Here is a 115,343-nt window from a genome sequence, read left to right on the forward strand (position 1 = left end):
TTTCTTCTAGTCCTTTGATTCCTTCAGCTTCAAAGTGTTTCACCCAACGACTTACAACCGAGTGATGAATACCTAATTCTTTCGCAATGGTTTTATAGCTCATGCCTTCTTTTAAGTATAAATCTATAGCTTGTTTCTTAAATTCTACATCGTAAGTGACTCTAATTTTTCCCATGAAAAAATCCCCTCCATAGTAAACAGGTTAATGTGCTTTCTTTTTCCTGTCTACTATAAGGGGATCATATCAATATGAGAAGCCTCTTTTTTATTCGTTCTGATAGGTTAAAAGGAAACTATCTTTTTTTCACGAATGTAACCTATGAACATAACTAGGAGGGATAAATATGTACCAAACTATTGAAGGTTTTCTACAATCATGGACATACGAGGCTGAGTCTACTCAGAAGATGCTCGATGCATTAACCGATGAATCTTTATCACAAGAAATTGCACCTGGGCACTGGACTTTAGGGAGAGTCGCTTGGCATATCGTTACAGCACTTCCTGTTATGCTATCAGGGACAGGGCTTAAGTTTGAAGGAGAAACGAAAGATTATCCTGTACCAACTTCAGCAAAAACAATTGCAGATGGGTATCGCAAAGTGAATACGGCTTTTATTGAAGCACTTCAAAGTGAGTGGACTGATAAAGACTTAGCTACTATTAATAACTTCTTTGGTCGTCCTATGCCGAATTCTATATTTTTAATGACACTCATCAATCATCAAAATCACCACCGCGGACAGATGACTGTTTTAATGCGTCAAGCTGGCTTAACAGTCCCTGGCGTTTATGGTCCTGCAAAAGAAGAATGGGCTGCTACTGGAATGGAAGCTCCCCAAATGTAACGACAGAAAAAGACAAGGTGTTTATGCACCTTGTCTTTTTCTGTAACTTGTTTCATGTGAAACTATTTTCTACTAAATGGTATTTTATGAGAAAATACGTTAAGATAAATTCATATTAATTGGAGGGAACTAAATTGAATACAAAAAACAAAAAAATAACAATAAGAACTCTCTTACTAACTTCTATCATTGGAGTTATCGGTGTATCTCTTTATTTCACAAGTTATGGTACCCCTTGGGGAAAACAAACAGCAATCGCTGAATCAAAAGAGTATATTACAAAATACTTTGATCTAGATGCAAAAGTCAAAAATACTTCTTACGATTCTAAAATGAATAGCTATGCAATCGCCTTTGAAACAATTGAAGATGGAGAATTTACTATCGAATATAAAGGTCCTAATAACTTTAACATTTCTCCAGGAGTGCAAGAATATTTAAGCAAACACTATAAATTTACAGAGTAGTAACGAAGCATACATATACAAAAAAGAGTTGGTATAACGCCAACTCTTTTTTACGTATTCTTGTCATACTGTTATATCTTCCTTCTCTATATTTTTAATTCCGTAATATGCAATCGCAGCTCCAATCGCAGCAAGTGCTAGTTGAAGGGGAAGAAAAGTTGCTGTAGAAAACATAGGAGTGTTATTAATTGCAATTGATACAACAATCAGAGATGAAACAATTGTAGTTGGCACCGAACGTTTACGCATTCCGAAATATAGAGGGATTAAACTTATTCCCGCAGTTGCAATGGCTAAAGGAACAAGGTTTATCCCTTCTTGCTTCAATTGATCTATTGTGAATGAATTAGGAAGAATTGAAAAATAGCTATCTATCCCAAAGAAAACTCCTACTACTAAAATGTTAGATAAAATAACTGTTATAAATGTTACTATCGCTATAATGGCCAACTTACTACTCATCATTTTCCTCCGATTAATAGGATAAGAAAACATAAGTAGGATTGTTTTGTTTTTATATTCACTAATTATTAACCTTGCGATTAATACACTACCAAAAATAATAAATGTTGCTCTTACTAATGTACTAGCCGTTAATAACATCATCTGCGGATCCCTTATTTCCGGATCACCTTCTACTTGAGCAACGATGCTCGTAAAGATCATTAATGCCAGTATAGCGATATTTGCAATAATCGCTCCCCTTACATACCATCCAAGCTTAAACTTCTTCATTTCTAGCTTCATAAGATGTAGCATAATAGTCCTCCTTTCATTTACATTTTAATCGATATAAATCGCTCCTGTTTTACTTAAAATCTTCACTTCGTTTTTTGCATCACCAATGGTTCCCGCTTTTATTTTTTCTGTATTTTTATTTTTCTTAAGTCCATTTACATTCACCATTACGTCAGACGAATTACTTTTGGCCGTAAGTTTTAAAGATGTCGGAACACCTTTATACCGTACGCCAATATCTCCTGATTTTGTTTCTACAAATAACGATTTTCCTTCTTTCATATCTTTCAGTAATACTTCACCGGATGTTGAAGTGATGTTTATATTTGAGTTACTTACATTTGTTATATAGTTATCACCAGTCGTAGACTTTATATTTAATTCTTGTACTGAACTATCTTTTACAGCTAACTCTCCACTTTGCGATATGAATTCACCTTTCTCGGCTGATAGTCCTACAACCATTTCATCTCCAGACTCACTTTTTGTCACGATATTTTTCACTTCTATATCGCTTATTTTCACATCACCCGATTTATTATTTAATACAATTTTATCTATTTCTTTCTTCGGAATAGCTATAGATATACTATTTTTCTTCCTAAATGTAAAACCATTAAAAAATTTGGTCACCTTTTGTTTTTGCTTAATCACAACTTTATTACCGTCATTTTCTATTTTGACGGGATCTATCTCTTTATCTACTTGTTGACCTTGGGCGAAAACTACTATTTTATTAGAGTCTGTACTTTTAAATTCAATATCCCAGTTTTCATTGTCTACTTCTATTTCTTTTATATTATTTATCTCAAAAGACTTTTCTTTCTTAAAATCTTTCCCCTGAAACACCTTAAAACCAAAAACTACACTAGCAATTGTAATAAGTAAAATTGCAATTACTATTATTTTTTTCACTATTCATACCCCAATTCGTTGTTGTTTTAAGCTTACTTCACACCACATCAATCTTGTCGATTTTACGATATGAAAGATAACTAATGAAAATCCCTAATAAACAGAGCACTATTGGGATACCGATAAAATTAAACATACTTACTTGACCGTTTCCAGAACCAACGTTACTACTAATTAGCATCCCAATTATTACTGCAGAAGTAATTGTTGTCGGTGTCGATTTCTTTCTCATCCCAAAAAATAAAGGAATTAAACTTATACCAGATATCATAAATGCACTTATAAAAGTAGTTGGAACGATAGCTATTATTTCACCTATCGTAGCTGGCGTTTCAATCAGTCCCATCATTGGACTCACAAAATATACGAGTAAACTAATACTGAAAGTAGCGATAATCGTGCTCACAAAACAAAAACAAAAAACAATTGTTAATTTCGCCCTCATTAGCATTTTTCTTTGCAGTGGGTACATAAACAATAGTTGTATTGTTTTGTTCTTATACTCATCAATTATTAAACGTGATAAAATGACCGAACTAAAAATAATGAATGTTATCCTAATAACAGTGTTTATTAAAACCATTTGTTGCGTGAAGTCAGAGAATAGCCCATCTACCTCGTCTTTCGCTCCCAACGCCATGAGGTTTACTACGGTGAAAATTGCTATAATACAAATTGCTACACTTTTAAAATAACTAGATAATTGATGTTTCTTCCATTCAAGCTTCATTAATTTAAACATGTAAACCATGCCTCCATTCCTTATATAACTGCCTCTACGCTACTAACATTCTAATTCCAGCAGTAACTACGCTTAACATTCCTATCACTAATAAAATTAAAATCCATTTCCGCTCAGGTTTTCTATAATATAAAATCCCACTTATGAACATTACGATCAATCCACTTACTATATTCACTAACAACCCATTAAGCATGAATGCCCTCTCCATCCATTACATTTAAGAAATACTCCTCTAAAGAACTATGTTTCTTATTAATACTTTCAATTTCTACATCGTTCATAATGAGTGCTTTTGAAATGGCTTGCTGCGTCGCCTTCAATTCATACACACGAATCATGGTTCCACTCATTATTTTGTAGTTTTTTATACCAAGTTTATCTTCTAAAATATAAGCTGCACGTTTCACATCAGGAACAGTGATTTCAATGTACTCTGTTTGCTTTCCGTTAATACTCTTCATTGAAACTTCTTTTATTAGTTTTCCATTTTGAATTACACCAATTGTATCCGCCATTTGTTCCATCTCGCCTAAAATATGACTAGAGACTAATAACGTAATACCGTATTCTTTGCAGAGCATCTTAAATAAATCTCGTAACTCTTTAATACCAATTGGATCTAAACCATTAATCGGTTCATCTAAAATGAGTAGTTCTGGCTTTGTCATGATCGCCCTTGCAATACCAAGTCGTTGCTTCATCCCTAATGAAAAATCTTTTACTTTTTTATCATCTATACCGTGCAGTTTTACTAAATTTAAAGCATGATCAATTGCGTTTTTATCGTAATACCCCATATATTCACAATGTAATTCTAAGTTTTCCTTCGCCGTTAATTTATCATAAAAGATTGGATATTCGATAATTGTCCCCATTCTTTTTAATACTTCATAAGATGTGTCTGTTAACTTCTCACCGAAAATTTCAATATCACCGCTCGTCGGTTTTATTAAATTTGTGATCATCTTCATAATCGTTGTTTTACCTGCACCATTCGGTCCTAAGAAACCGTATATCTCACCTTTTTTCACATGCATGTTAACACTAGAAATAACTTCTTTCCCTTTAAACACTTTCGTTAACTGATTCGTTTTTAATATATATGTCATGTCACTGTCTCCTTTCGCACTACTTTATATTTCTATAATAGACAACGGAAATCTCTTTTTTCTTACCCGTTCCTTACAAATTCCTTACGCTGAAAAAAAAGCTTGTAGAATCTACTTCTCTACAAGCTAAAACAGCATCTTTGTTAATACAACTGTAAAAATTGTTTTTTCATACGGCTTACTAGAAAGATGTATTTCTCCGTCCATCGCTTCCACAAGCCTTTTCGTAATCGTTAACCCTAAACCGCTTCCTTGGTACAATCTATTTCTTGAATCTTCAAGTGTGTACATACGCTCAAACACTTTATCAATGTGAGATTCATCAATTCCTTTTCCTGTATCCCATACATCTATATACACACTCGTTTCATCATCTCTTAACGTCATACCAAGTGTCTTTCCATCGTCACCATATGTAATCGCATTTGATATTAAATTATTCAATACTCTACCTAATACTTCTACATTTCCAAGTGCATATATATTTCTTTCTGGTATATCAATATGAACTTGAAACCCTTTCGTCGTCACTAAATCATAAAAAGATAAAATCTTCTCGCGGCAAACTTCATTCATATTTACTTTTGTCATCTCAATTGCTTTGTCACCGGATTCTAATTTTGCTAAATCAAAAAACTTATGAATCAGTTCCATCACTTCTAGTGTTTTTACATGCACCTTTTCGAGTAATATTTGCTTCTCTTCCTCATTTATCGTTTTATCCTTATTTAACATTTCGGTATATCCAAGAATAACTGTTAGTGGTGTTTTCAAATCATGTGAAATATTTGAAAGCATTTTTCTCATCGAAATTTCCACTTTCGCATGATCTGCATTCGTTTTCTGTTTTGCATCTAATAAATGATTAATCCCCACTAATAAATTTCGCAATTCTAGATCATCTGTCATAATTAATAGCTTCTCACCAGTTTGTTCTTTTACAATTCGATTTAACTTCTCATACGTGTAGCGTAAATTCCTACTACTATTTTTCCTAATTTTATATTGCACGTAAATAACGATAAGCAATATAATAATCACCACTGTTAAAAATACAACCATACTACATCACTTCCAACTTATAGCCGATGCCCCATAATGTTTTAATATATTCTGGATTAGATGGATCACTTTCAATTTTCTCACGTAATCTTCTCATATGAACATTAATAACATTATCATCACCATAATATTCTTCATTCCAAACAAGCGTATATATTTGTGCTTTCGTAAAAACACGATTTTGATTCTTCACGAATAGCTTTAAAATCTCAAATTCTTTTAAAGTAAGTTTAAGCTGTCTTCCCTTTTTCTCCACAGTAAAATTAATTGGGTCAATTATTAAATCACCAATCTGAATCGCCTCATCTTTTGATTCCACAGCTGAATACTTTGTAGACCTCCGAATACCCGCTTTTACACGTGCAGCTAGTTCAATCATAGAAAACGGCTTACAAATGTAATCATCTGCTCCAAGTCCTAATCCAACAGCTTTATCAACATCTGTATCTTTTGCCGACATCATTAAAATCGGAACTGCACTCTTCTCACGAATAATACGTACAACCTCTAAGCCATCTAGCTTTGGCATCATAATGTCGAGGATAATCAAATCAAATGAACCTTTTAAATATGTGTTCACGCCCTCTTCTCCATCAGATGCGATTGTAACTTGAAATCCTTCTTTTATTAAATACTTTTCCACCATCTCTTGAATTGAAATATCATCTTCAACTAATAAAATATGATGTGACATATGTCTATCCCCTTTTTTACAAACATTAACATTTCAATTGTATCGTAACGAATGAATACTGTGAAGAATTATATGAATTTTCAAACCAACTTCCCTTCCTTCCATAACAATGATATGATGAAATTCACTACGATTGTTCATAATTAACTTTATATAAAGGAGACTTATCATGTCAGAAAACAAAAAAGTAAGCTTAGCTGATTTAATGCGCGAACAACTTGCGAAGAAAAAGCAAGGAAATGGAAACGGCTCAAATAATGGAAGTCAAAGTCAAGAAACGAAAAAATTACAAAACCAACAAACGAAGAAAACAAACAACCAACGTAGACGTACAGGTGTATAAATGAACGGGCAAAAACGATCTAACATTTCATCAGGTCTTGAAGTTGATATTGTATTAAAACAAGATCAACGTACAGGTAAGCTAACAAGAGGAATTGTAAAAGATATTTTAACGAACTCACCTTCACATCCGCACGGCATTAAAGTAAGATTGCAAGACGGACAGGTTGGCAGAGTACAAAATATTATTCAATAAGAAAAGGAGCTCATTTAAACTTGAGCTCCTTTTCTTATTTTCATTAACCTTTAATTTTTTCGATGAAAACTACTTTTAAATAGTCTCCCTCTTTAAATTGATCAATTGTACGGAAATCTTCTGGTAAAGAATGTTCTTCTAATATTTTATATTTACCGTTCATTTCTTTAAATGCTGTATCGATAAAGCCATTAAACTTTTTCATATCGAATGCGCTACAATTTGTAGAAGCAACGATAATACCGTTATTTTCTGTAATCGCAATTGTTTCTTTTAATAAGTTTTTATAATCTTTCGCCGCACTGAACGTATATTTTTTCGAGCGTGCAAAGCTTGGGGGATCAAGTACAACCATATCAAATTTCATCTTTTTCTTAGCTGCATATTTGAAATATAGAAATACATCTTCTACAATAATATCTTGTGCTTCATAATCAATTTCATTTACACTAAACTGCTCAATCGTTTTACTTAAACTACGATTTGCAAGGTCCACACTCGTTGTTTTACTCGCTCCGCCAAGCGCTGCAAATACAGAGAAAGCCCCAGTATAAGAGAACATATTTAAAACCGTTCTTCCTTTTGCATATTTATCACGAATTTGTTTTCGAACGTTACGCTGATCTAAAAACACACCAACCATCGCCCCGTCATTTAAATATACAGCAAAGTTTACACCGTTCTCTTTTACGATAAGTGGGAACTCACCGCGCTCTCCTGCGACGAAATCATCACCTTCAATGTATTTCCCTTTCGTATCAAAACGCTTTTTCTCATAAATCCCTTTGAAATTTGCTACTTTTTGAAGTGCTGCTATAATCTCATCGCGGAAAGTATAAACCCCTTCACTATACCAACTTATTACGTAATAGCCGTCATAATAATCGATGATTAAACCACCAAGGCCATCGCCCTCACCATTCAGGGCACGAAATGCTGTTGTATCATTTGATTTATAAAAATCTTTTCGTTTATGTAAAGCAGATTTGATTTTACTTTCAAAGAAAGGTTGATTAATTTGCTCTTTCTCTTTTCTCGTTAAAATCCATCCATATCCTTTATTTTGTTTTCCATAATAGCCTTTTCCGATGAATTGGTTCTTCTCATCTACTACGTTGATGATTGTTCCTTCTTCACGTACATCATTTAAATTTTGAATAGCATCTTTTAAAATAAGTGGATATCCACTTTTAATTTCTTTTATAAACTTCGGTTTTATTTTTATAGTTACTTCAGATCGCATGTAATGTCTTCCTTTCCATTTGAATGCTTTCTAATTAGTAGGAAGCAATGTAAAAAACGAGGCTGAAAAAAGCCTCGTTTCACTATACCATATTATTGCTTTGCTAGTACAACTAGCTCATCTCCTGGTATAACCGCTATATATTTATACAATGTTGAAAAAGTAAGACTACCATCATCTTGACGAATAAATAATATTACATCCTCTGAATCGCTCTCTTCTTTATTAATTTTGTGTTCTTCCTCAACTTGTATCGTTTTAAATGTATAACCCTCTTCAATTTTTCTATCTAACTCTTCATAAATTTCATTTTGACCAAACAGTAAATGAGCTTTTTTCGAAAGAGAGATGCGTTCTTGCTCAATCTTTTCCACATCATGAATCGGAAGTAAAAATGTATTATGATGTCCAAACTGCGGTACATATGTGTTTGCGACTAATACATTGTAAGAATCCGTATCTGTAACTGAAATTAAGTATTCATACTGATTCATATCTACTTCAAATTGCAACTGCTCTGAGAGTACTTGGCCGTTATATGTATTAAGCCCTTTCACCTTTGCGCATTGCAAATGTTCTTCCGATACATCTACGATTAAGCTCGGAATCCCCATCTCTTTACAATGCATAGCGAATGCAGTTGAGAATGTACTAGCTCCTGAAATTAAAATACCTGGTGGCTGTGTATTGGCTAATCCTAATTTTTTTGCTAAAAATCCAATTGAAAATCCATGAGCACAAACGGTCGTAATTACGAGTGCAAATGTAAGTGCTGTTAATATAGAAGCATCTTTATACCCTTCTTGTAATAACTCCGTCGCAAAGTAACTTGAAACCGTTAATGCAACAATACCTCGCGGCGCAATCCAACCAACTAGCGCCCTTTCTGATTTTGTTAACTCTGTTCCGATTGTCGATACCCAAATTGATAAAGGACGAACAACAAATATCATCATAAGTACGAAGCTAATAATAGGCCAGCTAAAAATCTCCATAATCGTCGTTCTTGGAAGTGATGCTGTTAAGATGATGAAAACAGTCGATGTTAATAGTACGGAAATATTTTCGTTAAAATGACGAATATCACCGATAGAAGAAATATATTTCTTCATCCGTGCAAGTGTAATCCCCATTACTGTTACGGCTAGCATACCTGTTTCATGCATGACTTCATCTGCAATGCCGAAGCATAGTAATACCGTAACGAGCAAAATCGGTGCCTTTAAATATTCTGGTACTTTCCCTTTTAAAATCATATAACTCATAAAAATACTAAACGCATACCCAAGTACCATTGCAAATAACGAACCTGCAAAGAAATATAGTAACGTATGTAAGTGTACATTTTCTTTCGTTAAGAAATTTACAATTTGAAAGGCGAATACAGCAAGTAATGCTCCAAACGGATCAACGATAATCCCTTCCCACTTTAAAATTGCAGCTGTCCTTGGCTTTAATCGTGCTTGGCGTAACAACGGAATAATTACAGTTGGACCTGTCACAATAAAAAGTCCTCCAATAATAAATGCAACCGCCCAATCTAATCCAGCGACGTAATGGGCTGCAAGTGAGCCAGCAATCCAAGCAATAAACGCACCAAACGTAACAATACGAAATACTGGTTTTTGATAGTCCCCTCAGTTCACGTACATCTAAACTTAAACTACCCTCAAACAATATAATGGCAACAGAAAGTGATACGAGTGGACTAAAAACATCTCCAAGCACCTCTTTTGGATTAATAATACCGAAAACTGGACCAATTAATAATCCGGCAACTGCCATAACAACAATAGCAGGGAGCTGGAAGCGCCATGCAGTCCATTGTGAGGCGATGCCTAGTGTAATAATAATAACGATACTAAGTAACAGTGATTCGACCATAATACCCTCCTTGTTCATAGTATTGCGAAAGCAAGGTATAAACCATACTTTGCTTGTGTATATTTCTTATTTTGTTTTATTTTAATAATATATAACTTCATTAACTATATGGTCAAATTATTTATATAATAGTAAATTCATCCTTAATTCTACATTTATATGAAAATTACTATTGACAATGATAATGATTTTCATTATCATTTAATGTATATGAGTTCTTGAAAATAAAGGCTACACATTTATAGGAGGAATAAACATGATTATTGTTACAAATACAACTAAAATTACAAAGGGAAATGGCCATAAATTAATTGAGCGTTTTAATAAAGTAGGTAAAGTCGAAACAATGTCAGGATTTTTAGGATTAGAAGTTCTTTTAACGCACAATACAGTTGATTATGATGAAGTAACAATTAGCACTCGCTGGAATGCAAAAGAAGATTTCCAAGGTTGGACAAAGAGCTCAGCATTTAAAGATGCTCACTCACATCAAGGCGGGATGCCAGACTATATTCTTGATAATAAAATTGCTTACTATGATGTAAAAGTTGTACGTATGCCAATGGCTGCAGCACAGTAAGCATATTTCTTTTTTAAAGTATAGAATATGAAGAGTGTTACCACTTCTCATATTCTATACTTTTTTTATTTAATGTCTTTTTACTAGTTTCGCATGTACTACTAATCTTCCCGCTTCTGGATCAAGTGCATAGTCACACGTCGAAAGTGTTACGATTTGATCACTTTCTGTCACTTTTGTATCCGTTTTGTACAGCGATTTTTCTTGAATTTTCTCCAAAAATGATGTGTATTCCGTATCACTACTAAAATCCGTTTCAATGTAATAAAAATCAGTTGTTGTTGTATACACCGAAAACACTTCAAGATCATATCCTTCAAATAATGTATCGTAATATAATTTACGATGCGACATGAAGAAATCTTCATCCAACATTTTCTTTAAACTTCCAAACATAGAACCATCTTTCATACGGTGACCATATAAAATAGTATTTCGATTTTGCGATTTCACATCATTACGATAGTCCATAAAAATGCTTCCTGCTCTCATATCTTCACCTTTATAATTTCGAAATAAATAGTAATCATTGTCTTTTGCTTGAACGATTGGATAATTAATTTGTGTATCATCCATCGTAATCCATCCAACTATTTCTTGGTTAATTTGCTGCAGAACTTTGAACTGTTTACGCACTTCCCCGTCTTGTGATTGCTCTTCCATCGGACTTTTTTCATAAATGTTTTGTGCTTCGGCCATTACTTTACGATTTTCATAGTAATCCATGAAAATATCACCTAATTCATATACTGAATAGAAAAAGGTACCTAAAAAAACAACTGTAAGTATTCGTTGAAAAAAAGAATTCTTCTTCCTTTCTTTTTTGCTACTCAAATTATCACCTCAAAACGGATTGTTCGCATGTTTAAATACCCATTGGAACCATATACAATCCTGTATCTTCATCTTGCTTTACAACGACATCTACACCGTATATCGTCTTTATCATACTTTCTGTCACAACATCATTCGGCTTGCCTTTTGTAACAATTTCGCCGTCTTTCATAACAATGATATGATCACTATAGCGAATCGCCTGATTAATATCGTGTAATACCATAACGATTGTCAATCCTTGTGCTTCATTTAATTCTTTTACTAACTCTAATATTTCAAGTTGATAATAAATATCTAAATATGTTGTCGGTTCATCTAAAAAGAGCATTGGCGTCTTCTGAGCTAACGTCATGGCAATCCAAACACGCTGTCTTTCTCCACCAGATAAAGCATGAATTTCCTTATCACGTTTACTTAGCAAATTCGTACATGCTAAAGCCCTTTCTATTGCTTCTCTATCTTCATCAGTTTGCGAAGAAAATATATTTTTATGAGGCATACGGCCAAAGCTTGTTAATTTCTCTACCGTCATATCTGCCGGTGCTTCATTTTGTTGATGGACAACGGCTAACTTTCTAGCAAACTCTTTCGGTTTATATTGGCTAATTGCCTTCCCATCAAGTATTACCTCTCCACTACGAGGATCGTGATTTCTTGACATCACACCAAGTAATGTTGATTTCCCGCAACCGTTTGGTCCAATAATTGTTGTAATTTTACCAATCTCTATTTCACTACTAACCGACTTTAATCGATCCGTTACATTATCGTACGAAAAGGTTACATTTTTAATTTCCATGAACTTTATCACTCTTTCTAAGCAAGAATATTAAGAATGGGCCACCAATAACTGCCATAATCGTCGCTGCTGGAATTTCGTTAGGTGGCACAATTAACCTTCCAATCGTATCCGCCATCAAAATTAATAACGCCCCTGCAAGAGCAGAAAATGGAATTAATGCTTTATGGTCTGAACCAACTAGTTGTCTTGAAATGTGCGGAACGAGTAATCCTACGAAAGCGATAACACCTGCAATTGCTGTTGATACTGCCGCTAAGAGTACTGCAATGGCAGAAATAATAAGACGAACTCTCGTCACGTGCAAGCCTAAGTTTTTTGCAGTCTTATCTTGTAGAGATAATAAGTTACACCAAGCTCCGACAAACAGTGCAAGAATAAGACCAATTGTTCCATAAGTAACCATTATTTCTACATCGCCCCACGTCTTCATCGTTATATTAGAAGTCGTCGTTTGCTTAATACTCTTAATGAAGTATCCACAAATCGTAATGAACGATTCATTTAATCCAGTGAACATCGCATTAATGGCAATACCAATTAAAATAATGCGAAGCGGACTTAATCCTGATTTCCATGAAAACGAATAAACGAGATAACACGCAAACGCACCACCTAGAAAGGCGAATACCGGCGTCCAGAAAAAGAATTGCGGGAATAGCGTAATAATAACAAGTGTCATAAAACTTGCTCCTGAAGATATCCCGATTACCCCAGCATCAGCAAGTGGATTTTTCATGACAGCTTGGAAGAGCACGCCCGAAACAGCAAGAGCTGCTCCAGTAAATAGTGCAATAATAATACGTGGGAAACGTAAATCTTTAATCACTTCAACATCTTCATTTGCCCCTGTAAATATTCCTTGTACAAGGTCAATAATACCTACTTCTAAACTACCTTTCGTCGCTGACAACAAAGTCATAATGATGAGTAATACAGTAACAATAAAGAAACTCCATAATTTTTTATTCATGCTAATCTTCCTTTATATTAAAATGCATCACGGATACATCATTTTTTTCAATTCATCTAGCGCTTCAGTCGCTGCTAAATTTCCTGTCGTTCCAAATAAACGCTCTTCTAAATCGTAAACACGATTATTTTTAACTGCAGCGAAGTGTTTCCAAATATCATTTGTTTTAAATTCTTTATCAAACATTTTTACAACTTCATCAGGCATACCATGTGCCGCTCGTAAAATAATGTCTGGATCAGCTTTTTTTAAATACTCTGTATTAGAAGCTAAATACTCTACTTGTTCACCTTGTACAATGTTTTTACCACCTAATTGTTTCACTAAATCTCCAATATAAGAATGCTCTGTTGCTACTAAATAACTCCCCGGTACACCTAATAAAATAAGCACTGTCGGTTCTTTCTTTCCCTTTACTGCTTTTTGAATCTCTGCAACCTTGTTATCTAACTTAGTTACAACTGCTTCAGCCTGCTTTTCACGTCCATATTGCTTACCTAAATTACTAATGGAATTTTGCATATTTTTTAAACTTGTTAGATCTAAAAAGTTTGCTTTCATACCTACACCATCAAAAACTGGCTTTAATTCATATTCAAGTGTTGTCACTGATAATACTTCTGACGGCTTTAATGATTTTACCTTTTCCATATCAGGACTCATCGGATTCCCAACTTCAGGTAAACCTTTATATCTCTTTGGTAAATCTTTAGTACTTGTTGGTACACCAATTAAATCTACTTCTAACGCATCCATAATTTCAGTAACAGCAACTGTCGTTGCGACAATCCTCTCTTTACCCTCACTCTTTACCTGCTTCGCTGTTTCTTTTTTGGGCGCCTGGCATCCAGCTATACTTACTAATAAAATGATAGCCATTAGTACACTTACAATTTTCTTCACTCTTAATCACCACTCCTTTCCAAACAATATGAAACAAGTCTTGATGCATGCAAACATGCATCAAGACTCCAAAAATTACAATCTACCTGCTCTATATTTACGAACTAGTAAAGCAAGTGACCCAAGCAATAGCACCATGTTTAAACCTAGTTGTGCTGTATCTGCCGTTTTTGAGTTTTTCTCTTTTTTCGAATCATTTTTTTGATCTTCTTTTTTCTTCTTATCATCTGCATTTCGGTTAAAATCAGGATTATCTACTTTTTTTACATTATCTACTTTCGGCGTAATCACTGGATTGTTCGGATCATTTTTCGGATCTTTTTTTGGATCCTCTTTAATCGTTCCTAACGCACCAATATTATTTGTATCAAATTGAATTTGGACATCGTAGAAGTGGTGGTAGTTCATCTCATCAATGTCTACTTTCACTTTTGCATTTAATTTTTTAAATAAATCTTCTACTTCAAATTGTACTACTCGCGTATTTGCATTTTTATCTTCACTTACTACTTTTGCATCAGCAAAAAGACTATTGTTTTCTGTTTGGAATTTCGTAATCCACGCACTATTTTTCAGCGTCATCTCAATGTACTTTTTACCATCTTTAACGATTAATTTTGCTGGATTTACAGTATAGTCATGCATCTTTGAAAGTTCTTCTGTTTTGTTTTTTAACACTTTAAATGTAATATCATATTGACCATCTACTAAATTTTTCGGATCAACTATTACTTTCGGTGTATTATTTCCACCTTGATTGTCATTTCCGCCTTGGTTATCGTTTCCACCTTGGTTATCGTTTCCACCTTGGTTATCATTTCCGCCTTGGTTGTCGTTTCCGCCTTGGTTGTCGTTTCCACCTTGGTTCCCTAAAGCTTTGATACTATCTTGATCAAATACAAATTGAACATCGTAGAAATGGTGATAATTCATTGAATCAATATCTACTTTTACTTTTGCATTTAATTTTTTAGACAAATCATTTACTTCTACTTCTACTACTCTTGTATTTTGCTCTTTATTTTCACTTAATACTTTTGCATTAACGAACGAGCCATTCTTCTCAAAATCAAACTTTGTAATCCATGTACTATTTGTTAATGTAAACGATACATATTTCTTACCATCTTTTACTTTCAATACACCTGGGCTTTTTGTGTATGTATTCATCATTGATATTTCATCTGTTTGATCTTTTAATACTTTAAAGCCAATGCTGTATTCACCGTCTTTAAGAGCGTTTGGATCAATTGTTGTATTATTGCCTTGGTTGTTGTTTCCACCTTGGTTGTCGTTTCCACCTTGGTTGTTGTTTCCGCCTTGGTTGTCGTTTCCGCCTTGGTTGTCGTTTCCACCTTGGTTATCATTTCCACCTTGGTTGTCGTTTCCGCCTTGGTTGTCGTTTCCGCCTTGGTTGTCGTTTCCACCTTGGTTATCATTTCCGCCTTGGTTGTCGTTTCCGCCTTGGTTGTCGTTTCCGCCTTGGTTATCTAACGGTTTAATGCTATCTTTATCAAATGCAAATTGAATATCATAGAAATGATGATAATTCATTGAATCGATATCGACTTTTACTTTTGCGTTCAATTTTTTCGATAAATCTGCTACTTCCACTTCCACTACACGCGTATCAGCTTTCGTATCTTCACTCAATACACTCGCATCAACAAACGAACCATTTTTATCAAATTCAAACTTTGTAATCCAAGCGCTATTCGTTAATGTGAATGATACATATTTTTTACCATCTTTCACTTTTAACACGCCTGGACTCTTTGTATACGTGTTCATCATTGAAATTTCTTCTGTTTGATCTTTTAAAGCTTTGAAATTGATACTGTATTCACCATCTTTAATTGTTTCAGCATCTGGTTTTTCTACTTCCGGTTTCTCTACTTCTGGCTTCTCTACTTCTGGTTTCTCTACTTCTGGTTTCTCTTCATTTTTAATTTGTTCAAGCTTATCTTGTTCAAATAAAAGTTGCACATCATGTGTTTGCTTATAGTTTCTTGATGCCATTTCGATAAATACTTTTGTATTTAGTTTTTTAGATAAGTCGTTTACTTCAAACTCTACTACTCTTGTATCTTTTTCTTTATCTTCACTCACTACTTTTGCATCAACAAACGCACCATCTTTTTCCGTTTGGAAATTTTTAATTAATGAGCTACTTTTTAGTGTTACAATTGCTTTTTTCTTACCATTTTCTACTTTTAATACCCCTGGATTTACCATGTAAGTATTCATCTTAGATTCTTCATCTGTTTGATCTTTTAACACTTTAAACGGAACGCTGTACTCACCATCTTTAATTGTTTCAGTATCTGGTTTTTCTACTTCCGGTTGTTTCTCTTCATTTTTAATTTGTTCAAGTTTATCTTGTTCAAATAAAAGTTGTACATTATGTGTTTGCTTGTAACCTTGTGATGCCACTTCAATAAATACTTTTGTATTTAGTTTTTTAGATAAATCGTCTACTTCAAATTCTACTACTCTTGTATCTTTTTCTTTATCTTCACTCACTACTTTTGCATCAGCAAATGCGCCATCTTTTTCCGTTTGAAAATTTTTAATTAATGAGCTATTTTTTAACGTTACAATTGCTTTTTTCTTACCGTTTTCTACTTTTAATACCCCTGGATTTACCATGTAAGTATTCATCTTAGATTCTTCATCTGTTTGATCTTTTAACACTTTAAATGGAATGCTGTACTCTCCATCTTTAATTGTGTTAGAATTTGGTTGTTGATCTGGGTCAGGCTTTTGGTCGGGCTTCTGACTCGGATCCGGATTTTCATTTGGATCTGGCTTATTAGCTGGGTCCTCTTTTTCATTTGGTTGTTCTACATGAATCGGTGTAATACTATTTTGATCAAATGCAATACGCACATCATAGTCATGATGATAATTTAAAAAATCAATGTCTACTTTTACTTTCGCATTTAATACCTTCTCTACATCGTCCACATCGAATTCTACGACTCTTGTATCTTTTTCTTGATCTTCACTAATTACATTTGTCGCAACAAACTGACCACTTTTTTCCGTTTCAAACTTTGTAATCCATGAACTATGTTCTAACGTAAAGGATACTTTCTTTTTCCCATTCTTCACTTTTAAAGTTCCTGGACTTACAGAGTATTGATTCATCATAGATTCTTCATCTGATGTGTCTTTAAGAACTTTGAAACCGATTGAGTATTCACCGTCAGCTAGTTGACTAGCAGCTTGAACTGCAAGTGGTTGTAGCGTTGATACGAATGTGAAAATCGTTAGAAACATTGCAACAACAATTTTAAAATACCTGTTCAATAGAATGACTCTCCTTTTTAAAAAATTTCCAATTATTTAATGCTGTTCCCATCAAATACAAAACGAATATCATATGAAGCGTTATAATTAATAATTGGGATGTTAATTTTCACCTTTCCTTTTAGTTTTTCTGACAAGTCAGCTACTTCAAATTCTACTACTCTAGTATTCTCTTTTTTGTTTTCACTTAAGACTGTTGTTTCTAAAAATTGACCATCTTTTTCTACTTGGAAACTTTTAATAGAAACACTATCTTTCACTTTCAATGAAACGTATTGTTTTCCATTTTTAACTGTTAATGTTGCTGGACTTTCAAAATAACTATTCATTCTAGATGATTCATCTTTATCGCCTTTCCATACAGTAAAAGCAATATTATATTTTCCATCAGCTAGTTGTGTAGCAGCTTTTGCATCTTGTAACCCTAGTGTTGCTATAAACGTAAGTAAGACAGCAAATACGGCAATAATCATTTTAAATTGTTTAAACATATATTCATCGCCCTTCCAAAGATTTATTTACCTAACTTCACTTTACGAACTAAGAAAACACCTGAAATAAGAAGTAATGCTGCAAATAATCCGATACGTGCCTCATCACTTGTTTTTGGGTTATCTGTTTTTTCAGCTTTCCCACTTTCATTTGTTCCTTTATTTACATCTTTGTTTGTTTCTTTGCTCTCTTCTTTCTTCACTTCTTCTTTTACTTGTGTATTTTTTTGAGTTTGATCTTCATTTTTTGTTGCAGCAGTTGCCTTATTCTCTCCACCTACTGCTTTTACATTTGCATCAAACGCAAAGCGAATTGTGTAGTTATGGTCATAATTTACGTTCGGTACAACAACATGAATTTTTACAGCTGCTGGTTTAGATAAGTCGTCTATTTTAAACTCTACAGTTCTTTTATCTGCAGATTCATCTTTACTAACAACTTTTGCATCAACAAAGTTCCCGTTCTCTGGTGCTTTAAATTCTGTAATCCAAGCACTATGATTCATAGGAATTTGTACTCTCATCTCACCATTTTTTACAATTAACTTAGCTGGTTTTTCAAAATAATCATTTGCCATTGAAGCTGAATCATTTTCTGCTTTTTGTATGACATAGTTAATATCGTAAGTACCGTCAGCTACATTTGCCGAAGCTTGTCCGAATGGCACTACGAGAAAAGCTAGCATACATACGAATGTCATAATAAAAGCGGGTAATACCGAAAACTTTCTCATTTACCTTACTGCCTCCTTGTTTTTCTTTTTTGAAAATGATAATTATTCTCAATATATAAGAAAAAAAATAATCTTTCTATCTCTATTTTATAACGAGTAACACTATGTAGTTAGAAATATATTGATTATCATTCTCATTGATAGACAAAAAAATAATCCCACCAATTTTTCCTATAAGAATAAACATAAAACTCTTTCATCATTTTATTGATTATCATTCTCAACGAATTTCAAAAAAAATAAACCGCCTAATTCTATCGTTTTATCACCTCTTCTTACAAAAATGATATAGTCATAGAAAACCTCTTCCCTTCCAATATTTCCACAACTAAGTCAATCTTAGCCTACTGGTAATTTTTTTGTCAACTATATTACGTATAAAATTTTTAATATCTGAATTCTTCTATATATAATTTTTCTACAAAAAAAGAGGCTTTCTTTAAAAGAAAGCCTCTTTCCCTTATTTTTCTACAGCAATTTCTTGCTTTTGAAATAAAGAAACTACATATCCAATTGCAATTCCAATGATACCCGGAACTAACCAACCAATCCCTACACTATATAATGGAATTTTATCTAAAATAGGAGCAAGGGCCGCTACTTGAAGATTGGCATTATGCAATCCATCAAAGAAGCTAATTGCAAATGCGCCTACAATACCGCCTACATACATAGCTAATGGAAGACGAATATAGTTTTCAACAAGTGATAATACGATCAGTACGATACCAATTGGGTAAATTGCAATTAAGATTGGTAATGCTAATGCGTTTAACTGAGTTAAACCAAGATTTGCTACCATAAATGCTAATAAAGAGAAAATGAAAATGACTTTTTGATAAGAAAGCTTTGGTAATAACGAAGAAAAATATTCTCCACAAGCTGCAACAATACCGACAGAAGTTGTTAAGCATGCTGCTGTAATTGCGATCCCTAGTAATAATGTTCCGTAGCTACCAAATAAATGATTCACGACGTTTGTTAAAATAATTCCGCCGTTTGCTCCCATTCCAAGTGAAACACTAGAAGCTCCAAGGTAAGCAAGTGCTAAATAAACAAGAAGTAAGCCAAGTGCTGCAATAAATCCTGCAAAGATTGTTACTTTTGCAATACTGTTCTTATTTGTAATGCCTTTTGCTTTTAAAGCATTGATCACAACATTTCCGAAAACAAGTGCTGCAAGTCCATCTAAAGTTAAATATCCATCAATAAAACCTTTAAAGAGCGGGGCACTATACGCTTCTGTAGGGGCACCAAACTCTCCCATTGGAGTCATAATTGCTTTCGCTACAATAATTGCAATAACAGCTAATAAAATTGGAGTTAACACTTTACCAATGCGCCCCACTAATTTCGATGGGTTTAATGCTAAATAGAAAGTAACTGCAAAGAAAATAAATGTAAAGATAACAAGTGGATACGATTGACCAGCTATCTCACTTGGTAAAAACGGTGCAACACTCATTTCATAAGCAACAGTCCCTGTACGTGGCACACTAACAAATACGCCTAAACATAAATAAATTGCAGTAATGAAAATTAGCGCGAATAGAGGATGTACACGTCCTGCTAATTCATTAATATCTCCCTTTAGAGCTATAACAATAACTCCTAATAAAGGCAGTCCTACACCTGTTACGATAAAGCCAAATAACGCGATCCATACATCTGTTCCAGCACCTTGCCCTAACGCTGGTGGGAAAATCATATTACCGGCACCGAAAAACAGTGCAAATAACATTAAGCTTATTGCAAACATCTCAGAAAACTTTAAAGATGACTTCATTTCTACTACCTCCTAATTATTTTATTGACAAAATATTCTGAATTAAAATCCGTCACATATCCTCTTTCAAGCATACTTCCCCGTAAAAGAACGCAAAAAACACCCGTCCCTAACAAAGGGACGAGTGTTGAAATCGTGGTTCCACCCTTATTCTAATAAAATGAATTTATAACGAAATAAGCTCATTTTATAGCTCGTGTAAATTGATAACGGTTTTATCCGCCAAGAATTACAATGCATCTGCAGTTCACTCTTGAAGTTTAGAGGTGGTAAGTTTGTCTTTCCGTATTAGGAAGCTCACAGCCTAAGGCTTCCCTCTCTGAGAATCGTCAAAAACAACTCATGTCCTCATCATTACTTTTATAAAATATGTTGTCGAAACTTGTTGTTTTTTATTATATGGGCTATTTTTTAAAAAATCAATAGTTTTATTTTTTCTGACAAAAAAATATAGGGAGAAAACTTTCCTCCCTATAACTGCCCTATTAATATTTCTAATTCCTTAGGTGTAATGTCTCGCCATTTTCCAGCTTCAAGCTCATTTAGCTCTATATTCATAATGCGTACTCGCTTTAGCTTTGTTACAGTAAATCCGAAAGCACGACTCATTCTACGAATTTGCCTATTCATTCCTTGCGTTAAAACGATGCGGAATGTAGACTGATTAACTCTCGTCACTTTACATGGCTTCGTCATTCCATCTTTAATCTTTACACCGCTGGACATCTCATCAATAAACCAATCTGTAAACGGCTTATCAACAGCGACAACATATTCTTTCTCATGCTCATGATCACCGTGCAAAATTTGATTCGCAATCGCACCGTCATTCGTTAATAAGATGAGTCCTTCCGATGCTTTATCTAATCGTCCAACAGGAAAGATTCGTTCTGGATAATCGATATAATCAATAATATTATCTTCAATATGTTCGGCTGCTGTACAAGTAATTCCGACTGGTTTATGGAAGGCAATATACACCTTTTCTTTCTCTTCTTTTACAATAACTTGCCCATCAATTGTTACAATATCACCTTCATTAACGAGTGCACCGTGCGTACATACTTCACCGTTAATACAGGCACGTCCTGCTTTAATGAGACGGTCTGTTTCACGTCTTGAGCAGGATTTTGCTTCGCTTATGTATTGGTTGATTTTCATGTTTTGTTCCTTTTCTTATAGATTAAAAGCGTCAATCCATGGCAATATCATTATGCCAAGATTGACGCTCCTTTACTTCGCAAAAACAACTAAATAAATAACCCCAATTACCAAAAATATTCCGCAACAAGCTAACAATACTTTTGCAAGTTTGTCCATAAACATATAATGGTTTCCCCTTTTGTTTGGTTGTTTGCTATTTTAATTCGACAACTGTTACGCCTAGGCCTCCCTCGCCCATGTCACCGTAGCGGTAGGTTTTCACACCGCGATGTTTCTTCAAGTAATCTTGTACACCTTGGCGAAGCGCTCCTGTTCCTTTACCGTGAATAATTGATACACGAGGATAGCTTGCAAGCTGTGCATCGTCTAAATATTTTTCAACGCGCATCATTGCATCTTCATAACGTTCGCCGCGAAGGTCTAGCTCTAACGACACGTGATAATCTCTACCCTTCACACTTGCGACTGCTTTTTTCTCAGTTTGCTTCGGTGTATTAATGTATTCCATATTGGATTCTTTCACTTTCATCTTCAGAATACCAATTTGTACGCTCCACTCTGTATCACTTACTTTTTCAAGCAATTGACCTTTTTGACCGAACGTTAACACTTTTACTTCATCACCTGATCGTAACTGTTGTTTTGGCGCTGTGTTTTTCACGTTTACTTTTTGTTTCTTCACAAGCTCTGGCGCCGCACCTTCTAGACGGCTCTTCGCTTCAATAAGCTCATGGTCTTTCACGTTTATAAGCTGTGCTTTACGCAATTGACGAAGTTCTTGAATAATGCCTTCTGCTTCTTGCTTTGCAGCTTCGACTTTTTCTTCCCCTTCTTTTTGCGCTTTTAATAATTTTTCATCGCGCTCATCGTTAAATTCAATAATTTGACGTTGTAATTCACGATGAAGTTTTTCAGATTGCTTACGATGCTCTTCCGCTTCTTTTCGTTCGCGCTCTGCATTTTTTTGGCTTTCTTCTAGCTTTGCAATCATATTTTCGATTTTGTTCGTATCTGTACTAATATGGTTACGAGCGCGATCAATAACGCGATCAGACAAACCAAGACGCTTCGAAATTTCAAAGGCGTTACTACGTCCTGGTACACCGATTAATAATTTGTACGTTGGGCTTAATGTATTCACATCGAACTCAACGCTCGCATTAATAACTTGCTCACGATTGTATCCATATGCTTTTAATTCTGGGTAATGCGTCGTTGCAACAACGCGAGCACCACGGTTACATACTTCATCTAAAATAGAAATCGCTAGTGCAGCCCCTTCTTGCGGATCTGTCCCAGCACCTAATTCATCAAATAGGACTAAACTTTCAAAATCAGCTTTTTCTAAAATATCTACAATGTTTACCATATGAGAAGAGAATGTACTTAAATTTTGTTCAATCGATTGCTCATCACCGATATCAGCAAAGATGTTTTTAAATACACATATCTCTGATTCATCCATTACTGGGATATGAAGACCAGATTGCGCCATTAAGACACAAATACCGACTGTTTTAAGTGTAACTGTTTTACCACCTGTATTCGGTCCTGTAATAACGATTGTTGTAAAGTCTTTACCAAGCATAATGTTATTTGGCACGATAATTTCCGGATCAATAAGCGGATGGCGTGCTTGTTTTAAATCCATGTAGCGTTCATTATTTACGATTGGCTTCGTCGCTTTAATTCGCTTCGCATAAAGAGCTTTCGCAAAAATAAAATCAAGATTTGCAACTACTTCTACGTTTGATAAAACAATATCAGCTTCCACTGCTACTTCTTCCGTTAACATCATTAAAATGCGTTCTACTTCTTGTTTTTCTTTCACACGTGCTTCTTGAAGTGCGTTATTTAATTCCACGATTACTTGCGGTTCGATAAATAATGTTTGTCCAGAAGCAGATTGATCGTGAACAATACCACCATATACGCCGCGGTATTCTTGTTTTACCGGGATTACGTAGCGTTCGTTACGAATCGTTACAATTGCATCTGATAACATTTTTTGCGCGTTTGAAGAACGCGTCATGTTTTCTAATTTCTCACGAATACGGCTTTCCGCAGTACGAATTTGATTACGAATACCACGCAATTTGTCACTTGCGCTATCGACTACTTCACCGCCGTCACCAATACAATTTGTAATCTTCTTTTCTAAATCATATAAAGACACAATTTGTGCGACATGTGTTTCTAAAATTGGAAGCTCAACACCGTTGTCAATCATATCGTCAATGAAACGTTTCATTTGGCGACTACCGTACATCGTACTTGCGATTTCAATTAATTCATGAGTACTTAACATACTTCCAATTTTCGCACGCTTAATATTTGCACGAATATCAGAAATCCCTCCAAGTGGTACATGTCCTTTTAAACGGATGACTTTCGCTGCCTCATCCGTTGTTTCTTGCAATTCCACAATTTCTTCAAAATCTGTGCTTGGCACTAAATTCTTCACTTTATCACGACCAAGTGAAGATGCTGTATGTTCAAGTAATTGTTCTTTTACTTTATTATATTCTAATACACGCAACGTTCGTTCTAACATGTTGCAGGTCCCCCCTGTATTACTTATTACGTTTAATATAGTCTAATAAACGTTCAATATCCCATGTGTTAATCACGTTATCTTTTTGAATCCAACCTTTACGCGCTGCTGCTACACCTGTTTCCATATCTTCTAACATTTCAAGTGTATGGGCATCCGTATTAATCGCTACTTTTACACCAGCATCTTGTGCTTGTTTTAATAATTTCGCGCTTAAATCTAGACGGTTTGGATTTGCATTTAATTCTAAAACTGTATTTGTTTCTTTTGCGAGCTGGATTAATAAATCTGTATCTACATCGTAACCCTCACGGCGCCCAAGAAGACGTCCTGTCGGATGGGCAATCATTGTGACATGCTTATTCTCAAGTGCAGTGCGAAGACGCTTCATAATCGTTTCACGGTCTTGTGAGAAGCTAGAGTGAATGGCTCCAATGACATAATCTAGTTCTGCTAATACTTCATCGTCAAAATCAAGTGTCGCATCTGGTAAAATGTCCATTTCAATCCCGCGCAAAATTGTAATGTCTGGATACTTTTCATTCATACGTTCAATTTCTTTCGCTTGTTCACGAAGACGCTCTTTCGTTAAACCGTTCGCTACTTTCAAGTATTGCGAGTGATCAGTAATTGCCATAAATTTATATCCACGAGCGCGGCACGCTTGTACCATTTCTTCAATTGAAAAAGCACCGTCACTCCACGTTGTATGCATATGTAAATCACCCTGTATATCAGAGAACTGAATTAAGTTCGGATACTCTTTAATTAATTCAATTTCTTTTCCATCTTCACGCACTTCTGGTGGGATGAATGGAAGGCCAAAGTGGGCGAAGAATGCTTCTTCTGTTTCGAATGTTTTCACTTCACCTGTCTCTAAGATTTCCACACCGTATTCACTAATTTTTTCGCCTCTATCTTTCGCAATTTGGCGCATTTTTACGTTATGGTCTTTTGATCCTGTGAAATGGTGAAGAGTTGTAATAAATTCTTCTGGTTTTACTAAGCGGAAGTCAATTGAAATATCATATTCATATTGAAGACGAACAGATACTTTCGTATCTCCACTTGCAATCACTTCAATCATATTATCAAATTGTAGTAAATGTTCACGCACTACTGCTGGCTCTGTCGTTGCAATGATGAAATCTAAGTCCTTCACTGTCTCACGAACACGGCGTAAACTACCAGCGCGTGAGAAACGAATTATTTCAGCAACATTCGACAATTTCCCCTCTATTTCCCCGGCAATAGGCAATACCATCGCAATTGGTAAACGCTCTGGACGAGAGCCTACTTGATCAATTGCTTCTAATATTTTCTCTTCTGTTTTCTTACCGAATCCAGCTAAAGCTTGTACTTTATTTTCTTCACAAACAGCTTTTAACGTTTCCATATCAACAACACCAAGTTCTTTGTATAACTTGGCCACCTTCTTACCACCAAGGCCTGGTAGTTTTAATAGTGGTAATAAACTGCTTGGTACTTCTTTTTCAAGTTCTTGTAGTACTTCAGATGTTCCCGATTCTATATATTCTTGAATAACTGCTGCTGTTCCTTTTCCGATACCTGGAATCTTTGTGAAATCTTCAATTTCAGAAAGACTACGGTCATCACTTTCTAGTGCTGCCGCCGCTTTACGGAATGCAGATATTTTAAATGGATTCGCGCCCTTTAGTTCCATAAATAGGCCAATTGTCTCTAGTAATTTGATAACTTGTTTTTTATTCACTTTCATCATTTCCCCGCCTTTCTTTCATAGAAAAAAACTTCTCTTTCCGAAAAAAGAGAAGTTACACTCTGCTACCTGTCTGCCATAGTTCCTTCACCTTTTCAGAAAGAATCGGTGTATCGTCTACAATTATTTTGCTAATTGATGATTTTTGTAATGGTGTTTGTATTTGTTCAATTGGAAGAATTGTTCCAACAATAATTAAGACAAACAGAATGATATACACTTCTAAAAAGCCAAGAAGTGCCCCAGCAACCGCATTGACTTGCTTTAAAACTGGGATTTCTGCAAACATATTCAGTAAATTACCAAGTAGTGAAAGTGCGATTTTTGTAATAATAAATAATACAATAAACGCAATTGCTTGATAGAAGACACCCTCAATATTATTCGCATCTATCCATTCTGGAACAGATACATTCTTATCGAATGGATACGGAATAAATTTCGCAAGCGTTGGCGCTAAATCTTTACAGTACCAGTATGCAACGAGGTATGCGATAATAAAGCTTGTTAACTTTACAAGTTGCAAAATAAATCCTCTGCGTAAACCGAGGAAAAATCCCATAACAAGCAATAAAATGATAATAATATCAATCATGTTTATTCCATTCCTTTTTGTGTCATACTTTCTTTCAACTTCTCATGTTCTTCTTTTAATTTTATGTAATCGTGTATGACGTTTACCGCCGTCAATACCGCTAGTCTACTCGTATCAAGCGAAGGATTCTTGGCATTGAGTTCGCGCATTTTATCATCCACAATCGCTGCTACCATGCGGATATGACTTGTACTTTCATCGCCAACAACTGAATACTGTTGGCCATATATTTCTACATTAATTCGACTTTTATTTCCCTTTTGTTGTGACAACTCACCGGCCTCCAATCACGTACAGAATCCTAAAGTTTATCATACCATGAACCATCATAATATGGAAACAGAAAGAACAATCCGATATGATAAAAATAACAACATAAAAAAGGAGCGACCATTTTGTCAAATTCTATCGTAATACAAACAAGTTCTACAGTAATTGAAGACATGAAACAACAATACAAACAAGCACTTAGCCCCAAAATTCCGCAAGGCGGTATCTTTATGGCAAAGGTTCCATCTTGCACAATTACAGCTTATAAATCAGGAAAAGTAATGTTTCAAGGTGGACGTGCTGAAGCAGAGGCTTCTCGTTGGCAAACTGTCTCTCAAACACCAAAATCCGCTGTAAAAAAATCGGTCAATTCGCATCAATATGCACCACCTTCTTCTATTGGTACAATGTCGATTTTAGGGTCCGATGAAGTAGGTACTGGAGATTTCTTTGGACCGATGACAGTTGTTGCTGTATATGTGGATGCGAAGCAAATTCCACTTTTAAAAGAACTCGGTGTAAAAGACTCCAAAAACTTAAATGATGCTCAAATTGCTGAGATTGCAAAACAACTCCTTCACGTTGTTCCTTACAGCTCCCTCGTTCTTCATAATGAAAAATATAACGAGCTATTTGATAAAGGAAACAACCAAGGTAAACTAAAAGCTTTACTACATAACAAAGCCATCACAAACTTATTGGCTAAAATTGCACCTACAACACCTGAGGGTATCTTAATCGACCAATTTACACAGCCTGATACATACTATAAATATTTATCGAAACAAAAACAGGTACAGCGTGAAAATGTTTACTTCGCTACAAAAGGTGAAAGTGTCCATTTAGCAGTAGCCGCCGCTTCCATTTTAGCTCGTTACTCATTCGTAAAACAATTTGACGAACTAAGCAAAAAAGCTGGTATGCAACTTCCGAAAGGTGCTGGTAAACAAGTTGATATTGCCGCTGCTAAATTAATTCAAAAAGTCGGTAAAGAAAGACTACCTGAATTTGTGAAAGTGCATTTTGCTAATACAGAGAAGGCGTTTCGCTTATTAAAAAAATAACTACTTTTTAGTATCGACAGGATATGAATGAACTAAACAAGGCGAAAAGAATTGAATTCTTTTCGCCTTTTATGGATGAAAAATGGATAAATAGAATCTCACACGTTCCTATTTTTGTCGCACTTCTTCGTTATATCGATATATATTTAAATTTAGGACGATATATATTCACTATTCACCTAAAAAAAGAGAGTCTCCATGACTCCCTTTTTATGTTTAACTTCGTTTCTGCTTCTTATTTGATGAAGGTACTTTATAAGAACCCGTTTCATGCGTAGTCGTTCCTTGTCCTTCCACTTCCGGAGAACCTAAGCTTGATCTAGAATGGTCTGTTTTCACTTTCTTACTCATTACAATCACCCCCAAGATTACTTTTCACTTAAGAGTAAAAAACTATTCAGCATAACCATCTGAACATATACTGGCTACTCTTTTATCCTCCTGTCTGTTTTTCACTAATGTCCCATAGACGTTTTGCGGCATCCTTATCCAAGGCAGCTTCAGACATTTTTCCTATTTGCTTATCGGCATAGTAATAACCACTATGATCAGTAAATCCAGTTGATTCTGCTAGCCATATTAGAGTTTCAGCACCTTCCTCGGGTGTACGAGAGAAAGGTTTCATTGCTGCCATAGTTAAGCGAGCAACCAGACCATTGTCCTGGTTAAAATTCGTATCCACTAGCCCTGGATCAAAGCTATAGGCACTAACACTCGTTCCCTCCAACCGCTGTGCCAATTCAGAGGTGAATAAAATGTTAGCCAGTTTTGTTTGCGCATAACGCATTGTGGGACCGCCCATGAACTTCTTAACACCGCGATAAAGTTGTTCTGCATCTAGATCACCGAAGTCAATTCCCTTTTTAGCCATTTTGTGACCGTGAGATGCAGTGGTAATGACACGAGCAGGAGCACTTTCTTTTAAACGCTCCAACAACAAATTAGTGAGTAAGAATGGACCTAAATGGTTTACCGCCCAGGTCATCTCCAAACCGTCCTTCGTAAGCTGCCTTGTTTGAAATAAAGCACCAGCATTATTCACTAATATATCTATTCTCGGACACCTTTCTAAAATATCAGTAGCTACCCGGCGTATAGATTGTTGGGAAGCCATATCAGCTAAAAATATATCTACCACTGCATTCCCATTCGTTACATTTTTAATTTGAGTCATAACATCATTCGCTTTTGCTTCGTTACGTGCAATGATTCCTAGTTTGGCACCGCGTTCTGCAAATACCTTAGCTGCCGCTAATCCAATACCACTTGTTGCACCAGTGATCACTATATACTTGTCACGCAATGTCCACTTTGTATGACTTGGAATTTCTCCCATTGTACAAAAACCCCTTCCCTATAAATGTCGCATTCGTTTTACTTATATATGAAGTGGGAAGGGAACTATGAACAACATCTTTTCCAATCGTGAAATACTTTATAAAATTCGGCTTGTAGTTACACCCTTTCCAATAAAAAAAGCGAGAGGAAATCCTCTCGCTTTTTTATATCTTAAAACTCAGAAGAACCTGGAGTTCTTGGGAATGGAATTACGTCACGGATGTTAGCCATGCCAGTAATGTACATTAGGAAGCGCTCGAAACCTAGACCGAATCCAGCGTGTTTTGTACCGCCGTATTTTCTAAGTTCTAAGTACCACCAGTAGTCCTCTTCGTTCATACCTAATTCTTTAATTCTGTCTACTAAAACGTCCATTCTTTCTTCACGTTGACTTCCGCCGATTAATTCGCCGATGCCAGGAACTAGAAGGTCAGTAGCTGCTACTGTTTTACCATCTTCGTTCATACGCATGTAGAATGCTTTAATGTCTTTCGGATAGTCAGTTACGAATACAGGGCGTTTGAAGATTTCTTCTGATAAGTATCTTTCGTGCTCTGTTTGTAAGTCAATACCCCATTCTACTGGGTATTTGAATTCAGCACCTGATTCTTGAAGTACTTTAATTGCTTCTGTATAAGTGATGCGACCGAAGTCAGAGTTGATTACGTTGTTCATGCGCTCTAGAACTGTTTTATCAACGAAGCTGTTGAAGAAGTCCATTTCTTCTGGTGCATGCTCTAGTACGTATTTCATTGCATATTTCAGCATATCTTCTGTAAGATCCATTACATCGCCTAACTCAGCGAATGCAATCTCAGGCTCAACCATCCAGAACTCAGCTGCGTGGCGAGTTGTGTTTGAGTTTTCTGCACGGAATGTAGGACCGAATGTGTACACATCACGGAATGCTAACGCATAAGCTTCAGCATTAAGCTGTCCACTTACTGTTAAGTTTGTTTCTTTACCGAAGAAGTCTTTTGATTCGTCAACTTGTCCGTCTTCACCTTTAGGTACGTTGTTTAAATCTTGCGTTGTTACGCGGAACATTTCGCCTGCACCTTCTGTATCACTACCAGTGATGATTGGTGTGTGAACATGTACGAATCCACGCTCTTGGAAGAACTGGTGAATCGCAAATGCTGCGATAGAACGCACACGGAACGTTGCAGAGAATGCATTTGTTCTTGGACGTAAGTGAGCGATTGTACGTAAATATTCAAACGTATGACGCTTCTTTTGAAGTGGGTAATCAGAGTCTGATAAGCCCTCGATATCAATTTTTTCTGCTTTAATTTCAAATGGTTGCTTCGCTCCAGGCGTTGCAATTACTTTACCTTCTACTTTAACTGAAGAGCTTAGTGGAAGCTTTGCAATTTCTTTGAAGTTCTCTAATTCTGTATCGAAAACGATTTGAACACCTTTGAAGAAGCTACCGTCGTTTAATTCGATGAAACCAAATGCTTTTGAATCACGTAAGTTACGAATCCAACCCGATACTTGTACTGTTTGATCTGCGTATTTATCTGTATCTCTATACAGACTTTTTACTAATGTGTTTTCCATAGTAAAATTCTCCTTTACTCATATATTTAAATACAAAAAAACCTTTCATCCATAAAGGGACGAAAGGTTAAACTTCGCGGTACCACCCAATTTGTCATAAAGACCAACTTTAACTCGTATGTAATACATACTTCCCGGTTTGTAACAGGCCGGATTCCCGTCTAAGTCTACTCTTGAATACAAGTTTCAATTTCGGTTAGCAACTCCAAGGTGTTCTTCACATATACCGCCTCATCAGGCTCTCACCGTCCCTGACTCGCTTTGGATTATAGTATATACTACTTTTCCTTATCATCGTCTTTCGTTTTGTTAAACTAAAATTAATGTACTACATTCGAGAGAAAGATGCAAGATGCCAGAAAATATATCAGCGATTTTCGCAATATATCGACCGTAACTCCAAATATATCAGCGATTTTTATAATATATCGATCATAACTCCAAATATATCGGCGATTTTTATAATATATCGACTTACCGACATTTTCCGACAATCGTGCCATAAAAAAAATTGCCGGACTTAATCCGGCAATTTTTTATTACTTACGTAACTCCGCACCAAATTTCTCTTCTACCGCTGTTAATACACGGTTATGTGCTTCTGTTACTTCTTCGTCTGTTAATGTACGTTCTGCATCGAAGTAGTTCATAGAGAATGCAAGTGATTTCCTGCCTTCTTCCATTTTTTCACCTTCGTATAAGTCGAATAGTGCTACGTCTTTCAGAAGTTCTCCGCCAGCTTCAGCAATGACTTGCTTCATTTCACCAGCTTTTGTTTCTGTTGTTACTACAACAGCCATATCACGTGTCATAGATGGGAAACGTGGAATTGCTGAGTAGTAAGTTCCCTCAGCGTCTGCACCGAATACTTTTGCAAGAGATAATTCGAATACGAATGTATTTTTCACATCTAATTGTTTTTCTGTTTCCGGGTGCAATTGACCGATGAATCCGATTGCTTCACCATCTAATACGATGTCAGCAGTACGGCCTGGGTGCATACCTTCACGTTTTGCTGGTGCATAAGTGATTTGATTTGCCACGCCAAGTACGTCGAATAATCCTTCTAATACACCTTTAACAACGAAGAAGTCTACAACTTTCTTCTCACCTTGCCATGCATGGTGAAGAGCAAGACCTGTCATAACACCTGCAAGATGTTGTTCTTCTTTCGGAAGTTCTCCTGCTTCTGTTGGTAAGAAGATAGAACCTACTTCATATAATGCAACGCTGTCGTTTTTACGTGCAACATTGTATGAAACTGCTTCTAACAATTGTGGCACTAAGCTTAAACGAAGTTGGCTACGCTCTTCGCTCATTGGAAGCGCAAGATTGACAGGAGCTTTTTCGTTCGGCTCAACCATATATTGTTTCGCTTTGTCAGCGCTTGTTAATGAATATGTGATTGCTTCATATAAACCAGCACCTTCTAGGAAGCGGCGTACTTTACGACGTTTCGTTTGTGCTGATGTTAATTTACCACGTGTCATTGTTCCAGATGGTAATGTAACTGGAATGTGATCATAACCATACAGACGACCTACTTCTTCTACTAAGTCTTCTGAAATTGTAATGTCAGGACGACGTGCTGGTACATTTACATGGAATGTTCCTTCTACTTCTGTGAATGGGAATTTTAAGTTTGTGAACATTGTACCCATTTCACTCGCAGAAATATCTGTACCTAATACACGATTTACTTTTTCAGCTGTAACAGATACTGTACGTTCTTGTACTTGTAAGTTATCAGCTTCTACTACACCTTCAAGTGCTTCTCCACCAGCGTATTTTGCCATTAAAGCAGCTGCATGTTGAATTGCTTCAAATGTACGTGTTGGGTCGATTCCTTTTTCAAAACGTGCACTTGATTCGCTACGAAGACCTAAGTCTTTTGATGTACGACGCACTGTTTGACCTGCAAAGTATGCAGACTCAATTAGAACGTTTACTGTCTCGCTATCAACTTCAGAATCCGCTCCGCCCATTACACCAGCAACAGCTAACGCTTTTGTGCCGTTTGTAATTACAAGATGGTGGCTTTGTAACGTACGTTCTTGAGCATCTAATGTTTGAATCTTTTCGCCTTCTTTTGCAAGACGAACAACGATTTCTTTTGAACCTAATTTATCGTAATCGAATGCATGTAACGGTTGACCGTATTCCATTAAAATGTAGTTTGTAATATCAACTACATTACTAATTGGACGAATGCCAGCTGCCATAAGACGAGTTTGCATCCACATTGGTGATGGACCAATCTTTACGTTCTTCACCATTTTTGCAATATATAATGGGTTTTCTTCTTTCGCTTCTACACTTACAGAAATGTAATCAGAAGTTTTTTCTGCTGTTTCTTGTAAGTCGATAGCTGGAAGTTTTACTTCACGGCCGTAAATAGCAGCTACTTCATATGCAACACCTAACATGTTTAAGCAATCTGCACGGTTTGGTGTTAAACCAAGCTCAAGTACTTCATCATTTAAATTTAAAATTTCAAGTGCATCTGCACCAACTTCAGCATCACTTGGGAAGATGAAGATACCGTCTGCATATTCTTTCGCAACGAATTTCCCATCGATACCAAGCTCTTGAAGAGCACAAACCATACCGTGAGAAGCTTCCCCGCGTAGTTTTGCTTTTTTAATTTTGAAGTTACCAGGAAGTACAGCGCCAACTTTTGCAACTGGTACTTTTAAACCTTTTGCAATGTTAGCAGCTCCACAAATAATTTGAACCGGTTCTTCTTCACCGATATCGATTAAGCATTTGCTTAATTTATCAGCTTCTGGGTGTTTTTCACATTCTAATACGTGACCAACTACAACACCTTTTACACCTTTATTTAATACTTCAACACCTTCTACTTCAATACCACTTTTCGTGATTTTGTCTGCTAGTTCTTGTGCTGTTACATCTTTAATATCTACATACTCTTGTAACCAACGATATGATACGAACATATTTATCCTCTCCTTCCCTTACGCTCGTTTGAACTGCTGTAAGAAACGTACATCATTTGTATAGAAATGACGAATGTCATCTACGCCGTATTTCAACATTGCGATACGCTCTGCGCCCATACCGAATGCGAAACCTTGATATTCTTTTGAATCATAACCAGCCATTTCAAGTACGTTCGGGTGAACCATACCTGCTCCTAAAATTTCGATCCAGCCAGTCCCTTTACAAGTGCCACAACCTTTACCGTGACACATCATACAAGAAATATCCATCTCTACAGACGGCTCTGTGAATGGGAAAAAACTTGGACGAAGACGGATTTCACGATCTTCACCGAACATCTTTTTCACGAATACTTGCAGTGTACCTTTTAAGTCACTCATGCGAATATTTTTATCAATTACAAGACCTTCAATTTGCATGAATTGGTGTGAATGCGTTGCATCATCGTCATCGCGGCGATACACTTTACCAGGACAAATAATTTTAATCGGTCCTTTTTCTTTATTCTTTTCCATCGTACGTGCTTGCACAGAAGATGTATGTGTACGTAGTAACGTTTCTTCTGTAATGTAGAATGTATCTTGCATATCACGCGCTGGGTGATCTTTCGGTAAGTTTAATGCTTCGAAGTTGTAGTAGTCTTTTTCTACTTCTGTGCCTTCAGCTACTTCATAACCCATACCGATGAATACATCTTCAATTTGTTCAACAACTGCTGTTAACGGATGGTGACAACCTGTTTCAACAGGACGACCTGGCAGTGTAACATCAATTGTTTCAGTAGCTAATTTCGCCTCAATTACTGCTTTTTCTAAGTTACCAATTTTGTCTTCTAGACGCGTTTGAATCGCTTCACGTACTTCATTTACTAATGCTCCCATACGTGGACGCTCTTCTGCTGATAATTTTCCCATGCCGCGTAATACTTCTGTAATTGGACCTTTTTTCCCTAAATACGCTACGCGTACGTCGTTTAAGCCCTTTAGCTCTTTCGCTTCTTCAATAAGCTCTAACGCTTTTTGCTTTAGCTCTTTTAAACGTGCTTCCATTTGGAACCCTCCTAATTTTAAAAATAAAAAAACCCCGCTCCCAAAAAGGGACGAGGTAAATTCGCGGTACCACCCTAAATTGACAGAACAAGTCTGCCCACTCATTAGTTATAACGATCAATTCTGACCGGAACGCCTTTACATATAAATGGTCCTGGCGCCAACTCCAGAGGTGAATTCACTTCCATCTACCATAAGAATGCTTTCAGTCTACGGCACTCTCTCCCTATATGGCGATTTTGTAAGCTACTCTTCTCTATCAACGTTTTTCATTAATATACTTTTATTATATGTTCAAAAAAGTTCGATACTCATTTCACCACTTTTTTATGAACATGCACTTCAACTTATTATAAGAAGTTTTTTATCGATTCGCAACTGGGCTTTGTAAATAATACGTTAAAATCCCTGCTGCAACCGCAACATTTAATGATTCTGCCCCGCCGTAAATCGGAATATACAAGTTTTGATCACTTTTCGCAAGAATTTCTTGGCGTACGCCGCTTCCTTCATTCCCTACAATTAATGCAAAACTTCCAGCCGGGGTTACTTCAGCAAATGGAACTCCATTTTCAAGAGCTGTTCCATATACAGGGACGTTATTTTCTTTTAACTTGTCTACCCATTCTTCTAAGTTCCCTTTTACAACCGGTAAGTGGAAAATAGAACCTTGTGTAGATCGTAGTACTTTACTATTATAAACATCAACGCACCCTTCTCCAAGCACAACGGCATGAATACCAGCTGCATCCGCTGTACGAATAATCGTTCCCAAATTACCTGGGTCTTGAAGGCCGTCTAATAAAAGAAATTTCCCATCAGTAAGAGCTACTTCTTTCTCATGTTTCTCACAAACAGCAAATACACCTTGCGTTGTTTCTGTTTCGCGAAGTACTTTTACAATTGCTTCAGGCACAATATACATTTCAACATCATTAACTGTCCAATCTTTCGGAAGATCTGTCTGATCTGAAACGATAAGTTCTGTTACAACTCCTGCCTTTAACGCTTCCTCTACTAAATGGAATCCTTCTACAAAAAATAAAGCTTTGTTATCGCGCTCTTTTTTCGTCTGCAGCTTTTTCCACTGCTTCACACGCGGGTTTTGTACTGAATCAATGTTTTTCATAATATGTATTTCCCTCTCTTCTTGTCTTATCATTATAGCCTATTTTTCATACATATTTACATAAAAAAGAACAAAAACTAACGTCAGTTTCAATTCTGAAGAAGAGGTGAAGATAATGAGTTTTAATTTACGCGGCGCGGTATTAGCGAATGTATCTGGAAATTCACAAGATCAATTACAAGAAACGATTGTCGATGCAATTCAAAGCGGTGAAGAAAAAATGCTTCCAGGTCTTGGCGTTTTATTCGAAGTCATTTGGAAAAATGCTGATGAAAATGAAAAACACGAAATGTTAGGAACACTGGAGCAAGGATTAAAAAAATAAGCAATAAAAGGTCACCTTAGAAAAAAAACTAAGGTGACCTTTTATGTCTATAAAATTTTTCTTCTCCTAAACATTTCTACTTTACTAACGCTACCCCGATGGAGTACAATGTTCAAAATACATTTAAACCGATCGATTTTTCTTCATGTACATCATTAGATAAAAGGAGTGAATGTTTTATGCAACGTATTACGCTTGAACAAGTTTTTAAACATCACATTACACAAAAATATGTAAACCGTTCTGGAATGGTCCACGCGATTGCTGTCGCTTACCATGCGTTTCACTTAGCCAAAAAGCATCACGCCTCAGTCGATGCTGCGACAAAGGCTGGCTTCCTTCATGATATCGGACATCATACGTGGTACACAGGCGGCGAATGGGACTATGACTTGTATAAAAAGAATGATATACATGCGATTAAAGGGGCAGAAAGATCTCATAAATTGCTTATTAGATTAGGAGAACATCCTAAACTAGCAAAAGAAATTTCTATTGCGATTCTTCTTCATACAGATTCTTTCTTAGTACAGCAAGAAATTGAAAGAACATCTCTTCAAAACATTATTAAATGGGCAGACGAAGCAGATGAAGAACCGGGCGGAGCGCACCATTATAGAACGATTTCTTACGAAAAAGCATTGAAAGCTATTCAGCAATTAGACCGATTGGTAGAGCGTGAATTACAAATAGAGCAAAAGAAATTGAATGACAAGGCAGAACATAGTTATCAATGAGAAAGAGGCATCACTATAGGGTGATACCTCTTTTATTATTTTGCGAAAAATACACCTTTGTATGTAATATTTAAATGTTACACCCAAAAGCAAAATACTTTATAATTAAATATACAAATATAGAGAGGTGATTTTACAAATGCAACCCGCTACACAACTTTCTAATGAACAGAAATACTCTATGTCATGGGGACAATTTATTAGCTCCGTTTTATTCGCTTTTTTCGGAACCGGACTTATTACTGTGTTCCTCGCAATGCCCTTAACAATTTATACAGCCGGTCTTACAGATAAAAAACAAATTGCCCTGTATGAATCTATTGCAAATACTGCAAGTATCATATTACAACTAGCCGTGTTGTTATTCTTCATTTTCAAATTCGAACCCGCAAAAAAATTACTACTAAAATCTTTTAACTTTAAAGTACTTAAAGAATGGCGTACATACGTATACTTACTTCTTTTCTTCGCTATAAACATTATACTCAATTACATCTTGTTAAATTATGTGTTCCAAGACGCAACGAAGCAGCAATCTTCCGCACTAAACTTAGACGTTTTTAAGCAGTATCAAATATTATTACTTCTCGGCTTCGCTATACTCACACCAATTTTTGAAGAGCTTATTTTCCGTGGTTTTATACTTCGCTTCTTCTCAGAACGCTTTCCATTTTGGATTGCAGCCATCATAACAAGCTTCTTCTTCGGTATCGCTCATACATACTCACTTGGAGTAATGGTAATTACTTTCTTCATGGGATTATTAATGGCTATTTTATGTAAAAAAACAAAATCCATTATTCCAGCTATGTTATTTCATATTATGAATAATATGTTAGCATTCTTGAGTTAGAAAGAGGTGTCATCACGATACCTCTTTCTACTCTTTTATCACAACTTCAAACTCTTCTTCCGTTAACACTTTTCGATAATTCGTTTTCTTTTCTCCCTCTTCACCAGAAGTTAGGACAGGTGTCAGTACAATTTTCGTTACACTGTCCTCTAGCTTTTCAAAACGCCAATAACTATTTTCCGCTAATGTATGACCTGAAACTGGTTTTAACTCTTTCCCATCTTGATCTTTTGCAGTAAATGTCACATCTAACTTTGTTCCGTTCATCATTTTATAATTTAACTTCGTAGATACAGGAGACACTTTCAAATCTTCCACTTCTATTTTTTGACCATTTTCCAATTTAAAATGTTTATGGATTGGGATTGTTTTCGTTTCAGCTTTTAATTTGTCTCCAGATGCCTTAAAGGAAAAGCCCCATTCTCCTTTTATTGAGGTTTTATCTTTTAACGGCATAAGTCTTCTATATATAATTTGTATATCTAGTTCCCCATCCAATTCCATTGGCTTCATTTGTGAATCTTTCAAATTTGTAGTAGTAAAAAATGTGTATGTATAATCGTTTACTTTTTGATCCCCCCCACCACCACTACCATTTAACTCTTTTCCGTTTATATAAATATTCGGGTGCGGTAAAAAAATACCTCCTAGATTAACACTGCTAGATTTAAACGTACTATTAACAATAATCTGTCCCTCATCTATCATCACTTCATCTAACCTTACTTCTACACCGTTATCATAAACCGTTTGTCCTATTGTCGTTTTATATTCTTTTAAAGGTTCTCCTCTACTGTTTACGTAGTCTTCCATTTTACTTCCGATTAACGGTATATCTGCAATCATCCTTCTCATATCTACAGTCATCATCATGATAAATAATGCCGCAGCCGATGTTACAATAGCCATATTACGTTTCGTATGACCTTTGTTCTTTCTTATCTTTTTGCTAATTCGCTTTTGTATTTTCTTTTTCTCTATATGAGTTAAGTTAACTTCTTTATATTCATTTTCATCAATTTTTATATCATTTAACATTTCATACGGATCTTTCATTTCCTTCACCCCTTTTCTTATTTACTTCATTCGATTATGTAAAAATAATGCCCTTAGCTTCTTCCGTCCTCTCGATAGACGATTGTATATAAAAGAAGTTTTCACTCCCATTTTCTCTGCAATATTTTCTACACTATCTTCTTCCACGTAATGCTTCATAAAGATTTCTTTATCGTTCTTCTTTAAATGATCTAATATATGTTCCATATCATTACTAATTTCATTTTTAGTCGTATCGGTATGCATCGCTATTTCACCTATTTGATCTAACCCTTTTTCATTTACTGTTTTCGCATATTTCCTCGCATAGTCGATAGATTTATATTTTGTAATAGCTGCAATCCAATTTTTTAAAGTATTTTTCTCCTCATCATACTTTTCAATATGATTCCAAATCGCTAATAACACATCATCCATACATTCCTCTTGCACATCTTGAAAAGAGGCTAAATGCTTCTGAATAATACTTTTTATAAGTCCGCCGTACCGGTCGATAATAAAATATAATGCTTTTTCGTTCCTTTTCCGTAGTTGCATTGCAACGTTCTCTTCTGTAATTTTCATATGTCCCCTCCTCTCTAACGTTCTCTACATCTATTAATTCGTATCGTTGCTTCTCATTTCTATCAATTTATACATATTTATTAATAATATCCAAAATAAACCTCATGTAGTAAAATATAACTTAATTCACTTGAAGGAGTTTACATATGTTCAGTATTATTTGGATACTTTTTACGCCACTTCTCTTACTATGCGGGATTGCTGGTGGTATTTTTTTAATGGTAACAGGAATTAAATATCGGAAATTACTTGTTATCTTAATGGGGATTATTTGCTTTTCATTCGTTATAATGCCTTTTATTTTTTTGAACAAAGGGATCAATGGAGAGACCGTTCTCCACATTCCACCTGTCCTATATTGGATACTTTTCTCTCTAGCTGGTTTATTAGCAGGATTGAATGGGGTACGTTCAAAAATTAAGAGTATACGCAACATGGGATTCATTATTTTCTCAATAGGACTGTTTGCAGCTATTTGCTATCAACTCATGTCCATGCCTGATTCATCTTTTATTCGTTAAGGGGTTATTACATATGGAATCTACCAACTTATTTATTTGGCTTATCTTAGCCCCTATTTTGTTATTATGTGAAGGCATCGTTGGCATTTTTTTAATTGCTGCCGGAATGAAATATCGAAAATCATTTATCGTTATAGCTGGTTTAATTAGCATATCGCTTATCGTTGTTCCTATCATTTGTATAGGTTTTGGAATAGATTTAGAGGGGATGGTTCCAATTTCAGGAACTTTATATTGGTGTTTCTTCTCTTTAGCTGGACTATTAGCTATTATAAGTGGAAGACAAATATCCAGCATTCGTGCTATGGGAACAATTTTGTTTATAACAGGGCTGTGCTCCGTAGCTGGTTATCATTTTTTATATCTAACTCTTTAAAAGACAAAAAAGCAGGGAAATTAATTCCCTGCTTTTCTATTTGGTTTATTGCCTGATGGTAAGAAGAACGATAACACCCAAGCAATACCTGCGAGTATTGTTGCAATTAAGAAGGCATCGTTAATACCGTTAATTGCAGATAGCTTTGAAATTTGTCCGAATAATAGTTGTGTACTCATCGCATCTCCTGCTTGAGCTGATCCGGCTAATGCCGCTAAGCTTTGGCCCATACCGTGTACTTTATCAACTAAAATCGGGTTTGACGTTGTTAACATATTGCCGTAATCCGCTACGTGAGCAGTAGTTTGTTGCGTCATAAGCGTGATTAATATCGCTGTTCCAATTGAACCAGCTACTTGTCTTGACGTATTTTGCGTTGCTGTACCGTGAGAAATTAATTTCATCGGCAGTGCATTCATACCAGCTGTCATAATTGGCATCATAATGAATGACATACCAATTGAGCGTATAATATAATCCGTCATAATAACGCTATACGGTGTATCCATCGATAACGTTGTAAATTTATATGTCGCAAATGTTGTAATGGCTAATCCGACAATTGCTAACGGACGAATACCATACTTATCAAATAGTTTACCTGCAACTGGTCCCATGATCCCCATAATTAATGATCCTGGAAGTAATAATAAACCAGATTCCATCGGTGTAAAACCGCGAATGTTTTGCAAGTATACTGGAAGTAATAACATACCTCCGAATAAGGCCATCGTTACAATCGCGTTAATTACTAATGTGAAAGTGAACGTCGGATATTTAAACACTTGTAAATCAAGCATTTTATTGTCTGTTGTTAACTCTCTCCAAATAAATACAGCTAAACCAATGACACCGATGATAAGTGTTATAACAACTTCTGCACTAGTCCAGCCATTATTTCCAGCTTCACTAAATCCGTACAGTAAGCTACCTAGTCCAATACTTGAACTAATAACACCGAATACATCTAACTTTGTTTTGGACACTGGCTGAGCTAGTGTAAAGAATTTAAAAGATAAGAACGTAATAATTAAACCGATAACAAACATCCCATAGAACATTAAGTTCCAGCTATAGTTTTCAATTACCCAACCTGTTACAGTTGGTCCGATAGCTGGTGCTAAAATCATCGCTACCCCAAGTAACCCCATAGCTGCTCCGCGTTTATTAGGCGGGAATAATGTCATGAAGATATTCATACCAACTGGCATTAAAATACCTGCACCAACCGCTTGAACAACACGGCCTGTCATCATCATTGTAAAGTTTCCTGATGTAGCACAAATGATAGATCCTACAGTGAAGAATAACATTGCTGCTATGAATAATTTACGATACGTAAATCGTGAAACTAAAAATGCACTGATTGGTACTAAAATCCCGTTTACAAGCATGAAGCCTGTAATTAACCATTGTGCTGTTGAAGTTGATACGTTAAATTCATTCATTAATGGAGGCAGTGCAACATTAATGATCGTTTGGTTTAAAATAGAAACGAACATACCGAGAATTAATACAGCTACAACTGCCTTTACATTCACATTCTCTACCGGCAATTGTCTCTTCAGCATTTCTTTTTCCTGTTTTACTTGCTCTTGCTTCCCTGTTTCTAATTCCACTACGTTAGAAGCTTCTGTTTCTTGTTTTTGTTCAAGTTCTTTCTCTACTGTTTCTGCTTGACTTACTTCTATCTTACTTACGGCTGGGACTTGTTCTTCTCCCACATTCGTTTTTTTCTTTCGTAAAAGACGATTTACAAGGAAGAAGACGATTATACAAAATAGTGCATATCCTACAATTGCAATTGAGGACATCTCATCTCCCCCTTACTTATGAATACGAACTGACACATTCATTCCAGGAACAATATTTACTGATTTACTATGATCTAAAGAAACTTTAACTGGTACAACTTGCTTTACTTTCGTATAGTTCGCTGTTGCGTTACTTGATGGTAACATCGAGAATGTATTCGCTGTTGTTAATCCAACTTGTTCTACTTTTCCCGTTAACGTTGTATCTGGGTATGCGTCTACATACACATCTACTGTTTGGCCTTTTTGAACATCATCAATATTTGTTTCTTCAATATTTGCTGTTACCCATAAATTGCTCATATCAAATGCATAAGCAATTGGGCTACCTGCCCCAACGAACGCATTAGTTGTTGCATTTGATTGTACAACTGTTGCATTTTGCGGAATTGTTACATCTACTGTTTGCTCACCATTTGCTCCTGCTACAGTAACCGCACCTAATTTATCGTTCTCATTGTAATTTTTTCCGACTTCAGCTTTCCAGTCTGTTAATTTACCTGCTACTGGTGATGCAATTGGGATTACTTTCCCGTCAATCTTTGCATTTTCTGTTTTTAAATAGTTTTCCGCTTGATTGTAATAGTAATAACCGCCAATACCGCCGCCAACTAATACAATTAATGTGATAATGTTGATAATTACCATTCTTCGAAACTGATTCATTGCATTCCTCTCCTTATATCGCATATAATTTTTTTCTAAACTATTTATATCCTTAGTGTTTATATTGTTTAATTGTTAATTATATTAACCTTTAAACAAAAAAAGCACACCTTTTACGACGCAAACTATGTTTTGTCTGCATCCTAGCGGTGCTGATTTCTAAAGGACTATCGTTTATAATTATAAATAATTATCCCGAATCTACAACCAACAATTTAAACCTATATGTTGTTTAAACAACATTACACTATACATGTGTTGTTTAAGGTTAAAAAATTAAACGAGGTGAAGTAAAAATGTCTATTAAAAATACAAATGATCCACGTGTAAAACGAACGAGACAACTCATACAGGATGCTTTTGTCGCTTTAGTAGGCGAAAAGGGCTTCGAAAATGTAACTGTGCAACATATCGCGGAACGCGCTCCTGTAAATCGTGCTACATTTTATAGCCATTACCATGATAAATATGATTTATTAGAAAAAAGCATAGAAGAAATGTTAGAAAAACTAGCTGCAGTAATTAAACCACAAAATCGAAATAAAGAAGATTTTCAGCTCACTTTTGATTCACCGCATCCAACTTTTTTAGCTTTGTTTGAGCATATCGCAGACAATACTAATTTCTATAACGTTATGCTCGGCGATAAGGCAGCTGGAAACTATTCTTATAAAATGATGAAAACAATTCAAACACATTTAACATTAAGCCTATCTATTTCCCAGCCAGATGATGAAGACCTTATGGTCCCTCGTGATATTCTTATTAGTTATGTTACAGGCGCTCATATCGGAATGATTATGTCATGGTTAAAAAGAGGCATGATTTATACCCCACATTTCATGGCAATGCAATTAACTCGCTTAATTATTTTAGGAGCTCATACTGCAGCAGGATTAGAAAGACCGTTTTAAAAATGAAAAAAGCGAAGGAGGTTATCCTTCGCTTTTTTCTATTAATTAAATGTAATGTTATGTACAGCCTCTTTATCAAGACGTTTAATAACTTCTACAATTAACTTCACTGCGTTTTCATAATCATCACGATGTAACATCGCTGCATGAGAATGAATGTAGCGTGTCGCAATCGTAATTGCCATAGATGGGATACCATTTACAGAAATGTGAATTGCTCCTGCGTCCGTTCCCCCGCCCGCTACAGAATCATACTGATATGGAATTTGTAATTCATCCGCAACATCAACAACGAAATCACGTAAACCTGTATGACCAATAACAGAAGCATCATATAGAATGATCTGCGGACCATCACCCATTTTACTTTGTGCTTCTTTTGCCGTTACACCTGGTGTATCACCAGCAATACCTACATCTACTGCGAATGCGATATCTGGCTTAATATAGTTTGCAGATGTTTTCGCACCACGAAGACCAACTTCTTCTTGTACAGTCCCAACGCCGTATACAACGTTTGGATGCTTTTCATCTTTTAATTGTTTTAATACGTCAATTGCAATTGCACAACCAATTCGGTTATCCCATGCTTTTGCAAGTAACATCTTTTCATTCTTCATCACTTGGAATTCGAAGTACGGTACAACTTGATCTCCTGGTCGGATGCCCCACTCCATCGCTTCTTCTTGGCTAGAAGCACCAATATCGATGAACATGTCTTTAATTTCAACTGGCTTTTTACGAGCTTCTGGAGGTAAAATGTGCGGTGGTTTTGAACCAATTACACCTGTTACATCTCCTTTACGCGTTACAATCGTTACGCGCTGTGCAAGCATAACCTGCGACCACCAGCCACCCACCGTTTGGAAACGAAGGAAGCCTTTGTCATCAATTTGCGTAATCATAAATCCGACTTCATCTAAATGACCTGCAACCATAATTTTCGGGCCGTTTTCTTCCCCAACTTTTTTCGCAACTAAACTTCCTAAATTGTCAGTAGAAAGTTCATCTGCAAACGGCTCAATATATTTCTTCATTACTTCACGTGGTTCGCGCTCGTTACCCGCAATACCGCGTGCGTCTGTTAATTCTTTTAGCATTGTCAATGTCTCGTCTAATTTTATCATTGCCAACACCCTCCTTTTTCTTCAGTCACTTTATTATACAAAAGGAAATTGAAATATTCAAAAATTAAATTAGTATCCTTGTGTTTGACGCTGATGATTTACTTCATTTTTATCTAAATATGCTTTTTCAATTTCATCTTGTTCAAATTCAAGCGCTTGTCCAAGGCGAAGATAGCTTGTAAATAGTTCAATATAGTTCGTAATAGAAGGTTGATCTGTAAAACGAATTACTTTCGCATATGTGTCTAAGAAAATTTCCACTTGTGTTTTATTCGTTTGCGCACATTTATAGAATAAGAAGTTTTTATCAATTCCTAAATCGATTCCGATTGATAAAATAAAATGTAAACCATCTACGTATTCTTCTAATATTACTTCACGTTCTGAAGCTGGTTTATTGCTCCAATATTTAAAACAACGTGTTTCATTTGCAAGTTCTCCAATTTCTACAAGAAGAGCTAACATTTTTTCTTTTAACAATTTTTTCGGTTGTAAGTCATGTTCTTTCACAATACGGTCATCTAATTCTTTTTGTAATTTAAATAGTTGTAGTAAGTCCATTCTATTGTCCTCCTCCAACATCGCATTTTCCGCAACAATGTTGTTTCATCTCAAAGTTCATTATTATTTTTCGTTTCTTATTAACAAGTCAGCTACCTACATCTTTATAAAGATAGCTTGTCCTTAATTTGCAAATACGTTTCAATCATCACTCATATATTGTTCACTTGATGAAAGCTCCATATCATCTTTCCATTATAGCAGTGTCGTTTCTGCTAGGAAAGATGCACTTCTCACGAATGAGTTCAAATAAAGTGAAACTTTAATAAGTGGGGGGTTTTGTTCATCCCTACTTATTATTAGCCTTCACCAATCGAGCTTTTACGGGCAGTTGATCTCCCACCTAACTTCTTTGCTCCAGCTGAATTTTGAGGTGGGAGTTTTACTGCCCGCAAATAGAGGGATAAAAAAAGTCAGGAGGATTCTCCTGACTTTATATATTCTTTTATATCGCTATGGCTTTTATATTGATTTTGTCATATCGATAACGACACATCCGTTAATCTTTCCTACTTTCATGTAAAAGTCTCCTCGTTATCGTTACAAAAATTCTTACAAGCACATCTTAATATACTTGAGCAAGAAATAACGATAATAAGTGGAGGATTTTACAATAAATGCAACTAAAAAAACCTTAGAAGAAAATCTTCTAAGGTTTTAAACAATTAGTTAATGTTGTTTTTTGCAACTGTTGCTAATTCAGCGAAAGCTTTTTCGTCATGAACAGCTAAGTCAGCAAGCATCTTGCGGTTAACTTCGATGCCAGCATTTTTTAAACCGTGCATTAAGCGGCTGTAAGAAAGACCATTCATACGAGCTGCTGCGTTGATACGTGTAATCCATAATTTACGGAAGTCACGTTTCTTTTGACGACGGTCACGGAATGCATACATTAGAGATTTCATAACCTGTTGGTTAGCAACCTTAAATAATGTACTCTTAGAACCGTAGTAACCTTTTGCTAATTTTATAACTTTTTTACGACGTTGACGAGTAACTGTACCACCTTTTACTCTTGGCATAATATTACCTCCTAGTTTGTTCTATATATCAGCCGAACTTATTTTAAGTTGTCAAGCATTTGACGAATGCGTTTGAAGTCACCAGCGCTAACTACACCAGCTTTACGTAGTTTACGTTTAGCTTTTGTAGATTTGTTAGCGAATAAATGGCTTGTGTAAGCGTGAGAACGCTTCAGTTTACCAGATCCAGTCTTTTTGAAACGCTTTGCAGCGCCGCGATGAGTTTTTTGTTTAGGCATAGGTATTTCCTCCTCTATCTATTACTTATCGTTTTTCGGTGCTAAAACTAAGAACATACTACGTCCTTCCATTTTAGGCTTAGATTCAATTGTACTAACTTCAGCACAAGCTTCTGAGAAGCGATCTAAAACACGTTGACCGATTTCTTTATGAGTAATGGCACGTCCTTTAAAGCGAATTGACGCTTTAACCTTGTCGCCTTTCTCTAAAAACTTGACAGCATTACGAAGTTTTGTGTTAAAGTCATGTTCATCAATTGTTGGACTTAAACGAACTTCTTTCATGCTAATTACTTTTTGATTTTTGCGCTGTTCTTTTTCTTTCTTCTGTTGCTCAAAGCGGAATTTACCGTAGTCCATAATGCGGCATACTGGTGGTTTCGCATTTGGAGCAACCAATACTAAATCAAGATTAAGACCTGCAGCTAAGTCTAAAGCGTCATTACGAGACTTGATTCCAAGTTGATCGCCGTTTGCGCCAACTAAGCGTACTTCACGTGCACGAATTTGCTCGTTAATCATCATATCCTTGCTAATAGTAAGCCACCTCCAAGGTTTTCTTAGAATACGTTTTGCAATTGTAGAACCCGAACAAAAAAAGTGCGGGCACACGGCACCCACACTTGTAATATCTTTAGTAAGAAATACATTTACCTGCTAACTGCGAATGCGTCCATCAGGTGAGAAGCGGGTGCTTCTACTTGTCAAAACCATATTCTATTATCCTTGATGAGTTTATCATAGGACATGACGTCTGTCAAGAAGACGCGATGTGTTTTACTAACAACAAGAAATATTGTAACAAACAACCAGCATACTTGCAATACTTTTTTATGATAAGTATTGTTTGGTTATTTTTTCTAGATTTTCTTTTTTATAATACATAAAAAAGCCGCGGTATACCGCGGCTCTTTCTTATCGTTTTCCTTCTACTTTAATCATGTCAACAAACGCATCTAATGCGATTGTTTCTGATTTTTGTTCACCATATTTACGTACGTTAACGCCATTTTCAGTAACTTCATTGTCACCTACTACAAGCATGTACGGAATCTTTTGCATTTGTGCTTCACGGATTTTGTAACCAATTTTCTCTTCACGAGTGTCTAATTCAACACGGATACCAGCACGTCGTAATTCATCTTGTACTTTCTTCGCATAGTCTAAATGTACTTGCGGAGAAACTGGAATTACTTGCGCCTGAACTGGAGCTAACCAAGTTGGGAATGCGCCTTTGTATTCTTCAATTAAGAAGGCTACGAAACGTTCCATAGTTGATACAACACCACGGTGAATTACAACTGGACGATGTTGTTTACCGTCTTCACCAACGTAAGTTAATTCAAAGCGTTCTGGAAGTAAGAAGTCTAATTGTACAGTTGAAAGTGTTTCGTCTTTTCCAAGAGCAGTACGAACTTGAACGTCAAGTTTCGGACCATAGAATGCCGCTTCACCTTCAGCTTCATAGTAATCAAGACCCATTTCATCCATAGCTTCTTTTAACATACCTTGTGCTTTTTCCCACATCTCATCATCAGCATAATACTTTTTAGTATCTGCTGGGTCACGATAAGATAGACGGAATGAATAGTTTTCTAAACCGAAATCTTTGTACACTTCTAACGTTAAGTTTACAACACGTTTTAATTCTTCTTTAATTTGATCTGGACGAACGAAAATGTGCGCATCATTTAAAGTCATTCCGCGTACACGTTGTAATCCAGATAATGCTCCAGACATTTCATAGCGGTGCATTGTTCCAAGTTCCGCAATACGGATTGGTAATTCACGGTAGCTGTGAATATCATTTTTATAAACCATCATATGGTGAGGGCAGTTCATTGGACGAAGAACTAACTCTTCATTATCCATTTCCATTGATGGGAACATGCCATCACGGTAATGGTTCCAGTGACCAGAAGTTTCATAAAGCTCTCTACTTCCTAATACTGGAGTGTATACGTGATCATAGCCTAAGCTTGCTTCTTTATCAACGATGTAACGCTCGATAATACGGCGAATTGTTGCACCTTTTGGTAACCAAAGTGGTAAACCTTGTCCTACTTTTTGGCTATTAGTAAATAGTTTTAACTCTTTACCTAATTTACGGTGATCGCGCTCTTTCGCTTCTTCAAGCATACGTAAGTGCTCATCTAATTCTGCTTTCTTAACGAATCCAGTACCGTAAATACGTTGTAACATTTTATTATTGCTATCGCCGCGCCAGTAAGCACCAGCAACACTTAATAATTTAAACACTTTAATCTTCCCTGTAGATGGAAGGTGAACACCACGGCAAAGGTCGAAGAATTCGCCTTGCTCATAGATTGAAATAATTGCATCTTCTGGAAGATCGTTAATTAAATCTAATTTTAACTCATCGCCGATTTCTTCAAAGCGACGAAGTGCTTCTGCACGTGGCACTTCATGACGAACGATTTCTAAGTTTTCGTTCACGATTTTTTGCATTTCTTTTTCGATTTTTTTGAAGTCTTCAACTGTAATTGCTTCTTCCATATCAATATCGTAGTAGAAGCCATTTTCGATTACTGGACCAATGCCAAGCTCAAGCTTAACATCTTTATATAAACGTTTTAACGCTTGTGCTAAAAGGTGAGCTGTTGAGTGGCGTAAAATATATAAGCCATCTTCAGAATCTAATGTAATAATAGAAACTGCACCATCTTCTTCGATTGGTGTAACAAGATCGATCATCTCATCGTTTAATTTTCCAGCCACAGCTTTTTTCTTTAAGCCTGGGCTAATAGAAGCTGCGATTTCTTCAGTTGTTACTCCTTTTGGAAACTCCTTCACAGCTCCATCAGGGAAAGTAATTTTAACTACATCTGCCATCACTGGTCACTCCTCTTTTTTTTCAAAATAAAAAACACTCATCCCATAAAAAGGGACGAGTGTTGAATTCGTGGTTCCACCCTTGTTCCAATTAACCTTATTGTTAATTGCTCAAGTTCAACATAACGGTGTTGTCCGTTAGCAATTACTAGAAAAACTTTCACTGCTAAAGTTTAGAGGTGGTAAGTAATTATCCCGTACTAGGAAGCTCACACCCTAAGGCTTCCCTCTCTGAAAATCGTAGAAAACTACCCATGTCCTCATCATGACATTTCAATATATTTCATTTATGTAGGTAATTATATGCTCAAAAACTTAGAAAATCAAGGGCGTTACCTTTATTTTTTAAATTTTTCACATTGCGCTCAAATTCATGTAATCCATGTAGTTGCACTCGTTCCTGAAATACATTTCGCAAAGTAATAATCATATTATGATCTTGTTCTTTCGTATATAAATAAATCTTTTTCGGCGAAATAGAAAGAAGTGGTGCAATTACTTTCGTATCGATATATACATCCTGTTTCTTTAATAATTCTTCATCTATATATTGAACCAATTTCTCCTGTTTTAAACGCCTACCTTTATCATCATAGAAAATAAAACTTTCATCAAAAATAAGATGTACACAGGACAAACGTGATTTCCGGCTACTTACTTGTTGGCGAAGTGTCTCAATGAATATTTGGTATTCCTGCTCCATCTTATACTCATCAATTGCAACTTCAGCAAGCTTAGTTACCATTTCCCTATATGTACGAAGACGAAAACGAACGTATGATGAAAACGAGAATGAGAGCGGATCACAAAGCCAATCATTCAAAGACGACGCAATATAAGATTCAAATTTTTGACGTGTTAAATCACTAGCTACTCCTTTTCTTCTTTCCTTTAAAATCTCATGTGCCATATGCAATATTTGATGACACTCTTCTTGTTCTTCATAAAAAAACTTTTCCTTTAAAATGGTATGAATCCATTCATTTTGTTTCACATTCATAATGAAATATAGTAATACTGGCAATAAAATCTTTTCAATATAATTTGATTCACATAATGGTATATGAATAACAACCTTTTGTTCGTTTAAATATACACTTGTTTCCTTATATAAGGATTCTGTTCTTTTCGTTAGTTGTCTGTATACGTACACAGCATCATTTTTTTCTTCGAAGCAAATTTCAATCACTTTTGTCCCCCCTTTTATCCCCGCTCTAAAGGATTGCATCTATACGTTACAAATCCTATAAGAGTCCGATCTATGGAAGTTCACTCTTAGTAGAAACCTATCTCCCATTGTTAGAACATCCACTCGATATGGCTTGCTAATTTTATATATATTAAGGGAGGGAGAAAAAAATGATACAAGCTACTCTGAAAAAATGATTAAAATAAAGTGAAACTTTAATCAGTGGAGGTTTTGTCCATCGTTCACTGATTATTAGCCCGCACCAATCGGGCTTTTACGGGCAGCAGCAGGGCTCCCACCTAACTTCTTTGCTTTACAGCCGAATTTTGAGGTGGGAGTCTTACTGCCCGCCAATAGCGGGATAAAAAAGAGCAAGCTTCTCAGCTCGCTCTTTACTTATTACGACGATTCTTCCCGCCAATTGGGATTGGCTTCGCTAAATATTTAATTCGTTCCATAATACGGGCCGCTTTCATCTCTTCTGCTTCACCGCGCTGTGTATACGTTAAATGATGTTCCAACTGTTTGAAATCAAAGTTAGATGTAAAGAACGTCGGTAAGTTTTCCAACATACGGAATTGCAAGATTGCACCGAGTACATCATCACGTACAAAACTTGACATCGCTTCTGCCCCGATATCATCTAACATTAATACTTGTACACGTTTGACAGCATCAATCTTTCCGCTAATCGAATTATCTTGAATCGAACTTTTGATTTCACGTAAAAATTCAGGGAAGTATACGAGCATCGAACTAATTTTCTTTCGCGCAAGCTCATTTGCAATTGCCCCTAAAAGATACGTTTTCCCTACACCAAATTTACCGTACAAATATAAACCTTGTGCTTTTTTACCTGGTTCGTATGTGTTTAAAAATTCATTCGTTGCACCTATTGCATCAATACGTGCGTCTAAATCTGAAGGGTCTAAATTTTCCATAGTTGCCTGCAAAATGTCAACTGGCATATATACACTTTGAACGAGTTTTTCATATTTTTTTCTCTCATCATATGCTACTTTTCTAATACAACGATCGTATTGAATATCAATCATCTTACCTTGAATGACGAGCTTCGGCTCATATCCTTGTAGCATATTTTTACATGACCCTAAATCTGGACAATCCGCACACCCTACACTTTGTCCAATATATTCATATAACTTCACAAGACTTCGTTCAATCATAGAAGTCGTTACTTCACCTTTATGTTCGTCTATAAATTCTTTCACACGAGGGTGCGCCATCACTTCTGCCTTTAAGACTTCATATCTATTTTTAAAGTTTTTATTTTCCATTAATTTCGTAAATGAATTTTGAATATGCTCCATTTTCTCACCTCAAAGAGCGTTCATTTTCTTTTATTAATCACGCTTATATTTTTTCAATACTTCTTCTAATCGTTTCCGTTCATCTTCTAACGTACTTGCATCTTTTTTCGCACTTACGTCATTTTTTACAGGTTCTTTCTCTTCTTCTTTCGACTCTTCTTTAAGCCAATCTGGTACCATTTCTTTTCGCACTGTTTTCTTCGCTGTACGACCTTTTTTCTTCGTCTCAGCCCACTCTTGATATTGACGATTCTCTTCTTTCGCTAGCGCCATCGCCTCGCCTACTGTACCGACCTTTTTTCGCGCCCAATGTCCAGCAATCTTCTCGACATACGTTTTAGCAAGCTTCATATCTGAGCGTAGCATAACGTAATAAATAAGTACATTCACAACCCCTGGCGTTAACTTTTGATTTATCATTACATCCTCAACGATTTGCAAGTCCGCTTTCGTCGCCTCTGCACCGCCTGAAATCTCTTTCAATAGTTGTTTTGGCGAGATTTCCTCTAACTGTTTCATTAGCATCTCTTCTTGCGTAGATGGCTCTTTCTCTTTCATTGTACGAGCAGCATGAGGTTGCACTCTTTCACTTAATACAGGTAACGCTTGACCATTTTCGAATTGATACCAATCGCGTGCTCCCTTCCGAAGCCTTTCGATATCAATTGTTTGCACTTCTGTCACTGCGCCAAGAACGATATTTTGCATCGATAACACATCCACACCGTACACATAAGCGAGTGTAATAACACATTCTCTCACTTGATCTGTAATCGCCTTTTTAGGAACAAGGGCTGATAGTCCGTCTACAAATAAAGAGAAATTAAAGAAATCGTTCCAAACTTTCGGAGCATCCCCATTCTCGTTACTTGGCATAATTGTCGTTTTCGGGATACGCAGTTCTTCTTGCGCATATTCAAACTGACCTGGGTTAAACGAATCAAATATATCGTTGAAGGAGCGCGTAACATTTTCATAAGAAGCAAAATCGAATTCTTCTTCTAAGAAATATTGCTTTACTTGGTTGTATTTTGTCCGACTCAAGCGATTATATAAAAAGATACTTAAAACAATATCATCAAAAAACTGCTTCGGAGATAAAGGTGGTTGCAATTCATATATAAACATCCGAATATCTTTTTCTTTCTTAATATATACATTTAAAAGACCAATCGCTTCTAACTTTACTCGTTCCCCATATATTTCAGGAAGTTGCATTTGCATAGTCACCATAAGGGAGTGATGTGTATTCTCTTTCCCAAACACACGATCTTGCTCTAACTCTCCCCATAGTGTCATGTATAAGCTAAAAGCTCTACTACCTATTAACGGCTGATACAACATCGTTAATACTTTCCGGTCGTAATTATGTAACAACCCTTTCGCACTTACTTTATAACGATCAATCGGCAATAGCTCCATCCATGACTGTTTTTCCATTCTTGCTTTTCCTTTCTCTCATCCAATCTAGCCTACATTTCACTCGTTCTATCTTTATTATATAATTTATTAGCGAAAAAGAGCTATTAGCTTCCGCTTCTAGCTCTCTTATCTCGTTTACTTACAGTATATAAAGAGATTCCTTCTATTCTCTCTCTTTTTGCAGTATATCTTTTAATTCTTCAATAAATACATTTAAATCTTTAAATTGACGATACACAGAAGCAAAACGTACGTAAGCAACATCATCAATATCACGAAGTTCTTCCATAACAATTTCACCAATCATATCACTTTTCACTTCTGATATACCTAAGTTACGAAGTTCACGCTCCACACTTTGTGTTACTTCCTCTAACTGCCTTAAAGATACAGGTCTTTTTTCACACGCTTTAATTAAACCGCGTAAAATTTTCTCTTTATTAAACTCTTCTCGTGTTCCTTCTTTTTTAACAACGATAAGAGGTGATTCTTCTACTCTTTCAAATGTCGTAAAGCGACTTAAACAACTTTCACACTCTCTTCTTCTTCGAATAGAGCGCCCCTCGTCTACCGGACGCGAATCTAACACTCTTGTTCCATTATGAAAACAGGATGGACAACGCAATTCATTCACTCCTTTACACTATAATCTTTATTCTTTCGCTACTCACCTACATGTGAAAATATATATACAATATTATATAACTCATTCTTCTATAATGACCACTCTAAGTTATTACATATCGTGATCCTATTTTATATAAACTAAAAAAGAGGTGCATTATACACCTCTTTACATTTTAAATCAATTATGTTCTTTTTTAAAGAGCTTTTGTTTCTCTCTGCTTAATTTCGAAGCTACCAGTGCCTCGAGGAAGCTCGATGCTCTCACGCGTTTTCGCGTTTAAACCTTCTGCAATATATTCTGCAGCAACATTTGGATCAATACGATCCCCACAAGTATAAACATCAATACTTGCGTAACCGTGCTCCGGAAAGCTATGAATTGTTAAATGTGATTCCGAGATAATTACTACTCCACTTACACCTTGTGGTGCAAATTTATGAAAAGCAACCTCACGTACTTCAGCACCAGCTCTTAGCGCTGCATCCACAAATAATTGTTCAATATACGGCATGTCATTAAGCTTGTCGAAATCGCAATCCCAAAGTTCAGCAATCACGTGACGACCCATCGTATCCATAGTATCCATTCTACAGTTCCCCCTTGTAAATTTATTCTAACTGTTCGAATTGAAAACTAATTTGCAATTTGGCTTGCTCCACTACCACGGGGGAAAGTTAGTCCAGAGAGGTCCTAACCCTTTAAGTAGTGACTACGTACCTCAGCTCTTAAGTTTACGAGTGTTAGTATACTTTGTTTATTTTCATTTTGCAACAACAGTTTTTTCGATTTTCTGTCATATTTTCCTCTTTACTTTTCCCTAAAAAAAATTAATGATTCACGAATACAGTAATCTCAACGTTTCGTGGTATGTCCACTATTTAAAAATATACTTATATAATTTTTTTCCTTTTCAGAAAAAAATAAAAAAGAGGGCAAATTTTCACTTGCCCTCTCTCGTTCACTTAAATATGTTGCACATTTTTTTGTTTCGCTAATTCATCAACAACTAACGTTACAAGATCTACAACACGACGAGAGTAGCCCCACTCGTTATCATACCAAGCAAGTACTTTCACTTTACGATCACCCATTACCATTGTAGACAAACCATCAATAATAGCTGAGTGTGTATTTGTATTAAAATCGATAGACACTAAAGGCTCTTCGCAGAATTCTACAATTCCTTTTAATGCACCGTTTGCAACAGTTTTGAACGCTTCATTAATATCTTCAACTGTTACATCACGTTTTACGTCTACTACTAAATCAACAAGAGACACGTTTGGTGTTGGTACACGAAGGGCCATACCATGAAGTTTTCCGTTTAAGTGTGGAAGAACTTTTGCTAGCGCTTTTGCAGCACCCGTCGTTGTTGGAATGATAGACTGTCCGCAAGCACGCGCTCTTCTTAAATCTTTATGTGGGTTATCAATATTTTTTTGGTCATTTGTATAAGCATGAACAGTTGTCATTAAACCGTTTTCAATTCCGAACTGCTCATCTAACACCTTTACAACAGGCGCTAAACAGTTTGTTGTACAAGATGCATTTGAAATAACAGTATGCTTTGTAATATCTAATTGGTCTTCGTTCACACCAACTACGATTGTTACATCTTCATTTTTACCAGGTGCTGTTAAAATAACTTTTTTCGCTCCAGCTTCAACATGAAGAATTGCTTTTTCTTTCGAGTTAAATTTACCAGTTGCTTCAATTACAACTTCAACACCTAGATCTTTCCAAGGCAACTCCTTTGGATCGCGGTTGTTTAAAAGGCGAATCATTTTCCCATCAACTAGTAAGTGATCTTCAAATGCTTCCACTGTTCCGTCAAACTTTCCATGAACTGTATCATATTTAATTAAATGCGCTAACGTTTCTGATGGATAGCTTGCATTTATTGCTACAATTTTGAATGCGCTTTCTTTTATTGCTTGACGAAATACCATTCTCCCGATACGTCCAAATCCATTAATTGCCACACGAGTCATAATATGTTATCCCCCTTGAATGCGTTATACTATTTATCTCCAATCCCAATAATAGTATAACACAAAAAGGAGATATGTCACTAAGCATTTTCATTAATTTCACAATTTTTTAATCAATAATGTTCCATTCTTTCAAAATAGAGGCTAATTGTGTTTTCGTTCCAATAATTGTGCCATCATTATAAATTACTTCATCTGCCTTCTTTACTTTTTCTTCTAATGGCATTTGAGATTGAATACGAGCCGTTGCTTCTTCTTCTGAAAAGTTATTTCGTTTCATTAAACGTTCCAATTGCGTATTCGGTGTGACTGCTACAACTAAAACACGATCAACGAGATTTGTTAATTTACTTTCAAACAAAAGAGGGATATCTAACACAACCGCTTGCATATCTTCTTTTATGTACATCTCCTTTTGTGCATTCATTTCTTCACGCACTGCAGGATGAACAATTTCGTTTAACTGCAATCGTTTTTCTTCATTATAAAAAACAACACTCCCAAGCTTCGGTCGATCAAGCTCTCCATCTTTTTGTAACACTTCCGTTCCGAACACCTCTACAATTTTGTTATATGCCGGTTTTCCTCGTTCTACAACTTCTCGCGCAATAATATCTGCATCAATAACCGGTATACTCATTTCACGAAACATTTCTGATACCGTACTTTTTCCGCTTGCAATGCCTCCTGTTAATCCAATTACTACTGTCATAATAATCCTCCTCACAATATTAAAGGCGCGAAACTAATGTTCCACGCCCATACTTACATTTTCCAAATTCCAATAATAATGAGTAATACCCCAGGCAGGAATGTAAATTTTTGTAACCATTTCATATTTGATAAAATCGTACCGAGCTTCATTCCAATAAATAAAAATAAAGAACTCATAACCGCGACTAATACCGCCATCATCGCGGGTGCATAACCTAATAAAGATGCACCAATTCCAGCACCAAACGAATCTATAGAAAGAGCGATACCGAGAAGTAACGCTTCTCCTGCAGAGATAGTTCCTGATTTATCAAAATCCGCAACTGTCGGCTTCCGCAAAATTTGAATCACTAGCCCGAGTGAAGCAATTTCTAATTTCCAAACCTTCTCCTCTTGCTTCGGTTCTTCTTTTTTATCACTTCGAAAAAATTGATATAATACCCAAATACCTATTCCAATAAGAACAAATCCGCCGATACGCGTTGCGATAACAGGTGAAAATATTTTCGCGATCATATGTCCAATTCCCATGGAAACGAGCATTACAGCTGCTGAACAGATCCCGATAATTATAATTGATCTTAGTGGAATTCTTACGCTCCTTAACCCGTATGTTAGCCCTACACTACAGCTATCTAAGCTTAATGTAAAAGCTAATAAAATAAGAGATAAATAAAGGTACATCGGTAAGCTCCTCCCTTATACATAGCCCTGCTGTATGTATATGACAAATGCCTATCCGATGTTATCTCTTTTCTATATTCTCGGCTGACAAATCGGGCAGTAATGCGTTCCTCTTCCGCCAACAACTGTTTTCTCTAATATCGTACCGCAAGTAACACACGGTTCTCCTTTTTTCCCATATACATTTAGAAGTTCTTGGAACGAACCAATTTGTCCTTGTGAATTAATATACGTTCTAATTGTACTTCCGCCTCGCTTAACAGCTTCGCCCAGCGTTGTAACAATCGCCTCGTAAATTCTTTCTACTTCTTCTTTTGTTAAAGATGCAGCTTCTCGTTCTGGGTGAATTTGAGAACGGAATAACACTTCATCTACATATATATTTCCAAGCCCTACTAAAAGACGCTGATCTAATAATACGACTTTTATTTTACGATTTGTTTTTTGCAATCTTTCTTGTAAATACTGCGGTGTCAATTCAGCATCAAATGGCTCCGGGCCTAAGTCAGCAAGGGGCATTTGATTCAACTCTTCACCTTTCTTAAAGAGATGCATCGTACCAAACTTTCTCACATCTTTATAATGTAATTCAGTTCCATCTGTAAATAAGAAACGGACGTGCGTATGTTTATCAATCGGCTCATCCTCTTGATGAAGTAAAAACTTACCTTCCATGCGCAAATGTGAAACAATTACATAGTTCGTTACATACAAAAGCAAAAACTTACCTCTTCGCTTTATATTTTCAATTGTCTCGCCTCTTAGCATTTCTTTAAAAATTTCTGCATCATCCGGTCGTTTTACTATTTGGGGATAAGTAATAACGACATCTTCAATCGTTTTTCCTGTTACAAGATTTTCAAGCGTCCGTCTAACGTTTTCAACCTCTGGTAATTCCGGCATTTCATCACGTCCTTATTTCGCATCGTACCAAGTTGGACCGTAAGAATAATCAACTTTCAATGGAACGGCTAGTTCAATTGCATGCTCCATTACTTCAGGTACAAGCTTCTCTAATTTTTCAATTTCTTCTTTTGGTGCTTCAAATATCAATTCATCGTGTACTTGCAGAAGAAGACGTGCTTGTAATCCTTCTTCTTCTAGACGATCTGCCATAATAATCATCGCTTTTTTAATAATATCAGCCGCACTACCTTGAATTGGTGTATTCATAGCTGTACGCTCAGCAAAGCTACGTAAATTGAAATTACGACTCGTAATTTCCGGAATATAACGGCGACGATTTAATAATGTAACCACATATCCTTTTTGTTTCGCATCTTTTACGATTTCATCCATGTATTCTTGTACACCAGGGAAACTTTCTAAATACTTTTCAATAAATTCCGCTGCTGCTTTTCTTGTAATTCCTAAGTTTTGCGAAAGACCATAATCACTAATACCATACACAATTCCGAAGTTAACAGCTTTTGCTTGTCGTCTCATGTTAGATGTTACTTCATCTTTCCCAACACCAAATACATCCATAGCTGTTTTCGTATGAATATCCATGTCATGTTGGAACGCTTCAACTAACCCTGGATCATTTGCAATGTGAGCAAGCACACGAAGTTCGATTTGTGAATAATCAGCCGCGTACATGATCCATCCTTCTTCTGATGGAACGAATGCCTGACGAATCTTTCTTCCTTCTTCTAAGCGAATCGGGATATTTTGTAAGTTCGGATCTGTTGAACTTAATCGACCTGTTTGCGTTAACACTTGATTAAAACGAGTATGGATTTTAGATGAATCTTCATGTACAACTTTCAATAAACCTTCAATGTAAGTTGAATTTAGCTTTCCTAATTGACGGTAATGTAAAATATTTGGAATAATTTCATGACGATCCATAAGTTTATCTAACACATCCGCCGACGTAGAATAACCTGTTTTCGTCTTTTTAATAACTGGTAAGTTTAAATTCTCAAACAGAATAACCCCAAGTTGCTTCGGTGAATTAATATTAAATTCTGTTCCCGCAAGCTTATAAATTTCCTGTTCCATTTCCTTTAATCTACCTGCAAGTTCTTCTCCCATATTACGAAGACGCTCCGTATCAACTTTTACACCTTTCACTTCCATATCAGCTAATACACGTGCAAGTGGTAATTCTAATTCCGTAAATAATTCATATTGCTCGTTCTTTTTTAATTCTTCTAAGAACGTTTGCTTTACATCATATAATACATGCACTTTACGAGCTACATGCTCCGCTACTACCTCTAGCCCCGGAACAGCACGCTTCGCACCTTTCCCGTAAACTTCTTCGTCAGATTTTACGGCATGCGTTTCTTTCATTTTCGCTACAGTACGGAAATCTTTATCTGTATCGGCTGGATCAAGTAAGTAAGCGGCAATTAATAAATCAAAGTCAATCCCTTGAATATCTACACCTTTCCACTTGAGAGCAACGATAGCACGCTTCGCATCAAATGTATGTTTTCTCATTTCTCCATTTGCAAGCCACTCTTTAAAAGCATCCGATTTAAGAGCAACATCGGCCGGAATGAAGTAACAACCATTTTCATTTTGAATACCAAAACCTTGAATATCGGCTTTATGATAATTATCTTCTTGCACTTCAACAATAAGCGCACTATCTTGCTGAAGCATTTCTTCTGCAACTTCTTCTACAATATCAAATGTAATATCATCTAATTCAGCTGGAGCCGTTTCCTCCGGCGTAACACCTAACTTATTTAAAAGGGATGTAAATCCTAAATTCTCGAACATTGGAATCAAATCGCTTGGTTCATACCCTTTATATTCCATATCATCTACATGCACAGTAATCGGTGCATCTGTAATAATAGTCGCAAGTTCTTTACTCATAAGAGCTTGTTCTTTATTCGCTTCTAACTTTTCTTTTAATTTCTTTCCACTCACTTGATCTAAGTTTTCATATACTGCTTCTACCGTTTCAAATTGCGTTAATAATTTAATTGCTGTCTTCTCACCAACACCTGGTACACCTGGAATGTTATCCGATTGGTCTCCCATTAAACCTTTCATATCGATAATTTGCTTTGGTGATAAGCTATATTTCTCAAATAAAGCTTCTTTCGTATATTCATCTACTTCCGTAATACCTTTGCGAGGAATACATACGAGTGTATTATCTGAAACAAGTTGCAGTAAATCTTTATCTCCTGAAATAACTTTAACATGAAACCCTTGCTCACTCGCTTCTTTCGCTAACGTTCCCATAATGTCATCCGCTTCATAATTTTCCAGCTCATAACGCGGTACATTGAATGCATCAAGCACCTCACGAATAAACGGGAATTGCTCTGATAACTCAGGTGGAGTCTTTTGACGCCCTCCCTTGTAATCACTATACGTTTTATGACGGAATGTTGTTTTCCCCGCATCAAACGCCACAAGCATATGCGTCGGTTTTTCTTCCTCTAGTATCCTCATTAACATCATTGTAAAACCATAAATTGCGTTCGTATGTATACCTTTGTCGTTATTTAAAAGCGGTAGTGCAAAGAAAGCACGATACGCGATATTATTACCATCTACTAATACGACTTTTTTTTCCAAACTACAAACCTCCCCATACATATTTGAAACGATTTTTTCCACAGAAAAAAACCGTTCCTGTCCTCTCTCTATATTAACATGACTAATAGAGAGAAGAAAAATAACGGTTTTTTTCTATCATATATAAACAGACTTACATTGACATAAAGGGAAGTGACGAGAATAGCATAACTACTCTCGTCCAAAATTACTCCTTGGATGAAGGGGTTTTCATATATTATATTAACAGAGCTTTATTAATATTTAATTAAGCCATTGTTAATATATTGTAAATATCCTTCATCCTATTTTTCAGTAGCTGATTTTGGTAAAACAACTGTAAATGTTGTTCCTTCCCCAACCTCACTATCCACTGTAATCGTACCTTGATGCGCTTCAACTAAATGTTTTACAATTGATAAACCAAGACCCGTTCCACCCGTATTTCTACTTCTTGCTTTATCCACTCGGTAAAAGCGTTCAAAAATACGTGGGATTTCCTCTTTACTAATACCAATTCCAGTATCAGATACTTTTATATAAGCATTATATTTATCTTCTGCCAATTCAACAGAAACAACGCCTCCAGCCGGTGTATATACAATCGCGTTATTAATTAAATTAATAAAGATTTGTTTCAAGCGGCCTGGATCTCCAATAACGGAAACTCGTTTCAATGCATTCACTTGTAAAGAGATTTCTTTTTCTCCCGCTTTATTATCAAGCACCATATGAATATCTTCAAGAAGTTCCTTCATATCAACGGTCCCCATATTTAGTTTAAACCCTTGTTGCTCGATCTTTGACAAGTCTAATAAATCTTCAATTAATCCTTGCATGCGTTCACTTTCTTTTAAAATAATATGTAAGAAATGTTCGCAGAATTTTTTATTATCCATAGCCCCATCCAAGAGCGTTTCTGAAAAACCTTTAATAGAAGTAATTGGCGTCTTTAGTTCATGAGAAACATTCGCTAAAAAGTCTTTTCTCATTTGTTCTAATTTCTTTAACTCTGTTATGTCATGGAACACAAGAACAATACCTTTCCATTCATGGTTCGTCCCGATAATCGGCGCTCCATATACTTCAAAATGCTTTCGCTCAATTCCAAGCGGCAATAACATTTGTTTACGCACTTTCACTTCTGTCATAAAGATTTCTTCCACAAGCTCAATAATTTCTGTATGGTGAAATGATTCATAATATAAGCGATCTAAATATTCTTCATCTGTTACGTGGAAAGTTTCCTTATAAGAACGGTTTACAAGGTTTATATAACCGCGGCTATCAATTAAAATCATTCCACTTCCCATATTTTCAATTAACGTATGCAGACGATCCTGTTGCATTTCCTGCTCAAGAGTCATCTCTTGTAAATTACGAGCTAAAATATTAATCGCTTTACTCAGCATCCCTGTTTCATCCGAATGACTTTCATAAGCGCGTGCTTTATAATTTCCCTTCGCTAATTCAATGGCAACTTTCGTAACCGATTCAATCGGCCTAATATATTGCCCCGTAATTTTCATACCTAAAAATACGACTACGAGACAAGCGATAACAAATCCTATAATTAATAATCCCCACGTTTTTTGATGTACGTCTTTCAATGGCTCAATTGTACTTTTCACCAAAATATATCCTTGTTTTCCTGCTAGATCTTGAACGAACACCGCATGATAAAATTCATTCTTTTGATCTGTTTCTTGCGTAATCACTTTACTTCGTTGTTTTGCTGCTTCAGAAGAAAGTTCTTTAATCATCTCTTGATTAAATGCAGATGGTTGCCCTCCGCTATATTGAACTTTCTTTTTTTCATCAACAAATATAATAGAAGCTGGTATTTTTTCTTCTAACTTTTCAAATACATAAGGCTTTTTTAAAACAGCATCAAACCCTTGCTCTTCTGCTAATACCGCAACATACTGTGTCTCTTTTATCATTCTCTCTTTAGCATGATCTATATAGTAGTTTTCAAATACAGTTTCTAATAATACACCTAGTCCAACTAAAATAAAAACGATAAGAGAAACAAATGTAAAAAGAAGCCTGGAACGAAACTTATTCATCCACTTTTGGCTCCTCTAATTTATAACCTAAACCACGTATCGTTTTAATGTACGTCGGTTTTTTCGTATTTTGTTCAATTTTATCGCGCAAATGGCTAATATGGACATCAACAATTCTTGTATCACCGGCAAAATCATAATTCCATACAGCACTTAATAATTGGTCACGAGTTAATACACGACTTTTATTTTTCGCAAGATAAACAAGTAACTCAAATTCTTTCGGTGTTAATTCCAGTTTCCTTCCTTGGAAGTACGCTTCATAAAACTCCGGTAAAATTTTAAGCTCTGCAATTTTGATGCTCTCTTCATCTGGCGATTCTGAAACTTGTTCTTCCTGCTGTAATTTCGTACGGCGCAAAATCGCCTTCACACGAGCAACAACTTCCCTTGGACTAAATGGCTTCGTCATATAATCATCAGCCCCAAGCTCAAGACCTAGCACCTTATCAAATTCATCATCTTTTGCTGTTAACATTAAAATCGGCGTCATAATACGCTGCAATCGTAATTCTTTACAAACTTCCATACCATCCATTTTTGGAAGCATTAAATCTAATATAATTAAATCTGGGCGTTCTGTAGTCGCTTTTTGAAGCGCCATTTCTCCATCCATTGCTGTAATAACTTCAAACCCAGCTTGTTGTAAATTAAATTCAATTAAAGTTAAGATAAATTCCTCATCATCAACTACTAAAATACGATTGTTCATTCTTTTCCTCCAAGTTATAGACTTGAAACCTTCTTCATCCTAGTATTTTCCCCGTTATTCTCATCATACTAGAAAATAAGGTCTCCCTCAATATAATTGTCTATTCATGGAGCTCGTTTGTACTAGAGTTTCGGAAAATAAAAGCAATCGTAACTTCATTCCCTCTATCCGGTCGCTATCCAAACTTTATAGATGAATCTATCTTTTTTAAACTCTTTTTCCGTATGAACTATAAACTCTCGATTTTGCGCTAGGAAAAACGAAAGAGCATACGCTATTTTATAATCTGGTGTTTCATATCCATCAAATACTTTCCCGTACATTTCATTCGCGATTGAATCGGCCCATACTTCAGCTTCTCTTATCGTTTCAAAAACAATGTCTTCCCTCTCCCATTTCACAGTTATATCACCCTTTCCAAACAAAAAGTAGCGCTAGCATACCCTTAATAAGAATATGACTAACGCTACTTTTATATCATTCTAACTTTCATTTTTTAAAAATTATCTAATGCTTTTTCCATAATGGAAACAGATTTAAAAGGTGGTGTTACTGTTAATGAACCTTTTACAACAGTTTCTCCTTTTTCATCATGAGCAAATACAAGCATATCAATTGTATGTTCCTCCTCTGAAACAGCCACAACTTCAAAGTGGATTTGTAACGTTTCATAATGGTGAACATGTTTCACGAACGTAAGGTCCTTCCTAGTAATATGACTACCTGGACCTGGTAAATATTTCGTAACCGCCGTTGTAATCAGTCCCGTTAGCATAATGCTTGGGACAATCGGCTTTTCATACGGAGTTTGGGATGCGTAATCATGCTGAATATATAATGGATTGGCATCATTCGTTAACCCTAAGTACAATAACAAATCTTTATCCTCAATTTTTTCAGTGATAGATAATTTCTCTCCTACTGTAATTTCATCCATTCTACGACCAATTTGAACTTTTTTCTTTAACATGTTACAACCCCCTCCGATTTTTTCACCTTATTATCCTACTAAAAGCGATACCTTATCCGAAATTTACTGTGATGAGGGCAATGTATAGTATAAGTCTATAGTTTCATTATAGGATACACCAAATGATAGCGTTTTCATATTATTTCAAAAAAACATTTCAATATATAGTAGAAAAAGATTCGGGGCCCCGAATCTTTTTCCACTTATATTTAATTATTAAACAAGAACTTTCATAACGTTACGTACAGATTCTACAGAGCGATCTAACGCTTCTTTCTCATCTGCAAGAAGTTCTAATTCAATAATTTTTTCAATTCCGTTACCACCTAGAATTACTGGTACCCCTAAGTAAAGGTCACTATAACCATATTCACCTTCAAGGTACGCAATAGCTGGTAATACACGGCGTTGATCTTTCAAGATCGCTTCTGTCATTTCAACTAAAGAAGCTGCTGGTGCGTAATATGCACTACCGTTTCCTAATAAGCCTACAATCTCACCGCCACCTTTACGTGTACGTTCTACGATTGCTTCTAAACGCTCTTTTGGAATTAATGTTTCTAACGGAATGCCACCTGCATAGGAATAGCGTACAAGAGGTACCATATCGTCACCATGTCCACCAAGAACAAATCCTGTAATGTCTTTCACAGAAAGGTTTAACTCTTGTGAAATAAATGTACGGAAACGAGCTGTATCTAATACGCCCGATTGACCGATAACACGCTCTTTCGGGAATCCTGCTTCTTTAAATACAGAATATGTCATTGCATCAACTGGATTTGTTAATACAAGAATAATCGCATTTGGTGAATGTTTTGCAATGTCGCGCGTAATACTTTTCATAATTTTAGAGTTTGTTGCTACTAAGTCATCACGGCTCATACCAGGCTTACGCGCAATACCTGCTGTAATAACGACAACGTCAGAATCAGCAGTATCTGCGTAATCAGATGTACCAATAATGTTAGCATCAAAACCTTGTACTGGGCTCGCTTCTAACATATCTAACGCTTTCCCTTTTGTTGGATTTTCCAGCTGTGGAATGTCCACTAATACAACATCTGCAAGTTCTTTTTGTGCTAATAAGAATGCTGTTGTTGCTCCTGTAAATCCTGCACCGATGACTGAAACTTTCTTGCGTTTGATTGTCATAATTTACCCCCCGCTTTAATTATGCGTTTTTGATTATCGCTACATCCATGTTTTTAATAAGTTCATTAGCGAACTCAGAACATTTCACTTCTGTTGCACCTTCCATTAAGCGTGCGAAATCATAAGTTACTACTTTTGATTCAATTGTTTTCTCAACTGAATCAGTTACTAAATTCGCAGCTTCGTTCCATCCTAAGTGCTCTAATAATAATACACCTGAAAGAAGAACTGAAGATGGGTTTACTTTATCTAAACCTGCATATTTTGGAGCTGTACCATGTGTAGCTTCAAAGATAGCATGTCCAGTCACATAGTTAATGTTTGCACCAGGTGCAATACCAATTCCACCTACTTGTGCAGCAAGTGCATCAGAGATGTAGTCTCCGTTTAAGTTCATTGTTGCAACAACATCAAACTCACGTGGACGAGTTAAAATTTGTTGTAAGAAGATGTCTGCAATAGAATCTTTTACGATGATTTTCCCAGCCACTTCTGCGTCTGCCATCGCTTTATTCGCTGCATCTTTTCCATCTTTTTCAACAATGCGATCATATTCAGCCCAAGTAAATACTTTGTCGCCAAATTCTTGTTCCGCTACTTCGTAACCCCAGTTTTTGAAAGCACCTTCTGTAAATTTCATAATGTTTCCTTTATGAACTAATGTAACAGAAGAGCGTTTTTCGTTAATTGCATATTGAATTGCAGCGCGAACAAGACGCTTTGTCCCTTCCTCTGAAATTGGTTTAATACCAATCCCTGATGTTTCTGGGAAGCGGATTTTATTAACACCCATTGCTTCTTTTAAGAAAGCAAGAACTTTTTCTGCTTCTGGAGAACCTTGTGCATATTCAATTCCAGCGTAAATGTCTTCTGTATTTTCACGGAAAATAACCATATCAGTATCTTCCGGACGTTTTACAGGTGAAGGAACACCTTCAAAGTAACGAACTGGACGTAGACATACATATAAATCTAATTCTTGACGAAGCGCAACGTTTAGAGAACGAATACCACCACCAACTGGAGTTGTAAGTGGACCTTTAATTGCGATTAAATATTCACGAATTAAATTTAAAGTCTCTTCTGGTAACCACTCGCCTGTTTGGTTGAATGCTTTTTCCCCTGCAAGCACTTCTTTCCAAACGATTTTCTTCTCACCATCATAAGCTTTTTCAACTGCTGCTTCTATTACGCGAGATGCTGCAGCCCAAATATCAGGACCAATTCCATCTCCTTCGATAAATGGAATAATCGGATTGTTTGGTACATTCATAACACCATTAGTTACAGTAATTTTTTCACCTGTCGTCAATGTGATAACCCCCATGTTTGAAATTTCATATGTATGAAACTGAGGGAATAACCCCTCAGTTCAAACCGTTATTCAAATTTAAATATTCTAATCATTATATCTTCCCAAAAAAATCAGACTTTTGAAAGCGTATTTTCACTATCTAAATAGTGTTTTTCGCTTATCGTTGCGCTAGCGGAACGTACACTTGATGTGTCGGTCCATCATAATCAGCACGCGGACGGATTAAACGGTTGTTTTCATATTGTTCTAGAATATGAGCTAACCAGCCTGACATACGGCTAATTGCAAAGATAGGTGTAAATAAGTCATGGTCAATTCCTAAACAATGGTATACAGAAGCTGAATAGAAATCAACATTTGGTGGAAGACCTTTTTCTTTTGTTACAATGTCTTCAATTTTGATAGACATATTATACCATTTGTCTTCTCCTAAAAGCACGCATAATCTCTTAGACATTTCGCGTAAGTGTTTCGCGCGTGGATCACCATGCTCATATACGCGATGACCAAATCCCATAATTTTCACTTTATTTTGAAGAGCATTATGAATATATGATTCTACATTTTCTTCTTCGCCAATTTCAGTTAACATCTTCATTACATTTTCATTTGCCCCGCCGTGAAGAGGACCTTTTAATGCACCGATTGCTGCTGTAATACCAGAATACACATCTGAAAGTGTAGCTACGCAAACACGTGCAGTAAATGTAGAAGCGTTTAACTCATGATCGGCATGAAGTACAAGTGCCTTATCAAAAGCCTCAATTTCAACTTCATTTGGCTCACGATCATTTAACATGTACAAGAAGTTTGCAGCTAATGATAGATCTTTTCTTGGCTCAACAACATCTAACCCTTTACGAATTCTTGCATAAGCCGCAATTAAAGTTCCGACTTGAGCCTGTAATTTAACCGCTTTCAAATAATTAGACTTTCCATCCATTATTTCAGCGCTCTCATCATATAATGATAGCATGGAAATCGCAGTTCGTAAAACCGACATCGGGTGCGCGATTTTTAAATCTACTTGTTTCAAATATGTTAAAATCTCACCTGGTACTTTATAGTATTCAGATACTGTTCCACTAAATTCCGCTAGTTCTTTTTCATTAGGAAGCTTGCGGTGCCATAATAAGTACACTACTTCTTCGAACGTAGCATTCTCAGCTAAATCATCAATATTATACCCAACATAAGTTAATGTATCATCAATAATAGAGCTCACAGATGATGTTGTTGCTACTACCCCTTCTAAACCTCGAATAACAGTCATGACATTCTCTCCTTTTCCTGAAAATTCTCCCAACCTTGCTCCTTATATCTATTTGCTCCCCTTATAAATTATGAACGCTCGTTCACTCTTTAGGCAAGCAAAATGCACGTTCATGCAAATTTATTGCGATGTTCCCCTCTTATTGTCCATTGCTTACATGGAAAGCATGAGCGTGAATGTCTCCCCGAATCCTCACGCTCAGAACAACAAGTTAGTGAGGAAAATGAATTCCGAAGAGTTTATGATAAAAACAACATAAAACAATATCATTATAAAATTGTTTTATGTTGTTTTTATTTTATCTGGTGTAAAGTCTCTGCTGTTATGTAACTTTTCAAAGTTTCTAATCCTATTATAAACAATTATCTGACTTTTGTGAACAGAAAGAATTCAAAAATTTTATATTACTATAAAATTCCTTATTTAAACATCTGTATAATACTCATAACTGCGTAGGCAATTCCAGCCCCAATTAATGGACCTACAGCGACTCCATTAAATAAAGCTACAGCTATAATTGTCCCAAAAACAAGTGCGGTTGTAATATGTGGGTCCGTCGTCAATAATTGTACGCCGCCTTTCGCTAACAAAGCGACCGCCACACCTGAGGCTAAAGCAATCCATGCATAATACGATTTCGCTGCTTCTCCGAGTTGTTTAAAGCCTATTTCCCCTGTCGCAATCGGTACGAGCACTGCTATTGTAATGACTGTTACACCAAGGTTAATCCCTTTCGTTTGTAGATAAGGAAAGACTTTATCTCCTAAAAACGTAAATTTCAATAAGAATAACACTCCAATAGCTACAGTAAGCGATTGGTTTTTAGCAATAAGTCCTATAATAAGTAGTATGAATAAAAATAACGTTGACTGACTAATCATGTTTGCACTTCCTTTCTGAAAATAATGAACTCGCTTCCAAACAAAAATACCTTTAAACCTATCGTTATACATGCTATATCGATGTATATGCAACAATAACCACTTCATTTTTTTCATATTTTAAAATGACAAACTGAAACTCTAACCATCAAAAATTTAAGCATGTATACATTTTTAAAAACGGTCGTCTCTCCTTTCTTTTCTATTAAGAAACAGGTAAAATAAAAAGAAGAGAAAATGAAGTTTTTACCATATAGTAGAAGCATCAACACCAAGCTTTTCCGGTCACTCATATATTGAAAAAGCAGGAAAAATCCATCATTCCACTATAACATAAAGTGAAACTTTGATCAGTGAATCCCACTAGTTATAAGTTGAACGAATTAGGATAATCCAAATTGGAATGGGAGGTATACATCTTTGAACCGAAACTTACTATATATGATATTACGACTCATGTTTGTCATTGTAGCAACGGTAGTTGGGTTCTATGCATTGCTGTACATGTCAGGCCTTATCTACCCTTTTATTATCGCTTTTGCATTCGCTTATTTGATTAATCCTGTCGTCAATTTCCTTAATCAAAAACTACAATTCCCTCGCGCATTAGCGGTACTCGTTAGCTTAATTCTCGTATTCGGAGCTATCGTTGGACTTGTTACATACCTTGTAACTGAAGCAATATCTGCCACAACGTACTTACTACAAATTGTTACAGTTAAGTTTCCAGATATCGTTGCATTCGCCCAACAATTTGCACTTAATCATATTATGCCTCTCTATGATGATTTAATCTCTAAATTTAATCATCTCGGAGAACCACAGCGATACACTATTACACAAAACATTCAAAACTTAGGCACCGAAGCAACGACACAAATGAAAGAACTTTTAACCGCCATTATAAGTGGGTTAACAAATTTCATTAGTGCATTACCAACAACTTTAACTGTCCTTGTCTTCGTCTTATTAGCCACCTTCTTCATTAGTTACGATTGGCACCGTCTTGCTCATAAAGTAAGAAAACTTCTCCCTAATCGTTTGCATGGATACGGAAAAACTATTTTTGTCGATTTAAGAAAAGCTTTGTTTGGTTTTGTTAAAGCGCAACTTACACTCGTATCTATGACAACTATCATTGTACTAATCGGCCTTTTAATATTACGCGTGCCATACGCAATTACTATCGCGATTATTACAGGGGTTGTCGATTTACTCCCGTATTTAGGAACTGGAGCCGTCTTCGTTCCTTGGGTTATATACGTATTTTTCACAGGCGATACTGCATTCGCCATCGGTCTTCTCATCCTATACATCGTCGTGATTGTCCAAAGACAAATCATGGAGCCAAAAGTACTTTCATCTAATATTGGACTAGATCCATTAGCGACACTCATCGCTCTATTTGTCGGCTTTAAGCTCTTTGGTTTTTTAGGATTAATCATCGGTCCAGTCATATTAGTACTACTTAATACATTACACAAAGCTCATGTATTCCACGACTTATGGAAATTCATTAAGGGTTCACCATCAAAATAATATTTCCTAATTCATACACAATAAAAAATCAACTGTAATCAGTGGGAATTTCCCACTGATTATTCACTGTACTTTTTTGTACTACCTACATCTACAAGAGAATTTCCTAAAAAAGGATAACCCTCTTATTTTTTTGCATAAAAACGCATATTTTAGGACAAAAATACATTTTTATTCTATATACTTTATAATTATTACTTACATTTATTACTTTTTATGTAAATGAATAAATATACAAAACAAGGCAGATGAACCCTTTAATCAGTAATTTTTCTTCTCCTGTCTAACTTCTGCTCACTAGTCGAATCTTACTACACGCAAAAAACATCATCCTAATGTAACACTTTTCATTCACAAGAACCCTCTGCATCCTATCGTTTAATAACTAACAAAACTCCAACCCGAGCAGGAAGCTAACAATTGACTATAAGTGGCAAATAAAAAAATAACGCGTAGATCGCTATAATCTACGCGTTATTTCTGAACAATAATAGTAGTTCTCTTTCTAAATTTCCAATCAATCCACTTCATAACAGCCGGCTTCAATAAAGCCCTTGTTATAGGAACAACAAAGATAAAACCTATTATATCCGTCACATATCCAGGCAGTACTAAAAGAATACCTCCTACGAATATAAAAATACCATCTAGAACCGCATCACCCGGCATTTCTCCTCTATTTAGCCTAAATTGAATCTCTCTAAGTACTTTAAACCCTTGTCGTTTCGCCAAATATACACCCACAATACCCGTAAATACAATCATAGCGAACGTAGACCATAAACCTATTACATAACTCGACCCTATTAACACCGTAATCTCAATCGCCGGCACTAAAATAAGTAAGAACAGTAACCACTTCATAGCTCGCACTCCTTCATATTTCATTTAAAAGGTTTGAAAGTACCACCCTTACAAAACCCCTTATAAGACCCTTAAAACGCTCATACAAGCTTCACAAAGGACAAATAACCCTCTCCCACTAAACATTATAATAAACGTTTTGCAAAGCGATTTCAGGCATTTAAAGCTATCTCTATCCTTTTTTTGTGTAAAAAAAAGAGAAGGACTCCGATCCTTCTCTCCGTATTACTTCTTATAGCACTTCCGCATGTCCATTATAAACAATTCCGCGTGCTGCATCAACTGTTACTTCTTGGCCATTTTTTAAAGTTGTTGTTACGCCGTTTACACCAACGATAACAGGAATACCGATTGATACACCTACAACAGCTGCATGGCTTGTTAGACCGCCTTCTTCTACAACTAGAGCAGCAGCTTTTTCAATTGCAGGAATCATATCTTTATCTGTGCTTGTTGTAACAAGGATATCACCTTTGTTTACGTTCGCTACAGCTTCAGCAGCTGTTTTCGCTACAACTACTTTACCTTTTGCAGATTTACGACCGATTCCTTGCCCTTTAGCAACTTTTTCACCAACAACGTGGATTTTCATTAAGTTTGTTGTACCAGTTTCAGCAACTGGAACACCAGCAGTAATTACTACAGTATCTCCAAGTCCGATTAGACCCGCATCCATACCTGTTTGAATTGCTGTATCTAACATTTCGTCAGTAGAAGCTGCACGTTTCTCAGACATAAATGCTTGAACACCCCAAACAAGTGCAAGACGACGTCCTACTTGCTCGTCAGATGTTACAGCTACGATTGGAGATTTCGGACGGTATTTAGAGATCATTTTCGCAGTATGTCCACTTTCTGTTGGAGCTACGATTGCAGCTACATCAAGAGCAAGTGCTGTGTGCGCAACAGATTGGCTAATTGCATCTGTAATTGTTGGCGTGAACTCTTTAATACGTTTTTTGAACATATCTTCATATTGTAATGATTTTTCAACACGTACCGCAATGTTAGCCATCATTGTTACAGCTTCTACAGGGTATTGACCCGCAGCAGTTTCACCTGAAAGCATGATTGCATCTGTTCCATCGAAGATTGCGTTTGCTACGTCACTTGCTTCCGCACGAGTTGGACGTGGGTTACGTTGCATAGAATCTAACATTTGTGTTGCAGTAATAACTGGTTTGCCTAATACGTTACATTTTTTGATTAGACGTTTTTGTACTAATGGCACTTCTTCTGGTGGAATTTCTACACCCATATCACCACGAGCAACCATTAAACCGTCAGAAACTTCTAAGATTGAATCGATGTTGTCGATACCTTCTTGGTTTTCGATTTTTGGTACGATTTGGATGTATTGAGCGTTATGCCCTTCTAATAATTCACGAATTTCTAATACGTCAGATGCTTTACGCACGAAAGATGCTGCGATGAAATCAACTTTTTGCTCGATACCGAAAACGATATCTTGCACGTCTTTTTCAGTGATACCAGGAAGCTTAATGCTTACGTTTGGTACGTTAACACCTTTTTTATTTTTTACAGTTCCGCTGTTTAATACTTTTGTACGGATGTTTCCGTCAGCTTTCTCGATTACTTCTAGTTCGATAAGACCGTCATCGATTAGAATACGAGAGCCTGGATCAACATCATCATAAAGGCCAGCATAAGATACAGAGAACTTCTCTGCAGTTCCTAATACTTGTTCAGTAGAAAGAATTACTTCTGCACCTGTTACAAGCTCAGCTTGTCCGTCTACGAAGTCATGTGTACGGATTTCTGGACCTTTTGTATCAAGTAAGATACCAACTGTTTTACCAGTTTTCTTTGAAGCTTCACGAATATTTTTAATACGAGCTCCATGCTCTTCATGGCTACCATGAGAGAAGTTTAAACGAGCAACGTTCATACCCGCTTCCATTAATTGTTCTAATTTCTCAATACTTTCACTAGCAGGACCTATAGTACATACAATTTTAGTTTTACGCATATTGCACCTCCGAAAATTATGAAACCGTTCCCAAATACAAGGCATTAAGCCGATTAGATAGATAATTCTTTAGATAATTGATACATATCTTTATCGATTGTATGCTTTTGAGCTAACGCTTCGATAATGTCATGATCAACAAGTTTATTATTTTGAATACCAACACAACGTCCGCCATTACCAGCAATTAATAATTCAACTGCTCTTGCGCCAAGACGACTAGCTAATACACGGTCTTGTGCACTTGGTGATCCACCACGTTGTACGTGACCTAATACAGTTACACGAGTATCAAAGCTTGTTGCTTCTTCAATGTGCTTACCGATGTCAATTGCACTTCCAACACCTTCAGCTACAACGATAATACTGTGCTTTTTACCACGTTCACTACCGCGTTTCAGACGAGCGATAACATCTTCCATGTCATACTTTTCTTCTGGAATTAAGATAGTTTCTGCACCATCAGCTAAACCAGCCCATAATGCGATATCTCCAGCGTGACGTCCCATTACTTCGATAACATATGTACGTTCATGAGATGTAGCTGTATCACGGATTTTATCAATTGCATCAATAACAGTGTTTAAAGCTGTATCAAAACCAATTGTGAAGTCTGTTCCAGGGATATCATTGTCGATTGTACCTGGTACACCTACACATGGGAATCCTTGCTCAGTTAATTTTTTTGCGCCTTGGTACGAACCATCTCCACCAATAACGACAAGTCCTTCAATACCATGTTTCTTTAATTGCTCGATTCCTTTTAGTCGTACTTCTGGGTCTTTAAACTCAGGACATCTTGCTGTATATAATTTTGTACCACCACGGTGGATAATATCGCCAACAGAACCAAGTTCTAATTTTTCAATATGACCAGAAATTAAACCAGCGTATCCATGGTAAATACCATATACTTCAATATCATGGAAAATCGCTTTACGAACAACTGCACGAATGGCAGCATTCATACCAGGTGAATCTCCACCACTTGTTAATACACCAATACGTTTCATTTGTACTCACCTCATAAAGATTATTTGCCTTATAATAAAATAACACGAAAAAATACAAAAACACAATGGAGAAGATGTGTCTTTTCATAATAAAAACGTGCATTCGCGAAGAGGAACGCACGCTTTTCTTATTTTATCCCAATGGAAGCGTTTGAAAACGAAACTTGCCCAATTTTCATATATTTTTCATAACGTTTTTCGATTAATTCATCTTTCGAAATTCCGCTTAATTGTTCAAACGTTTTCTTAAGCATTAAATCTATATTTTCTGATTGTTTCAAAACATTACGATGTGCTCCGCCTTTTGCCTCTGGAATAATTTCGTCAATTACACCTAATTCTTTCAAATCTAATGCTGTAATTTTCATCGCTTCTGCAGCTTCTTTTGCTTTACCAGCATCTTTCCAAAGAATCGCCGCCGCACCCTCTGGTGTAATAACAGAATAAGTGGAATTTTCCAGCATATGAATGTAATCTCCTACTCCAAGACCTAACGCACCACCGCTACCACCTTCACCGATAACGATACAAATAACAGGTACAGTTAAACCCGCCATTTCAAATAAATTACGGGCAATTGCCTCACTTTGTCCACGTTCTTCAGCTGCTTTACCAGGATAAGCTCCCTTCGTATCGATGAAACAAATAATGGGACGATTAAACTTTTCCGCTTGTTTCATTAGACGCAGTGCTTTTCGATATCCTTCTGGATGAGGCATCCCAAAATTACGACGAATATTTTCTTTCGTATCTTTTCCGCGTTGGTGCCCAATTACAGTTACGGGCATCCCCTTATATTTCGCAATGCCGCCGACAATCGCTGCATCGTCGCCAAATAGGCGATCTCCATGACATTCAAAAAAATTAGTAAATAAGTGCTCAATATAATCGAGCGTTGTCGGTCGTTCTGCATGACGAGCAATTTGAACACGGTCCCATACTTTCATATTGCCGTATATATCTTCCTCTAGTTTTTCTAGCTTGTCTTCCAAAATACGAATCTCCTCACTGAAGTCCATCTGGCTGTTTTTCGTATAGTCTTTCAGTTCACGAATCTTATTTCTTAGCTCAACAACTGGTTTTTCAAATTCTAGCTCTGCCATACAGCCATTTCCCCCCCTTGATGAACTTCTAAAATCTTACGGAGTGATTCTCTCATATCATCACGATGCACCACCGCATCTAATTGACCGTGCTCTAGTAAAAATTCTGCCGTTTGGAAATCTTCCGGTAGTTTCTCACGCACTGTTTGTTCAATTACGCGTCTACCAGCAAATCCGATAAGTGCACCTGGCTCTGCAAGATTGTAATCACCAAGTGAAGCGAAACTCGCTGAAACCCCGCCCGTCGTTGGGTGAGTCATAACAGAAATAAATAACCCTCCTGCATTACTATGCTTTTTCAAAGCTACGCTTGTTTTTGCCATTTGCATTAAACTTAATATCCCTTCTTGCATACGAGCACCACCCGAAGCAGTAAAGATAATAAATGGAACTTGTAAGTCGTATGCCTTTTCAACCGCACGGGCAATTTTCTCTCCTACAACAGAGCCCATGCTGCCCATTCGAAAACGAGAATCCATTACTGCAACAACAACAAGCATGTCATCAATTGTTCCTTCACCAGTTACAACCGCTTCATTCAATTTAGTCTTCTTACGATCGTTTTCTAGTTTCTCTTCATATCCCGGAAACTCAAGTGGATTTAGTGAAACCATCTCTTTGTCATACTCACGAAATGAACCTTCGTCCAATATACTATCAAGGCGTTCCCATGCATTCATCGGATGATGATATCCACAATTCACGCATACTTTTAAATTTTTAAGAAGCTCTTTCGTATACATGATTTTTTTGCATTTCGGACATTTTGTCATAACGCCATCTGGTACATCTTTTCGTACTTGTTCTGAAGGTATTGCAGCGTACTTTTTCTTTTTCACGAATAAATCTCTTAGCACAATTTGACCCCCTTCATTGAGAGCTAAGGTTAGCGTAAGAAGAAAATGGGGCTAACACCAATGTTTGATGTTAGCCTTATCTTCTCAATCTGTCTAATAACCTCTCTCTTTACGTTTAACTTTAACCGCTATGCGGTAGAATGTTTGTCATAACGTGTCATGGTCATTTCGACAAATTTTATACATTACGAGTGAAACTGTATATTCTCTACTAATTCATCGTAAATTTTTAATGCATCATTTTCTTGTTTCACTTCCAAAGTAGCATAAAGCTTTCTATACATTTCGATAGAATCTCCTGAAACTTCACAAGAAAGAGTTGCAACGTAATCATTTACGATCATCCAAATGCGATAGAGTAAATAATTATCGAATTGTTCAATAAGTGTTTTAAAGAACGTTTGATGAAGCACCGGAATTGAGCTTTCATTTTCTTCAAGCACTTGGTGTAATTTACTTAGTACTTCAGAAAACGTTTCTTTCGGTAAATTACATACAAGTCGAATCATATCTTTCTCAAGCAATCGTTTTGTTTGTAATAAATCACGAATTGTTTTCTCATCTTGCAGCAAGAACGGAGCAATTAATTGTACAAGACCGTTATCGTAAAAGTTTCGAATAAACGTTCCCTCACCACGTCTCGTTTCAATTAATCCTACCAGCTCTAACGCACGTAATGCTTCTCTTACAGAGGAACGTCCAACATTTAAGCGTGAACTTAACTCACGCTCAGATGGCAAACGATCCCCTGCCACTAAACAATCCTCTTCCATAATGGAACGGATTTTTTTTACAATTTCGAGATATACTTTTGTATTTGATGATGTCAATGGAAATTCCTCGCTTATTCTTTACCAATCAGCGCTAATTGTTTTGTTTTCTCAGCGACTTCATTTGGATCTACTTGACGGCGAGCTACTCCTGTCTCCATTGCTGCTTTCGCAACGTAAGCCGCTACTTGAGGCGCTACACGCGCGTCAAATGGTGCTGGAATGATATGATCTGCATTCAACTCATCCTCTGATACAAGCTCTGCAATGGCCTGTACAGCTGCCATCTTCATTTCTTCATTAATTTGTGTCGCATGTACATCAAGTGCACCGCGGAAAATACCTGGGAACGCTAGTACATTATTTACTTGGTTCGGGAAGTCAGAACGACCTGTTCCAACAACAGCTGCGCCCGCTGCTTTTGCCAATTCTGGCATAATTTCTGGAACCGGATTCGCCATTGCAAAAATAATTGCATCGTCATTCATTGTACGAACCATCTCTTCAGTTAATGCACCTGCTGCAGATACACCAATGAATACGTCCGCACCTTGTAAAACGTCAGCTAAAGAACCTTCTATACGACTCTTATTTGTATATTTTGCAACTTCATCTTTCACCGGATTCATACCGACAGGACGACCTTCATAGATTGCACCTTTACGGTCACACATAATAACGTCACGTACACCATAGCGGTATAAAAGTTTAATGATTGCAATACCTGCTGCACCTGCACCATTTGCGACAACTTTAATGTCAGACATTTTCTTTCCAACTAACTTCAGCGCGTTCACAAGGCCTGCTACTGTTACGATAGCTGTTCCGTGTTGATCATCATGGAATATTGGAATGTTTGTCTCTTTTTTCAAACGTTCTTCAATAACGAAGCAGTTTGGCGCTGCGATATCTTCTAAGTTTACACCGCCAAAAGTTGGCTCCATTAATTTTACAGTTTCAACAATTTTATCTACATCGTTTGTATTTAAGGCAATCGGGAATGCATCTACACCAGCAAAGCTCTTGAATAATACAGCTTTACCTTCCATTACTGGAAGAGATGCTTCAGGTCCAATGTTACCAAGACCAAGTACAGCTGTTCCATCTGTCACAACTGCTACCATATTTCCCTTCATTGTATATTCATATACCTTACTTTTATCGTCATAAATTTCTTTACAAGGCTCTGCAACCCCTGGAGAATATGCAAGACTTAAATCTTTTGCATTTTCTACTTTTACTTTTGATACAGTTTCTAATTTTCCTTGATGCACTTTATGCATGTGAAGTGCTTCTTCACGAAGTGTTGACAAACTATCCACTCTCCTCAAATTATGCTTGCTGATATCAATTTCTCCAAGTGGTCTGACCACGAACACTACTACTATAATAATCGAAGTGTAGGGAAATTGTCCATTATATTTTCACAACGACATTTTCGTCACCGACAATTTCACGAAGTGCTCCTAGACATTCTTCACTTGGATGAATCGATAAACTTCGAGATAATTGTACCATTTTATGTTCCTTTTCATAATAAATTAGTACTTTCGTAAAACCTGAATAATCAAACAATATTTTTGTAACTTGATTTACAAGCTTTTTTTCATATTGAGACGGCAATTTCACGTAAACAGACGCTTCTTTCATTCCTTCATAAACATCCATTTCTTCTAGCGGATATAGTCCATTCACGATCCATTGCAACTTATGATTTCTTTGCTCGATCGTACCATCAACTAAAACGATTGCACCTTCTTGTAACCTGTCCGAAAAATGTATATACGTTTCTGGAAAAATAACGGCTTCCATTTCATCATTTTGATCACAGAATGTAATAAACGCCATCTTTTGCAACTTTTTCGTACGAATAACTTTCACACTTGTTATATATACGATCGCTCTTTGTACTTTTTTCTTATGTCGCATCGCCTGAGCAAGAGATGGAATTTCTAATTCTTTTCCTAGCTCCGCATACTGCGCTGTCGGATAGCTAGATAAATAAAAACCGAGTGCTTCCTTCTCTTTATTTAACTGTTCAATAAAGGATAGCTCTTCTCCTTGTACGTATTTTGATTTCGGAACAGCATCCCCTAAATCAAAATCACGTGCAAGATTTGCATACTCCAACGCTCCTTTAAGACTTCTCCATAACGTCGTCCTCGAAACACCAAAACCGTCAAAACAACCAGACCAGACAAACGCTTCTAAATTTCGCTCTGTTACAAATTTTGATGGCATACGAAGACAAAACTCAAATAAATCTTCGAACATTTTTTCCTCTCGTTCTTCGAGTAATGCCGTCACGGTAGCCATTCCGATATTCCGAATCGAAAGTAAACTATATCGAATCGCATTCCCTTCTATTTGGAAGTTGTAACCACTTCTCTGAAGAGACGGCGGTAAAACGTGAAAACCTTTCCGCTTCGTTTCTCGTACATACTGCACAATCTTATCTTCATTTCCAATTGCACTTGATAATAACGCAGTCATAAATTCCAGCGTATAATTTGCTTTTAAATATGCAAGCTGATATCCGATCATACTGTAGGCTACAGCGTGACTTCGGTTAAAACCGTAATTCGCAAATCTTACAATTAAATCATAAATTTGTTCTGAAGATGTCTCATCGTATCCGTTTTCCAAACAACCTTGAACAAAATGCTTACGTTCTTGATCTAAAATATCACGATTCTTTTTACTCACTGCACGGCGCAGCAAATCCGCTTCTCCAAGCGAAAATCCAGCTAACTTCGATGCGATTTGCATAATTTGTTCTTGGTATACAATTACGCCGTATGTTCTTTCTAAAATCGGCTTTAAATCCGGATGTAAATATTCAATTTGTCTTTTCCCATGCTTCGATTCAATAAAGGTTGGAATTTGTTCCATCGGTCCTGGTCTGTATAACGAGTTAACAGCGACTATGTCTTCAAATTCATTCGGTTTTAACCCACGAAGTACATTTCGCATACCACCTGATTCAAGCTGGAATACACCTGTTGTATCCCCTCTTCCTAACAATTGAAACGTCTTTTCATCTTGCAGAGGTAAATTTCTTATATCAATTTGTTTCCCAGTTTTTTCAACAATAAATTTTATAATATTTTCAAGTAACGTTAAATTACGTAAGCCTAAAAAATCCATCTTGAGCAATCCAAGTTCTTCCAATGCATCAGCTGGATATTGCGTAACATAGACATCGTTATGCCCTTCTTGAATCGCTACACTTCCCGTTAACGGTTCTTGGCTCATAATAACGCCAGCTGCATGAATAGACGTATGACGCGGTAATCCCTCTACACGTTTTGCAATTTCAAACACACGCTCATGTAACAGATTCCCTTGTATAAACTCACGGAGCGATTGCGATTCCTCATATGCATCTCTTAACGTTATACCAAGCTTTGATGGGATAAGTTTTGAAAATATGTCAATATCTCTTGGCAGGAGTCCCATTACACGAGCAATGTCTCTAATTGCGGCTTTCGCTGCAAGAGTTCCGAACGTTACAATTTGAGCAACACGAAGCTGACCATATTTATCTTTCACATATCGAATCATCTCATCACGTCTTATATCTGGAAAATCAATATCAATATCTGGAAGTGTCACACGTTCAGGGTTTAAAAACCTTTCAAATAATAATTCATATTCAATCGGATCAATATCTGTAATTTCCAATACGTAAGAAACGAGTGAACCAGCTGCCGATCCACGGCCTGGCCCAGTTAAAATATGATTTTCATGTGCATATTTCATAAAGTCCCATACGATGAGGAAATAATCGCTAAATCCCATACGAGAAATAACATTTAATTCATGATCCAAACGTCCTATATGCGCTTCTTTCGGCGTACCATAGCGTTTCTGCAAGCCTTCTTCACAAACACGGCGCAAATACGTATCATTCGTCTCGTTAGATGGAACAGGAAATTTCGGTAATTGATTTACATGGAAAGGAATTTCTACTTGGCAACGTTCCGCGATTGTTATTGTATTTTGAACCGCTTCCTCAGCATGAGAAAATAGTGCTCCCATTTCATCCGATGACTTTAAATAATACTGATCCGTTTTCATTCTCGGTCTATCTGGATCAGTCATTTTCGTTCCGCCTTCAACAGATAATAAACATTCATGAACAAGTGCGTCACTTTGATTAATATAGCGAACATCATTTGTTGCAACGACTGGAACGTTTACCTTATTAATAAATTCAGGCAGTTTTTCTTGTAAAAGCAGTTCATCTTGAATCGCATGATGCTGCAAACTTATATAAAAATTGCTGAACATATTTTGATACGTACGAGCTACTTCTTCAGCCTGACTCTCTTTGTCTTCTAATAATAGCTGTTCAATCTCTCCGTCTTTCCCTGGTGAAATTGCAATTAACCCTTTCGCATAATGAGCAAGCCACTTCTTCGGGATACCTTCTTTTGACTTCGTCATAATGCTGCTAGAGATCTTTAATAAATTTTGATAGCCTATTTCATTCTCAGCAAGTAAGACAAGTGGATAAGACCTTTCTTCTTCTTCACTAAAAATAGAAGCTGTTAAGCCGATAATAGGCTGTATACCATTTTTCTTGCATGCTTTATAAAACGGAATAACTCCATACATAACATTTTCATCTGTAATGGCCAGCGATGAAAATCCAAGCTCTTTCGCCCGAATGACAAGCTCATCAATTTTACAAGCACTTTTTAATAAACTAAAAACGGTTTGACATTGTAAATGCACAAACTTCACTGTTGTACCCTCTCTTTACCTATGTGACTACTTTTATTATAGGTGATGAGGAAAGCGGAAATCAAAACATACTTCTCATACTTTGTCCATATATATGAAGAAGAAAGGGGAATGACGATGGATGTAAGAGAACATACTTTTTTCTCTCTGCTTATTATTAGTTATTTTATTGCCTTTGGAGTTATACTTGGTGGTTCATTAATTGGCGGATTTGGTGCATTTCTCATCGGAAAACCAGCTCTAACTTATATTAATCAATTCGCCCAAAATTTAAGAATTTGGGCACTCGTTGCAGCAATTGGCGGAACGTTCGATACCTTTTATAGCTTTGAAAGAAGCTTCTTTGGCGGAGATATGAAAGATATCGTAAAACAAATTCTCCTTATTTTTTTTGCAACTGGCGGTATGCAAACTGGTCTTATTATTATTAAATGGCTTACACAGGAACATGTATGAGAGTACCCAGTGCCAATACAGCCAAAAGGTGGTATTTAGTTTTAGCTGGCGCTGCTGTTGGAGGCGTGTTGAGCTGGTTTGTTTTTTTGTACATATACGGTGTTTTTCAAGAAGAACAAACTAGTAAAATAGCAGAACAAAAAGAAATTATCGAAAAACAAGAAGCAAAACTCCACGTCCTTCTCGAAGACCAAGAGAAATTGAACACAGAAAATAAACGGCTCTTAACAATTCAAGAAATCAAAATAAAAATTATAAATCGAAAAAAATATGATTTAGACAATCTTACACTTGAAAACATGACCACTTCTATCCATAATGATCTCCAGCATCTATTAACGAAAAACATTCAAAGCATCGCAAAAAATAAAGACCTGCTCAAAAAAGTCATCGAAAATAAAACGTACAAACATTACGATCGTATATACCGCTTTAAAGTAGACACAGTCTCTTTTGATACCGTACTTGAAATTAGTATTGATATAGAGAAAGAAAAATAAAAAAAAGGAGGGCTTCAGTGCCTCTCCTTCTCTTTCGTTCAACCTACAATTTTTATCTACACAGCTCACGTAAATCAGCAAACAGGCGATCTGCTTCTTCCCAAGAAGATGCTTTTGCACCAGAAGCCATCGGATGTCCTCCGCCATTATATTGCATTGCTAACTTATTAATAACTGGTCCTTTTGAACGAAGACGAACACGAATAACATCATCTTCCTCTAAAAATAGAACCCATGCCTTTAATCCATCAATATTACCAAGTGCTCCGACAACACCAGATGCTTCAGTAGAAAGTACATCAAACTCTTCTAGTACCTCTTTCGTTAATTTAATGTACGCTGCGCCTTCTTCTACCATTGTGAAGTTTTGTAAAATATAACCATTTAAACGAGCGATTTTTTCTTTTGTCTTATACATTTCATTGTATAAATCTGTGAATTTTACATCCATGTCAACGAGCTCACTTACGTAACGAAGTGTTTTCGCTGTTGTATTCGGGAATAAGAAACGACCTGTATCCCCAACAATACCCGCTAAAATAAGACGAGCTGCTTCTTTCGTTATCTGTAATCCTTTATCTTTTCCATAACTGTAAAACTCATAAATCATTTCACTTGTAGAACTTGATGTCGTATCTACCCACGTAATATCTCCGTACGGATCTTCATTCGGATGATGATCAATTTTAATTAACATCTTCCCTTTTGCATAGCGTTGATCGTCAACACGTTCTTGGTTCGCAGTATCACATACGATAACAAGTGCATTTTCATATACACTATCTTCAATATCATCCATTACTCGTAAATATTCTAGTGACGGTTCATTGTACCCAACCGTATAAATATTTTTCTCTGGAAACGATTCTTGTAGAATTGTACCAAGACCGCCCTGTGAACCTAATGCATCTGGATCTGGACGTACATGACGATGAATAATAATTGTATCAAACTCTTTAATTGCTCCTAAAATTTGCTCATGCATATGTATAATCTCCTTTTTATTCAACTTCTTCATTTTATCCCGCATTAACGTGTAGTAAGACTCCCACCTCAAAAGTATTAAAAACAATGGGGCAAAATTAATTTGGAGCCTGGATGCACGTAAAAGCCCGATTGGTGAGGGCTAATAATTAGTACGTGGGATCTCCCCACACTAATTAAAGTTTCACTTTATCCCCCATTATAACGGAAAACATTTCATACATGCGAACAATTGCTTTATAATAAAAGTTAGAAAGTTTAGATTTTTCTTTTTTCTAAATTGTTATTTTTATACCAATCGATGGGAGCGTGTATTATGCCAGTATTCGTCTTTTGTATTATCATCTCATTTGTGTTGTACCTCTTCTACAAAACAAAGTTCTTTCGTACAAACCGTCCAATGGAGAAAGGTTGGCTCTCAGGAAAATCCGCAATGGCACTCGGCTTATTCGTCCTATTCTTTGGGATAAACCAATTCTTTTTAGAACTTTCAACTGCACGCATTATCGTTGGTGTTTTGTTTATTTTACTTGGCAGCGCGAGTACATTTAATGGATTCCGCCAATATAAACATTTTCTACCATTAGCAGTCAAAGAAGCCGAGTCTTATAAAACAACGTAAAAAAGCATCAACATTGTGATGCTTTTTTACGTCCCTTCACTTTCAAAATCATATATGCAACAAACGCAGATGGTATATTAAAGGGATTACCTTGCACGTGAAAATGTAATTGTTCTTCTCCAAAAGACATCTGTTTGTATAGTTCTTGCTGAGATAATCCTGTTCGTTTCTTTTTTTCATTTAATCCTTGTAAGTATAAGTATTGAATTGGTATCATCACAAGGAAATAAAAGAGTGCGATACCACCAAAAAAGAGTAATTCTGATGACATATTGCATCCCCCTTCCGACATCCATTATCTTACAATCTAATTATATCATAGTATACACTCTAAATAAATAAATATTCTGTTTTTTCTAATTATACAATCATCTCTCCTTATATATATATTTCCAGCTAAAACTCCTCCACATCTTTAGCAACAGCTTCAAACCCAATAAAACAAAAAAGATGGAACAAACCAAAGCGATTTGTTCCACCTTTTTATTTATCGATTAACTGCACCATAAGTAATGCTTTCCCGACAACATTACCTTCATGATGTACTTCTACATCAACCTTACCAAATTTACGGCCAATTTCTAATACTTTCGGATGAACCGATACAACATTATCAATTTGAACCGGTTTTACGAAATAAATTGTTAAGTTCTCAACAATTGAATCGCTCTTCTTCTGCGCACGAATGACACGGTTTGTTGCTTCTGTCACAATTGTTGTGAATACACCGTAAGATAACGTCCCGATTGAATTCGTCATTTGTGGTGTCACTGAAAATTGATATAAATGCTCATTTTTTGCTTCTTTCGGCGTCATAAATTGATTCGTTACAATGTCATCAATCGTTTCACCAACTTGTGGTTGACGCTGAATCATTTGCAGCGCCTGAAGTACATCTTGACGACTAATGATACCTTGCAATTTATTTCCATCCTCCACAACAGGAAGTAATTCAATACCTTCCCACACCATCATACGTGCTGCAGCTGCGACAGACATTTTTCCGTTTACCGTAATAGGGTGTTTCGTCATAACTTTATCAATCGGTGTTTCTTTCGCAACACCAATCATATCTTTCGAAGTTACGATACCTAACACCTTTTTATTTTCATCCACAATTGGATAACGTCCATGCATCGTCTCTTCATTGTACTCATGCCATTTCTGCACTATGTCACTAGGCTTTAAATATAGTGTTTCTTCAATTGGTGTTAAAATATCTTCAACTAGTACAATTTCTTTCTTAATAAGTTGATCATAAATTGCACGGTTAATTAACGTTGCGACCGTAAATGTATCATAACTACTCGAAATAATTGGCAATTTCAATTCATCTGCTAACTTTTTCACATGCTCTTCTGTATCAAATCCACCTGTAATTAATACAGCAGCCCCTGTTTCTAATGCTAATTGATGTGCGTTCGTACGGTTACCGATAATAAGTAAGTTCCCTGCTTCTGTATAGCGCATCATCGCTTCTAATTTCATAGCCCCGATTACGAATTTATTTAATGTTTTATGTAGTCCTTCTCTGCCTCCAAGTACTTGACCATCGACAATGTTAACGACTTCTGCATATGTCAGTTTTTCGATATTCTCTTTCTTCTTTTGTTCAATTCGAATTGTTCCGACACGTTCAATTGTACTAACATACCCTTTATTTTCTGCGTCTTTAATTGCACGGTAAGCTGTCCCTTCACTTACACTCAAATCTTTCGCAATTTGCCTCACAGAAATTTTATGCCCTACCGGCAGGCTATTAATATGTTCTAAAATTTGATTATGTTTGGTAGCCAAATGGTTTCACCATACTTTCTTTTCCCTAAATTCTTCATGTGTTGTATTTTCAGTATACTATATTTTCAAAACTGTTACACTCTCTCTTTATATGCCTGTACCATTTTTTTTATAACAAAATACCCCTTACATTCCACCAGTCATTCTATTACAACAATGTAATGGTATTGTCATCTCGTTCGATAGTTTGTCCAGACGCTTCAATATACAATTAAGACAAGAAATGAAACAAAGGAGCGAATACATTATGAAAAAATTTTTAGAGGTTGTAGGTGCTGTATTTTTAGCTTTCATAGATGGAAAAAAAGTTGCAATGGAGTTGAATGAAACACCCGAACAGCCACGTACAAAAAGAAAAGAATCACCTAAACAAATACAAACTTTAAAAACTGTACTACACACATAAAAAACCCTTCACTTGTCGTTTCAAATGAAGGGTTTCTTTTTTATAGTGTAATACTTTCTCCAGCTTCTAATACTTTCCCTGTACAATTTTGTAGCTTTTCTACAAATTGATATGGATCTTGTTCAATAGCCGGGAACGTATTATAATGCATCGGTACAACTGTTTTCGCACCAGTCCATTTTGCAGCTAAAACAGCATCTTCTGGCCCCATTGTGAAATTATCGCCAATTGGTAAAAATGCTACATCAATATTATTCAGTTCTCCAATTAACTTCATATCAGAGAATAACGCAGTATCTCCTGCATGATATACCGTTTTCTCCTCTGCCGTAAACAAAATACCAGCTGGCATACCTGTATATGTAATCGTCTTATTTTCTTCATCAATATAACTAGATCCGTGGAATGCTTGAGTAAATTTCACTTTACCAAAGTCAAATTCATGTGAACCTCCAATATGCATTGGATGTGTATTTACACCTTGCCAGCCTAAAAATGTCGCTAATTCAAATGGTGCCACAACGACCGCATTATTGTTCTTCGCAAGCTCTACTGTATCCCCAACATGATCACCATGTCCGTGCGATAAAATAATCGCATCAACTTTTACATCTTCAGCCTTTAAATCTGTTTTCGGATTTCCCGTTAAAAATGGGTCAATTAAAATAACTTTTCCATTCGTTTCAATCTTTACAACTGAATGCCCGTGATACGATACTTTCATCATTACATTCCTCCCCTATTCACATTCACACTTTTTATTCTACATGATTTCTCAATTCCCTGTCTTTTCTAACATCGATTTACTTGTCATAACGCTTTCGTCCGATGTAAAGTTATATTTGTAATTAAATATCTCGGGGGTGCCAATCGATGAATGCTAGATTAGAAAATTTAATGCAATGGCTAAAAGAAAAAAACGTAGAAGCTGCGTTCTTAACTTCTACACCGAACGTCTTCTACATGACAAACTTCCACTGTGAACCACATGAAAGACTACTTGGTATGTTTGTATTCCAAGAAAAAGAGCCTATTTTAATTTGTCCTAAAATGGAAGAAGGCCAAGCACGTAACGCTGGCTGGGCACATGAGATTATCGGATTTACTGATACGGACAGACCATGGGATATGATTGCAAAAGCAATTAAAGATCGTGGTATTGATGCAAATGCAGTTGCAATTGAAAAAGAACATTTAAACGTAGAACGTTACGAAGAATTAACAAAGTTATTCCCAAATGCAGCTTTCAAATCAGCTGAAGAGAAAGTTCGCGAACTTCGCTTAATTAAAGACGAAAAAGAACTTTCTATTTTGCGTGAAGCGGCTAAAATGGCAGATTATGCTGTTGAAGTTGGTGTAAATGCAATTAAAGAAAATCGTAGTGAGCTAGAAGTATTAGCAATTATTGAGCATGAATTAAAAACAAAAGGCATCCATAAAATGTCATTCGATACGATGGTATTAGCAGGCTCAAACTCTGCTCTTCCACACGGCATTCCAGGTGCAAACAAAATGAAACGCGGCGATTTCGTACTATTTGATTTAGGTGTAATCATTGAAGGTTATTGCTCTGATATTACGCGTACAGTAGCATTTGGTGATATTTCTGAAGAACAAACTCGCATTTACAACACTGTACTTGCTGGACAACTACAAGCAGTTGAAGCATGTAAACCAGGCGTTACATTTGGTGCAATTGACAACGCCGCTCGCTCTGTTATCGCAGATGCAGGTTATGGAGACTTCTTCCCACACCGACTTGGTCACGGACTTGGAATTAGCGTACACGAATATCCAGATGTAAAAGAAGGCAATGAGTCTCTATTAAAAGAAGGTATGGTCTTCACAATCGAGCCAGGTATTTACGTACCAAACGTAGGCGGCGTTCGTATTGAAGATGATATTTACATCACAAAAGACGGATCAGAAATCTTAACGAAGTTCCCGAAAGAATTACAATTTGTGAAATAAGAAAAAAGGTAGCGTGATCGCTACCTTTTTTCTTATTTCCGCTTTAAAACCATCTTCTCTTCATAATGACCCTCCATTCAAAAGCACTTATTTCTTGTCTATTTCTTCCTCTCATTATACTATTAATATACAGAATTTTCTAAAATAGGAGGTTTACATGTTACAACAACAGTTAGAAGAAATTCGTGATAATAATTACGTAATCAATGGTGCACTCAATATTGATTCTTTAAGTTCAAGTATGCTTCAACATATCGGTGTTACTGATAGCTATTTAAGGGACAAACTCATTTACTCTACTTTTTATCATCTAATCAAGAAGGACTATATTTCACACACCCACTTACAGAAACTATTATCAGAAAGCATCAGTGAAAAATATTTATTTTATAAGATTCATTCGGATAAAGACGATACTGTATTTACCCGTGCATTTACAACATTATTAATCGCACTCATTATTGATGCTGATACAAATCATAATTTCTTATCACAGACTGATATTTTAAATGTAAAAGATAAATTAATTCTATATATGAACAAAGAACAGGATTTCCGTGGGTATGTACAAGACCAAGGCTGGGCACATAGTATCGCTCATGCTTCCGATACATTTGAGGCACTTGTTAATAATCCTAAACTGGAAACTTCACATTACGAAGAAATACTACAAACTTTATTAAACAAAGTTTGTGTCCATTCCATTTATTACAAATATGAAGAAGATGAGCGTCTCGTTTATCCGATTGTCGTAATGCTGCAAAATGGCTTGGAGGAAGAAATACTCATATTAGCCCTTCGTGATCTAGTAGCTCAATTACAAGTTCAAAAACCGACACTACATATTGACTCGTATGAATTTCTATACGGAAATATAAAATCTTTCTTGCGCAGCTTATTTTTCAAATTACGTACAATGTCTATATGTAAAAAAACTGAACGTGAAGTTGAAAAATTACTACAAGAACTTCATAAATATTATTACTAAAAAAGAAGGCCACTCAAAAAGTGCCTTCTTCTATCTCACTAATATTTATTTGAAATTTCACAATCCAAACTGAGAAAAGGTGGACAAGAAACGCAAACACCATACATGCTCCGCTTAAAAAAGTTAATATAGGATGCGAATACACATGCCCTAATCCATAAGATGCTCCTACGAAAAACATTGTTATGTAAATATAAATTGCTCCATGTATTTGCCTCATATAAGCCTCCTTTTCCCATATTATAACATAAATTTTCTGATTATTCACATTAATTAACTGTAATTAATATTTCTCCACTGTTACACCTCTAACAGCCGCTTTAATATATGGTGATCCTTGTAAACCTTGTAAATCCTCTGTTTTCCCTGTTACGACTACACCGTATATTGGTAGGTCTTTTGGTTTCGTGTTTTTTATTTCTTTATACGAATCTTTTGCATCATCCATATGTCGTTCATCTTCTGCTAATGTTTTCATTGCTCCTATAAATCCTTTTGAATTCCTCTCAAAATCCATTTTCATGTCTTCTTCCTTTTTAGCATAGCTTCCAGTGAACCCATAGACATGAGTAGACTTTACTGCATTTAACACATTACCTGTTTTTGAGTCTGCTAAACCAACATGTTTATCCGGTTTCTTTTCATTGTATGTATCAACCCAAAACCAAACTGGTTGCACATTTTTAGGTAGTATTCCCATAATTTCATCCATCGTATACGCCTTATCAAACGACAAAGCCACTTCTGCGACTTTATTTTTCAGATCCCCGATTTGGTTTAAATCATTCACATAATTTACATACCTCATAAACGGTAAGTAAAATCGCATTTCACGTTGCATTGTTTGTATATTATAGTCTTTCCTCGTGTCAGATCCTTCTTGATTAGGCGGTCCTTCATCCAAATACGTATTTCCATTATGACTTCGGGACATATATCCCCACACATCATATTCATATATTTCATCTATCCACTTAACTGGTTGACCCGAAATATTTTTATATGAACTATACATAATAGAATCGCTCATTAAACCCATATTTAATTTTCTGTGAGAATAAAATTTTATGTTAGGACCCTTTACAGTTTGCTCTGCAAATACTCTTCTTTCCATCTCATTAAAGTTTTTTTGTTTTAAATATACTATTAAAGTGAAAGATCCAACAATCACTAATGTAGATGCAAAGATTGAGATGACAAAATTTCTAAAAAGCTGTTTCCTCTTCGCTCTCTTCATCAAAGTCTTCATCTGCTTATCATCCATATTCAAATCAAAGTCCTTCCGACTCATCGTTTCTCCTCCTATACAATTTTTTAAATTGATTTCTTGCACGGTACAAACTTGTTTTCACTGTTTCTTCTTTCATACTTAATAAAATGGCAATTTCCTTATAAGATAGTTCATATTCATATTTCAACAGTAAAATATGACGATAATCCTCCGTCATCGTCTCCAGTATTTCTTGTACTTCTCCTTGCAGTTCACTTGTTAAAAGCACTTCATCTAATGACTTTTGACCAATAAGAACGACCGATTCAATCGCAATTGGATTTAGTCTTTTTTCTTTTCGGTGTAAATCTCGGTGCTGATTGATCGCAACTCTAAATAGCCACGGTGTTAAATGCTCTAATGATATTTCCTCCATAAGCAATAAAGCCTTATACAACGTATCTTGCACAATATCTTCCGCTTCTTTTCTATCTGCTCCAATCTTAATTAAGTATCCAAACACAGCTTTTGATTTCTCTATTAATAATGATTCAAACGTATCATGGCTCATTCTGCTCTCCTTTCTATATACTCAACGTTTGAGAGCGTAAAATGTATACAGCTTTTCTTTAAAATTTTTTTCAAAATAAAAAGCACATCTATTTTGATGCGCTTCTCTCCAACATACTATTCTATTATTTCATTACTTCCTTCACAACATCTTGAATCATAACAACTTCTGTTTTCATATCAACAGACGGTGTTTCTTCATCAATACATTCATACCAAAACGCTAAGTGCTTTTTATCAATTTCATGATGAGAATTTTCGACAAGAGCCCCGCCTTCTCCTTGCACAGAATACCAATATAAGTACTCTTCTCCATCTCTTATTTCCCGGAAAATTGTCTCTACATACATCTTTTCGTCGTTTAATGTCAAAAGCACTTCTTTCATATTATCATTAAGAAGCTGCATCCATTCATCTACACGCTGGCTTTTACCTGGCTTGACTTTGAATCTTGTTAATTCTACGTTCATCTTTTATTCCCCCATTTTCTTGCGGACAAACAAAACATATTCTACTGGATTATGGAAGCTTAATTTACTAGCTAATTTTTGCGAGGGAATATTATCTACATTACAATCCCAGCATGGTGTAATATGATTTTGTATACACTGTTCAATGAAACGTGTTGCGACAGCTTGAGCTAACCCTTTCCCTTGATGTGCTTCATGTGTTGCAATATCAATTTCAGCAAAACCATTCCCTCTAAATATTGAGACGCATTCGGCTACAATCATCCCATCTTGTTCTATACAAAAACCAAAGCCGTTATTTAAAAACACTTCTTTTGATCCCCAATATTCTTTGTAATAATCCTCTGTAAATTCATTACTTCGTTCTATATCACTTTTATCAATACGTTTAATTTCATATGTATTTTTGTTTAATTCTATTCTTCTATCTTCAAAAACTTCTCTTTGAAATTGAAATGTCATTCGTGGGATGTTCCGAAATGCATTACTAAAGTACTCTTCAATCATCATTTCCCACTCTTCACTCGAAGTGAACAGTGTAAATCGTTTCTCTGTTTTTTCAATAGCCATTTTTAAATACGCAAATAAATATTCGTTATAATTTTGATCATCCGTATCACCAAATAAATAATAGATACCATTAGCTGTACGAATTAGTCCTGCTGTTAATTTCTCGTTTGCAAAAACTTCACCATCTATCATTTGATCACATACCGCATGAGCAAAGGTTGTTGTCCTTGTATGACCTTCTAAAATCGGAAGGATTTTTCTATACTGGGCTACAGATAATTTTTTCATAATTGCTCCACTTTAATCGTATCCGCCTCTATATTTTCAAAACAAAGATTTACCGTTCTCTTGAATGCTCTCGTTCTATGGATCGTGCATGCTGGAATTAAGATAGAATCATTTGGCTTTAAAACCGCCGTCTCTCCATCTTCAAAATCGATAAGTAGTTCTCCCTCTAGCACAATAAATAATTCATCCGAATTAGAATGATAGTGCCAATCATATTCACCAGTAAATACGGCGATTCGTAAGCAATGATTATTTACATTTGAAACGACGAAGTTTTTATGTTGTTCTTGAATGTCCTTTGTTAATTCTAATAAATTCACAGTTTCCATCTTTCGTCCCACCCTTTCATTAGTCGTTCTTCTGAAAAACTAATTTAGTCTCCTCCACCATCACTTGAACTGCTACAATCGTTGCTACTGTAATCACCAAATCCGCTTGATGAGCTTGAATCGGATGAAGATTTTTTTCTTCTTTTTCTATCTTTTTTACTTTCATGACTAGGCCACACTTTATCAAATAATATAAAGAATAAGAATCCTTCTACCATAACAAGTGTAACGCCAAAAATACCTTCAATAACATTAGGGGTTATCCCAAAATTTTTAACCATTCCACATAAAAACACGCAAAAAATCACATACAAGAACATACAAATATACCGAAATGTTTTTTCTATCATAATGACTACTTTTTTTGAAAGAGGTATGTTCTGTTCCTGTTTTTTCTTTATATACTTTTGTCTTTTAGCTTGCTTTTTCTTCCTATTTTTACTCCCCATTGAATCTCCTCTATCGACTTTCATTTAATTCCAAATTATCACAAAAAACAACATCATAACAAGCAATATTTCTCGTAAAGTTTCATTTACTTTTTACCTAAAAATGGATATTATAAATGTAACAAATTTACAAAAAGGAGACTTTGTATATTTGATTAAAAATAAAGTAAAACAATTCCGCGTCGTTAGAGACATCACCCAATAGCAATTAGCTTCCTCTGTTCAAATCACTAGACAATCCCTCATCGCTATCGAGAAGAATAAATACAACCCGAGTTTAGAATTAGCATTGAAATTATGTGAGTTTTTCAACTGTAAAGTAGAAGATTTATTTCAATTAGATAAAACCGGGGAGGAAAAAGAATGAAAAATACTTTTAATCAAGAGTTCATTTCGCATCTTACCATTTTATTGTTAGGTTCAACTTTTCTTTATTTCAATAGTAATGATGAAGAAAAGATTAGTTCTGTCCTTCTATTCACTGGCGTATACATACTCTTAGCCTTAATACTATTCATAGTGAAACGAATATTCTTTAAGAAAAAGAAGCACGATTCCGAGAAATATCCATTACCTGAGATGGATGAAAGAATCGAGAAGATGAGTTTAAAACTTATGGCGCAAATTTTCGGCCTCTCTCATTTAATCGGTTCTGCGATACTATTTATTTTATATATCACTGACAAAAATTCGATGATACGAGTTGAGTATGCCTTGTATTATTTGTTTGGTATTCTTTTCTTTACAATGATGTTCGGATTAAGAATTGTAAAGAAACTAGACAATTAGCCTAAATAAAAAGCCCCTCCTTACAAAAGGAGGGGCTTACATGTATTTCTATTATGATAAAGCAGGAGCTTTTTCAAGAAGCTCTTTTGCATCTGCATATTGTAAGCTGTGCGCTTCCGCAACTGCTTCGAATGTTACGTAGCCATCTAATGTGTTAATACCTTTTAATAATGCAGTGTTGCCTAGGCAAGCTTCTTTGTAGCCTTTGTTAGCAATTTGTACTGCATATGGTACTGTTACGTTTGTTAATGCAAGAGTTGATGTACGTGGAACCGCACCTGGCATATTTGCAACTGCATAATGAACAACACCATGTTTCTCATAAGTTGGGTTGTCGTGAGTTGTAATACGATCAGTTGTTTCGAAAATACCACCTTGGTCAATCGCGATATCTACAACGACAGAACCTGGTTCCATTGATTGAATCATTTCTTCTGTTACAAGTTTTGGCGCTTTTGCACCTGGGATTAATACTGCACCGATTACAAGATCAGATTCTCTTACAGCTTCTGCAATGTTATACGGGTTAGACATTAACGTTTTCACTTGGTTTCCGAAAATGTCATCTAATTGACGAAGACGTTCTGCACTTAAGTCGATGATTGTTACATCTGCACCTAAACCTACTGCAATTTTCGCTGCGTTTGTACCAGCTTGACCACCGCCGATAATTGTTACTTTACCGCGTTTCACCCCTGGAACACCTGCAAGTAAAATACCTTTACCACCTTTGTTTTTCTCAAGGAACTGTGCACCGATTTGCGCAGACATACGACCAGCTACTTCACTCATAGGTGCAAGTAATGGTAAAGAACGATTGTCTAATTGTACTGTTTCGTATGCAATTGATACCACTTTGTTATCAATTAATGCTTTCGTTAATTCTGGCTCTGGAGCTAAGTGTAAGTATGTGAATAAAATTAAACCTTCGCGGAAATAACCGTATTCACTTTCAACTGGCTCTTTTACCTTCATAACCATATCTTGATTCCATGCTTCTTCAGCAGTTTCAACAAGTTTCGCACCAGCTTGTACGTATTCTTCATCTGTAAAGCCTGATCCTACACCTGATCCTTTTTGAACAAAAACTTCATGACCATTTTGTACTAAATGTACAGCTCCCGCTGGCGTCATTGCCACGCGGTTTTCATTGTTTTTAATTTCTGTTGGAATACCGATACGCATTATTAGTTCCCCCTTGAGTTATGAAATGACCCCTGAATCACTTTTTTAAAGCGCTTTCTATACTCTTATATTCTAACATAATATCTCAATATTTGACAAAAAAATAATACAAGTTTTCCGATAGATTTAATCTTACATGAAAGGACAGTATTATCCGTACCTCTCAGTATAAAGGATAAACTGTCCAATTATTCGAAACTTCACTTTATTTAATTCTATCGATGTCTATGAATAACATCAACAGCGCCTGTTACTTCAATAATCGTGCCAGTAATCATATCAGAATCGTCCTCACATAAAAACGAAATGGTTCTTGCGATATCTTCCCCTGTTCCAGATCTACCAATTGGTGTGTTACTACCTTTCAGATTTCGTGCTTCTTCAATCGTTGCCTCTTTCATTTCACCAATTATATCACCAGGACATACCATATTCGCAGTAATACCGTATTCAGCTTCTTCGTATGCGACTGTTTTCGTTAAAGAAACAAGTCCGACTTTCGCAGCTGCAAAGGCTGAACGATAAATCCATCCAGGCGCGCTATCTGCCCCTTGAAATCCATAGTTAATAATACGACCAAATTGCTGGTTTCTCATAATCGGTACGACAAGTTTTAATAAATGAAACACCGCTGTTAAATTACCCTGGATCATTTCATTCCATTCGTCTTCTTCGTAATCGACTAATTTTTTCCTTTCAAATACGTAAGGACCAGCATTATTAATTAAGAAGTCAATTTTGCCAAAACGGCTCATCGCTTCTTCTACTATTTTATGTAAATCTTCCTTTTTCGTGACATCAGCTTGCACGAACTGTAGACGTTCTTCCATATTTTTATATGTTTCTTTCATTGTTTCCATAGCACTTGTATCGCTATGATATGTTACTGTTACTGAATATCCTTTATCCAATAACTTTTCTGTTACTTGCTTTCCTAAACCTTTCGTACCGGCTGTAATGAGCGCGTGTCTCACAAACATGCCTCCTTTTAAATTGCTATACTCCATATGTAACAAGTTCTCGCTTCAATTACAACTAAAATGAATTAAGGCAAAGTTTTCAAAATTCTGTAACGTTTCCGACAAGCACATTACCAAAATTTGTTTTATAATAAAGTTGTAAACGGTAATAAAAATGATTGGGAGGAATTTACTATGAATAATACATATACAAATATTTTAATTGCGGTGGACGGTTCTAAAGAAGCAGAAAAAGCCTTTAAAAAAGCAATTCAAGTTGCAAAACGAAACAACGCAACATTAACAATTGCTCATATCGTTGATGTAAAAGCATACTCAGCAGTAGAGGCTTATAGCCGCGCAATTGCTGAACGTGCAAATCTATTTGCAGAAGACTTATTAGAAGACTACAAAAAAACTGCGCTTGAAGCTGGTCTTGAAAAAGTGGAAACTGTATTAGAATTTGGTAATCCTAAATCTAAAATTTCAAAAGAAATCGCTCCAAACCATAAAGTGGATTTAATTATGTGTGGTGCAACTGGTTTAAATGCTGTAGAACGTTTCCTAATTGGTAGCGTCTCTGAACATATTATTCGCTATGCGAAATGCGATGTCCTTGTTGTTCGTGGTGACGAGGAGCAAGGTGATCTTTAATTTATAAATAAAACACCAAGTCCACATAGGCTTGGTGTTTTTCATTTCACAAACTTCACTATAAATACAAGACAAGCTACAACAACAACGGTACCTGCCAACACATACGGCGGAAGGAATTTCAAAGACCATAGCGCCATCATTATCGTCGCAACAATTAAGTACGTTTGCTTTGCATCTTCTGTCATTTTTTTACGAAGTAAGAAAACATACACATAACCAATTGGCGGCGTAATGAAGCAAAGAACATATATAATTTTTGATTTTAAATACCACTTTTGTTCGCCAAGTTTCTTTATGTCTTCTTCTATTCTCTTACTCTCTTGTTCTCTCACTTCTTCTTCAATCGGATCTTCCTCTTCTCCTCGCCTTTCTTTCATATAAGGAAGAAAATGCATAAAAAAATAACATGCAAATACAATTGCCCAAAATTCAATATCCAATCTTTCTAGTGGAATATGCTCACTAAAAAATGCAGCAGCAATCACTAAAGAAAAACAATACGTTGTCATCCAAAATGAACGTTTTCTCTTTTTCCGTTCTATTTCTTTTTTATCTTTTACTTCTTGTACTTTCTTTTTTCTAGAAAGCCATACAGAAATACAGCAATCTACTACAAATAAGGTAAAGATAAAGATTGCTATATGCATTGTTGTTACATTCTCAAATGAAAATACTTCTGGGAATGCAACGTGTAATACAATTAGCGTGTACAAAATTAACCCTACAAAATAAATACGTCTCATCTTCCATTCCTTTCTCATTTCCTAACATTAGGTTAACATACATTTTTTAGAAATAGACGGACAAAATATATGTGTTTAGAAAAGGAGGATGCTACATGGATGATTATGAACGTATTATTTTAGATGTGAACGGTACAGAACTCGAAATGTTAAATACGATTCGCGAGCATTTTAAAGAAAAACATGGTGTTGAACTAAGTCACGGTGCATTGCTTCGAGATTTAATGGATATTGAATACATTCGAATTACGGAAGATCGACACAAGTATGATTAATCGATGAAACTTTAAGCCTAGAACATATTGTTCTAGGCTTAATTAAATCCATATGAAAAATGTTATAATTAGGAAAAAACAGGCATGGAGGATGCTCTACTATGAAATCTGAAAATATCTCAAAACATTTTCACACATTACATGCGCAAAGAAACGAGTTCCTTCCTGAGCTTCATTCACTTTCACAAGAACAACTATGGTACAGGAAAGAGGACGGAAAATGGTCTATTGGTGAACACTTTTATCACTTATATTTAATTGCAAGGATGCTAAAAGTAGCGATTAAATTCTCTTTCACTCTTATCCCTTATGCCAAGCTAAGAAAAAACACCCCATTTGCAACTGAAATACATGACATTTATGCCGAATATAAAGAAAAACACGGCAAAGGAATGAAAGCTCCTTGGATTTTAATCCCTTCAAAAAAAATCTATTATTCTATGAGTGCAATAGAATTAGAAGAATTACTTTCACGTGAAACAGATGAAATAAAAAAACTAGTTCAAAATATAGAAGAAAATATCGCAGGACATATCGTATTTTTAGATCCAATTGCTCACTATCCTAACCTTATTCAATCTATCCAACTATTAGCGATTCATGAGAAACATCATTTTATGATTATGAAGAACAACTATAAAATGCTCGACTCCCTTCTAAAAATATAAAAGACTGCTCATATTACTTATCAGCAGTCTCCTATATCTATTTAAGCTCTTGATGCTTCCCACCCATACCACCTGGCTCATTGCTATCTTGGTGTACAGTTATTTTATTTGTTTTAGCATCTTTCGAAACTCTATATGTATACGATTCATTTGGTTCATCTTTAAACTGTACATTCATACCGTAAGAACCGATTTTACTATAAAAGGCCGGTTTTATGTATGAAATATCACTTTCTTTATATCCTTTCTCTTGCAAGTGCCACATCGTTGCGATAATCGCTTCTTCTCGCTTTTCTTGTTCACCAACAAACATATATTTGTCCAAAAGAAATACTTTCACGTTTGCAATTAAGCTAATTAACAGTAAAATGATAAATACTATTTTTTTCATAAATTTCCCCTAAATTGTGTTTTTTCACTATACTATAACTTACACACTAGTAAAAAAGAAAGTACGCCAGACTTTCACAGACTGGCGTACTTTCCAACTCAATTCCTAATAACTTCTTTAGTTAACCCCTTCGCCTTCTCCAAAGCCTTTTCAATCTGCTCAAATCCTGTCCCGCCAGCACTGTTACGACGCTTTACAGCTGCATAAGGTGAAAGAACTTCATATAAATCTTCTTCAAATAACGGACTCATTTCTTTATACGTTTCAAGTGGTACATCTAATAAATAGATTCCTTTTTGCGTACAATGAAGAACTAGTTTCCCGACAATTTCATGAGCTTGACGGAACGGCAGTCCCTTGCTTGCTAAATAGTCGGCAATTTCTGTTGCGTTAGAGAAGTCTTGCGTCACAGCTTGCCCCATTTTTTCTTTGTTTACAGTCATCGTTTCAAGCATGCCTGCCATAATATGAAGGCATCCTTCTACTGTTTTCACTGTATCAAACATTCCTTCTTTATCTTCTTGTAAGTCTTTATTGTAAGCGAGTGGCAATCCTTTCATTACTGTAAGTAAACTGAATAAATTACCGTATACTCTGCCCGTTTTACCACGAATAAGTTCCGCCATATCCGGATTTTTCTTCTGCGGCATAATACTGCTGCCTGTTGCGTATTGATCGCTCATTTCAATAAATTGAAACTCTTGGCTACTCCATAAAATAAGTTCTTCGCAAAAGCGTGATAAGTGCATCATAAGCATAGATGAGTTACTTAAAAACTCCAGTATGAAATCACGATCACTTACCGCATCTAAACTATTTTCATAGATTCCATTAAATCCAAGAAGCTCCGCACTATACTCTCGGTCAATCGGGAATGTTGTACCAGCTAGTGCTCCTGCTCCTAATGGTGAAATGTTAATACGCTTTAACGAATCTTCATAACGATTCACATCGCGCTCTAACATCCAAAAGTAAGCAAGAATATGATGCGCAAATGAAATCGGCTGTGCACGTTGCAAGTGCGTATAGCCGGGCATAATTGTTTCAATGTTATTTTCCGCTTGATGAATAAGAACAGTTTGCAATTGTTTTGTAGCTTTTATAATATCTTCTACTTTTTCTTTTAAATACAAATGCATATCTGTCGCTACTTGATCGTTACGGCTTCGGCCTGTATGAAGTTTCCCTCCTACTTCACCGATTCTTTCAATTAACATCTTTTCAATATTTAAATGAATGTCCTCAGCCTCGACTGAGAAATTCAATTTATTTTGTTTCGCTTCCTCTAGTAAATATTGAAGCCCTATCTTTATTTTCTCTGCTTCTTCTTTCGTAACAATGCCTTGCTTTGCTAACATCGTTACGTGTGCGATACTCCCTTTTATATCTTGATTTACTAATTGTTGATCAAAGGAGATGGATGCTCCAAACTCTTCAACCCACGCTTCCGCTTCTTCTGTAAAACGTCCGCCCCAAAGTTTGCTCACGCTTCCACCTTCTTTTGATTCACTTGGCTGTATACTTTCGTAGGTAAACCGAATAATGAAATGAATCCAACTGCTGCATCATGATTAAATTCATCCTGGGCAGTATACGTTGCTAATTTTTCATCGTATAAAGAGTACTCAGATTTACGCCCTTCTACAATCGCATGACCTTTAAATAATTTCACACGCACTGTACCTGTTACATTTTTTTGCGTTTCTTGTAAGAAAGCATTGAGCGCTTGTTTTAAAGGTGAGAACCATAAACCGTTATAAATTAATTCTGTTAGTTTTTGCTCAATCATCGGTTTGAAATGAGCAACCTCTTTCACAAGTGTTAAATCTTCAAGTTCTTTATGCGCTGTTATTAATGTCATTGCTGCTGGGCATTCATATACTTCACGAGATTTAATACCGACAAGGCGATTTTCTACATGGTCGATACGTCCAACGCCATGTTTGCCAGCAAGTGCATTTAACGTTTTAATTAGTTCTGAAAGTGAATATGCAGTGCCGTTTAAAGTCGTCGGTACCCCTGCTTCAAATCCGATTTCTACAAACTCTGGTTTATTCGGTGTATCTTCTAATGCTAATGTCATCTCGTATGCTTCTTCTGGCGGCGCTGCCCATGGATCTTCTAAAATTCCACATTCGTTGCTGCGTCCCCATAAGTTTTGATCGATTGAAAACGGGCTATCTAAATTAATTGGAATCGGTATATCATTTTCTTTTGCATATGCAATTTCTTCTTCACGTGACCATTTCCATTCACGTACGGGCGCAATAACTTCTAAATATGGATTCAACGCTTGAATAGAAACTTCAAAACGAACTTGGTCATTCCCTTTCCCTGTACATCCATGTGCAACTGCACTTGCGCCTTCCTGCTCTGCAATTTCTACTAATTTTTTTGCAATAAGCGGACGAGATAATGCAGAGACAAGAGGATATTTCCCTTCGTATAACGTGTGAGCTTGCATCGCTATCAATGCATATTCATTCGCATATTCTTCTTGAACATCAATCATATATGATTTAATTGCACCTACTGAAAGTGCTTTTTCTTTTACAAACGCTAAGTCTTTACCTTCCCCTAGATCTAAGCAAAGCGCGATAATATCATAATTCTTCTCTTGTAACCATTTAATTGCAACGGAAGTATCAAGACCTCCGGAATATGCTAATACCACTTTTTTCTTCTCCATTTTGCATCCCCCTAAAGAATAAATATTCATCTTTTCTTATAATAATCCAAACTTTATCACCTTTCATAAAATGAATCAAGGGGAATTTATAAAATTTTTTCAAACAATTTCGTCGAACTTCTTTCTTTTTTTATGTAAAATAGAGGAAGGAAAATGGAGGGGTGTCTATGAAAAAGTATTTTATATACAATGAACATCTAGGAATTGAAGTACCGAACATACAAAAAAAATGGGAAGACATCTCTGAACAAGCGCAGCATTCTATTTTATTAAAATGGGAGCAAGTTCGCGGAAAAATACCTGATCGCATAAAAGAACTTGAGCACCATATTAACGCTAAACAACACCACTTAAATAACGAAGAAGACTTCGAAATTTCTTGCAAGCTAAATTCAGAAATTGCCGATCTTGCTTCAATTATTAACGATCTTTGGCTTTGGTATCGTCTAACCCAAAACGTATCTGAGGGAAAAGCACACCAATGAAAAAAGCATGCCCCTCAATTAATTCGGGTCATGCTTTTTTGTCGTAACAAGCTTTGCAATATATTTCTTGCGCCGTTTTTGCTAAACATACATCAAACGGGCCTACTAATACACTTCTTTCTTTCGGCAACTTCACAAAAGCAACTAGCTCTTCTTCATATTGAATCTTTTTCTGACATGAAACACATTTTAATTCTTTTCTTTTAAACATGTCTTTTAGCATATCTCCATTCTCCCCCCCATCTATCTATATTAATATACTCTCATAATAGTTAGAGCTTGTAAAAAAATGACACATTCCGAAACAAATTATTCATATACTATGTACAAAAGGAGGTCTCAAACTTATGCGAGCTTTCATTATTATCGCTTTAACTTTTTTAAGTATCATTAGCTGGGATGCATTTTTTAAAGATAAAAGTGATGAGAACAATACAATTGAATAAAAACCCTTCTTTTCTTACTTATTGGACAAACTTCTAAAAGTTGTCCAGTTCTACGAAATAACTTAGGCTTTTCTACAAAAATATTTAAACATAACATTTTTTGTAGATTCTCTTCGGTTATTGTCGGTTTCCATCCGCATGTATTTTTTGAAAGTATGATATAATAATATAAATCTTGAAGGAAGGGATTTTGATATCATGATCGCTCGAAGGAGCATGTGGCATCGTATTGACGAATCATACACGTAGCGTATTTTTCAGCTCAGATACTTTAGTCTAGCGAAAAAAATACGAGAGTGGGGAAATTATGATTGCCCGAAGGATAATTTGGCAAAAAAAAGACTCTTCTTACACATAGCGTTTTGTTTAGGACTTAATTGTTACTAGCTAAACAAAACAAAGAAGAGCAGGATTGCTAAATGAAGAATCCTACTCCCCGTTTTGTTTAGTCGCTTTAAGACTTAAACTAAAACGAAGGTAGGGAGAATTGATGGACGAGAGGATTATTCGTTATTTCTTCAGCGACATATAGCGTAGTTAGTTTTTTTCGTAAACTAACTGAAAGCTACATGTGAGCTCGTAGTTAGTTTACAACACCAAAGGACTACTAACTACGGAAAGAAGGAATAACGATGAGGAACATCCAAAGTCGACAAATTATTAAAGAAGTTTTTATGGTTTTAATCGGTTCATTTATATTAGCAGCAGCGCTATATCACATTCACTTCCAAAACCACTTAACAGAAGGTGGCTTTGTAGGTATTGCACTATTCATCCAAAATTTTTATGATATTTCACCATCTATTTCAACTGTAGTAATGGATATCCCTATTATTTTACTATGTGCTTCATTTTTAGGTAGAAAAATGGTTGGCTATTCATTCTTAGGTTCACTTTCATTCGGAGTATTTTATTCCCTTATGGAAAATTATTCTCCTTTTACGGTAGATTTATCAAATAATTTATTTGTAGCTGCAGTAGTTGGCGGTGCGTTAGCTGGTATTGGACTCGGTTTTATATTGCGATTTGGCGGTGCAACCGGTGGAGACGATATTTTAACAATTATATTAAGTAAACGAACTCGGTTTACAATTGGGCAAATTTTCTTCGTCTTTGACGCGATTGTTCTTGCGCTTTCATTATATTATTTAAATTGGACAGAAATTGCTTTTACTATTCTTTCGATTGCCGTACAGGCAAAAACATTGGATTTAATTTACTATCCAAAAACAGAAAAGAAAGCAGCAAAGCAACCCGTTTCTATTCCAATATCCAAAAAACATGCGACAAACTAAAAAGCGAAAGGCTTCGGCCTCTCGCTTTTTTCATGCTCTCTTTTCTTTTTCTAATATGTAGCGTACTTGATAAAACTTATTTGCAAATTCAGTAACATTCCTCGTTAAGCGATAGTTCACTGTAGAGCCAATCGCCATTCCGAGTACAGGAATGCCTTGGAATACTTTACGACGAAGAGCATAAATCGAAAACGTCTTCAAAATTTGTTTTAACACAACCTCAGTAGAAGCTGGCTTTAACACCTCTTCGTCTCCTTCATAGAAGAATGAATCCTCTTGTTCGAGTTCTCTCAGTAAATTGTACCATGCATATTGCTGAAGTCTCGCCGGCAATAATGCTGCATGGAATACCTTTAACGCAAGCATCATTTCATACGGCTTGTTCACATCATGCCCAAATGATGTCGCAACAAGTTGGACAGCCTTCACATTTAACGCAATCATAACCGGAAAATCAGCCGTTAATAATAATAAACCACCAGCACCAGTTGCTCCGCCTTGTACGAATGAATATAGACGATGACGTGCTGTTTGCTGCTCTGCTATGTATGTTAATTGATCAATAGATAACGCCTTCAAATCTTCAAGTTGCTCAATCGATTCATCAAATAATCTCGATGTTCCTAAAATACGATTACGTGCATCTAGCTGTGATTGTGAACTTTGAATAAGCGCATGCAAATGAAAGAGCCATCCATCTGCTTTCGTAAAAAAGTCTTTTCGTTTTTTCTCAGGCAGTTTCGCAATTGTCGTATGCAACCACTTATCAAACATCTTTTGAAAATCGGTCGCTTCTTGCTCTACTAATTGCCCTTCCCACTCTTTTATATTGTCTAAAATGGCTTGTTCTCGCTTCGATCGCATCGTAACAACCACCTCGTTCGATTTTTTTCTATTGTAACATATTTCTGCTTCTTCTTTGCAAATATGCTTGTCTATCTCCTATCACATACCATTTATTCAAAACATAAAATATCAGTAAGAAGAAAGAGGTGAATTACGTGCAGTTATCTAGTATTAAAAAAAATTATAATGCGGTATTCAGCCTAGGACAAAACTGCTGGCCTGCTTGGGCTTTATATCAGTTAGGGTTATCACAATTTTTCGGTGTGGTTGATTTTATGCTAAGCCCATCATTAGAAAAGGTAAACGTATTATTACAAAATCGTTTTCACCGTTTTTTAAATTACGAAAACTTATCCTTTATCTCATATTGGGATGATCATACTAAATTAAGATTAAGGGACAACCTTTATGAAATTGACTCCTGCCATGATTTTAAAACAGATGTAAACACACCAACTTCCTGGCCTTCTTATACAGATATTAAGTTAAACTACGAGCACCGAATTAATCGTTTTCTAACTACAATCGAAACGGCAGAATCCACATTGTTTATTCGAACTGGAGGAACATACGAAGAAGCACGTTCCTTGGAACAAATTTTATCTCAAATAGTTAAACATACATTCTCTGTCCTATTACTCATTCCTGAAGATGTACCAACTATCGCCCAAGAAGATTGGGGATTACAAAATATTTGTGTTATAAAATGCCCAGTGATGGATATATACCAGTACAATGAAGCATTTTGGAATGACTTATTTAATGGCATCACAATTCGGCCAAACGCTTAAATACACGTCACCTTTTATCACACCCTGCCTTATAATCACCCTTATACAAAATAAATAAGGAGTGATTATATATGTATCCACGTGCAAAAGCTTTTGGCATTGCTATACATCACGATCGACTTCTCGTACAAGAATATCATACAGACGCTGAAACCTATTACCGACCTCTTGGTGGATCAATTGAACTCGGAGAAAAATCGGCCAATACAGTCATTCGGGAGTTTAAAGAAGAACTTCATACAGAAGTGGAAATTATCGATTATTTAGGTTGCTTAGAAAACATTTTTCATGTAGATGATGAAATTGCTCATGAGATCATTCAACTATATTCTTTACGTTTATTGGACACATCACTATATGAAATGGAAATAATGAATATAAAAGATGAACAAACAGCGTCGTATGTAAAATGGATTCCCATTACTGCATTCATTCAGAAGGAAAAATTATTATATCCAGATGGAATTTTAAACTATATCCAAAAGAAAAAAGACGAAATCCTATAGGATCTCGTCTTTTTTTATATAGTATATTAACCAATATCTCCAAGACGTAATACGTCACGAGCAATCATAACTTCTTCGTCAGTTGGAATTACGATAATTTTTACTGGAGAGTGTGGGAAGCTGATGAATGCTTCTTCACCGAATACGTTATTACGTTTTACGTCGAAGTATACGCCCATGTACTCAAGGCCTTCTAATACGCGCTCACGAATAATCGCACTGTTTTCACCTACACCAGCTGTGAAGATGATTGCGTCTACACCTTTCATACGAGCAGTGTAAGAACCGATGTATTTGTGGATACGGCTTACGAATACATCAAGTGCTACTTTCGCACGGTGGTCGCCTTCTTCTTCTTTCGCAATGATGTCACGTAGGTCACTAGAGTAACCAGTAAGACCTAACATACCACTCTTCTTGTTTAATACGTTAACTACTTCTTCTACTGTTTGGCCTGTTTTTTCCATGATGTATGGAATTAACGCAGGGTCAAGGTTACCAGAACGTGTACCCATTGTTACACCAGCAAGTGGAGTGAAGCCCATAGAAGTATCGATAGACTTACCGCCTTCTACTGCTGCGATACTTGCACCGTTACCTAAGTGACAAGAAAGTAGGCTTAAGCTTTCAATTGGACGACCTAATAATTCAGCCGCACGCTCAGTTACATATTTATGAGAAGTTCCGTGGAAACCGTATTTACGGATGCCAAATTTCTCATAGTACTCATATGGTAAGCTGTATAGGAATGCAGATTCCGGCATTGTTTGGTGGAATGCTGTATCGAATACTGCTACTGCTGGTACGTTTGGTAGTACTTCTTGGAATGCTTTAATACCAACAAGGTTTGCTGGGTTGTGAAGTGGTGCTAAATCGCTTAATTCTTCGATATCAGCTAATACTTCAGCATCAATTAAAACAGAATCAGCAAATTTTTCGCCTCCGTGTACAACACGGTGACCGATACCGCCAATCTCATCAAGAGATTTTACGATTCCGTTTTCAGTTAATTTCTTAAGAAGCATGTTAACTGCTACTGCATGATCTGGGATGTTTGTAATTTCTTTTTGTTTTTCGCCATTTACAGTAATTGTGAAGATACTATCTTCTAAACCGATACGTTCTACTAAACCTTTTGTTAATACTGTTTCACTTGGCATTTCAAATAATTGGAACTTTAACGAAGAGCTTCCTGCGTTAATCGCGATGATTTTTGACATCTAGTCTTTCGCCCCTTTTTCTCTTGGTAGTTGTGTGGATCATTCCACAAACCGCTCGATTTTATCTAATTAAATTCACTCAATATGAAAACGTTTCATCATTAGTAAATTTTATACTCACGATTTTAATTTAAACATCGTCCGACATATATTTCAAGTGAAAAAATTGTAACACCAAGAAAAAAAATATATTACAGATTTCAAAAAAATTCAGTTAAATCTTGTATATATTAAAAAACATTACATATCCTATAAAACTGTACTACATTAATCACTAACCCTGTTACATATATATCGTATTATTTATGTGTTGCAAACCAAGTATTCAATTGATCCATAATGTTCTCCATAGCCTTCATGTTAGAGAATTTAGGTAATTCCACTAGTAGTGCCTGTTTCGGCATTGTTACACCTTGGCCTTTCTTTTGGAGAACAAATATACTTTTTTCATTTTTCTCGTTTTTAAACATGGAAACAGGAAGCTGTAATAATCCTTGAATAAAACATGTCTCTTTAATGAATGCATGTAGCTTTGGCGCTTGATCACTTTCAAAAATGAAGTTTGGTACTAAGAAAAATAAATACCCGCCTTCTTTCGTATGTTTCACACTTTGTTCAATAAATAAGTGATGTGCATATGACATTCCTTCATTTGCTTTTAATGTATATTCACTTGCAACAATTTCATTTGGATAATAACCAATTGGTAAATCTGAAACGACTGCATCAACTGGATCAATATAAAGTGGTGCTAGTCCATCTTGGTGGAAGAATTCGATTGCATGCTTTTGTAAATTTGCATTTACTAAAGCAAGTTTAATTAACACCTCATCCACTTCTACACCAAATCCACTCATTGTTAGTTCTTCTTTGGCGCTATTAAACAATGTAGTCATTAAGTTACCAGTTCCAATTGCAGGGTCTAAAACAGTAATTTCTTTTTGACCTTGCATAAACTTATGGAATAAGTAGCTCATGAACATTCCAACTGCATCTGGCGTCATTTCGTGATTCGCTTGTACGCCCTCTTTCATTCCTTTTAAAATGGCTAGCTGAAATGCTTTACGAATTTCTTCCCCTTTATATGTTTCTTCATTAAACGTACTATATTCACGATTCAACCGTTCAATTGTTGATTCGGATAATTCCTCTTGTAAAATCGCTCCTTCAAACAAGTTATCACCTGTTTCTACAAGCGCCTCTAAATATGTTACATCTAATTCTTTACGTAAAACTACCGTAGAAGAATCAAAAATAGAAAATAATGTTTCTACTGCCTGACTCACGTACATTCCTCCTTCTCTCTTTTACACATAACTTATATCATACCATAATCTAAATTTTTCCCAAAAGAAAAAGCGACCTCTTGCAAAGAGCTCCCCTTCAAGTTGTTTATGATGTAACGTCTTTTCTCATATATTGGTTCAGTTAACAATACATGAGAAAAGACGACCTCTTCTAAAGTAAAACTTTAATGAGAGGTCGTCTTCATTTACATTACTTCGCAGATTTAGCTGCTTCTAATGCTGCTTCATAGTTTGGATGGCTTGTACCTTCGCCTACGTATTCTGCGTAAACTACTTTGTCATTGCTATCTACTACGAATACTGCACGAGCAAGTAAACGAAGTTCTTTCATTACTAAGCCGTAAGCCTCACCGAATGAAAGGTCACGGTGATCAGAAAGTGTTACAACATTTTCTAAACCGTTTGCTGCACACCAGCGTTTTTGAGCGAATGGTAAATCAGCGCTAATTGTTAATACTTTCGCGTTTTCAATACCTGCTGCATCTTCGTTAAAACGACGTGTTTGTGCATCACACACACCTGTGTCGATTGAAGGTACAACACTAATTAATTTTACTTCGCCTTTGTATGTTTCTAAACTTACTGGAGATAAGTCATTTGCTAATACTTGGAATTTTGGCGCTTGATCGCCAACTTTAACTTCTGTTCCAACTAAAGTCATTGGGTTACCTTTAAAAGTTACGTTTGCCACTTAAAAATCCTCCCTTATTTTAAACAAAATATGTACAATGTAAATGATAGTTTGTCCCTATCGATAATGCAAATAAAATCGCTTTATTTACAAAAAAATTAAAGAAGCTAATCCACTGATCAGCTTCTTTATTCGTTAAATTTGAAATTCAGGATCATCTTCTTTTCGTTTATCCATCATTTCTTTCACTTTATCAACAGCTTGTGGCGCTAATTCAATTATTTTATCGATGACGTGTGTTTGCTTATCTAAGTGTAATACTTTCACACCTTCTCCATTTATAACAAGAAAGGCAACAGGATTAATAGAAACTCCTCCACCACTTCCCCCGCCAAATGGATGACGGCCTGAATGTTCTACTTTACCAAATTCACTTCCACCAGCAGCAAATCCAAAACTGACTTTCGAAACTGTAAGAATTACACTTCCATCTGCCGCTTTAATTGGATCACCAACAATTGTATTTACATCAGTCATTTGTTTTAAATGCTGCATTGCAGTTGTCATTAAACCTTGAATTGGATGGTCCACTTTATATCCCCCCTATGATTGAACTGATTTTTCGTTCGTACCAGATCTTTGTCTTCTCATAAACGTGAGTAATTTGATACCCGTTTTTATAGCACGAAATATACGAAAAGATGCTGTTAACTCACACCTTGATGCAAATCCTTTCCCTTGAAAAACAGGGGTAATTTCAAATTCTGGTACGTCGACAATATGCATATATTGTCCTACAACTCCAGCAGCCATTCCTTTTGTCCCCCATGCATACCCAGTGACAATTCCAGTACTAGCCGCATCGCCTGCTCCAATTTGTGAATGCCACTTCCAACTATTGATTTTCACTCGTTTGAGAAAATCTTTAACAATAGTATGAACTTCTTGAAGCTTTTTTATCAGTTCTCCAATGCTATCAAGTTGTGCCATAATTTTATTATCTATTCCGCCGTCCTCTTCAGCTTTTTTAATTTTTTGTCCTGTCTTCTTCTGCTGTTTTTCAATTCTTTCCAATACATCAAACGTATATCGAATCATCCATATTTTCACTTGAAATAAACATTGTTTTTCCATTTCTGAATATAAAAACGTCACCTTAAGCGATATTTTCGATAATAGTATAAGCAAAATAAAAAGTAGAAGAATTATCATTCCAATTACGAGCCACTTCATTCGTACCATCCTTTCACTCCATACCCATTATCGACAAGTTTATTCATCATTAAACAGACTTTGATAAAATTGAATATAAAAATTTTTCTAAAAATAAAAAGGAATTTTGACAATTTATATCGAAATATACTATTTGAACATATCATCCAGAAACATACTCTGACGATATGTAGCACTAAGACTAGAAAATTTAACTGCAGTGGAGGGATACATAATGGCAAATCGTCGCAATTTATTTTTCTTTTATGGTGATGACAAAGTAACGCTCGTTGAAAAAATGAAACCAGTATATCGTATTTTAGAGGAGAATGGATTTACCATATTAGATCATCCAAAAAATGCAAACGCTATCGTCAGCGTTGGAGATGATGGGACTTTCTTACAAGCCGTTCGTAAAACCGGCTTTAGAGAAGATTGCTTATACGCAGGTATTTCTACGAAAGATGAAATTTCTTTCTACTGCGATTTCCACATCGATCACGTTGATACAGCCCTTCAAGAAATTACAAAAAACGAAATTGAAGTGCGAAAATATCCAACAATTCAAGTAGATGTAGATCACGGTACATCTTTCCATTGTTTAAATGAATTCACATTACGCTCTAGTATCATTAAAACATTTGTCGTAGATGTACACGTCGACAATTTACATTTCGAAACCTTTAGAGGTGATGGATTAGTTATCTCCACACCAACAGGAAGTACCGCTTACAATAAATCATTACATGGTGCAGTTGTCGATCCACTTATCCCATGTTTTCAAGTAAGCGAACTAGCATCTTTAAATAACAACACATACCGTACACTCGGATCACCGTTTCTTTTAAATCACGAGCGTACGTTAACTTTAACACTTAGACCAGATGGCAATGATTACCCTGTTATCGGAATGGATAACGAAGCACTTAGCATTAAACAAGTGGAGAAAGCCGTTGTTCGTTTAAGCGATAAACAAATTAAAACTGTTAAATTAAAAAACAATTCCTTCTGGGAAAAAGTACAGAGAACGTTTTTATAGTAATAAAATAACCGTCGAATTATGGGATTTCCATAATTCGACGGTTATTTATTCAGCGCTTTACTTGTATCAGTTTCTTTTTCCAATAAGCTGTAAGGCATACCAGAAAAAATTTCTCCTCCTGCACTTGGACCTACTTCTACAATACAATCAGCTTATACGATTACTTGCAGGTTGCGCTCAATATTTTTTTAACCACTTACATTTCACATGGCAAAATCCCCTTATTCCGCAGGTGAAAATTACACAATTTACCTTTTATAAAACGAGAACTGATATCTCTCTTTTTTTATTTTTCATTCGACAAAATACGACAACGTATAAATAACTTGTTTGCTACCATGAGATGAGCAATTTTACATTTTAAAAGGAGATACAATATGGCTAATCCAAAATATACTAAAGTAGATGAGAGATTTGGCGTAATCGAATATCCCGTTACGCTAAATGAAATGATTGATATATCTAAAGAGTTTCCGAAAACTGAACGGAAGTTTTATCAGTATGCATTTGATGCTTTAAAGAAAGTTATGAAATCACAAGAAGCAATATATTGCTTCGAAGTTGCACATCCTAAACTAACAAAAAACGGCTTCATTGTTGTTGGTGAACATAATTTATACCTTGTGATGATGAAAGGCGGCTTATTTGGTGGTGCTGAAGCCGAAGTTGTGAAATACAAAGATATTAAAGAAGTAGACTTTGATATCATTGAGGGAGCATTTGGTATTTCTCTTATGAATACAGGTATCATTTATCTAGAGATAAAAAAAATGTTTGGTACGAAGAAACGAACTATACGAAATATTCCTGATTACAACGTTGATTCAGTATTACAAGCGATTCGTAATAAATTAAAATAAGCATTAGCACTCTAATGAGTGCTTTTATTTATGCAATTCCATCATAAAAGAAATTATGTATATGTTTAGAACTATTATCGTACTTACTCGTTATTCTTTAATCAATTATTGCTGACAAGGCGCGTAAGTATATATATATTAACGATTCTACAAAGAATATCGATTTACTGAAAAAAAGTGACTACATCATCAACTTATCTAAAAAGAGGAAGCAGCACCAAAATGTATTTTCGGAGCCGCTCCCTCAAATTTTTAGACGTCTTTTCTATAAACAATCTTCCCATCAATGACGGTCATTTCTGCCTGTACTTCTTTTATTTCTTCCGCCTCAATTTCAAAAACATTGCGGTCTAATATCGTAAAGTCTGCCTCATATCCTTTTGCGATTTGTCCTCGCTTCGCTTCTTTTCCGATTGCATACGCACTTCCTGTTGTAAATAAAGAGACAGCTTCATATACCGTTAATCTTTCTTCTGGCATATAGCATACGCCGTCAATAAAACTTCTACGTGTAACAGCACTATATATACCTAAAAACGGATTCACTTGTTCAATTGGAGCATCAGAGCCTCCATTACAGTGTAATCCTGCATCCAGTAACGTCTTCCAAGCATACGCATAACGAAGACGGCGTTCTCCTAGTTTTTCAATAACTGATGGAAAATCTGACGAAACAAAGACTGGCTGAATATCAATAATAGCTGGCAAGTGTTTCATTCTTTCAATCAACTCTTCACGAGCTAGCTGACAATGAATAATACGGTCACGTAATCCTTCTGCAGGTGGATATAATTCAAGCGCATCAATGACATATTCAAGCGATAAATCACCAATTGTATGAATGGCAACTGGCATATGTAAATCTCGTGCTTTTTTCACTAAACCTGCAAGCTCTTCACGTGAGAAAATGGCAACTCCATTTGTTTCCTTCGCATCTTCATACGGTTCACTTAATAAAGCTGTTCTTCCGCCGAAAGAACCGTCAGAAAAAATTTTCATCGCACCAAATTCAATATAGTGCTCATTTTCATATTCTTTTCGTTCATTCGCTACTTCATGGTGAACGAGTAAATGCGCTTTAAACCGCATTTCTTTTATAACGTGTGAAAACGCATTGTACGTTTTTTGAAAGCCGCCATAATAATTTAAGTCTTCCGTATGTCCGCCAACGAGTCCATATTGCCAGCAGTCTGAAATCGCTGTTTGCAGAGCACTTTGCAAATACACTCCATCTATTTCGGGCTGAACATGTTTAATTAACTCTTGTCCTTGCTCATATAAAAGTCCTGTTAATTTATTTAATGAGTCACGACCAATTTTTCCGCCCTTTGGATCTTGCGTCGCTTCTATTATATTCGCTTCTTGCAATATGTATGAATTCACCCATGTCACGTGACGACAAACACGCTTTAATAAAATCGGATGTTCTTTAGAGATTTCATCTAAATCACGTACATGAACTTGTTTTGTATCTGTGAAATTATTTTCATTCCATCCTTCTCCGATAATCCAAGATCCTTTTGGCGCTTCTTCTACGCGCTTCTGAACAAGAGTAAGTACTTCGCTATAAGATTTGCAATTTGATAGATCTAGACGAAGCAACCTCTCCCCATGCCCAATAAGATGCATATGGCTATCAACGAGTCCTGGAATCATCGTTTTCCCTTTTAAGTCATATAACTTCACTTCTGAATATCGGTTTTCTAACTCTTCTTTATTCCCCATATGAACAATGACGCCATTTTCAACGTAAATAGCTTCTACTTTTTCATTCTCTTCTCGCATAGTGTAAATGGTGCCGCCATACCAAATTTCTCCCATATACTCGTCCCCCTTTTCCTTTAGTCTACGAAATTAGAGCGTATAAAAAAAGCACCATTTCGATTAAAAATGGTGCTTTTCCAAAAATTATTTTTGTTCAGTAGGGTTCGTTGTAACTTGCCATTCAATGTTAAATTTATCTTTTAGTTGTCCGTATGCTGGGCTCCAAAAAGTTTCTTGAAGTGGCATAATAACTTCTCCACCTTCTTGTAACTTATCAAATACTTCTTTCGCTTTTTCTGCATTATTAATTTGAATTGCGATTGTTACTTGAGATCCGATTGCATGCCCTTGACCTGGGAATGTATCAGAAATCATAAGGTCCGTATTACCAACTTTTAAAGTAGCATGTAAAACGCGCTCTTTCGCTTCAGCTGGAATTGGGTATTCTGGATTTTCAGGCATGTCACCAAAAGTTTGCATTACTTCTACTTTTGCGTCTAACGCCTCTTTGTAAAACTGTACAGCTTCTTGCCCACTACCATCTAAAACTAAGTACGGATTAATACCTAAA

Annotated in this window: 119 protein-coding genes, 2 pseudogenes and 5 other annotated features (1 of these 126 running past the window's edge); of the genes and pseudogenes, 30 read left to right on the forward strand and 91 right to left on the reverse strand. The window is 36.0% G+C overall.

The genetic code is table 11. The features are described 5' to 3' along the window. The coding region (locus AC1DS7_RS18355; RefSeq protein WP_476999096.1) for a transposase at nucleotides 1-175 on the reverse strand (175 nt) is incomplete at its 3' end. A gap of 169 nt (nucleotides 176-344) precedes the next feature. Between AC1DS7_RS18355 and AC1DS7_RS18360 the strand changes: the two genes are divergently transcribed. Together AC1DS7_RS18360 and AC1DS7_RS18365 are read left to right on the forward strand one after the other, a co-directional pair. Beyond that, nucleotides 345-848, forward strand: a complete 504-nt coding sequence (locus AC1DS7_RS18360) for a DinB family protein (RefSeq protein ID WP_000284970.1) — start codon at nucleotides 345-347, stop codon at nucleotides 846-848. 134 nt (nucleotides 849-982) lie between these two features. Beyond that, nucleotides 983-1,315, forward strand: a complete 333-nt coding sequence (locus AC1DS7_RS18365; RefSeq protein WP_159147130.1) for a YfjL-like protein — start codon at nucleotides 983-985, stop codon at nucleotides 1,313-1,315. Between the two features lie 63 nt (nucleotides 1,316-1,378). Here the strand turns inward: AC1DS7_RS18365 and AC1DS7_RS18370 are convergent, their stop codons facing one another. The 7 genes from AC1DS7_RS18370 to AC1DS7_RS18400 all read right to left on the reverse strand — a co-directional run bounded on the left by AC1DS7_RS18370 (nucleotide 1,379) and on the right by AC1DS7_RS18400 (nucleotide 6,578). Further along, nucleotides 1,379-2,074, reverse strand: coding sequence for an ABC transporter permease (locus tag AC1DS7_RS18370; RefSeq protein ID WP_088040209.1), 696 nt, complete (start codon nucleotides 2,072-2,074; stop codon nucleotides 1,379-1,381). A 24-nt stretch (nucleotides 2,075-2,098) separates the two neighbouring features. After that, entirely contained in the window at nucleotides 2,099-2,968 is an 870-nt protein-coding gene (locus AC1DS7_RS18375) for a DUF4097 family beta strand repeat-containing protein (protein WP_159147132.1), read from the reverse strand. A gap of 37 nt (nucleotides 2,969-3,005) precedes the next feature. Next, nucleotides 3,006-3,710: an ABC transporter permease gene (locus tag AC1DS7_RS18380; protein ID WP_002143305.1), complete on the reverse strand. Its 705-nt coding sequence runs from the start codon at nucleotides 3,708-3,710 to the stop codon at nucleotides 3,006-3,008. A gap of 34 nt (nucleotides 3,711-3,744) precedes the next feature. Beyond that, entirely contained in the window at nucleotides 3,745-3,906 is a 162-nt protein-coding gene (locus AC1DS7_RS18385) for a hypothetical protein (protein ID WP_002143307.1), read from the reverse strand. Then, nucleotides 3,899-4,822, reverse strand: coding sequence for an ABC transporter ATP-binding protein (locus tag AC1DS7_RS18390; RefSeq protein WP_002143308.1), 924 nt, complete (start codon nucleotides 4,820-4,822; stop codon nucleotides 3,899-3,901). Before AC1DS7_RS18390 ends, AC1DS7_RS18385 begins: the two co-directional genes overlap by 8 nt. Nucleotides 4,823-4,948: 126 nt before the next feature. Then, nucleotides 4,949-5,884: a HAMP domain-containing histidine kinase gene (locus AC1DS7_RS18395; protein ID WP_002143309.1), complete on the reverse strand. Its 936-nt coding sequence runs from the start codon at nucleotides 5,882-5,884 to the stop codon at nucleotides 4,949-4,951. Nucleotide 5,885: 1 nt separating this feature from the next. Next, nucleotides 5,886-6,578 (reverse strand): response regulator transcription factor, encoded by a 693-nt coding sequence (locus AC1DS7_RS18400; protein ID WP_002143310.1) that lies wholly within the window; start codon nucleotides 6,576-6,578, stop codon nucleotides 5,886-5,888. 169 nt (nucleotides 6,579-6,747) lie between these two features. On the opposite strand from AC1DS7_RS18400, the gene AC1DS7_RS18405 reads away from it, so the two are divergent. Both AC1DS7_RS18405 and AC1DS7_RS18410 read left to right on the forward strand, forming a co-directional pair. After that, entirely contained in the window at nucleotides 6,748-6,921 is a 174-nt protein-coding gene (locus tag AC1DS7_RS18405) for a hypothetical protein (RefSeq protein WP_002015431.1), read from the forward strand. Continuing rightward, nucleotides 6,922-7,116, forward strand: a complete 195-nt coding sequence (locus AC1DS7_RS18410; RefSeq protein ID WP_001014315.1) for a YwbE family protein — start codon at nucleotides 6,922-6,924, stop codon at nucleotides 7,114-7,116. It abuts the gene before it with no gap. A gap of 43 nt (nucleotides 7,117-7,159) precedes the next feature. Here AC1DS7_RS18410 and AC1DS7_RS18415 read toward each other — a convergent pair whose 3' ends face one another. Next, the gene (locus AC1DS7_RS18415; RefSeq protein ID WP_002067464.1) at nucleotides 7,160-8,359 is read right to left on the reverse strand and encodes a class I SAM-dependent rRNA methyltransferase; all 1,200 of its coding nucleotides are present in this window, start codon (nucleotides 8,357-8,359) and stop codon (nucleotides 7,160-7,162) included. A gap of 92 nt (nucleotides 8,360-8,451) precedes the next feature. Beyond that, nucleotides 8,452-10,243 (reverse strand): annotated as a pseudogene (locus AC1DS7_RS18420) (cation:proton antiporter). 256 nt (nucleotides 10,244-10,499) lie between these two features. Between AC1DS7_RS18420 and isdG the strand changes: the two are divergent. Next, on the forward strand, nucleotides 10,500-10,823 hold the full coding sequence (isdG, locus tag AC1DS7_RS18425) for a heme oxygenase (protein ID WP_002143312.1): 324 nt from the start codon (nucleotides 10,500-10,502) through the stop codon (nucleotides 10,821-10,823). Between the two features lie 69 nt (nucleotides 10,824-10,892). Here the strand turns inward: isdG and srtB are convergent, their stop codons facing one another. The 13 genes from srtB to zapA form a co-directional block, all read right to left on the reverse strand. Further along, nucleotides 10,893-11,657, reverse strand: coding sequence for a class B sortase (srtB, locus tag AC1DS7_RS18430; protein WP_002129321.1), 765 nt, complete (start codon nucleotides 11,655-11,657; stop codon nucleotides 10,893-10,895). A 31-nt stretch (nucleotides 11,658-11,688) separates the two neighbouring features. After that, nucleotides 11,689-12,459, reverse strand: coding sequence for an ABC transporter ATP-binding protein (locus AC1DS7_RS18435; RefSeq protein ID WP_002088890.1), 771 nt, complete (start codon nucleotides 12,457-12,459; stop codon nucleotides 11,689-11,691). Beyond that, entirely contained in the window at nucleotides 12,449-13,432 is a 984-nt protein-coding gene (locus AC1DS7_RS18440) for a FecCD family ABC transporter permease (RefSeq protein ID WP_476999150.1), read from the reverse strand. Before AC1DS7_RS18440 ends, AC1DS7_RS18435 begins: the two co-directional genes overlap by 11 nt. Nucleotides 13,433-13,459: 27 nt before the next feature. Further along, nucleotides 13,460-14,335 carry a heme ABC transporter substrate-binding protein IsdE gene (gene isdE / locus AC1DS7_RS18445; RefSeq protein ID WP_002143317.1) on the reverse strand — a complete coding sequence of 292 codons (876 nt, stop codon included), beginning with the start codon at nucleotides 14,333-14,335 and terminating at the stop codon, nucleotides 13,460-13,462. Nucleotides 14,336-14,410: 75 nt separating this feature from the next. Then, entirely contained in the window at nucleotides 14,411-17,647 is a 3,237-nt protein-coding gene (locus AC1DS7_RS18450) for an NEAT domain-containing protein (protein WP_476999151.1), read from the reverse strand. A gap of 32 nt (nucleotides 17,648-17,679) precedes the next feature. Continuing rightward, complete coding sequence (locus AC1DS7_RS18455; protein ID WP_016102985.1) at nucleotides 17,680-18,138, reverse strand: NEAT domain-containing protein; 459 nt, start codon at nucleotides 18,136-18,138, stop codon at nucleotides 17,680-17,682. A 23-nt stretch (nucleotides 18,139-18,161) separates the two neighbouring features. Further along, nucleotides 18,162-18,872, reverse strand: coding sequence for a heme uptake protein IsdC (gene isdC, locus AC1DS7_RS18460; protein WP_016102984.1), 711 nt, complete (start codon nucleotides 18,870-18,872; stop codon nucleotides 18,162-18,164). 460 nt (nucleotides 18,873-19,332) lie between these two features. Further along, a complete protein-coding gene (gene brnQ6, locus AC1DS7_RS18465) occupies nucleotides 19,333-20,658 on the reverse strand; it encodes a branched-chain amino acid transport system II carrier protein BrnQ6 (protein ID WP_012261785.1) in 1,326 nt (441 codons plus the stop codon). A gap of 113 nt (nucleotides 20,659-20,771) precedes the next feature. Beyond that, nucleotides 20,772-21,022 (reverse strand) — a binding site (T-box leader). A 107-nt stretch (nucleotides 21,023-21,129) separates the two neighbouring features. After that, nucleotides 21,130-21,819 (reverse strand): 23S rRNA pseudouridine(2604) synthase RluF, encoded by a 690-nt coding sequence (locus AC1DS7_RS18470; RefSeq protein ID WP_012261786.1) that lies wholly within the window; start codon nucleotides 21,817-21,819, stop codon nucleotides 21,130-21,132. Between the two features lie 196 nt (nucleotides 21,820-22,015). Beyond that, nucleotides 22,016-24,376 carry an endonuclease MutS2 gene (locus tag AC1DS7_RS18475; protein WP_215588528.1) on the reverse strand — a complete coding sequence of 787 codons (2,361 nt, stop codon included), beginning with the start codon at nucleotides 24,374-24,376 and terminating at the stop codon, nucleotides 22,016-22,018. A gap of 19 nt (nucleotides 24,377-24,395) precedes the next feature. After that, nucleotides 24,396-26,114 carry a DNA polymerase/3'-5' exonuclease PolX gene (gene polX, locus AC1DS7_RS18480; RefSeq protein ID WP_016102982.1) on the reverse strand — a complete coding sequence of 573 codons (1,719 nt, stop codon included), beginning with the start codon at nucleotides 26,112-26,114 and terminating at the stop codon, nucleotides 24,396-24,398. Nucleotides 26,115-26,169: 55 nt separating this feature from the next. Further along, nucleotides 26,170-26,709, reverse strand: a complete 540-nt coding sequence (locus AC1DS7_RS18485; protein WP_002034246.1) for a CvpA family protein — start codon at nucleotides 26,707-26,709, stop codon at nucleotides 26,170-26,172. A 2-nt stretch (nucleotides 26,710-26,711) separates the two neighbouring features. After that, complete coding sequence (gene zapA, locus AC1DS7_RS18490) at nucleotides 26,712-26,981, reverse strand: cell division protein ZapA (protein WP_002088902.1); 270 nt, start codon at nucleotides 26,979-26,981, stop codon at nucleotides 26,712-26,714. 123 nt (nucleotides 26,982-27,104) lie between these two features. On the opposite strand from zapA, the gene rnhC reads away from it, so the two are divergent. Then, on the forward strand, nucleotides 27,105-28,043 hold the full coding sequence (rnhC, locus tag AC1DS7_RS18495) for a ribonuclease HIII (protein WP_016102981.1): 939 nt from the start codon (nucleotides 27,105-27,107) through the stop codon (nucleotides 28,041-28,043). A 216-nt stretch (nucleotides 28,044-28,259) separates the two neighbouring features. On the opposite strand, the gene AC1DS7_RS18500 is transcribed toward rnhC, so the two are convergent. The 6 genes from AC1DS7_RS18500 to AC1DS7_RS18525 all read right to left on the reverse strand — a co-directional run bounded on the left by AC1DS7_RS18500 (nucleotide 28,260) and on the right by AC1DS7_RS18525 (nucleotide 36,119). Further along, entirely contained in the window at nucleotides 28,260-28,394 is a 135-nt protein-coding gene (locus AC1DS7_RS18500; protein ID WP_002112167.1) for a YuzL family protein, read from the reverse strand. Nucleotides 28,395-28,476: 82 nt separating this feature from the next. Beyond that, on the reverse strand, nucleotides 28,477-29,379 hold the full coding sequence (locus tag AC1DS7_RS18505) for an SDR family oxidoreductase (RefSeq protein ID WP_215588529.1): 903 nt from the start codon (nucleotides 29,377-29,379) through the stop codon (nucleotides 28,477-28,479). 173 nt (nucleotides 29,380-29,552) lie between these two features. Beyond that, nucleotides 29,553-30,944, reverse strand: a complete 1,392-nt coding sequence (gene asnS, locus AC1DS7_RS18510) for an asparagine--tRNA ligase (RefSeq protein WP_002034242.1) — start codon at nucleotides 30,942-30,944, stop codon at nucleotides 29,553-29,555. 52 nt (nucleotides 30,945-30,996) lie between these two features. Next, nucleotides 30,997-31,248, reverse strand: a binding site (T-box leader). A 235-nt stretch (nucleotides 31,249-31,483) separates the two neighbouring features. Further along, nucleotides 31,484-33,904: a phenylalanine--tRNA ligase subunit beta gene (pheT, locus tag AC1DS7_RS18515; protein ID WP_159147142.1), complete on the reverse strand. Its 2,421-nt coding sequence runs from the start codon at nucleotides 33,902-33,904 to the stop codon at nucleotides 31,484-31,486. Nucleotides 33,905-33,922: 18 nt separating this feature from the next. Then, entirely contained in the window at nucleotides 33,923-34,957 is a 1,035-nt protein-coding gene (gene pheS / locus AC1DS7_RS18520) for a phenylalanine--tRNA ligase subunit alpha (RefSeq protein WP_002015457.1), read from the reverse strand. 43 nt (nucleotides 34,958-35,000) lie between these two features. Further along, nucleotides 35,001-35,229 (reverse strand) — a binding site (T-box leader). Between the two features lie 92 nt (nucleotides 35,230-35,321). Then, the gene (locus tag AC1DS7_RS18525) at nucleotides 35,322-36,119 is read right to left on the reverse strand and encodes a TrmH family RNA methyltransferase (RefSeq protein ID WP_002034240.1); all 798 of its coding nucleotides are present in this window, start codon (nucleotides 36,117-36,119) and stop codon (nucleotides 35,322-35,324) included. 82 nt (nucleotides 36,120-36,201) lie between these two features. On the opposite strand from AC1DS7_RS18525, the gene sspI reads away from it, so the two are divergent. The 3 genes from sspI (at nucleotide 36,202) to AC1DS7_RS18540 (ending at nucleotide 38,001) form a co-directional block, all read left to right on the forward strand. Then, nucleotides 36,202-36,411, forward strand: a complete 210-nt coding sequence (gene sspI, locus AC1DS7_RS18530) for a small acid-soluble spore protein SspI (RefSeq protein ID WP_000009511.1) — start codon at nucleotides 36,202-36,204, stop codon at nucleotides 36,409-36,411. Nucleotides 36,412-36,590: 179 nt separating this feature from the next. Then, complete coding sequence (locus AC1DS7_RS18535; RefSeq protein WP_002143328.1) at nucleotides 36,591-37,148, forward strand: HD domain-containing protein; 558 nt, start codon at nucleotides 36,591-36,593, stop codon at nucleotides 37,146-37,148. A 139-nt stretch (nucleotides 37,149-37,287) separates the two neighbouring features. Beyond that, complete coding sequence (locus tag AC1DS7_RS18540; RefSeq protein ID WP_002129340.1) at nucleotides 37,288-38,001, forward strand: CPBP family intramembrane glutamic endopeptidase; 714 nt, start codon at nucleotides 37,288-37,290, stop codon at nucleotides 37,999-38,001. A 27-nt stretch (nucleotides 38,002-38,028) separates the two neighbouring features. On the opposite strand, the gene AC1DS7_RS18545 is transcribed toward AC1DS7_RS18540, so the two are convergent. Together AC1DS7_RS18545 and AC1DS7_RS18550 are read right to left on the reverse strand one after the other, a co-directional pair. Further along, nucleotides 38,029-39,057 carry a DUF4179 domain-containing protein gene (locus AC1DS7_RS18545; RefSeq protein ID WP_159147144.1) on the reverse strand — a complete coding sequence of 343 codons (1,029 nt, stop codon included), beginning with the start codon at nucleotides 39,055-39,057 and terminating at the stop codon, nucleotides 38,029-38,031. 21 nt (nucleotides 39,058-39,078) lie between these two features. After that, entirely contained in the window at nucleotides 39,079-39,621 is a 543-nt protein-coding gene (locus AC1DS7_RS18550; RefSeq protein WP_159147146.1) for a sigma-70 family RNA polymerase sigma factor, read from the reverse strand. Nucleotides 39,622-39,767: 146 nt separating this feature from the next. Between AC1DS7_RS18550 and AC1DS7_RS18555 the strand changes: the two genes are divergently transcribed. Both AC1DS7_RS18555 and AC1DS7_RS18560 read left to right on the forward strand, forming a co-directional pair. Beyond that, nucleotides 39,768-40,142, forward strand: coding sequence for a hypothetical protein (locus tag AC1DS7_RS18555; RefSeq protein WP_002034233.1), 375 nt, complete (start codon nucleotides 39,768-39,770; stop codon nucleotides 40,140-40,142). A gap of 13 nt (nucleotides 40,143-40,155) precedes the next feature. Next, nucleotides 40,156-40,518, forward strand: coding sequence for a hypothetical protein (locus tag AC1DS7_RS18560; protein ID WP_002129343.1), 363 nt, complete (start codon nucleotides 40,156-40,158; stop codon nucleotides 40,516-40,518). A gap of 20 nt (nucleotides 40,519-40,538) precedes the next feature. On the opposite strand, the gene AC1DS7_RS18565 is transcribed toward AC1DS7_RS18560, so the two are convergent. Then, nucleotides 40,539-42,332, reverse strand: coding sequence for a DHA2 family efflux MFS transporter permease subunit (locus AC1DS7_RS18565; protein WP_002143335.1), 1,794 nt, complete (start codon nucleotides 42,330-42,332; stop codon nucleotides 40,539-40,541). Between the two features lie 12 nt (nucleotides 42,333-42,344). After that, entirely contained in the window at nucleotides 42,345-42,998 is a 654-nt protein-coding gene (locus AC1DS7_RS18570) for an HlyD family secretion protein (protein ID WP_002190842.1), read from the reverse strand. Nucleotides 42,999-43,294: 296 nt separating this feature from the next. Here AC1DS7_RS18570 and AC1DS7_RS18575 point away from each other — a divergent pair, with 296 nt between their 5' ends. Beyond that, nucleotides 43,295-43,912 carry a TetR/AcrR family transcriptional regulator gene (locus AC1DS7_RS18575; RefSeq protein WP_002015467.1) on the forward strand — a complete coding sequence of 206 codons (618 nt, stop codon included), beginning with the start codon at nucleotides 43,295-43,297 and terminating at the stop codon, nucleotides 43,910-43,912. A gap of 41 nt (nucleotides 43,913-43,953) precedes the next feature. Here AC1DS7_RS18575 and AC1DS7_RS18580 read toward each other — a convergent pair whose 3' ends face one another. From AC1DS7_RS18580 to AC1DS7_RS18695, 24 genes are all read right to left on the reverse strand, one after another. Continuing rightward, nucleotides 43,954-45,039 carry a M42 family metallopeptidase gene (locus AC1DS7_RS18580; protein WP_002088917.1) on the reverse strand — a complete coding sequence of 362 codons (1,086 nt, stop codon included), beginning with the start codon at nucleotides 45,037-45,039 and terminating at the stop codon, nucleotides 43,954-43,956. A 69-nt stretch (nucleotides 45,040-45,108) separates the two neighbouring features. Then, on the reverse strand, nucleotides 45,109-45,600 hold the full coding sequence (locus AC1DS7_RS18585) for a dUTP diphosphatase (RefSeq protein ID WP_002015469.1): 492 nt from the start codon (nucleotides 45,598-45,600) through the stop codon (nucleotides 45,109-45,111). Between the two features lie 665 nt (nucleotides 45,601-46,265). Further along, nucleotides 46,266-46,622, reverse strand: coding sequence for a 50S ribosomal protein L20 (rplT, locus tag AC1DS7_RS18590; protein WP_001138364.1), 357 nt, complete (start codon nucleotides 46,620-46,622; stop codon nucleotides 46,266-46,268). 38 nt (nucleotides 46,623-46,660) lie between these two features. Continuing rightward, nucleotides 46,661-46,861, reverse strand: coding sequence for a 50S ribosomal protein L35 (rpmI, locus tag AC1DS7_RS18595; RefSeq protein ID WP_001125945.1), 201 nt, complete (start codon nucleotides 46,859-46,861; stop codon nucleotides 46,661-46,663). Nucleotides 46,862-46,882: 21 nt separating this feature from the next. Then, nucleotides 46,883-47,386, reverse strand: a complete 504-nt coding sequence (gene infC, locus AC1DS7_RS18600) for a translation initiation factor IF-3 (protein WP_002015470.1) — start codon at nucleotides 47,384-47,386, stop codon at nucleotides 46,883-46,885. Nucleotides 47,387-47,449: 63 nt separating this feature from the next. Then, nucleotides 47,450-47,570, reverse strand: a sequence feature (ribosomal protein L20 leader region). Nucleotides 47,571-47,776: 206 nt separating this feature from the next. Beyond that, the gene (gene thrS, locus AC1DS7_RS18605; protein ID WP_002145444.1) at nucleotides 47,777-49,714 is read right to left on the reverse strand and encodes a threonine--tRNA ligase; all 1,938 of its coding nucleotides are present in this window, start codon (nucleotides 49,712-49,714) and stop codon (nucleotides 47,777-47,779) included. A gap of 48 nt (nucleotides 49,715-49,762) precedes the next feature. Continuing rightward, nucleotides 49,763-49,990 (reverse strand) — a binding site (T-box leader). Between the two features lie 31 nt (nucleotides 49,991-50,021). After that, nucleotides 50,022-50,903, reverse strand: a complete 882-nt coding sequence (gene ytxC, locus AC1DS7_RS18610; RefSeq protein WP_002088921.1) for a putative sporulation protein YtxC — start codon at nucleotides 50,901-50,903, stop codon at nucleotides 50,022-50,024. Between the two features lie 392 nt (nucleotides 50,904-51,295). Then, the gene (gene dnaI / locus AC1DS7_RS18615; protein ID WP_002015473.1) at nucleotides 51,296-52,234 is read right to left on the reverse strand and encodes a primosomal protein DnaI; all 939 of its coding nucleotides are present in this window, start codon (nucleotides 52,232-52,234) and stop codon (nucleotides 51,296-51,298) included. 33 nt (nucleotides 52,235-52,267) lie between these two features. Next, a complete protein-coding gene (locus AC1DS7_RS18620; RefSeq protein WP_016102976.1) occupies nucleotides 52,268-53,674 on the reverse strand; it encodes a replication initiation and membrane attachment family protein in 1,407 nt (468 codons plus the stop codon). Nucleotides 53,675-53,819: 145 nt separating this feature from the next. After that, entirely contained in the window at nucleotides 53,820-54,281 is a 462-nt protein-coding gene (nrdR, locus tag AC1DS7_RS18625) for a transcriptional regulator NrdR (RefSeq protein ID WP_001203686.1), read from the reverse strand. 196 nt (nucleotides 54,282-54,477) lie between these two features. Then, nucleotides 54,478-54,861: an adenosylmethionine decarboxylase gene (gene speD / locus AC1DS7_RS18630; protein WP_002003660.1), complete on the reverse strand. Its 384-nt coding sequence runs from the start codon at nucleotides 54,859-54,861 to the stop codon at nucleotides 54,478-54,480. Nucleotides 54,862-55,246: 385 nt separating this feature from the next. Beyond that, the gene (locus AC1DS7_RS18635; RefSeq protein WP_016102975.1) at nucleotides 55,247-56,275 is read right to left on the reverse strand and encodes a glyceraldehyde-3-phosphate dehydrogenase; all 1,029 of its coding nucleotides are present in this window, start codon (nucleotides 56,273-56,275) and stop codon (nucleotides 55,247-55,249) included. A gap of 109 nt (nucleotides 56,276-56,384) precedes the next feature. Continuing rightward, on the reverse strand, nucleotides 56,385-56,987 hold the full coding sequence (gene coaE / locus AC1DS7_RS18640; RefSeq protein ID WP_012261804.1) for a dephospho-CoA kinase: 603 nt from the start codon (nucleotides 56,985-56,987) through the stop codon (nucleotides 56,385-56,387). Between the two features lie 53 nt (nucleotides 56,988-57,040). Beyond that, nucleotides 57,041-57,673 (reverse strand): sporulation membrane protein YtaF, encoded by a 633-nt coding sequence (ytaF, locus tag AC1DS7_RS18645; RefSeq protein WP_002129352.1) that lies wholly within the window; start codon nucleotides 57,671-57,673, stop codon nucleotides 57,041-57,043. 72 nt (nucleotides 57,674-57,745) lie between these two features. Beyond that, nucleotides 57,746-58,576 carry a DNA-formamidopyrimidine glycosylase gene (gene mutM / locus AC1DS7_RS18650; protein WP_012261805.1) on the reverse strand — a complete coding sequence of 277 codons (831 nt, stop codon included), beginning with the start codon at nucleotides 58,574-58,576 and terminating at the stop codon, nucleotides 57,746-57,748. A 12-nt stretch (nucleotides 58,577-58,588) separates the two neighbouring features. Next, nucleotides 58,589-61,222, reverse strand: a complete 2,634-nt coding sequence (polA, locus tag AC1DS7_RS18655; RefSeq protein ID WP_159147148.1) for a DNA polymerase I — start codon at nucleotides 61,220-61,222, stop codon at nucleotides 58,589-58,591. A gap of 284 nt (nucleotides 61,223-61,506) precedes the next feature. Then, nucleotides 61,507-63,270 (reverse strand): sensory box histidine kinase PhoR, encoded by a 1,764-nt coding sequence (phoR, locus tag AC1DS7_RS18660; RefSeq protein ID WP_002167588.1) that lies wholly within the window; start codon nucleotides 63,268-63,270, stop codon nucleotides 61,507-61,509. Continuing rightward, nucleotides 63,263-63,982, reverse strand: coding sequence for a two-component system response regulator PhoP (phoP, locus tag AC1DS7_RS18665; RefSeq protein WP_002015484.1), 720 nt, complete (start codon nucleotides 63,980-63,982; stop codon nucleotides 63,263-63,265). Before phoP ends, phoR begins: the two co-directional genes overlap by 8 nt. 164 nt (nucleotides 63,983-64,146) lie before the next feature. Beyond that, nucleotides 64,147-64,383, reverse strand: a complete 237-nt coding sequence (locus AC1DS7_RS18670) for a hypothetical protein (protein WP_159147150.1) — start codon at nucleotides 64,381-64,383, stop codon at nucleotides 64,147-64,149. A gap of 95 nt (nucleotides 64,384-64,478) precedes the next feature. After that, a complete protein-coding gene (locus AC1DS7_RS18675) occupies nucleotides 64,479-64,952 on the reverse strand; it encodes a MaoC/PaaZ C-terminal domain-containing protein (protein ID WP_002015489.1) in 474 nt (157 codons plus the stop codon). A gap of 216 nt (nucleotides 64,953-65,168) precedes the next feature. Beyond that, complete coding sequence (gene mdh, locus AC1DS7_RS18680) at nucleotides 65,169-66,107, reverse strand: malate dehydrogenase (RefSeq protein ID WP_002034284.1); 939 nt, start codon at nucleotides 66,105-66,107, stop codon at nucleotides 65,169-65,171. A gap of 19 nt (nucleotides 66,108-66,126) precedes the next feature. Then, nucleotides 66,127-67,419: an NADP-dependent isocitrate dehydrogenase gene (gene icd, locus AC1DS7_RS18685; RefSeq protein ID WP_002088934.1), complete on the reverse strand. Its 1,293-nt coding sequence runs from the start codon at nucleotides 67,417-67,419 to the stop codon at nucleotides 66,127-66,129. A 160-nt stretch (nucleotides 67,420-67,579) separates the two neighbouring features. Then, complete coding sequence (citZ, locus tag AC1DS7_RS18690; protein ID WP_002015492.1) at nucleotides 67,580-68,728, reverse strand: citrate synthase; 1,149 nt, start codon at nucleotides 68,726-68,728, stop codon at nucleotides 67,580-67,582. Between the two features lie 386 nt (nucleotides 68,729-69,114). Then, nucleotides 69,115-69,576, reverse strand: coding sequence for a DUF441 domain-containing protein (locus AC1DS7_RS18695; RefSeq protein ID WP_000625507.1), 462 nt, complete (start codon nucleotides 69,574-69,576; stop codon nucleotides 69,115-69,117). A gap of 420 nt (nucleotides 69,577-69,996) precedes the next feature. Here AC1DS7_RS18695 and ytvI point away from each other — a divergent pair, with 420 nt between their 5' ends. Beyond that, nucleotides 69,997-71,115 (forward strand): sporulation integral membrane protein YtvI, encoded by a 1,119-nt coding sequence (gene ytvI / locus AC1DS7_RS18700; RefSeq protein ID WP_002143350.1) that lies wholly within the window; start codon nucleotides 69,997-69,999, stop codon nucleotides 71,113-71,115. A 474-nt stretch (nucleotides 71,116-71,589) separates the two neighbouring features. On the opposite strand, the gene AC1DS7_RS18705 is transcribed toward ytvI, so the two are convergent. The 8 genes from AC1DS7_RS18705 to dnaE all read right to left on the reverse strand — a co-directional run bounded on the left by AC1DS7_RS18705 (nucleotide 71,590) and on the right by dnaE (nucleotide 82,461). Beyond that, nucleotides 71,590-71,979 (reverse strand): FxsA family protein, encoded by a 390-nt coding sequence (locus AC1DS7_RS18705; RefSeq protein ID WP_016102972.1) that lies wholly within the window; start codon nucleotides 71,977-71,979, stop codon nucleotides 71,590-71,592. A 232-nt stretch (nucleotides 71,980-72,211) separates the two neighbouring features. After that, the gene (gene pyk / locus AC1DS7_RS18710) at nucleotides 72,212-73,969 is read right to left on the reverse strand and encodes a pyruvate kinase (protein WP_002015497.1); all 1,758 of its coding nucleotides are present in this window, start codon (nucleotides 73,967-73,969) and stop codon (nucleotides 72,212-72,214) included. 53 nt (nucleotides 73,970-74,022) lie between these two features. Then, on the reverse strand, nucleotides 74,023-74,982 hold the full coding sequence (gene pfkA, locus AC1DS7_RS18715) for a 6-phosphofructokinase (protein ID WP_002034288.1): 960 nt from the start codon (nucleotides 74,980-74,982) through the stop codon (nucleotides 74,023-74,025). Nucleotides 74,983-75,110: 128 nt separating this feature from the next. Continuing rightward, the gene (gene accA / locus AC1DS7_RS18720; RefSeq protein WP_000818787.1) at nucleotides 75,111-76,085 is read right to left on the reverse strand and encodes an acetyl-CoA carboxylase carboxyl transferase subunit alpha; all 975 of its coding nucleotides are present in this window, start codon (nucleotides 76,083-76,085) and stop codon (nucleotides 75,111-75,113) included. Next, entirely contained in the window at nucleotides 76,073-76,942 is an 870-nt protein-coding gene (gene accD, locus AC1DS7_RS18725) for an acetyl-CoA carboxylase, carboxyltransferase subunit beta (protein WP_002015500.1), read from the reverse strand. The genes accA and accD overlap by 13 nt, the downstream gene beginning before the upstream one ends. A 185-nt stretch (nucleotides 76,943-77,127) precedes the next feature. After that, complete coding sequence (locus AC1DS7_RS18730; RefSeq protein ID WP_002015502.1) at nucleotides 77,128-77,772, reverse strand: FadR/GntR family transcriptional regulator; 645 nt, start codon at nucleotides 77,770-77,772, stop codon at nucleotides 77,128-77,130. A gap of 14 nt (nucleotides 77,773-77,786) precedes the next feature. Next, entirely contained in the window at nucleotides 77,787-78,995 is a 1,209-nt protein-coding gene (ystJ, locus tag AC1DS7_RS18735) for an NADP-dependent malic enzyme (protein WP_161793975.1), read from the reverse strand. Nucleotides 78,996-79,128: 133 nt separating this feature from the next. After that, a complete protein-coding gene (gene dnaE, locus AC1DS7_RS18740) occupies nucleotides 79,129-82,461 on the reverse strand; it encodes a DNA polymerase III subunit alpha (protein ID WP_088034047.1) in 3,333 nt (1,110 codons plus the stop codon). 42 nt (nucleotides 82,462-82,503) lie between these two features. On the opposite strand from dnaE, the gene AC1DS7_RS18745 reads away from it, so the two are divergent. Continuing rightward, the gene (locus AC1DS7_RS18745; protein WP_002034291.1) at nucleotides 82,504-82,917 is read left to right on the forward strand and encodes a YtrH family sporulation protein; all 414 of its coding nucleotides are present in this window, start codon (nucleotides 82,504-82,506) and stop codon (nucleotides 82,915-82,917) included. Further along, entirely contained in the window at nucleotides 82,914-83,417 is a 504-nt protein-coding gene (gene ytrI / locus AC1DS7_RS18750) for a sporulation membrane protein YtrI (protein WP_002088948.1), read from the forward strand. The genes AC1DS7_RS18745 and ytrI overlap by 4 nt, the downstream gene beginning before the upstream one ends. Before the next feature lie 52 nt (nucleotides 83,418-83,469). Here ytrI and AC1DS7_RS18755 read toward each other — a convergent pair whose 3' ends face one another. Beyond that, nucleotides 83,470-84,402, reverse strand: a complete 933-nt coding sequence (locus AC1DS7_RS18755; protein ID WP_002143355.1) for a DHH family phosphoesterase — start codon at nucleotides 84,400-84,402, stop codon at nucleotides 83,470-83,472. Between the two features lie 315 nt (nucleotides 84,403-84,717). Here AC1DS7_RS18755 and AC1DS7_RS18760 point away from each other — a divergent pair, with 315 nt between their 5' ends. After that, nucleotides 84,718-85,023 carry a YtpI family protein gene (locus tag AC1DS7_RS18760; RefSeq protein ID WP_002088950.1) on the forward strand — a complete coding sequence of 102 codons (306 nt, stop codon included), beginning with the start codon at nucleotides 84,718-84,720 and terminating at the stop codon, nucleotides 85,021-85,023. 7 nt (nucleotides 85,024-85,030) lie between these two features. On the opposite strand, the gene AC1DS7_RS18765 is transcribed toward AC1DS7_RS18760, so the two are convergent. Together AC1DS7_RS18765 and AC1DS7_RS18770 are read right to left on the reverse strand one after the other, a co-directional pair. Then, nucleotides 85,031-85,294, reverse strand: coding sequence for a DUF3949 domain-containing protein (locus AC1DS7_RS18765; protein WP_002034294.1), 264 nt, complete (start codon nucleotides 85,292-85,294; stop codon nucleotides 85,031-85,033). Nucleotides 85,295-85,506: 212 nt separating this feature from the next. Continuing rightward, the gene (locus AC1DS7_RS18770; RefSeq protein ID WP_002034295.1) at nucleotides 85,507-86,820 is read right to left on the reverse strand and encodes a DRTGG domain-containing protein; all 1,314 of its coding nucleotides are present in this window, start codon (nucleotides 86,818-86,820) and stop codon (nucleotides 85,507-85,509) included. 247 nt (nucleotides 86,821-87,067) lie between these two features. Here AC1DS7_RS18770 and AC1DS7_RS18775 point away from each other — a divergent pair, with 247 nt between their 5' ends. Continuing rightward, a complete protein-coding gene (locus tag AC1DS7_RS18775; protein ID WP_002143356.1) occupies nucleotides 87,068-87,226 on the forward strand; it encodes a hypothetical protein in 159 nt (52 codons plus the stop codon). Between the two features lie 40 nt (nucleotides 87,227-87,266). Here the strand turns inward: AC1DS7_RS18775 and AC1DS7_RS18780 are convergent, their stop codons facing one another. After that, nucleotides 87,267-87,950 (reverse strand): metal-dependent hydrolase, encoded by a 684-nt coding sequence (locus AC1DS7_RS18780; RefSeq protein ID WP_002143357.1) that lies wholly within the window; start codon nucleotides 87,948-87,950, stop codon nucleotides 87,267-87,269. A gap of 149 nt (nucleotides 87,951-88,099) precedes the next feature. Between AC1DS7_RS18780 and pepQ the strand changes: the two genes are divergently transcribed. Both pepQ and AC1DS7_RS18790 read left to right on the forward strand, forming a co-directional pair. Further along, nucleotides 88,100-89,197 carry a Xaa-Pro dipeptidase gene (gene pepQ / locus AC1DS7_RS18785; protein ID WP_002143359.1) on the forward strand — a complete coding sequence of 366 codons (1,098 nt, stop codon included), beginning with the start codon at nucleotides 88,100-88,102 and terminating at the stop codon, nucleotides 89,195-89,197. A 157-nt stretch (nucleotides 89,198-89,354) separates the two neighbouring features. Continuing rightward, the gene (locus AC1DS7_RS18790; protein WP_002034300.1) at nucleotides 89,355-90,185 is read left to right on the forward strand and encodes a DUF2785 domain-containing protein; all 831 of its coding nucleotides are present in this window, start codon (nucleotides 89,355-89,357) and stop codon (nucleotides 90,183-90,185) included. A gap of 13 nt (nucleotides 90,186-90,198) precedes the next feature. Here the strand turns inward: AC1DS7_RS18790 and AC1DS7_RS18795 are convergent, their stop codons facing one another. From AC1DS7_RS18795 to AC1DS7_RS18825, 7 genes are all read right to left on the reverse strand, one after another. Then, nucleotides 90,199-90,405 carry a hypothetical protein gene (locus AC1DS7_RS18795; RefSeq protein WP_002129372.1) on the reverse strand — a complete coding sequence of 69 codons (207 nt, stop codon included), beginning with the start codon at nucleotides 90,403-90,405 and terminating at the stop codon, nucleotides 90,199-90,201. A gap of 63 nt (nucleotides 90,406-90,468) precedes the next feature. Next, a complete protein-coding gene (locus tag AC1DS7_RS18800) occupies nucleotides 90,469-91,476 on the reverse strand; it encodes an anti sigma factor C-terminal domain-containing protein (protein ID WP_016102970.1) in 1,008 nt (335 codons plus the stop codon). Further along, the gene (locus AC1DS7_RS18805) at nucleotides 91,457-91,966 is read right to left on the reverse strand and encodes an RNA polymerase sigma factor (protein ID WP_016102969.1); all 510 of its coding nucleotides are present in this window, start codon (nucleotides 91,964-91,966) and stop codon (nucleotides 91,457-91,459) included. The genes AC1DS7_RS18800 and AC1DS7_RS18805 overlap by 20 nt, the downstream gene beginning before the upstream one ends. Nucleotides 91,967-92,090: 124 nt before the next feature. Continuing rightward, nucleotides 92,091-92,435, reverse strand: coding sequence for a DUF6176 family protein (locus AC1DS7_RS18810; protein ID WP_002143364.1), 345 nt, complete (start codon nucleotides 92,433-92,435; stop codon nucleotides 92,091-92,093). 3 nt (nucleotides 92,436-92,438) lie between these two features. Next, entirely contained in the window at nucleotides 92,439-93,233 is a 795-nt protein-coding gene (locus tag AC1DS7_RS18815; protein ID WP_002143366.1) for a GNAT family N-acetyltransferase, read from the reverse strand. Next, a complete protein-coding gene (locus AC1DS7_RS18820; protein WP_002129379.1) occupies nucleotides 93,230-93,562 on the reverse strand; it encodes a cupin domain-containing protein in 333 nt (110 codons plus the stop codon). Before AC1DS7_RS18820 ends, AC1DS7_RS18815 begins: the two co-directional genes overlap by 4 nt. Nucleotides 93,563-93,606: 44 nt before the next feature. Further along, entirely contained in the window at nucleotides 93,607-94,011 is a 405-nt protein-coding gene (locus tag AC1DS7_RS18825; RefSeq protein ID WP_476999152.1) for a hypothetical protein, read from the reverse strand. Nucleotides 94,012-94,114: 103 nt separating this feature from the next. Between AC1DS7_RS18825 and AC1DS7_RS18830 the strand changes: the two are divergent. Both AC1DS7_RS18830 and AC1DS7_RS18835 read left to right on the forward strand, forming a co-directional pair. Next, nucleotides 94,115-94,378: pseudogene (locus AC1DS7_RS18830) on the forward strand (helix-turn-helix transcriptional regulator). After that, nucleotides 94,375-94,800 (forward strand): hypothetical protein, encoded by a 426-nt coding sequence (locus AC1DS7_RS18835; protein WP_012261815.1) that lies wholly within the window; start codon nucleotides 94,375-94,377, stop codon nucleotides 94,798-94,800. The pseudogene AC1DS7_RS18830 and the gene AC1DS7_RS18835 overlap by 4 nt, the downstream one beginning before the upstream one ends. Nucleotides 94,801-94,851: 51 nt before the next feature. Here the strand turns inward: AC1DS7_RS18835 and ald are convergent, their stop codons facing one another. Next, complete coding sequence (ald, locus tag AC1DS7_RS18840; protein WP_002015529.1) at nucleotides 94,852-95,985, reverse strand: alanine dehydrogenase; 1,134 nt, start codon at nucleotides 95,983-95,985, stop codon at nucleotides 94,852-94,854. 215 nt (nucleotides 95,986-96,200) lie between these two features. Further along, nucleotides 96,201-96,992: an SDR family oxidoreductase gene (locus AC1DS7_RS18845; RefSeq protein WP_002015530.1), complete on the reverse strand. Its 792-nt coding sequence runs from the start codon at nucleotides 96,990-96,992 to the stop codon at nucleotides 96,201-96,203. 147 nt (nucleotides 96,993-97,139) lie between these two features. Between AC1DS7_RS18845 and AC1DS7_RS18850 the strand changes: the two genes are divergently transcribed. Beyond that, entirely contained in the window at nucleotides 97,140-97,598 is a 459-nt protein-coding gene (locus AC1DS7_RS18850; protein ID WP_001066676.1) for a universal stress protein, read from the forward strand. Nucleotides 97,599-97,639: 41 nt separating this feature from the next. Here the strand turns inward: AC1DS7_RS18850 and AC1DS7_RS18855 are convergent, their stop codons facing one another. After that, the gene (locus tag AC1DS7_RS18855; RefSeq protein WP_002143372.1) at nucleotides 97,640-98,344 is read right to left on the reverse strand and encodes a hypothetical protein; all 705 of its coding nucleotides are present in this window, start codon (nucleotides 98,342-98,344) and stop codon (nucleotides 97,640-97,642) included. Nucleotides 98,345-98,439: 95 nt separating this feature from the next. Here AC1DS7_RS18855 and AC1DS7_RS18860 point away from each other — a divergent pair, with 95 nt between their 5' ends. Both AC1DS7_RS18860 and AC1DS7_RS18865 read left to right on the forward strand, forming a co-directional pair. After that, a complete protein-coding gene (locus AC1DS7_RS18860) occupies nucleotides 98,440-98,619 on the forward strand; it encodes a hypothetical protein (protein WP_002034316.1) in 180 nt (59 codons plus the stop codon). Between the two features lie 101 nt (nucleotides 98,620-98,720). Then, nucleotides 98,721-99,287: a DinB family protein gene (locus tag AC1DS7_RS18865; RefSeq protein WP_016102965.1), complete on the forward strand. Its 567-nt coding sequence runs from the start codon at nucleotides 98,721-98,723 to the stop codon at nucleotides 99,285-99,287. A 37-nt stretch (nucleotides 99,288-99,324) separates the two neighbouring features. Here AC1DS7_RS18865 and AC1DS7_RS18870 read toward each other — a convergent pair whose 3' ends face one another. The 3 genes from AC1DS7_RS18870 to AC1DS7_RS18880 all read right to left on the reverse strand — a co-directional run bounded on the left by AC1DS7_RS18870 (nucleotide 99,325) and on the right by AC1DS7_RS18880 (nucleotide 102,367). Beyond that, the gene (locus AC1DS7_RS18870; protein ID WP_002067555.1) at nucleotides 99,325-99,678 is read right to left on the reverse strand and encodes a DUF3139 domain-containing protein; all 354 of its coding nucleotides are present in this window, start codon (nucleotides 99,676-99,678) and stop codon (nucleotides 99,325-99,327) included. A gap of 98 nt (nucleotides 99,679-99,776) precedes the next feature. Continuing rightward, the gene (gene argH, locus AC1DS7_RS18875; RefSeq protein WP_215588532.1) at nucleotides 99,777-101,165 is read right to left on the reverse strand and encodes an argininosuccinate lyase; all 1,389 of its coding nucleotides are present in this window, start codon (nucleotides 101,163-101,165) and stop codon (nucleotides 99,777-99,779) included. Continuing rightward, the gene (locus AC1DS7_RS18880; protein ID WP_002129394.1) at nucleotides 101,162-102,367 is read right to left on the reverse strand and encodes an argininosuccinate synthase; all 1,206 of its coding nucleotides are present in this window, start codon (nucleotides 102,365-102,367) and stop codon (nucleotides 101,162-101,164) included. Before AC1DS7_RS18880 ends, argH begins: the two co-directional genes overlap by 4 nt. 167 nt (nucleotides 102,368-102,534) lie before the next feature. Here AC1DS7_RS18880 and AC1DS7_RS18885 point away from each other — a divergent pair, with 167 nt between their 5' ends. Then, nucleotides 102,535-102,852: a hypothetical protein gene (locus AC1DS7_RS18885; protein ID WP_002015540.1), complete on the forward strand. Its 318-nt coding sequence runs from the start codon at nucleotides 102,535-102,537 to the stop codon at nucleotides 102,850-102,852. 28 nt (nucleotides 102,853-102,880) lie between these two features. On the opposite strand, the gene AC1DS7_RS18890 is transcribed toward AC1DS7_RS18885, so the two are convergent. Continuing rightward, the gene (locus AC1DS7_RS18890) at nucleotides 102,881-103,075 is read right to left on the reverse strand and encodes a hypothetical protein (protein ID WP_002015541.1); all 195 of its coding nucleotides are present in this window, start codon (nucleotides 103,073-103,075) and stop codon (nucleotides 102,881-102,883) included. Between the two features lie 855 nt (nucleotides 103,076-103,930). Here AC1DS7_RS18890 and AC1DS7_RS18895 point away from each other — a divergent pair. Further along, nucleotides 103,931-104,593: a YitT family protein gene (locus AC1DS7_RS18895; protein ID WP_002015542.1), complete on the forward strand. Its 663-nt coding sequence runs from the start codon at nucleotides 103,931-103,933 to the stop codon at nucleotides 104,591-104,593. A 30-nt stretch (nucleotides 104,594-104,623) separates the two neighbouring features. Here AC1DS7_RS18895 and AC1DS7_RS18900 read toward each other — a convergent pair whose 3' ends face one another. After that, nucleotides 104,624-105,457, reverse strand: a complete 834-nt coding sequence (locus AC1DS7_RS18900; RefSeq protein WP_159147165.1) for an EcsC family protein — start codon at nucleotides 105,455-105,457, stop codon at nucleotides 104,624-104,626. 137 nt (nucleotides 105,458-105,594) lie between these two features. Between AC1DS7_RS18900 and AC1DS7_RS18905 the strand changes: the two genes are divergently transcribed. Continuing rightward, on the forward strand, nucleotides 105,595-106,230 hold the full coding sequence (locus tag AC1DS7_RS18905; RefSeq protein WP_159147167.1) for a DUF1796 family putative cysteine peptidase: 636 nt from the start codon (nucleotides 105,595-105,597) through the stop codon (nucleotides 106,228-106,230). Nucleotides 106,231-106,301: 71 nt separating this feature from the next. Next, nucleotides 106,302-106,736, forward strand: a complete 435-nt coding sequence (locus AC1DS7_RS18910) for an NUDIX hydrolase (protein WP_215588533.1) — start codon at nucleotides 106,302-106,304, stop codon at nucleotides 106,734-106,736. 26 nt (nucleotides 106,737-106,762) lie between these two features. Here AC1DS7_RS18910 and ackA read toward each other — a convergent pair whose 3' ends face one another. The 5 genes from ackA to AC1DS7_RS18935 all read right to left on the reverse strand — a co-directional run bounded on the left by ackA (nucleotide 106,763) and on the right by AC1DS7_RS18935 (nucleotide 111,136). Continuing rightward, nucleotides 106,763-107,956 (reverse strand): acetate kinase, encoded by a 1,194-nt coding sequence (gene ackA, locus AC1DS7_RS18915; RefSeq protein ID WP_060752077.1) that lies wholly within the window; start codon nucleotides 107,954-107,956, stop codon nucleotides 106,763-106,765. 299 nt (nucleotides 107,957-108,255) lie between these two features. Beyond that, nucleotides 108,256-109,242 (reverse strand): class I SAM-dependent methyltransferase, encoded by a 987-nt coding sequence (locus AC1DS7_RS18920; protein ID WP_476999153.1) that lies wholly within the window; start codon nucleotides 109,240-109,242, stop codon nucleotides 108,256-108,258. Between the two features lie 211 nt (nucleotides 109,243-109,453). Next, the gene (tpx, locus tag AC1DS7_RS18925) at nucleotides 109,454-109,954 is read right to left on the reverse strand and encodes a thiol peroxidase (RefSeq protein WP_060752076.1); all 501 of its coding nucleotides are present in this window, start codon (nucleotides 109,952-109,954) and stop codon (nucleotides 109,454-109,456) included. Between the two features lie 135 nt (nucleotides 109,955-110,089). Next, a complete protein-coding gene (ytfJ, locus tag AC1DS7_RS18930; RefSeq protein ID WP_000350005.1) occupies nucleotides 110,090-110,485 on the reverse strand; it encodes a GerW family sporulation protein in 396 nt (131 codons plus the stop codon). Nucleotides 110,486-110,497: 12 nt separating this feature from the next. Beyond that, a complete protein-coding gene (locus AC1DS7_RS18935) occupies nucleotides 110,498-111,136 on the reverse strand; it encodes a DUF2953 domain-containing protein (protein WP_159147171.1) in 639 nt (212 codons plus the stop codon). 205 nt (nucleotides 111,137-111,341) lie between these two features. On the opposite strand from AC1DS7_RS18935, the gene AC1DS7_RS18940 reads away from it, so the two are divergent. Both AC1DS7_RS18940 and AC1DS7_RS18945 read left to right on the forward strand, forming a co-directional pair. Then, nucleotides 111,342-112,145 carry an NAD kinase gene (locus AC1DS7_RS18940; RefSeq protein ID WP_002143382.1) on the forward strand — a complete coding sequence of 268 codons (804 nt, stop codon included), beginning with the start codon at nucleotides 111,342-111,344 and terminating at the stop codon, nucleotides 112,143-112,145. 380 nt (nucleotides 112,146-112,525) lie between these two features. Further along, complete coding sequence (locus AC1DS7_RS18945) at nucleotides 112,526-113,008, forward strand: PH domain-containing protein (RefSeq protein WP_002143383.1); 483 nt, start codon at nucleotides 112,526-112,528, stop codon at nucleotides 113,006-113,008. Between the two features lie 252 nt (nucleotides 113,009-113,260). Here the strand turns inward: AC1DS7_RS18945 and AC1DS7_RS18950 are convergent, their stop codons facing one another. After that, nucleotides 113,261-114,829, reverse strand: a complete 1,569-nt coding sequence (locus AC1DS7_RS18950; protein ID WP_215588534.1) for an amidohydrolase — start codon at nucleotides 114,827-114,829, stop codon at nucleotides 113,261-113,263. Between the two features lie 87 nt (nucleotides 114,830-114,916). Beyond that, nucleotides 114,917-115,343, reverse strand: partial view of a VOC family protein gene (locus AC1DS7_RS18955; RefSeq protein WP_002034332.1) — the 3' portion only. It continues 5 nt past the right edge of the window; only the last 427 of its 432 coding nucleotides appear in the window; its start codon lies beyond the right edge, outside the window; the stop codon is at nucleotides 114,917-114,919.

The organism is Bacillus sp. P4_E1, from assembly GCF_056401715.1.

Bases quoted from the DNA above. Each gene is read 5' to 3' on its own strand.
- AC1DS7_RS18360 (WP_000284970.1), top strand. From the start codon at position 345: ATGTACCAAACTATTGAAGGTTTTCTACAATCATGGACATACGAGGCT.
- AC1DS7_RS18370 (WP_088040209.1), bottom strand. From the start codon at position 2,074: ATGCTACATCTTATGAAGCTAGAAATGAAGAAGTTTAAGCTTGGATGG.
- AC1DS7_RS18380 (WP_002143305.1), bottom strand. From the start codon at position 3,710: ATGTTTAAATTAATGAAGCTTGAATGGAAGAAACATCAATTATCTAGT.
- AC1DS7_RS18385 (WP_002143307.1), bottom strand. From the start codon at position 3,906: ATGCTTAATGGGTTGTTAGTGAATATAGTAAGTGGATTGATCGTAATG.
- AC1DS7_RS18390 (WP_002143308.1), bottom strand. From the start codon at position 4,822: ATGACATATATATTAAAAACGAATCAGTTAACGAAAGTGTTTAAAGGG.
- AC1DS7_RS18395 (WP_002143309.1), bottom strand. From the start codon at position 5,884: ATGGTTGTATTTTTAACAGTGGTGATTATTATATTGCTTATCGTTATT.
- AC1DS7_RS18400 (WP_002143310.1), bottom strand. From the start codon at position 6,578: ATGTCACATCATATTTTATTAGTTGAAGATGATATTTCAATTCAAGAG.
- AC1DS7_RS18405 (WP_002015431.1), top strand. From the start codon at position 6,748: ATGTCAGAAAACAAAAAAGTAAGCTTAGCTGATTTAATGCGCGAACAA.
- AC1DS7_RS18410 (WP_001014315.1), top strand. From the start codon at position 6,922: ATGAACGGGCAAAAACGATCTAACATTTCATCAGGTCTTGAAGTTGAT.
- AC1DS7_RS18415 (WP_002067464.1), bottom strand. From the start codon at position 8,359: ATGCGATCTGAAGTAACTATAAAAATAAAACCGAAGTTTATAAAAGAA.
- isdG (WP_002143312.1), top strand. From the start codon at position 10,500: ATGATTATTGTTACAAATACAACTAAAATTACAAAGGGAAATGGCCAT.
- AC1DS7_RS18435 (WP_002088890.1), bottom strand. From the start codon at position 12,459: ATGGAAATTAAAAATGTAACCTTTTCGTACGATAATGTAACGGATCGA.
- AC1DS7_RS18440 (WP_476999150.1), bottom strand. From the start codon at position 13,432: ATGAATAAAAAATTATGGAGTTTCTTTATTGTTACTGTATTACTCATC.
- AC1DS7_RS18455 (WP_016102985.1), bottom strand. From the start codon at position 18,138: ATGTTTAAACAATTTAAAATGATTATTGCCGTATTTGCTGTCTTACTT.
- isdC (WP_016102984.1), bottom strand. From the start codon at position 18,872: ATGAGAAAGTTTTCGGTATTACCCGCTTTTATTATGACATTCGTATGT.
- brnQ6 (WP_012261785.1), bottom strand. From the start codon at position 20,658: ATGAAGTCATCTTTAAAGTTTTCTGAGATGTTTGCAATAAGCTTAATG.
- AC1DS7_RS18470 (WP_012261786.1), bottom strand. From the start codon at position 21,819: ATGAAAATCAACCAATACATAAGCGAAGCAAAATCCTGCTCAAGACGT.
- AC1DS7_RS18475 (WP_215588528.1), bottom strand. From the start codon at position 24,376: ATGTTAGAACGAACGTTGCGTGTATTAGAATATAATAAAGTAAAAGAA.
- polX (WP_016102982.1), bottom strand. From the start codon at position 26,114: ATGAAAGTGAATAAAAAACAAGTTATCAAATTACTAGAGACAATTGGC.
- AC1DS7_RS18485 (WP_002034246.1), bottom strand. From the start codon at position 26,709: ATGATTGATATTATTATCATTTTATTGCTTGTTATGGGATTTTTCCTC.
- AC1DS7_RS18500 (WP_002112167.1), bottom strand. From the start codon at position 28,394: ATGAGTAAGAAAGTGAAAACAGACCATTCTAGATCAAGCTTAGGTTCT.
- AC1DS7_RS18505 (WP_215588529.1), bottom strand. From the start codon at position 29,379: ATGGGAGAAATTCCAAGTCATACAAAGTGGACATTGCGTGACAAGTAT.
- asnS (WP_002034242.1), bottom strand. From the start codon at position 30,944: ATGGAAAACACATTAGTAAAAAGTCTGTATAGAGATACAGATAAATAC.
- pheT (WP_159147142.1), bottom strand. From the start codon at position 33,904: ATGTTCGTATCATATCGTTGGTTACAAGAGTATGTAGATATTAAAGAT.
- pheS (WP_002015457.1), bottom strand. From the start codon at position 34,957: ATGGAAGCACGTTTAAAAGAGCTAAAGCAAAAAGCGTTAGAGCTTATT.
- AC1DS7_RS18525 (WP_002034240.1), bottom strand. From the start codon at position 36,119: ATGATAAGACAAGAAGAGAGGGAAATACATATTATGAAAAACATTGAT.
- sspI (WP_000009511.1), top strand. From the start codon at position 36,202: ATGAGTTTTAATTTACGCGGCGCGGTATTAGCGAATGTATCTGGAAAT.
- AC1DS7_RS18535 (WP_002143328.1), top strand. From the start codon at position 36,591: ATGCAACGTATTACGCTTGAACAAGTTTTTAAACATCACATTACACAA.
- AC1DS7_RS18540 (WP_002129340.1), top strand. From the start codon at position 37,288: ATGCAACCCGCTACACAACTTTCTAATGAACAGAAATACTCTATGTCA.
- AC1DS7_RS18545 (WP_159147144.1), bottom strand. From the start codon at position 39,057: ATGAAAGATCCGTATGAAATGTTAAATGATATAAAAATTGATGAAAAT.
- AC1DS7_RS18550 (WP_159147146.1), bottom strand. From the start codon at position 39,621: ATGAAAATTACAGAAGAGAACGTTGCAATGCAACTACGGAAAAGGAAC.
- AC1DS7_RS18555 (WP_002034233.1), top strand. From the start codon at position 39,768: ATGTTCAGTATTATTTGGATACTTTTTACGCCACTTCTCTTACTATGC.
- AC1DS7_RS18560 (WP_002129343.1), top strand. From the start codon at position 40,156: ATGGAATCTACCAACTTATTTATTTGGCTTATCTTAGCCCCTATTTTG.
- AC1DS7_RS18565 (WP_002143335.1), bottom strand. From the start codon at position 42,332: ATGTCCTCAATTGCAATTGTAGGATATGCACTATTTTGTATAATCGTC.
- AC1DS7_RS18570 (WP_002190842.1), bottom strand. From the start codon at position 42,998: ATGAATCAGTTTCGAAGAATGGTAATTATCAACATTATCACATTAATT.
- AC1DS7_RS18575 (WP_002015467.1), top strand. From the start codon at position 43,295: ATGTCTATTAAAAATACAAATGATCCACGTGTAAAACGAACGAGACAA.
- AC1DS7_RS18580 (WP_002088917.1), bottom strand. From the start codon at position 45,039: ATGATAAAATTAGACGAGACATTGACAATGCTAAAAGAATTAACAGAC.
- AC1DS7_RS18585 (WP_002015469.1), bottom strand. From the start codon at position 45,600: ATGGACTTACTACAACTATTTAAATTACAAAAAGAATTAGATGACCGT.
- rplT (WP_001138364.1), bottom strand. From the start codon at position 46,622: ATGCCAAGAGTAAAAGGTGGTACAGTTACTCGTCAACGTCGTAAAAAA.
- rpmI (WP_001125945.1), bottom strand. From the start codon at position 46,861: ATGCCTAAACAAAAAACTCATCGCGGCGCTGCAAAGCGTTTCAAAAAG.
- infC (WP_002015470.1), bottom strand. From the start codon at position 47,386: ATGATGATTAACGAGCAAATTCGTGCACGTGAAGTACGCTTAGTTGGC.
- thrS (WP_002145444.1), bottom strand. From the start codon at position 49,714: ATGGCAGATGTAGTTAAAATTACTTTCCCTGATGGAGCTGTGAAGGAG.
- dnaI (WP_002015473.1), bottom strand. From the start codon at position 52,234: ATGGAGCATATTCAAAATTCATTTACGAAATTAATGGAAAATAAAAAC.
- AC1DS7_RS18620 (WP_016102976.1), bottom strand. From the start codon at position 53,674: ATGGAAAAACAGTCATGGATGGAGCTATTGCCGATTGATCGTTATAAA.
- speD (WP_002003660.1), bottom strand. From the start codon at position 54,861: ATGGATACGATGGGTCGTCACGTGATTGCTGAACTTTGGGATTGCGAT.
- AC1DS7_RS18635 (WP_016102975.1), bottom strand. From the start codon at position 56,275: ATGACTCGTGTGGCAATTAATGGATTTGGACGTATCGGGAGAATGGTA.
- coaE (WP_012261804.1), bottom strand. From the start codon at position 56,987: ATGACAGTAGTAATTGGATTAACAGGAGGCATTGCAAGCGGAAAAAGT.
- ytaF (WP_002129352.1), bottom strand. From the start codon at position 57,673: ATGTACCTTTATTTATCTCTTATTTTATTAGCTTTTACATTAAGCTTA.
- mutM (WP_012261805.1), bottom strand. From the start codon at position 58,576: ATGCCGGAATTACCAGAGGTTGAAAACGTTAGACGGACGCTTGAAAAT.
- phoR (WP_002167588.1), bottom strand. From the start codon at position 63,270: ATGAATAAGTTTCGTTCCAGGCTTCTTTTTACATTTGTTTCTCTTATC.
- phoP (WP_002015484.1), bottom strand. From the start codon at position 63,982: ATGAACAATCGTATTTTAGTAGTTGATGATGAGGAATTTATCTTAACT.
- AC1DS7_RS18675 (WP_002015489.1), bottom strand. From the start codon at position 64,952: ATGTTAAAGAAAAAAGTTCAAATTGGTCGTAGAATGGATGAAATTACA.
- mdh (WP_002034284.1), bottom strand. From the start codon at position 66,107: ATGACAATCAAACGCAAGAAAGTTTCAGTCATCGGTGCAGGATTTACA.
- AC1DS7_RS18695 (WP_000625507.1), bottom strand. From the start codon at position 69,576: ATGATTAGTCAGTCAACGTTATTTTTATTCATACTACTTATTATAGGA.
- AC1DS7_RS18705 (WP_016102972.1), bottom strand. From the start codon at position 71,979: ATGAAGTGGTTACTGTTCTTACTTATTTTAGTGCCGGCGATTGAGATT.
- pyk (WP_002015497.1), bottom strand. From the start codon at position 73,969: ATGCGTAAAACTAAAATTGTATGTACTATAGGTCCTGCTAGTGAAAGT.
- pfkA (WP_002034288.1), bottom strand. From the start codon at position 74,982: ATGAAACGTATTGGTGTATTAACAAGTGGTGGAGATTCACCTGGTATG.
- accA (WP_000818787.1), bottom strand. From the start codon at position 76,085: ATGGCAGAGCTAGAATTTGAAAAACCAGTTGTTGAGCTAAGAAATAAG.
- ystJ (WP_161793975.1), bottom strand. From the start codon at position 78,995: ATGCATAAAGTGCATCAAGGAAAATTAGAAACTGTATCAAAAGTAAAA.
- ytrI (WP_002088948.1), top strand. From the start codon at position 82,914: ATGAGAGTACCCAGTGCCAATACAGCCAAAAGGTGGTATTTAGTTTTA.
- AC1DS7_RS18755 (WP_002143355.1), bottom strand. From the start codon at position 84,402: ATGCATGAGCAAATTTTAGGAGCAATTAAAGAGTTTGATACAATTATT.
- AC1DS7_RS18760 (WP_002088950.1), top strand. From the start codon at position 84,718: ATGCCAGTATTCGTCTTTTGTATTATCATCTCATTTGTGTTGTACCTC.
- AC1DS7_RS18765 (WP_002034294.1), bottom strand. From the start codon at position 85,294: ATGTCATCAGAATTACTCTTTTTTGGTGGTATCGCACTCTTTTATTTC.
- AC1DS7_RS18775 (WP_002143356.1), top strand. From the start codon at position 87,068: ATGAAAAAATTTTTAGAGGTTGTAGGTGCTGTATTTTTAGCTTTCATA.
- AC1DS7_RS18780 (WP_002143357.1), bottom strand. From the start codon at position 87,950: ATGAAAGTATCGTATCACGGGCATTCAGTTGTAAAGATTGAAACGAAT.
- pepQ (WP_002143359.1), top strand. From the start codon at position 88,100: ATGAATGCTAGATTAGAAAATTTAATGCAATGGCTAAAAGAAAAAAAC.
- AC1DS7_RS18790 (WP_002034300.1), top strand. From the start codon at position 89,355: ATGTTACAACAACAGTTAGAAGAAATTCGTGATAATAATTACGTAATC.
- AC1DS7_RS18795 (WP_002129372.1), bottom strand. From the start codon at position 90,405: ATGAGGCAAATACATGGAGCAATTTATATTTACATAACAATGTTTTTC.
- AC1DS7_RS18800 (WP_016102970.1), bottom strand. From the start codon at position 91,476: ATGAGTCGGAAGGACTTTGATTTGAATATGGATGATAAGCAGATGAAG.
- AC1DS7_RS18805 (WP_016102969.1), bottom strand. From the start codon at position 91,966: ATGAGCCATGATACGTTTGAATCATTATTAATAGAGAAATCAAAAGCT.
- AC1DS7_RS18810 (WP_002143364.1), bottom strand. From the start codon at position 92,435: ATGAACGTAGAATTAACAAGATTCAAAGTCAAGCCAGGTAAAAGCCAG.
- AC1DS7_RS18815 (WP_002143366.1), bottom strand. From the start codon at position 93,233: ATGAAAAAATTATCTGTAGCCCAGTATAGAAAAATCCTTCCGATTTTA.
- AC1DS7_RS18820 (WP_002129379.1), bottom strand. From the start codon at position 93,562: ATGGAAACTGTGAATTTATTAGAATTAACAAAGGACATTCAAGAACAA.
- AC1DS7_RS18825 (WP_476999152.1), bottom strand. From the start codon at position 94,011: ATGGGGAGTAAAAATAGGAAGAAAAAGCAAGCTAAAAGACAAAAGTAT.
- AC1DS7_RS18835 (WP_012261815.1), top strand. From the start codon at position 94,375: ATGAAAAATACTTTTAATCAAGAGTTCATTTCGCATCTTACCATTTTA.
- ald (WP_002015529.1), bottom strand. From the start codon at position 95,985: ATGCGTATCGGTATTCCAACAGAAATTAAAAACAATGAAAACCGCGTG.
- AC1DS7_RS18845 (WP_002015530.1), bottom strand. From the start codon at position 96,992: ATGGAGTATAGCAATTTAAAAGGAGGCATGTTTGTGAGACACGCGCTC.
- AC1DS7_RS18850 (WP_001066676.1), top strand. From the start codon at position 97,140: ATGAATAATACATATACAAATATTTTAATTGCGGTGGACGGTTCTAAA.
- AC1DS7_RS18855 (WP_002143372.1), bottom strand. From the start codon at position 98,344: ATGAGACGTATTTATTTTGTAGGGTTAATTTTGTACACGCTAATTGTA.
- AC1DS7_RS18860 (WP_002034316.1), top strand. From the start codon at position 98,440: ATGGATGATTATGAACGTATTATTTTAGATGTGAACGGTACAGAACTC.
- AC1DS7_RS18865 (WP_016102965.1), top strand. From the start codon at position 98,721: ATGAAATCTGAAAATATCTCAAAACATTTTCACACATTACATGCGCAA.
- AC1DS7_RS18870 (WP_002067555.1), bottom strand. From the start codon at position 99,678: ATGAAAAAAATAGTATTTATCATTTTACTGTTAATTAGCTTAATTGCA.
- AC1DS7_RS18880 (WP_002129394.1), bottom strand. From the start codon at position 102,367: ATGGAGAAGAAAAAAGTGGTATTAGCATATTCCGGAGGTCTTGATACT.
- AC1DS7_RS18885 (WP_002015540.1), top strand. From the start codon at position 102,535: ATGAAAAAGTATTTTATATACAATGAACATCTAGGAATTGAAGTACCG.
- AC1DS7_RS18890 (WP_002015541.1), bottom strand. From the start codon at position 103,075: ATGCTAAAAGACATGTTTAAAAGAAAAGAATTAAAATGTGTTTCATGT.
- AC1DS7_RS18895 (WP_002015542.1), top strand. From the start codon at position 103,931: ATGAGGAACATCCAAAGTCGACAAATTATTAAAGAAGTTTTTATGGTT.
- AC1DS7_RS18900 (WP_159147165.1), bottom strand. From the start codon at position 105,457: ATGCGATCGAAGCGAGAACAAGCCATTTTAGACAATATAAAAGAGTGG.
- AC1DS7_RS18910 (WP_215588533.1), top strand. From the start codon at position 106,302: ATGTATCCACGTGCAAAAGCTTTTGGCATTGCTATACATCACGATCGA.
- ackA (WP_060752077.1), bottom strand. From the start codon at position 107,956: ATGTCAAAAATCATCGCGATTAACGCAGGAAGCTCTTCGTTAAAGTTC.
- AC1DS7_RS18935 (WP_159147171.1), bottom strand. From the start codon at position 111,136: ATGGTACGAATGAAGTGGCTCGTAATTGGAATGATAATTCTTCTACTT.
- AC1DS7_RS18940 (WP_002143382.1), top strand. From the start codon at position 111,342: ATGGCAAATCGTCGCAATTTATTTTTCTTTTATGGTGATGACAAAGTA.
- AC1DS7_RS18945 (WP_002143383.1), top strand. From the start codon at position 112,526: ATGGCTAATCCAAAATATACTAAAGTAGATGAGAGATTTGGCGTAATC.
- AC1DS7_RS18950 (WP_215588534.1), bottom strand. From the start codon at position 114,829: ATGGGAGAAATTTGGTATGGCGGCACCATTTACACTATGCGAGAAGAG.